This is a genomic window from Helicobacter bilis (genome assembly GCF_001999985.1).
In the GTDB taxonomy this organism is placed as follows: domain Bacteria; phylum Campylobacterota; class Campylobacteria; order Campylobacterales; family Helicobacteraceae; genus Helicobacter_A; species Helicobacter_A rappini.
In genome coordinates this window covers 805,910-921,252 of record NZ_CP019645.1, presented here as the reverse complement: position 1 = coordinate 921,252, position 115,343 = coordinate 805,910, and the positions used below count along the sequence as shown (strand labels likewise).

Below are 115,343 nucleotides of genomic sequence, written 5' to 3'. Positions count from 1 at the left end.
TATTAAATTTACGCTTGAAACATAGTGATAGCATTGCTTGCCATGTTTTTCGCACTTTGAAATGCCGCCACATTCGCTTGATATGCTCTAGTGGCTTCTACTAAATCGGCCATTTCGACAACAGGATTAACATTAGGGTATGCAACATAGCCTTGCGCATTTGCATCAGGGTGTGTTGGATCATACTTCATCAACGGCTTATTATCGTCCCTTACAATCTTATCAATATACACACTTGTGATCGGTGGCACAGGCTTTTTGCCATACGCACCTTCTTCAAGTGGATCTTTATATTCCACAAGATTATTGTCCTTTGCCAACCTTTTATTTAATTGCTTATTAAAATCAAAGGCACGAAATACAACCTCTTGTCGCCTATATGGTCCGCCCTCATCAGTTCGCGTAGTGTTTGCATTTGCAATGTTTGCAGAAATGACATTCACGCGCACCCTCTGTGCCGACAAACCATAACCACTAATATCAAAAGTACTCATAAACATGACTAATCCTTTATTCAAACCTAACACAATACTATCACTACAAATTCTTACTAGATTCTAAAGCGTAAGCAAAAATCCCTTTATGTTTTTTCAACGCTGAAGTAAGCGCTTGATACATAACAGAGTTTTTACCCATTTCACTTGTTTCTACATCCAAATCCACGCTATTCCCATCATTCCTTGCAAGGTGTCCATCCCGAAAGAATAAAGAGCCAGTCAAAGGATCTGCAAGTCCGCTAGGTAAATGCTGTGGCAACGCCTGAGTTAGTTTTAAGGTTTCAGCTCGAGACTTGTTGTCAAAAATCTGACTCGCTTTCTCGGCAAGCATATCCTCGAAATGAACATCTCTAGGACGATAAAAAGGCGTATCTACATTTGCCATATTGCTTGCAATAAGGTCTTGTCGCAAAGAACGATAATCCAGCGCACTATACACTAGATTATACGCCTTTGATGTTTCAAACGAAGTCCCTAATGCTTTTGATAGACTTTCCATAGTATTCTCCCTAATATCCATGTAAAAATTCAAAATTAAGACATGCTAAGCAAATCCAATTCCAAAAATACACTTAACCGAAAAACTCCAACATTATACCCTTTTTTTGTAAATAAAACAATTAAATTATTAAATTAACGAACTTGCGGTTAAAGTTGGCATGAGTTGTTGTTTCAGTGTAATTTATGTCTTTTTTTGGTATGTGTTTTTAGCGTCTTAATGTCTAAGTAGCTGTTCAGCAAATGATGTTCCAAAAACTATATCAAACTACAAACCTGCTAAAAAATATAAGATTATACAATGGAATATGACTTTATCGTGGGCATAGCGAAGTGTCAAATTGTCCAAATTATTAAGCTTTGTATTGTCCGACAATTATGACATATATCAACCGAAAAATGATTCATTTATTGCTCCAAGCATTATATTTAATAGAAAATTTCCTTATACTAAGGAATAAAAAATATAAAAAATACGGCATTTTATGCGGTATGTATTGACTTAACACGCTTTTTTTATTAGAATTTTGTCTTTGTTTTTACGACACTGCGATATTTTACTTTATAGATTTTAGCATGGCAATGCAAAACTAGGGTATGTATTGGCAGTGCGAGTTCTTAACTATAAAGGAAAAATATGCAAAAGATTAGGCTAAAGTTGAAGGCTTATGATCACAGAGTGCTTGATCGCTCGATAGCAGCCATTGTCAGTGCGGTAAAGAGGACGGGTTCTGAAATCATTGGACCAGTGCCCTTGCCAACTAGAAAAAGACGATATACGGTTTTGCGTTCCCCGCATATCAATAAAGATTCTAGAGAGCAATTTGAGATACGCATACACAGCAGAATCATCGACATTATGTCTGCGACAGGAGAGACCGTTGATAGTCTTATGAAGCTTGACTTAGCCCCAGAGGTTGATGTTGAAGTAATGTCAATGGATAAATAAGTTTATATTTATTGTATAAGGAATAAGAATGGAATTTATAGTGCAAAAGGTAGGTATGAGTCGTATTATCGCTACGCCTAGCCAAGCTGTAACGCTACTAAAAGTATTAAATGCTAAAGTATGTAAGCTAGAAGAAAATGGTAAGGCTTTGGTTGCCTACTCTAAAGGAAAAACATGCAATAAAAGCATTGAAGGTAATCAAAAGAAGTATAATCTAAGCAAGGAATTTAACCGCTTTGCTACACTAAAGGTTGCAAATACTGAAGTTGGCGATTTAGATATGTCTAGCCTTAGCGATGGCAAGGTTGTAAAAGCAAGTTTTAAGACAAAAGGTCGTGGTTTTAGTGGTGCAATGAAGCGTTGGAATTTTCAAGGTGGTCCAGCAGCACATGGTAGTAGATTCCATAGAAGACTTGGTTCTATTGGGAATAGAGAGTGGCCGGGTCGAGTTCAGCCGGGTAAAAAAATGGCAGGACATTATGGTGATGAGCTTGTGAGTGTGAGAAGTGAGATTATTTCTTTTGATACACAAAGCGGTATCCTTGTGTTAAAGGGTTCTGTGGCAGGGTATAATGGTGCTTATGGTAAAATCACTATTTTAGATAAAAAAGGTAGTAAATAATGAGTAAGGCAATTATGTTAGATGGCAAGTTTGCCAAAGGTGCTGAAGTAGCATTGCCAGAGCGTTATGCAGAGATTAAAGAACACAACTTGTATCTTTATGTGAAGTCGTATCTTGCTAGTCTTCGTGCAAACAACGCACAAGCAAAAACAAGAGGCAAAGTAAGCGGTGGCGGTAAGAAGCCATGGGCTCAAAAAGGTGGCGGTAGAGCGCGTGCTGGTAGCATTACTTCTCCTGTGTTTGTTGGCGGTGGTGTAAGTCATGGTCCAAGCAATAACAGAAACTATGATTTAAAGATTAATAAAAAGCAAAAAAGATTAGCTCTTGAATATGCTTTACAACAAAAAGCAAATGAGGGTAAGCTCTTTATTATAGAATCTATCAATGTAGAAAGTGGCAAAACAAAAGATGCGTTCGCACAATTTAAAGCACTAGGGCAAAGAAGCACATTATTTGTAACACAAGTGAGTAATGAAAAAACATTTCTTGCATTCCGCAATTTACAATCGTGTTATTTAGCTGATGCGAGTGAGTTAAACGCATATCTTGTAGCAGCATTTAGAAGCGTTGTGATTGAAAAAGCGGTGTTTGATGAACTTGTAAAAAGAGGTTAAGATGGCAGATATAACAGATATTAAAACGATTTTATATACAGAAAAATCTTTAGGATTGCAAGAAAGCGGTGTTATGGTTGTCCAAACTTCTACACGCATGACAAAAAACAGATTAAAGCAAATCTTTAAAGAATATTTTGGTTTTACACCTTTAAAAATAAACTCTTTGAGACAAGATGGTAAAACAAAGCGTTTTCGTGGTAAAGAAGGTCAAAGAGCTGATTTTAAAAAGTTTTATGTAAAGATTCCAGAAGGTGCGAATATTGATTCGCTTGCCGTATAGTTAAGGAGCAAACATGGCAGTAAAAACATATAAACCCTATACACCTAGTAGGAGATTTATGTCAGGTTTAAGCTCTGCTGATATTACAGCAAAGCCTAGCGTGAGAAAACTTCTTGTTAAACTTCCTGTAACAGCAGGTAGAAATAATAATGGTAGAATCACAAGCCGACATAAAGAAGGTGGTGCAAAGAAGCTTTATAGAATCATTGACTTCAAGCGTAATAAATTTAATGTTGAGGGTCGTGTAGCAGCGATTGAGTATGATCCATATAGAAATTGTCGCATTGCTCTCATTAACTATAAAGATGGTGATAAACGCTATATCATTCAGCCTAGTGGCTTAAAAGTTGGCGATTTGGTTATCGCGGCTGAAGGTGGGCTTGATGTAAAAGTAGGCTTTGCAATGAAGCTTAAAAATATCCCTATAGGAACAATCGTTCATAATATTGAGTTACACCCACAAGCAGGTGGTGCGATTGCAAGAAGTGCTGGTGCATCAGCACAGATTATGGGGCGTGAAGGTAAATATACAATCTTGCGTATGCCAAGTGGTGAAATGCGATACATTTTAGAAGAGTGTATGGCGACAATCGGTAATGTAGGGAATGAAGATTTTGCAAATATATCTATCGGTAAGGCAGGTAGGAATCGTCATAGAGGTATCCGCCCACAAACTCGTGGTAGTGCTATGAACCCAGTAGATCACCCACATGGTGGTGGTGAGGGTAAAACTGGCTCAAGCGGTCATCCTGTATCGCCTTGGGGAACGCCAGCTAAAGGCTATAAGACAAGACGCAAAAAAGCGAGTGATAGACTTATCATATCAAGACGAAAGAAGTAAGGAAATAATATGGCAAGATCAATTAAAAAAGGTCCTTTTATAGATACTCATCTTGAAAAGAAAGTAGTAAAGGCAAAAGCCGCAAAAGATAATAAGCCCATTAAAACATGGTCAAGAAGAAGCACTATCCTACCAGAAATGATAGGATTAACTTTCAGTGTGCATAATGGTCGCACTTTTGTGCCTGTGTATGTTACAGAGAATCATGTGGGCTATAAGCTTGGTGAGTTTGCCCCAACGCGAACTTTTAAAGGGCATAAAGGCAGTGTCCAAAAGAAAATTGGTAAGTAATGAGGGATGACAATGGCTAAAAAACAGAATACAAAACAAACAAATGGTGGTGTAGCTATTTTGCGTTATGCGCGTCTATCTCCCACGAAAGCGCGTTTAATCGCAAGGCAAGTGCAAGGCATGAATGCTGAAGTTGCATTAGCAAGTTTAGAATTTACTCCAAACAAGGCAGCAAAAGCTATTTATAAAACATTGGCATCAGCACTTGCAAATGGTGGGTTTGAATCTACTGGAGCTGAAGTTACTTCGTGTAGGGTTGATGCAGGTCCGGTATTGCGTCGTTTCATGCCAAGGGCGAGAGGCAGGGCAACTCCTATACGAAAGCCTATGGCACATATATATGTGGAAGTAAATGCAGTGAAAAAGGCAGCTAAACAAACAAGCAAAAAAAGTAAAGGTGAGGTTAAGTAAATGGGTCAAAAAGTCAATCCAATCGGACTAAGATTAGGCATTAATAGAAATTGGACTTCAAGATGGTTTCCAAACGCTCAAAACACACCGGAGAGAATTGGCGAGGATCACATTATTCGTAAATTCTTGAAAAAAGAACTTTATTATGCGAGTGTAAGTGAAATTATCATTGAACGCATGGCAACAAAGCTTCGTGTAACCGTAGTAGCAGCAAAGCCGGGGTTAATCATCGGTAAAAAAGGTGCGGATATTGAAAAGGTAAAAGAAACTTTAAGAAAGCTTGTCAATAAAGATGTTGCTATAAACATTAAAGAAGTTAAAAGAGCGCAGGCTAACGCACAGCTTGCAGCAGAGAGTGTTGCAATGCAGCTTGAGCGTAGAGTTGCGTTTAGACGAGCGATGAAAAAAGTTATGCAGCAAGCAATGAAGTCTGGTGCAAAAGGCATTAAGGTAAAAGTGTCTGGTCGTTTAGCAGGTGCTGAAATGGCAAGAACAGAATGGTATATGGAAGGTAGAGTGCCTTTGCATACACTGCGTGCAAAAATTGATTATGGTTTTGCTGAAGCGGCAACGACTTATGGAATCATTGGTGTAAAAGTTTGGATCTTTAAAGGCGAAGTTTTACAAAAGGGTATCCAGACTGAAAGAGAAGAATCAAAAGATTCTCGCACGAAAGCTAAAAGGAGATAGATTATGTTAATGCCAAAAAGGACAAAATATAGAAAGCAGATGAAAGGCAGAAATCGCGGTAAATCTCATCGCGGTAATGCCCTTGCATTTGGCGATATTGGTATCAAAGCCCTAGAGCATGGCAGAATAGATTCAAGACAGATAGAATCTGCAAGGATTGCTATGACTCGCCATGTAAAAAGGGCAGGTAAGGTATGGATACGAGTTTTCCCAGATAAGCCTTTAACTGCAAAGCCACTTGAAGTGAGAATGGGTAAAGGTAAGGGTAGTGTTGAAAAATGGGTTATGAATATTAAGCCCGGTCGTATTATCTATGAGATGATTGGTATTGATGAGGCAACAGCACGCGATGCGCTTGCATTAGCACAAAGTAAATTACCATTTAAAACAAAAATTGTAACGAGCGAGAGTGAAAATGAAATATACTGATTTGAAAGATAAGGATTTGCCAGAATTAAGGCAATTATTGAAAGATAAGAAAACAGAGTTATTTACCTTGAGAATAAAGCTAAAAACAGCACAGCTAACTAAGCCTAGCGAAATTAGCGTTGTGCGTAAAGATATTGCGCGTATTGCGACAGCAATATCAGCTAAACTCAATTTAGAAGAAAATAATTAAGGGATTGTTTATGAGTGAAAAGCAAGCACACAAAAGAGTAATACAAGGCAAGGTCGTAAGTATTGCGGGTAATAAAAGTGCGGTTATTTTAGTAGAACGAAAAGTTGTGCATCCAAAATACCGCAAAATCGTAAAAAGATTCAAAAAATATATCATTCATGATGAAGAGCATAAAGCAAAGGTTGGTGATGTGGTAAGTGCGATTGAGTGTAAGCCTATCTCTAAACATAAAGCCTTCACATTGAAAGATATTGTAGTAGTAGGAGTGTCAGAATGATACAGAGTTTTACAAGACTAAGCGTTGCTGACAATAGCGGTGCAAAAGAGGTTATGTGTATCAAAGTTTTAGGCGGTAGCCATAAGCGGTATGCAAGCGTAGGTGATGTTATTGTGGTGTCTGTTAAAAAGGCTATCCCAAATGGCAAGGTAAAAAAAGGGCAAGTGTTAAAAGCTGTTGTTGTCCGCACAAAAAAAGAGATTCACAGAGACAATGGCTCTCTTGTGCGTTTTGATGATAATGCGGCAGTATTGCTTGATGCAAAAAGAGAGCCAATTGGCACTCGTATTTTTGGTCCAGTTAGTAGAGAAGTGCGATATGCGAATTTTATGAAGATAGTATCGTTAGCTCCGGAGGTATTATAGTGAATAAGGTAAAGATTAAAAAGGGCGATATGGTAACAATTATCGCTGGTGATGACAAGGGTAAAAGCGGTGAAGTTCTTGCCGTGTTCCCAAAGAAAAATACTTTGATTGTTAAAGATTGTAAAGTGGCAAAAAAGGCAGTAAAGCCAACAGATGATAATAAAAAAGGTGGTTTTGTTGCAAAAGAAATGCCTATACATATTTCTAATGTAAAAAAATCATAGGAGTGAAATATGTATGCTTTAAAAGAACGATATAAAAATGAGATTAGAGAAGAGCTTAAAAAAGCGTTAGATATTAAGAATCCTATGCTTTTACCAAAGTTAGAAAAGATTGTGATTAGCGTAGGTGCTGGTGAGTATGCTAAAGAGGCAAAGATTATGCAAAACATTGCTGATACTATCTCTTTGATTGCAGGGCAAAAGGCAATTATCACAAAGGCAAAAAAATCTGTTGCAGGTTTTAAAATGCGTGAAGGTATGCCAATGGGTGTAAAAGTTACTTTGCGTGGCAATATGATGTATAACTTTTTAGAAAAACTCATCGTTATTGCATTGCCAAGAGTGAAAGACTTTAGAGGGATACCTCGCAATGGCTTTGATGGTCGTGGTAATTATAGCTTTGGTTTAAACGAGCAGCTTATGTTTCCTGAAGTTGTTTATGATGATATTATGGTTACGCATGGTATGAATATTACGATTGTAACAAGCACAGATGATGATAAAGAAGCCTTTAAGCTTTTAGAATTACTTGGTATGCCGTTTGCAAAAGGGAGATAATTTATGGCAAAGAAATCTATGATAGCAAAAGCAAAGAGAAAAGCAAAATTTAGTGTTCGCAAATATACGCGTTGTCAAGTATGTGGCAGACCACATTCTGTGTATCGTGATTTTTCTTTGTGTCGCGTGTGTTTAAGAAAAATGGGCAATGAGGGATTAATCCCCGGTTTAAGAAAAGCAAGCTGGTAAGGAGATAAAGATGGTCAATGATATTATTGCAGATTCTCTTACGCGGATTAGAAATGCAGCAATGAGAAAGCTTGATAGCACTGAATTATATTATGCAAAAATTGTTGCAAGTATTATGGAAGTTTTTAAGCAAAGAGGCTTTATTAAAGATTACAAAATCAATGATAAAGATGGCAAACAAAGCATTTTCGTGCAACTTGCTTATGATGATTCTGGTGTTTCTGTGATTAATGAAATCACTCGTATCAGTAAGCCTGGAAGAAGAGTGTATAAAACTTCTAAGGAATTAAAAAGATTCAAAAATGGTTATGGAATCATCGTTGTTAGCACAAGCAAAGGTGTAATCGCAAATGATGAAGCTTATAAAACAAATGTTGGAGGCGAAGCCCTCTGCAGTATTTGGTAGGAGTAGAAATGTCAAGAATTGGTAAGAAGCCTATCAGTATCCCAGATGGTATTGAAGTAAAGGTTGATAATAGTAAAATCATTTTCAAAGGCAAGAAAGAGAGCAAAGAGCTTGAGACGCATGGTAGAGTTGGCATTAAGCTTGAAGATAAGCAATTATCTTTTTCACTATTAGACGATATGCCACAATCTCGTGCATTTTGGGGAACTTATCGTGCGTTAGCAAACAATATTGTTGTAGGTTTGCATGAAGGCTTTACAAAAACACTTGAGATTAATGGTGTAGGTTATAAGGCAAATGTAAGCGGCAAGACTCTAGAGTTAGCACTTGGATTCTCTCACCCAATTAAGTATCCTATCCCTGAAAATGTTGAAATTGGTGTTGAAAAAAATACCATTACCATTAAAGGAAGTGATAAACAGCAAATTGGACAAATTGCCGCAGAGATTAGAGAGTTTAGACCACCAGAACCATATAAAGGTAAGGGTGTGAAATACAGCGATGAAGTGATATTGCGTAAAGCAGGAAAAACTTCTAAAAAATAATAAGGTGAGAATATGACAGCTAAAGTTTTAGAGAAAAAAAAGATTCTAAGAGAAAAATGTAAAAAGCGTATCCGTTCTCAATGCAATGGAAGTGCGACAAAGCCACGAGTAAGTGTATTCCGTTCAAATAAACATTTTTACGCACAAGCTATTGATGATAGCAAAGGGCATACAATCGCAGCTATTGATAGCAGAGTATTAAAAGTTGGCAATACAAAAGAAGACACAAATAAAATGGGTGCTGAATTTGCAAAGCTTTTAAAAGCAAAAAATATTGATGCAGTTGTGTTTGATAGAAATGGATATTTATATCATGGTGTAGTTGCTGCATTTGCTGATGGCTTAAGAAATAATGGCATAGCTCTATAAGGAGAGACAAGTGGAAATCAATAGAGAAGAATTTAGTGAAGTTGTGGTAAATATAGGACGTGTAACAAAAGTTGTAAAAGGTGGTAGAAGATTCCGCTTTAATGCTCTTGTTGTTGTTGGTAATCGTAATGGGTTAGTGGGCTTTGGTTTAGGCAAAGCCAAAGAAGTCCCCGATGCGATTAAAAAAGCAATTGATGATGCGTTTAAAAATATCGTGCAAGTCAATATTAAAGGCACAACAATAGCACATGATATTGAGCATAAATATAATGCAAGCAAGATTCTATTAAAGCCTGCAAGCGAGGGAACTGGTGTTATTGCTGGTGGAAGCGCTCGTCCTGTTATAGAGCTTGCTGGTATCAAAGATATTTTGACAAAATCGCTTGGCTCTAATAATCCATACAATGTAGTGCGTGCGACTATTGATGCGCTTGTTAGAATCAAGGCGTAAGGAGAAAGTATGTTAGAAAAAATTAAACCCGCTGAGAATAGCACAAAAGACATTAAAAGAGTAGGGCGAGGGCAGGGTTCTGGCATGGGTAAAACTTCTACTCGTGGTGGTAAAGGGCAAACTGCAAGAACAGGTTATAAAGCAAAAAGAGGCTTTGAGGGCGGACAGCAACCATTACAAAGAAGATTGCCAAAAGTTGGTTTTAACTCACATGTGGAAAAGCCTTTTGTTATTAATGTTGAAAAACAAAAAAAAGTTGCAACACTAGATTCTATAAACCTTGAGACTTTACGCTCGATCTACACAATCCCAAAATATGTTACAAAAGTAAAGCTTATTGGGGCAGGTGCAAAGAATCTAAAATCTAAAATCAGCGATGAAAGTGTTGTAGTAACTGGACAAGCTTAATGAATAAAAGTATTCTCAATAAAATTCTTATTACTCTAGCATTCTTATTTGCTTATAGAATGCTATCTTATGTTCCTGTTCCCGGCGTTGATGCTGAAGTGTTAAAACGCATTTTTGATAGCAATGCAAGCAATGCGCTTGGACTTTTTAATATGTTTAGCGGTAATGCGTTGGAACGCGTTAGTATTATCTCTCTTGGTATCATGCCTTATATCACCGCATCAATTATCATGGAGCTTTTATCAGCGACTTTTGCAAATATCGGCAAGATGAAAAAAGAGAGAGATGGTATGCAGCAGTATATGCAGATTATCCGCTATCTTACGATATTTATTACAATTGTGCAGGCAATTAGCGTTTCTTATGGTTTGCAAAGTATTGATGGTGGTAGTGCTATTATGCTGCACAATATGACTTTATTTGTATCTATTGCGGTCATTTCTATGCTTGCTGGGACAATGCTTCTTATGTGGATAGGAGAGCAGATTACACAAAGAGGCGTGGGTAATGGTATAAGCCTTATCATTTTTGCTGGGATTGTATCTGGGATTCCGGGTGCGATTGGTGCGGAGTTTAGTGCGGTAAGCGAGAATGAAAAAAGCACATTCCAACTATTACTTGTATTGGCAGTTATCCTTATTACCGTGTTTGTTATTATTTATGTTGAGCTTGGTGAAAGAAGAGTGCCTATCTCTTATGCGCGTAAAGTCATCATGCAAAATCAGCATAAGCGGATTATGAACTACATTCCAATTAAGATAAATTTAAGCGGTGTTATTCCACCTATTTTTGCTTCAGCCCTGCTTGTTTTTCCATCAACCATATTGCAGCAATTTGCAGGAAAACAGGTTGCAGAAAATCAAGCAAATAGCGACTCGTGGCTTGTTATAATTGCAGATTATATAAGCCCATCATCGTATTTTTATAATATCCTTATGTTTATCTTTATTATCTTTTTTGCGTATTTTTACTCTTCAATCGTATTTAACGCAAAAGATATAGCAGATAATCTCAAGCGACAAAATGGCTATATACCCGGCCTAAGACCCGGAGAGAATACCGCAAGTTATCTCAATAAGGTAGCAGGGCATTTAACATTCTGGGGTGCTTTATATCTTGCGATTATTTCTACTATTCCGTGGATTCTATTAAAAGGTATAGGGGTGCATTTTGTGTTTGGTGGGACTTCTGTATTGATTGTAGTTCAAGTTGCTATTGATACAATGAGAAAGATTGAGGCACAGCTCTATACAAGCAAGTATCAAACATTAAGTGCGGTGGGAATCTAAGCTTACTATGAGTATTGCGACAAGAAATAAAAATGAATTAGCATTACTAGCACAAGCAAACAAAGTGGTTGCCCTAACGCTTGATTATGCTAAAACGATAGTAAGTGAGGGGATTAGTCTTTTAGAGCTTGACAAGGCAATCGAAGATAAGATTCTATCATTAGAATCATTGCCAAGCTTTAAAGGATTATATGGCTTTCCTAATGCGGCATGTATATCTGTGAATCAAGTGATTATACATGGCATTCCAACTGATTATCGCTTAAGACAGGGCGATATCGTTGGCATTGATATTGGCACGAAATATAAAAATTATTATGGCGATGGAGCAATTACTATTGGTGTAGGCAAGGTAAGCGATAAGGATACAAAGCTTATGGAGTGTTCCTTACGCACACTTTATAATACAATAGATTCCATAAAAGCTGGTATGCGATTTAAAGAGATTAGTGCCATTTTACAGGAAAATATCGAGGGCATGGGCTTTGTGCCTTTGCTTGGATTCTGCGGACATGGCATAGGCACAAAGCCACATGAAGAGCCAAGTATCCCAAACTATTTAGAAGATGGTGTCAAAATGGGCGGTCCTAAGGTAAAAAATGGCATGGTATTCTGCCTTGAGCCTATGGTATGTCAAAAAAATGGCGAACCCGTCATTTTAGATGATAAATGGTCTGTTGTAAGCAAAGATGGCTTAAACACTTCTCATCATGAGCACACAATCGCAATCATTGATGGAAAGGCAAGAATTTTAACGGAGTTATAAATGGCAAAAGATGATGTAATTAAAGTAGATGGTAAAGTAATAGAGGCATTGCCTAGCACGACATTTAGAGTAGAGTTAGAAAATAAACACATAGTGCTTTGTCATATTTCTGGCAAAATGCGTATGCACAATATCAAGATTCTACCCGGCGATAATGTGCAAATAGAATTAACACCATATAGCCTTGATAAAGGTCGTATTGTTTTGCGTTATCCGCGTGATTAGTTGCAAAATCATTGTGTCATAAGCTATGATGAAACATATTGTTATATATTCAAATTCAGTAGAGTTTGATTTTGACACATGAGTGTGCGAGTTATTTGACATATATCACCTTATTTTTAATAAAATTGAGAAAATATTGTTTTAAGTATTGACAAGATTAAAAAATTAAGGTATAGTTCAGTCTTTATTTTTCATTTCTATTAGCATTCAACTGAACTATTGATGTTTCTGTTATGTTTTGCTGGTTTAGCTCAGTTGGTAGAGCAGCTGCCTTGTAAGCAGCAGGCCGGGGGTTCGAGTCCCTTAACCAGCTCCATTGTTTTAATCAAACTCTAATATTTTTAAGTTTAGTTATTTTGACTTTAAATAAAACATCAGTGTTTGACCAGTTTTTTAGCATTTGTGGTGAGTTACTCAAGTGGCCAACGAGGGCAGACTGTAAATCTGCTGACTATGTCTTCCGTGGTTCGAATCCACGACTCACCACCATTGTTTTTTGTTTGCGGGAATAGCTCAGTTGGCTAGAGCATCAGCCTTCCAAGCTGAGGGTCGCGGGTTCGAGCCCCGTTTCCCGCTCCATTTGTGTGAATAGATTATTTCGATTTATTAACGACTGGGAGCTGAAAACTTAGTTATTTTAGGATTTTTTCTAAACGCTTTTGTTTCCTGCTAGTTCTCGTTTTAAATCTATTATGTAATTATTTATAGTTTTTTATTTTTGCCCATATAGCTCAGTGGCAGAGCACTTCCTTGGTAAGGAAGAGGTCGGCGGTTCAATCCCGCTTATGGGCTCCAGTTTTTCGTTGGTTTTGAATTTTTATTCAATAGTCGTGTTTAATTTTATTTTAGGAGATAGCTATGGCTAAAGAGAAATTTAACAGAAGTAAGCCGCATGTGAATGTGGGAACTATTGGGCATGTCGATCATGGTAAAACAACTTTGAGTGCTGCCATCTCTGCTGTATTGGCAACTAAGGGTCTTGCGGAGCTTAAAGATTATGACAATATTGACAACGCACCAGAAGAGAAAGAAAGAGGTATTACAATCGCTACTTCTCATATTGAGTATGAGACAGAAAACAGACACTATGCGCATGTGGATTGCCCCGGACACGCGGACTATGTAAAAAACATGATTACAGGTGCTGCACAAATGGATGGTGCGATTTTGGTTGTGTCTGCATCTGATGGTCCTATGCCACAGACAAGAGAGCATATTCTACTTTCAAGACAAGTAGGTGTTCCATATATTGTTGTATTTTTGAATAAGCAAGATATGCTTGATGACCCTGAATTGCTTGAGTTAGTAGAAATGGAAGTAAGGGATTTATTAAATGAGTATGAATTCCCGGGTGATGATACACCTATCGTTGGTGGGTCTGCACTAAAAGCGCTTGAAGAGGCAAAAGCTGGAACGGTTGGTGAATGGGGACAAAAGATTCTAGATCTTATGGCTGCTGTTGATAGCTACATTCCTACACCAAAAAGAGATGTTGATAAAACTTTCCTTATGCCTGTTGAAGATGTGTTCTCTATCGCTGGTCGTGGAACGGTTGTTACAGGTAGAATTGAAAGAGGCGTTGTAAAAGTAGGTGATGAAGTTGAAATCGTGGGAATCCGTGATACACAGAAAACTACTGTTACAGGTGTTGAAATGTTCCGTAAAGAAATGGATCAAGGTGAGGCTGGCGATAATGTCGGTGTGCTTTTGCGTGGAACTAAGAAAGAGGAAGTAGAAAGGGGTATGGTGCTTTGTAAGCCCGGCTCAATCACTCCACATAAAAAGTTTGAAGCTGAAATCTATGTTCTTACAAAAGATGAAGGCGGAAGACATACACCATTCCATAACAACTATCGTCCGCAATTCTATGTGCGAACAACAGATGTTACAGGTGCGATTATTTTACCAGAAGGCACTGAACTTGTAATGCCGGGTGATAATGTTAAAATCACTGTTGAATTATTGAATCCTATTGCATTAGAGCTTGGGACAAGATTTGCTATCCGCGAGGGTGGTAGAACAGTTGGTGCTGGTGCTGTAACAAAAATCATTGAATAGGAAAAGTTATGGCAAAGGGTAATTTGGTTAAAGTTGGATTGAAGTGTTCTGAGTGTGGTGATATTAATTATAGCACTACAAAGAATGCAAAAACAAATACAGAAAAACTGGAGCTTAAAAAGTTCTGCCCAAGATTAAATAAACATACAATACATAAAGAAGTAAAGCTTAAAACAAGCTGATTTCATTCTACAAAATTGTATGTTGTGTCTCGCATTCTGTGAGGCATAGGGATCGTTTGAATTTCTAGTATTTGTTTGGGAAGGTCAGTAGCTCCAATGGTTAGAGCATCGGTCTCCAAAACCGAGTGTTGAGGGTTCGAGTCCTTCCTGGCCTGCCATTATAGATTTGGTATCAAGGTTTTTATAGTGAAGATAAAAAAATATTATAAAGAATCTAAAGATGAGTTGGGAAAAGTTATCTTTCCAACAAAAGAGCAAGTGCGGACTGCATTTGTTTCTGTGATTATTGTTGTTTCTGTAATTGCCTTGTTTCTGGCGGTTATCGATGTCTTTTTCCATTATACGATTTCGCGTATAGTATCTTAGGAATTGTTGGTAAATTAAGGAATAGCTAATGGAATTTCAATGGTATGCAATACAAACATATTCGGGAAGTGAGCAGTCTGTAAAAAAGGCTATAGAGAATCTTATTGAGCAGAATAATGCTTCCCATCGTTTGAAAAACATAGTTGTTCCTACTGAAGATGTTTTTGAAATTAAAGATAAGAAGAAAAAGACGGTGCAAAGAAGTATCTATCCGGGATATGTGTTTGTATATATTAACTTGGATACGGAGCTTTGGCATATGATTCAGTCATTACCAAGAGTTGGTAGATTCATTGGAGAGAGCAAAAAGCCCACGCCTTTAAGTGAAGCAGATATTCAAAATATTTTAGATAAGATTGAGAATAGACCTGCACCTCGCCCTAAAGTTTCATTTGCTACCGGCGAGTCTGTCTTAATCACAGATGGACCTTTTGCTAACTTCACTGGTGTCGTTGAGAGTTATGATATAAAAACTAAGAAATTAAAGCTTAATGTTTCTATTTTTGGTCGTAATACTCTCACAGAGATTAATGATGTGCAAGTTGAAAAAATTCTTTAACATTTTTTAAATAAGGATAGACAATGGCAAAAAAGATTGTTGGCGAATTAAAATTGCAGATTCCAGCTGGCAAAGCAAATCCATCTCCTCCAGTGGGTCCAGCTCTTGGACAAAGGGGCGTTAATATTATGGAATTTTGTAAAGCTTTTAATGAGAAAACAAAGGATATGGGTAATTTTAATATCCCCGTTATCATCACGGTGTATCAAGATAAAAGCTTTACATTTGTTACTAAAAAGCCACCTGTAACAGATTTGATTAAGAATGTTGCTAAATTGACAAAGGGTTCTGATAATCCTTTGAAAAATAAAATTGGTAAGCTTACACAATCTCAACTTGAAGAGATTGCAAAAACAAAAATGGAAGATTTAAATACGACTGACATTGAAGAGGCAAAAAAGATAGTTGCGGGTAGTGCTAGAAGCATGGGCGTTGAAATAGTAGATTAATTTTTGGAGAATCATAATGAAGAAAAAAATGTCAAAAAGATTACAAGCTTTATCTCAAAAAATTGATTGTGATAAAACTTACGATATGGAATCTGCGATAAATGCGGTAAAATCCCTTGCTTCTGCAAAATTCGATGAAACTGTGGAGGTTGCATTGCGACTTGGTGTTGATCCGCGTCATGCCGATCAAATGATCCGCGGTGCAGTTGTATTGCCACGTGGCACGGGCAAAAAGGTAAGAGTTGCAGTGTTTGCAAAGGATTTAAAAGCTGATGAGGCACGAAAAGCTGGTGCTGATGTGGTTGGCGATGAAGATTTGGCAGAACAGATTAAGGGCGGAAATATAGATTTTGATATGGTGATTGCCACACCTGATATGATGCCGCTTGTTGGTAAAGTTGGTAGAATATTGGGACCAAAAGGTATCATGCCAAATCCAAAGACAGGCACGGTTACTGCTGATGTAGCAAAAGCTGTTGCAAATGCAAAAAGCGGACAAGTAAATTTCCGTGTTGATAAAAAAGGAAACATTCATAGCCCCATTGGTAAGGCAAGTTTTGATAATAATAAGTTGCTTGATAATTTAGTTGAGTTTGTAAAAACTATCAATAGGTTAAAGCCAAGCACTGCGAAAGGCAAATATATTAAGTCAAGTAACCTTTCTCTGACGATGAGTCCATCAGTTAAAGTGGATTCACAAGAACTTATGGATGTAAAATAGCAGGGAAGTAAAATAAAGATTCTAGAATCTTTTTATCTTTATCTTGGGCTAGAGACTACTGGGGCGTGAAGCTTAAAAATTACCCCGTATAAGTTTGAAGGCTGAAAGGAGGAAGCATGACAAGAGAAGAGAAAGCGCAGCTTGTGGCAAATTTAAGCGAAAGCTTTAAAAATGCTAGTGCAATGATTATTTGTGATTATAAAGGATTGCAAGTAAAGCAATTAGAGTCTTTACGCAGAAGCTCTAAAGATTCTGATATTTGTGTGCAGGTTATTAAAAATAAGCTTGCAAATATTGCATTGAAACAAGCAGGTTATAAAGAAGCTGAACTCAAAGATACAAATATTTATATTTGGTCTAACGATCAGATTTCTTTATCAAAAGTTGTATGTAAATTTCAAGAAGCAAATAGCGAAAAATTTAGCGTTAAATTTGGCTATTTTGATGGCGAGATTGTAGATTCTAAGCATATCACTGCAGTATCTAAACTACCAAGCAAAGATGAATTGATTGGTATGTTGTTGTCTGTATGGACAGCACCTGCAAGGTATTTTGCGACAGGATTAGACAATTTAAGAAAACAAAAAGAAGAGCAAGGAGCTTAATATGGCAATTTCAAAAGAAGATGTATTAGAATACATCGGTAATTTATCGGTTTTAGAGTTATCAGAGTTAGTGAAAGCGTTTGAAGAAAAATTTGGTGTAAGTGCTGCTCCAACGGTTGTAGCTGGTGCAGTTGCTGGTGGCGGTGCTGGGGCTGCAGCTGAAGAAAAAACAGAATTTGATGTTGTGCTTGTTGATGCGGGTGCAAATAAAATCAATGTTATTAAGGCTGTTAGAGAAATCACTGGTCTTGGCTTAAAAGAAGCTAAAGAAGCAACAGAGAAAACACCAAATACACTTAAAGAAGGCGTAAGCAAAGAAGACGCTGAAAACTTTAAGAAAAAACTTGAAGAAGCGGGTGCAAAAGTAGAAGTAAAACTTTTTACCTAACTATTGTAAGCTTTTTAAGCCTATCTTTGTGGCGGAGATTCTATCCGCCTTTGGATAGGCTTTTTTGCATTTTTATAATTTTATAAATGTTCTCTCTATTGTATCATATTTCTGTTATGGGGTATGGTAGGCTAGAGAGAGTATTTGGCTCTTAAAAAACTTTGAGATAAAGAGGGTTAATATGGGCAAACGACGACTAACAAACACGAGATTAAGAGTTGATTTTTCAAAAAGCCAAGAAGAGCTTGATGTTCCTAACTTATTAATGCTGCAAAAGGATAGCTATGATTCTTTTTTGTATTCAAACGATAGTAGAGAAAGTGGGATTGAGCGTGTATTAAAGTCTATTTTTCCTATTCAGGATAGTGCTGGTCGTGTTACTTTGGAATATGCTGGCTGTGAGTTTGGTAAGCAGAAATACACTATTGCTGAAACAATGGTAAGAGGCTTAACATATTCTATTCCATTGAAAATTAAGATTCGCCTTGTATTGTGGGATAAAGATGACAAGGGTGAGCAAGTAGGCGTTAAGGATATTAAAGAGCAAACTATTTATGTGCGTGAGATTCCATTAATGACTGATAGGGTGTCTTTCATTATTAATGGGGTTGAGCGAGTTGTGGTAAATCAGCTTCATAGAAGTCCGGGCGTTATCTTTAAGGAAGATGAGTCAAACACTTCAGCAAATAAGCTTATCTATACCGGACAAATTATTCCAAATATGGGTGCTTGGCTATATTTTGAATATGATGCAAAAGACATTATGTATGTAAGAATCAATAAGCGAAGAAAAATGCCTGTTACTATCCTTTTTAGAGCATTAGGCTATAGTAAGCAGCAGATTATTCAAATGCTTTATCCTGTGCTTGATGTGTCTGTGAAAAAGGATAAATTCTATATTCCATTTAATCCAAATGATATTGAGGGAAGCCTTGAGTATGATTTGATAAATGAAAAAGGGCAGGTTGTTTTACCTGCGGGAAAAAGATTCAATAAAAAGCGTATAAGAGATTTAAACGAGCAAAATATCAGCTATGATAAAGTAGAGTTTTCTACAACAAATCTTTTGAATACCTATCTTGCAGAACCAGTCATTGATAGCAAAAGCGGAGAAGTAATACTTGATACACTCTCACCTTTAAATGAAGCGAATATAAAGAAATTAAATGATAATAAGATAACAAAATTTAAGATTATCCATGATACAGCACCGGGTTATGATAACTCTATCATTAACTCATTCCTTGCAGATATGGAAAGCTTGAAAAACATTCGCCAAACGGAAAAAATTGATGATGAGTGTGATTTAGCGGCTATTAGAATCTATAAGGTTATGCGTCCAGCAGAGCCTGTAACAAGGGAAGTAGCACATAAATTTATCGAGCAGTTATTCTTTGATCCTTCGCGTTATGATTTAACAGGCGTTGGTCGTATGAAAATGAATCATAAGCTAAATCTTAAAGTGCCAGATTATGTAAGCGTGCTAACCTATGAAGATATTATTGAAACGGTTAAATATCTTATGCAAGTTCGCAATGGTAAGGGCAGGATTGATGATAGGGATCACTTAGGGAATAGAAGGATTAGGGCTATTGGCGAGTTGCTTGCAAATGAGCTTCATTCAGGGCTTGTTAAAATGCAAAAATCAATCAAAGATAAGCTTACACAACAAACTTCTTTTGAAAATGTAATGCCACATGATTTGATTAGCTCTAAAATGATTACAAGCACGATTATGGAGTTTTTTGCAAGTGGGCAATTATCGCAATTCATGGATCAGACAAATCCGCTATCAGAGATTACGCATAAAAGGCGACTTTCCGCATTAGGCGAGGGCGGTCTGGTAAAAGAGCGTGTAGGCTTTGAAGCAAGAGATGTGCATCCAACGCATTATGGTAGAATCTGTCCTATTGAAACGCCTGAAGGGCAAAATATCGGGCTTATTAATACCCTATCAACTTTTACAAAAGTAAATGATTTAGGCTTTATTGAAGCCCCTTATAAAAAAGTGGTCGATGGAAAAACGACAAATGAAGTAGTCTATCTTACTGCAACACAAGAAGATGGCAAGGTTATAGCCCCTGCAAGCACAAAGCTAGATTCTACAAATAAGATTGTAGAGGGCTTGATTGAAACTCGTTGCGGTGGTGAGATTTCATTGCGTAAAACAGAAGATGTTGAGCTGATAGATTTGAGTGCTAGAATGCTTGTTGGTGTTGCGGCTTCACTCATTCCATTCTTAGAGCATGATGATGCTAACCGCGCTCTTATGGGATCTAACATGCAGCGACAAGCTGTGCCGCTATTAAAGCCAGATGCACCTATTGTTGGGACAGGTATTGAAAGCGTTATTGCTAGAGATTCTTGGGCGGCTATTAAGGCAAAACAAGGTGGTGTCGTAGAAAAAGTAGATGGTAAAAATATCTATATACTTGGCGAAAATGAAAATGGTGCTTATATTGATAGCTATTCAATGCAAAAAAATATGAGAACCAATCAAAACACAAGCTTCACACAACGACCGATTGTAAAAGTAGGCGATAAGATTAAAGCTGGACAGATTATCGCAGATGGTGCGAGTATGGATAGCGGCGAACTTGCATTGGGTAAAAATATCCGCGTTGCTTTCATGCCTTGGTATGGTTATAACTTTGAAGATGCGATTGTTGTAAGTGAGAGTATCATTAAAGATGATGCCTTTACTTCAGTGCATATATATGAAAAAGAGATAGAGGCAAGAGAGCTTAAACATGGTATTGAAGAGATTACTGCGGATATTCCAAATGTGCGAGAAGATAGTATCGCCCACCTTGATGAAAGCGGTATTGTAAAGATTGGGACTTATGTAACAGGCGGTATGATTCTAGTTGGTAAGGTAACACCAAAAGGCGATGTAAAGCCAACACCAGAAGAGCGATTATTGCGTGCGATTTTTGGGGAAAAAGCCGGACATGTTGTAAATAAATCTCTTTATTGCCCACAAAGTATGGAAGGCTATGTTGTAGATGTAAAAATCTTTACAAAAAAAGGCTATGAAAAAGATGCAAGAGCAAGACAAGCCTATGAAGATGAAAAGTCTGATTTAGATATTGAGCATCATGAGCGTTTAACAATGCTGAATAAAGAAGAGATGCTTAGAATCTCTTATGTATTATCAAAAGAGCCACTAAGTGCTGAAGCAAAGATTAATGATAAAGTCTTTAAAAAAGGTGAGTGTATCCCTAAAAAAGAATTTGATGATATTAATCGCTTTGCATTAAATACACTTATTAAAAGCTATTCTAAAGAGATTCAGAATCAATATGAACAGATTAAAAATAACTTTTTAGAGCAAAAGCGAGTTTTAGGTGTCGAGCATGAAGAAAAACTTGCGATTTTAGAAAAAGATGATATTTTACCAAATGGCGTTGTAAAGCTTGTAAAAATCTATATTGCAACAAAAAGAAAGCTAAAAGTCGGCGATAAAATGGCGGGGCGACATGGGAATAAAGGTATTGTAAGTAATATTGTCCCAGCAGTTGATATGCCTTATACAAAAGATGGAGAGCCAATTGATATTATCCTTAATCCTTTGGGTGTGCCAAGCCGTATGAATATCGGGCAGATTCTAGAAGTGCATTTAGGATTAATCGGTAAGCGTTTTGGGGAGCAAATAGAAGATGAGTTGAAAAAATCTCAATATGAGTTTAGCACAGAGCTTAAAGCTAAAATGATTGAGATAGCAAAAGCTGTGAATGAAGATGATTCTGTTATTAAGATTCTAGAATCTGCGAGTAAAGATGATTTACTTGCTTATGCGAGAGATTGGAGCAATGGCGTCAAGTTTGCTATTCCAGTATTTGAGGGTATATCGCAAGAAAAGTTCAACAAGCTATTTGAAATGGCTAGAATAGATATGGACGGAAAAACTGAGCTTTATGATGGTAAAACCGGTGAGAAAATCAAAGAGAGAGTTAATGTCGGCTATATGTATATGTTGAAACTTCATCACCTTGTCGATGAAAAAGTGCATGCAAGAAGCACAGGACCTTACTCACTTGTAACACAGCAGCCAGTTGGTGGTAAAGCGCTTTTTGGCGGGCAGCGATTTGGTGAAATGGAAGTATGGGCGCTAGAGGCTTATGGTGCAGCACACACTTTGAAAGAAATGCTTACGATTAAGTCTGATGATGTAAATGGTAGAAGAGAGGCATATGAAGCGATTACAAAAGGCTATCCTATTGGAGATTCTGCAATCCCAGAAACTTTCTATGTTTTAACAAAAGAGTTACAGTCTTTAGCCCTTGATGTTAATGTATATGGTGAGAATCAAGATGAGCCTTTAGTAATTAGCGAGAAAGAAAAAGATAGACCAAAAGATTTTAGCTCTTTCCAAATAGTCTTAGCAAGTCCAGAGAAAATACGCTCATGGAGTAGAGGTGAAGTAAAAAAACCAGAGACAATTAATTACCGCACGCTAAAACCAGAGAGAGATGGGCTTTTCTGCACGAAAATCTTTGGACCAGTAAGAGATTATGAATGCCATTGTGGTAAGTATAGAAAAGGGCGTTATAAAGATGTGATATGTGAGAAATGTGGCGTAGAGGTTACAACCGCAAAAGTTCGCCGCTCAAGAATGGGGCATATCGAGCTTGTAACGCCAGTAGCACATATTTGGTATGTAAGCTCACTTCCTAGTCGTATCGGCACATTGCTTGGTGTGAAAATGAAAGATTTAGAAAGAGTGCTTTACTATGAAGCTTATATTGTTAAAAATGCAGGTGATGCGTATTATGACAATGAGCTGACAAAAAAAGTTATGAAATATGATGTGCTGAATGAAGAGCAGTTTAAGAACCTGAATGGACGATTTGAGCTTGCAGGATTTGAAGCACAAATGGGCGGTGAAGCGGTTAAGGAATTATTAGAAGAGCTAGATTTAGTGAATCTTTTAGAATCTTTAAAAGCAGATATTGCTGCTACTAACTCTGAAGCAAAAAAGAAAACCTATATTAAGCGTCTAAAGGTTGTAGAAAGCTTTTTGCAATCAGGCAATAGACCAGAGTGGATGATGCTTAGCGTATTGCCGGTATTGCCACCAGATTTACGACCTTTAGTAGCCCTTGATGGTGGTAAGTTTGCGGTTAGTGATGTGAATGATTTGTATCGCCGCGTTATTAATCGTAACTTGCGATTAAAGAGATTAATGGAGCTTGATGCACCAGAAATTATCGTGCGTAATGAAAAAAGAATGTTGCAAGAAGCAGTAGATGCCTTATTTGATAATGGTAGAAACTCAAATGCAGTAAAAGGTGCAAATAAGCGACCGCTAAAATCTCTATCAGAAATTATTAAAGGAAAGCAAGGAAGATTCCGTCAGAATCTACTTGGAAAAAGAGTGGATTTCTCAGGCAGAAGCGTTATTGTTGTTGGACCAAATTTACGCATGGATCAATGCGGATTGCCTAAGAATATGGCTATTGAGCTATTTAAGCCGCATTTACTTGCAAAGCTTGAAGAAAAAGGACATGCAAAGACTATTAAAACCGCAAAACAAATGATTGACCAAAAAACAAATGAGGTTTGGGAGTGTTTGCAAGAGATTATTGAGGGCTATCCGGTTATGCTAAATCGTGCGCCGACATTGCATAAGCAATCAATTCAAGCATTCCACCCAAAACTTATTGATGGTAAAGCAATCCAGTTGCACCCGCTTGTGTGTTCTGCATTTAACGCAGACTTTGATGGCGACCAAATGGCGGTGCATGTTCCATTATCAAAAGAAGCCATTGCAGAATGTAAGATTCTCATGCTAAGTTCAGCAAATATTTTGCTACCAGCAAGTGGTAAGCCAGTCGCTGTGCCAAGTCAAGATATGGTTTTAGGGCTTTATTATCTAAGCCTTGAGAAGCCAGATTCTAAAGGTGAGCATAAGCTTTTCTCAAACTTTAATGAGATTGCAATGGCAATGGAATTTGATGAGCTTGATATACACAGCACTATACGCGTAGTGCATGAACGACATGTAATTACAACTACTGCGGGTAGAATGGTATTGCGTTCTATTTTACCAAGCTTTGTATCGCCACATTTATGGAATCGCGTTTTGAAAAAGAAAGATATATCAAATCTTATTGACTGCGTATATAAAGAAAGCGGTATCGGCGGCACAGCAGTATTCCTTGACAATCTAAAGGATTTAGGATTTAAATATGCGACAAAAGCAGGTATTTCTATTGCCGCAGCAGATATTATTATCCCAGATTCTAAAACTAAAATGATTACAGAATCTAAAGAGCGTGTGCGTGAGATTCAGTCTCAAGCAGAACAAGGTGCTTTGACTATACAAGAACGCTATAATAAAATCATCGATGTTTGGACAGAAACAAATGATAAAATGGCAAAAGAGATGATGGAGATTGTAGAGAAAGATAGGGGCGGATTTAACCCTATCTATATGATGGCAGATTCTGGTGCTAGAGGTAGTGCGACACAGATTAGACAGCTATCTGCGATGCGTGGTCTTATGGCAAAGCCTGATGGTAGCATTATTGAAACGCCTATTATCTCAAACTTTAAAGAGGGCTTGAATGTGCTTGAATACTTTACTTCAACACACGGAGCAAGAAAAGGTCTAGCAGATACAGCGCTTAAAACCGCAAATGCTGGTTACCTTACAAGAAAGCTTATTGATGTCAGTCAAAATGTGAAAATCACAATGGAAGATTGTGGCACACATGAGGGAGTTGAGCTTACTGACATTGCCGTTGGTAATGAGATGATTGAGACATTGCAAGAGCGTATTGTAGGTAGAGTAACCGCTGCTGAAGTGCATGATGGAATCTCAAAAGAAGTGCTAGTGCAAGAGGGCAAACTCATCACAGAAGAGATTGCAGAACAGATTAAAAACGCAGGTGTGCGTGCAGTAAATATCCGCACCCCTATCACATGTAAAGCACCGCGTGGTATATGTGCGAAATGTTATGGACTAAATCTTGGTGAAGGCAAAATGAGTATCACTGGAGATTCTGTTGGTGTTATTGCTGCTCAATCTATTGGTGAGCCCGGAACACAGCTTACACTACGAACATTCCATGTCGGTGGGACAGCAAGTAGAAGTCAAGAGGAAAATCAAATTGTTGCAAATAAAGAAGGCTTTATCCGCTACTATAATATTAAAACCCATAAAAATAGAGAGGGTAAAAATATTATCGCAAATAGAAGAAATGCTTCTGTATTGCTTGTTGAGCCAAAGATTAAAGCACCTTTTGATGGTGAATTGCAAGTTGAAACCGCACATGATAGAATCATCTTAGTCCTAAAAGGTGCAAAAGAGCAGAAGACTTATGAGTTAGGTAAGGCTGATATTGCAGCCCAAAGGGAATTAGCAGGTGTTATTGGCGAGATTGAGGGTAAAATCTATATCCCGCATGATACAGGCTATAAAGTAAAAGCCGGAGATAGTATCGCAGATGTTATTAAAGATGGTTGGAATGTAGGCAATCGTATCCCTTATGCGAGTGAATTGCATATACAAGATAATGAGCCGGTTTCACAAGATATATATGCAAATGCCGATGGTGTTGTGAAGTATTATCGCCTTGTATCTGATGAATTAGAGCGATACCATGATGTAAGTGTTGGCATGGTTGTGAAAGAAAAAGGCATTTTTGCAGTGATTGCAGATTCTAATGATAGAGAAGCATGCAGACACTATATCGCAAGAGGCTCAAAGATTGAGACTAAAGATAATGCGGAAGTAACAAAGAAGACACGCATTGCAAATAAAAATAATGATAAAGATGCAGTTGTTGCTTCATGGGATGCTTACAATACACTTGTGATTGCAGAACAAGCTGGAACAATACGCTTTAATGATGTAGTAGCAGGCACAACCGTGATTGAAAAAGAAGATGAAAAAACGCATATCAAATCACTCACAGTCCAAGAGTATATCCCGCAAGGCTATAAACCTGCGATTGTTGTGCTAGATTCTAAAGGTAAAGAGACTACCTATAATCTTGAGCCAAAAAGCGTATTGCTTGTAAGCGATGGAGAAAAAGTTGAGGTTGCTGATGTGTTAGCGAAAGTGCCAAAAGCAACAGCGAAATCAAAAGATATTACAGGTGGTTTGCCTCGTGTTTCTGAATTGTTTGAAGCAAGAAAGCCAAAAGATATTGCAGTGTTAGCAGAGATTGATGGACATGTAAGCTTTGGTAGGGCAATACGCGGTAAAGAAAGAGTTGTCATCACAGCAGATGATGGCAGACAGACTGAATATCTCATTGATAAGTCAAAGCAGATTCTAGTGCGTGAGGGTGAATTTGTGCATGCAGGTGAAATGCTGAGTGATGGAACGATAAGCAGTCATGATATCTTAAGAATCAATGGTGAAAAAGAGTTGCATAAATATGTTGTAGGTGAAGTGCAACAAGTTTATCGCCGACAAGGTGTTAGCATTGCTGATAAGCATATCGAGGTTATTTTATCTCAAATGCTTCGCTATTTCAAAGTGCTTGATAGCGGAGATACGAAATTCATTGAAGGAGATCTTGTTAGCCGTAGGCATTTCAAAGAAGAGAATGAAAGAATGCTAAAAATGGGCGGTAATCCTGCTATTGCAGAGCCTGTATTGCTTGGTATTACTCGTGCTGCAATCAGTAGCGATTCTATCATTTCAGCAGCTTCTTTCCAAGAAACTACGAAAGTGCTTACAGAGGCAAGTATCTCTGCGAAAAAGGATTTCTTAGAAGACTTGAAAGAAAATGTTGTTTTGGGTCGTATGATTCCAGTAGGAACGGGCTTATATAAGAATAAAAAAGTGATGATTAGACACAATAAGGATAATTCCTAAGTTTAATCTAAACATTTTTTAAGTATAATAGCCAAAAATTTTGTAAATTTTATTATAAGGATGGATGTGTGCCAACGTTTAATCAGTTGATTCGCAAGGAAAGAAAAAAGGTTGTCAAAAAGACAAAGTCGCCAGCGTTAGTAGAGTGTCCTCAAAGAAGAGGTGTTTGCACAAGAGTTTATACTACAACACCAAAGAAGCCAAACTCAGCGATTAGAAAAGTAGCTAAAGTGCGACTTACAAGCAAGTTTGAAGTGATTAGTTATATACCGGGTATTGGTCATAACTTACAAGAGCACTCTATTGTATTAGTGCGTGGTGGCAGGGTAAGAGACTTACCGGGTGTTAAATATCATATTATCCGCGGTGCGCTTGATACTGCAGGTGTTGCAAAGCGATCTGTTTCACGCAGTAAATATGGTGCTAAAAAAGCAAAAGATGCTAAAAAATAATTTTGAAGTATAAGGAGCAGTGATTCAATGAGAAGAAGAAAAGCCCCCGTTAGAGAAGTTTTGGGCGATCCAATATATGGCAATAAGGTTGTAACAAAGTTTATCAATAAAATGATGTATGATGGTAAAAGAAGCGTAGCAGAAAAGATTATTTATGCAGCTTTTAATAGAATCGAAGAAAAAAGCGGTGAAAAAGGCATTGAAGTCTTTGAAAAAGCATTAGCAAATATCCGTCCGCTTGTGGAAGTAAGAAGCAGAAGAGTAGGTGGGGCAACCTATCAAGTGCCAGTAGAAGTGCGACCAGAAAGACAACAAAGCCTTTCTATCCGTTGGCTTTTAGAAGCTACAAGAAAACGCAATGAACGCACAATGATAGAGCGTTTAGCAAATGAACTTATGGACGCAGCAAGTGATAAAGGTGCGGCATTTAAGAAAAAAGAAGATGTGCATAAAATGGCAGAAGCAAACAAAGCGTTTGCACATTATCGCTGGTAGTTTAAGGATAATAAATGGCTAGAAAAACCCCTTTAAATAAAATACGCAATATCGGTATTGCCGCACATATTGATGCTGGAAAAACGACAACTTCAGAGAGAATCTTATTCTACACAGGTGTAAGCCATAAGATTGGCGAAGTGCATGATGGTGCTGCGACAATGGACTGGATGGAGCAAGAAAAAGAGAGAGGTATCACTATTACTTCTGCGGCGACTACTTGCTTTTGGAAAGATCATCAAATTAATCTCATCGACACTCCCGGACATGTCGATTTTACAATTGAAGTAGAGAGGTCTATGCGTGTGCTTGATGGTGCTGTGGCTGTGTTTTGTTCTGTCGGTGGTGTGCAGCCCCAAAGTGAAACCGTGTGGCGACAAGCAAATAAATATGGCGTGCCGCGTATGGTATTTGTGAATAAAATGGATAGAATCGGTGCGAATTTCTATAATGTAGAATCACAAATCAAAGAGCGACTAAAGGCTAATCCTGTGCCAATCTGCATTCCTATCGGTGCGGAAGATTCTTTCAAAGGTGTAGTTGATTTAGTATTAATGAAAGCTATCGTGTGGAATGATGAATCTATGGGTGCAAAATACGATATAGAAGAGATTCCAGCAGATTTAATGGATAAAGCAAATGAATATAGAGAAAAGCTTGTGGAATCTGCAGCCGAGCAAGATGAAGCTTTAATGGAAAAATATCTAGGTGGCGAAGAGCTAAGTGAAGCAGAGATTAAAAAAGGCATTAAAATGGGTTGCCATAATATGAGCCTTATCCCTATGCTTTGTGGTTCAAGCTTTAAAAACAAAGGTGTGCAAACATTGCTTGATGCAGTCGTTGATTATCTCCCCGCACCAACAGAAGTTGCAGAAATTAAGGGCATTGAGCCAAAAACAGAAGAAGAGGTGCTTGTAGAATCTAGCGATGATGGCGAATTTGCAGGACTTGCATTTAAGATTATGACAGACCCTTTTGTTGGACAGCTTACATTCGTGCGTGTATATCGCGGTAAGTTAGAATCTGGTAGCTATGTGTATAACTCTACAAAAGGCAAAAAGGAAAGGGTAGGGCGACTTTTAAAAATGCACTCTAATAAGAGAGAAGATATTAAAGAAGTCTATGCCGGTGAGATTTGTGCCTTTGTTGGTTTAAAAGAGACGCTAACTGGAGATACACTTTGTGATGATAAAAAGCCCGTGATTCTAGAGCGTATGGAGTTCCCAGAACCTGTTATACATATCGCAGTTGAGCCAAAGACAAAAGCAGATCAAGAGAAAATGGCAGTAGCACTTGGTAAGCTTGCAGAAGAAGACCCAAGCTTTAGGGTAAGCACACAGGAAGAAACAGGGCAAACACTTATAGGCGGTATGGGCGAATTGCATCTTGAAATCATTGTGGATAGACTAAAGCGAGAATTCCGCGTTGAAGCAGAAGTTGGACAGCCACAAGTTGCCTTTAGGGAGACTATTCGCAGCAGTGTTACACAAGAATGTAAATACGCCAAGCAGTCAGGTGGTCGTGGGCAATACGGACATGTGCATATTAAGCTAGAGCCAAAAGAGGCGGGCAGTGGTTATGAATTTGTAAATGAGATTAGCGGTGGTGTGATCCCAAAAGAATATATCCCAGCCGTTGATAAGGGTATCCAAGAAGCAATGCAAAATGGTGTGTTAGCAGGCTATCCAGTGGTAGATTGTAAAGTAACGCTTTATGATGGAAGCTACCACGAAGTAGATTCAAGCGAAATGGCATTTAAGATTGCTGGATCTATGGCATTTAAAGATGCTTGTCGCAAGGCAAATGCGGTATTATTAGAGCCTATGATGAAAGTGGAAGTTGAAGTGCCAGAAGAGTATATGGGCGATGTTATCGGCGATTTAAACCGCAGAAGAGGACAGATTAACTCTATGGACGATAGAATGGGGTTAAAAATCGTTAATGCGTTCGTGCCACTTGCTGAAATGTTTGGCTATTCTACTGATTTGCGTTCAGCTACACAGGGTAGAGGCACTTATACGATGGAATTTGATCACTATGGCGAAGTGCCTAGCAATATCGCTAAAGAAATCATGGATAAACGCAGTAGCTAATCCCGCTTTGCTATCCATTTAGCTTATCATAATTACACTTATAGAATCTAAACTCATAAGTTTAGATTCAATCTCAAAACTTCAAAATTACTATATTATTTTAACTTTTTCATAATTGTTTTTTACTGCAATATTGTGCGATTTAATGGTGAAAATTTAGCTACAATTAAATCTTGTTGTATAAGTTGTATAAACGATAATCTACATATAAAAGCTTTCAAATTGAAAATTTATCAGTAGATCACATAAAAACTCTTGACAAATCGTTTTTTTGTATTATGCGCACATAGCATTATATACTAAATTTTTATGAAAGGATTTGTTATGAGTGATAAAAAAATAAGCCCTCAAGATAATGCTGCAAATCAGCAGAATGCAAACAAAGGGAACATCGGGTGTAAATAAGCAATTTGCACAAGCTCAAGGCAATAGAGGGAAGCAAATGAATCCCAACCAAAATCAGACTAAGAAATAGTCTAAAATAAATTCATGTTGCTAAATTGCAGTATTAGGTTAGCATTATTGCTAAATGCCTGTATTGCAAACAATATGGATTTTCCGTGTTTCTTACCTTATTCTTTTTGAATAATATTTTTGCTTATATATTTAGGGATATTGTCAAATTAAGGTATAAAGGCGGTTTTGATATTTTCCAAATGACACTTATATTTATCGTTATGCTATGGAATCTTTAGATACACTTCAAAATCATTCAGTTAGTTTCTTTCATGATTTATTATACAGACAATCATTTTAATCTTATTTTTTAGTTTTTCAAAAGCTTAATATCCTATAAATTTAAAGATTTTTCATATATTATTATGAAAATCTACTTCAGGAATTGAATATACGCTGATAATTGTTAAATAAATCTTAATTATAAAATAAAGTAGATTCTAAAGAATGGCGACCCTTGAAGGATTTGAACCTTCGTTACCGCCGTGAAAGGGCGGTATCCTTGGCCTCTAGATGAAAGGGTCATAAAAAGTAAAAAGAATCGATATTGTAGCAAAATCTAATTAATACAAAAAGATAAAGTCTTATGAAATAAATATTGTGAAAGATTTTATTAACGAAGTTTCGGAGTTAAGAATCTGCAACAAAAGTTGCAGATACAAAACAAGAAAAGACATAAAGTCTTGCCCTTGTGCAAACAAAAAGTATTCCAAAAACAATATAGAGTTGAAATTTGGCATAAAGATCATCTATCAAAATTTTAGCACTTAAACAAGCATTCAAAACATAGGTAAGAGCAGAATAAATAAAAAGCAGGGTTGTTGGATAGAATAACTATGCGAGAACTAGATTGCAATATGAAAATTTGTCATGTTAAGTGAAAGCAAATGTTTCACGCAGAATCTGGAGTTTTGTTATTTTGAGACGAAGTCGATTTTTTTTAAGATTTTATATTGGATATTTTGCTTCGATCAACACGACAATTACTAGAATTTGTCGTTTTTACTGAAATCTTGATGAACACAAGCAAATGCAGTCTGCGTTCATGACTTAGTTTCTAGCTTAAGCAATATGTTTGAGAGTAATCATCACCACAATCTTATGAGTTTGGCATTATGTAGCATTGTAGGCACGCTTGCATGATGGGCTGGTGGGGCTACACCTGTGTTTATATCTGCATAGATGATTTCTTGTTTTGCACCACCGATTATAGCGGCGATATTTGCACGATTGTAGTGTTCGAAATGATTAACGATATAGATATTTTCCCAAGATTGTATATGTTTTGGACGATGAGTGATTTTAAAGTGTCCTACACAATCAAGTGTTATAAGATTCTTTAAATAAATCGCATTAGAATCTAAACAGCAACGCAAGATATTTTTCGCACCCCAGCTATGCGCTATCACAGAAATGCTGTATCCAGCCTTACTTAACTTTGGTAGAAAATCAAGTAAAAAAGCATAGCAATTAAAACTCATATAAAGCATACTATATTGCTTCTCTTTTTTTCTTTGTGAAAACAAGCTCTCACAAAATGCCCTCCATACAACTTTATAATAAGTATCACAGAATCCACCGATAAAAATGAGTAGCTCTTTTGTATCAGTCTCTAAAATATGCTTGATAGATTCTATATCATCACCCGTGATATTCCCGCCATGTGTATCATAAGACATAGTTGCATATTGTGTGAGAGAGTGTGGCATGATAACAAGCGGTGTTTTAAGCATGAGATTTCCTAATAATTTATAATAGAGTGCAACCCATCATCAATTACAATAAATTTATCACTTTTATAGATATGCAGACTGCCTACAAGATTCTCTCTTTCATAAAAGCCAATCTCTAGTCTATCTTTAGTTTTCCAAGCGTATTTTATAGTGGTTTGTTCATCTGTATATTCATAGTTTTCATTTGGTAAAGTCTGCGGTAAATACTCCATTTTTGTAAGCTCTAGCCATGTAGCATAAGCGTATTCAATCTCACTAGATTCTATAATATAACGATTAAAATCAATGTCGCTAATATTACATATATAGATACAAATACCGCCTTTGCATTGTTCCTTAAAACAGGCTAAGTTAGTAGAATCTGTTGCAAGTTTATTGTCTTTTGTAGCGGCTAGTGCAATAGAAAAAAATGTAAAAAATAGAGATATTAAAAGCCTAGACATTATGCTTCCTTGTTTTGACATGCTTTAGCATAGAGTTTTTAGAAAAAGTTCTTGCAACTTAGCATTATAAGATTCAAGTTTTGCTTCATCATTGCCCTCAAGTAGAATGCGGATTTTATTCTCTGTGCCAGAGTAGCGGACTAGATGGCGGATTTTATGAGATTCTATCTCTTTTAGAATCTCATTTAAGCCTTGTATGGAATCTAGTGGTAATTTTTGCTTTATTTGAAGATTACTTTGCTTTTGTGGTGCAAGGGCAAATGGATTTAGTGCATCTTTACTTGTTTTGTTGCTCTCTAACACAAGGGCTGCTACTTGCAGGGCAGAGACTAAGCCATCACCCGTTTTTGCAAAGTCTGAAAAGATGATATGTCCGCTTTGTTCCCCACCAAAGTTAAAGCCACATTTAAGCATTGCTTGTAATACATATTTATCGCCGACATTGCATCGCTCTAGCTTAATATCATGCACTCTTAAGAAAGTCTCTAGCGCGATATTACTCATAAGTGTCGCTACTATGCCATTATTATGTAGCAATTTTTTCTTTTTTTGATAGAGAGCTAATGCCCCGATTAGCTTATCTCCATCGATTAAATTACCTTCATTATCAATCACTATCAATCTATCCGCATCACCATCAAGCCCAAAGCCAATATCCGCACGAAGCCTTTTTACCTCATCGGCTAATACATTTGGGTGCATTGCCCCGCAGTTTTCATTAATATTTGAGCCATTTGGAGAATCACTTAGCACAATCACATCAGCACCAAGCTCTTCAAACACGCTAGGGGCGACCTTATATGCCGCACCATTCGCACAATCAAGCACGATTCTTACCCCTTGCAAAGTTAAATGCTTAGGAAAAGAGTTCTTAATATGCACGATATAGCGACCTATCACATCATCAATCCTTTTACTTGCGCCAATCTCTGTGCCGATTTTATAATGTCTCTCTAAATCCTTGCTATGATATAAAGATTCTATCTCTTGCTCTTTTGTCTCATCGAGTTTAAAGCCATATTTATCAAAGAATTTAATGCCATTATCAAAGTAGGGATTATGACTAGCACTAATCATAATGCCCGCATCACAACGCATATCTTCAGTCAAAAACGCAATAGCGGGTGTTGGCATAGGACCTACTTGTATCACATCCATACCAACGGCAGTAAGCCCGGATACAAGCGCATTTTCAACCATATAGCCGCTTCGCCTTGTATCCTTGCCAACAAGGATTCTATTCCCAATAGAATCTCTTTGGAAATACAATCCAGCAGCAATGCCAAGCCGCAACGCAACCATAGCGGTAATATCCACACCAGCCTTACCCCTCACGCCATCTGTGCCAAAAATCTTCATATACTTCTTTCCTTAATGCAATAAATCATAAAATTTTAACATACTTTAAAGATTTTATGTTAAAATTAAGGCTTTTAATTTTTGTTATTTTATTTAAAAGGAAAAACATGGCAAATCATAAGTCAGCAGAAAAACGCATTCGTCAAACAGAGAAAAGGACAGAACGCAATAGATATTATCGCACACGACTTAAAAACATCACAAAAGCAGTGCGTGAAGCAGTAGCAAGTAAAGACCTTGACAAAGCAAATGAAGCTTTCAAAATCGCAAACAAAGAGATCCACAAGTTTGTAAGCAAGGGAATCTTAAAGAAAAACACAGCCGCACGAAAAGTAAGCCGACTAAATAGTGCGGTAAAAAAGCTTAGCCAAGCAGCGTAACGCGTATTTATTAGGGGAAAAGAATATGGATAACAAAATGAGTAGTGTCGAGATGATGGCAACCTATAATGCAGAGTGGTATGGCGATCAAGGAAATGAGAGTTACAAATCTGCAAAAGCAACACTTGATTCTATTGCAGAGTTATTGCCGAACTTAAGCGATGGTGTAACGAGTGTCATTGATGTTGGTTGTGGTGTTGGCACATGGCTTAGGGCATGGCAGGAAAAATATGGCAATATTAGCATTTGTGGTATTGATGGCAATAGTGTGGAGGGCGAACGCTTTTTCATTCCATACAATTTTTTTCATAGAATAGATTTGACTGCAGATTCTAATGCGATAGTAAGCGAGGTTTTAGAGCATTGTAAAAATGCAGATATTAAAACTAATACGCAAAATACAAATGACACAAATAGCGATACGCTTAGACACAATGGGGGGGGGGGCAAACCCTTTAGTATCGCACAATCCTTAGAGGTTGCCGAGCATTTATACGCAGAATATGCAGAAAATTTTGTTCGTACCCTAACTTCCCTATCTGATATTATTCTTTTTTCCGCAGCAATTCCCCATCAAGGTGGCACACATCATGTCAATGAGCAACCACCAGCCTATTGGGCAGACATTTTTAAAAAGTATGACTATGTGTGTTTCGATATTGTGCGTCCAAAGGTGTGGGAAAATACAAAAATTGCACATTGGTATAGACAAAACATAATGTTGTATGTTCATAAGGGTAAAGCAGAAATCTTTGAGGCATTAGGCTATAAAATCACGCCAAAGCCGATGCACTTGGTCCATCCTTTCATTTATGGATATATGAGCGATTGTCAGCTAGAGATCGAGAGATTAAATAAGAAGTTAAATAAAACATTTTTTAGACGATTAAATAGGTTGTCTAAAAAACTAAGAGGAAAATTATAATCTAACATTTATGTAGAAAATAAGTTATATAATGTTATTTTACAATAGGTAATCTATGTAATATGGCTATATAGTTGTCATGACACCATATTGAAAATTAAGCCACAAGAAAATCTCACCATCCATGCTATGTAGCAACTCATAAAGACTTAGATGAAACTTGTTTTATAAGTTATATAGAATTCTAGGGGTGATAAAGCACAATAAATCTCATCTTAGACTTTATTCACTATCCACAAGCACACTCATACCTACACGCAAACCATCTACTTTTTGTGTTGGGCGGGCTTCTATCTCAAATGTTTTCATATCATAGTTTTGTGTGCTAGCTGTTGCTTTCCATGTGGCAAAATCGCCCATTGCAGCGATATAGGTAACGCGAAATTCCACTTCTTTATTTAATGCGGGTATAAAACCCTTAAAGGTATTCCCTTTCTGGAATCTTTGCAAATGATTCTCATCGACACTTAAACGCAACCAAGAATCATTTAAATCAAGCAGCATAACAACAGGAAAACCACTCGGGGCTAACTCTCCACTATGCACTAAAATATTACTCACTTCACCATCTGCTGGTGCAAACGCCTCAATGTCTTTTACATAGGCTTCTACCTCTTGGACCTGCCCTAATGCTGCTTTTTCTTTCTCTAGGGCTGCCTTTTTTGCTTCATCTCGTGTGCCGCTTAAGGCAAGTTTATATTGTTGATATGTTGTGCTTTCATTATATTTTGCACTTTGATAGGCTGCAAATGCTTCATCTCGCCTTTGCAAACTCATCACGCCTTCATTGTATAGCTGCTGGATTCTCTTATAGGTTTTTTCTGCTAGTTTTGCTTGCGCGCTTGCGGCTTGCCATACATCTTTTGCAGATTCTATGGTTTCATTACGCGTGCCACTATGCACCTCCTCATTTAATGCCTTTGCTGCTTCATATCCTGCTTGGGCTTGTGTGAGTTTTGCTTCTAATTCTGGGCTTTTAATAGTAAAGACTACATCACCTTTTTTTACTACATCGCCCTTATGCACTAAAATTTCATCAATTCTTCCTGCAAGCTTTGAGCTGACACTATATTCTTTTGCGCTTATTTGCCCTTGAAAAATCTGCTTTTTAGGAAGATAGGCACGATAAAATGTGCCAACAAGCCATATTATAATGAGTGCAAACGCAACGACAATAAACACAACAGAAGCTAACTTTTTCTTATCTTTTAGAATCTCTTGTAGCATATTTTCTCCCTATTTTTGTATTGCAAAAAATGTGTCAAGATCGCCACTTAATGCTTGCAATTTTGCAAATGCGATAATCATTTTATAGGCTACACCTTTTTGCTCGACTATGACAGAATCGAGTGCATTCCTTGCATCTACTACAGAATCATTTGTAACAAGCCCTTGAGAGAATGCCCTCTCTTTTAATCGCAAGTTCTCTTTTGCAAGAGCAATGCTAGAATCAAGGGATTCATAACTCTCTTTATATAGCTTTATTTGCTTATAAGTTGTTTTTACAAGTAGCTCCATTTTCTGCACAGCCTCTATCTCAAGTGCGCTTGCTTGCATTTGCATAATCTTTGCACCTTGATATTTTTGCAGTCTGCCTTGTGGGCTAAGTAGCGTCCATCTAGCTGCAACCCCTGCATACCAATTTGGCATCATTTGCTCCATTTTTGACCTATTATCAGTTACCATAAAAGATGCAAAAGCACCGATTTTTGGAGTGAATCTACCAAGTTCTAATCGCTTTGTGTAATCTGCCATAGTGATTTTATTATGTGCAATTTGTAATGCAGGATAGGTTTTAAGTGTCGCTTCTTTGTAGTATTCAAATGATTTTAACTCTAAGTTTGGATTTATGGCTAGAAGTGAAGTTGGATTAGAATCTGTTGTTTGTAAAATGCTATCAAGCGTAAAATTTGCTATATCAAGGGCATTTTCTGCGCTTCTTCTTTGATTTTTAGCCTTATCATAGGCTACTTGTGCGCCGAGTAGCTCAATGTCTGCGATTTGCCCTAGTCTGTGAAGTTTTTTTGAATTTTCATAATGCTTTAATGTGCTTTCTTCTGTGGATTGTAAGGCATTAAGGGTTTCTTTTGCAAGCACAACGCTATAATAGATTGTTACTAATTCTTCAAAAGTAGCTAACTCTTTCAGTCTTAAAGCTTGATAGGAATCTTTTAGGGCAACTTTAGCAAGTTTATTACCATAGTACCTAGCACCACCGGTATAGAGCGGATATAAAATATTTAATGCACCAACGACAACATCTTGCTCTAAAAGCGTGATAGGTGTGCCATAGAATTGCAAAAGTGAGACAAGCTGCCCACCCATTTGCCCTATTTGACCGGATTGTCCTGCTAGAATCTGTGCGTCTTGTAATACTTTATTATACTGATTTCTATCATGAATGAGATCGATTTGGACTTTATTGCCAAGATGAAGATACAAGGCATTTAAATCAATTTGTGGCAAGTATGATAGCTTTGCTGCTAGATTTAGTTTTTCCATATTTTGCGTGTTGAGATATTGTGCTTTTATGCCTTGATTATTGCGTAATACATCTTGCCATGCGTCATAAATGCTTATGTTTTTGCTTGTATTTTTTGCGTTTTTAGAATCTAGGTTTTGTGCGGTTATGTAATCAGATTGCGTTATGTAGTCTTTGGCTTGTATATTCTTTTTGAGTGAAGTTTGATTGGCATAGCATGTGTATGATAGCATAATGCCAAATAGCCAACATAATGGCAGTAACCCTAATGGCAACCTTACGGCATATTTGCAATGATTCATTTCTAAACCCTTAAAATAAGATAACGCATGTAAAACTAAATATAGTGTTGATTATAGTCAATATTCAACAATAAAGGACTTATATGCTAGTTTTTAAATTGATAAACGATCTCTATTGTTAAGAAATATCTATGCCAACAGATTGATATGCAAATTGACTTAATGTTAGTTTGTTATAGAATCTCATTGCAATAAGACTAAATTTATCGTTTAGATTATAGGTTTCAAAAAGATTGCGTGAAGAGTTATCTTATTTGCAAACCTAAGTCCATGCAAACTGATCCTATGTAAATATTATACACACTTAAAGATTCCCTTCATTTTCATTGATAGTCTCACTCACAATAGATTCTAAGTGTGTATCTAGCATATCATGTCCTTTATGTGGGGCATTTTGTGTCATTTTTTGTCGCACTTCGCCATCGATTAAGACATTTACCAATATCGCTGGATATTTTTTAAAGCGTTTGAAAAGCAATTTTCTTAACACGCTAAATAAATCATTCTCTAAACTTTTTGCATCTTTAAAGATAGTCGGTTTTGCATTGCTAAAGTGCATATTGATATTATCCATAATAAACTTTGCTAACTCTGCCTCTTCTTTCTGTCCTAAGATTCCAAAGACATTGATTCTGTTTTCTAGAATCTTTCTTTTTTGCATATCCATACGCAAGGTTAGAATAAAGATTCCATCATTTGCAAGGAGATTTCGCTCATTTATCACATCATTTTCAATCTGTCTATTTGCTTGATTATCCACAAAGCTTTTGCCTGTTCGCACAGATTTTACTTTACGCATGTAGTTTGGATTGACTTCGATTTGATCGCCATCTTCCATAAGATAAATATTTTTTTCTAGCACACCACAAGCAATAGCAGTTTGTTTATGCTTTGCGATATGATTGTATTCACCATGCACTGGTAGGAAAAACTTAGGTTTAATTAATCTTAGCATGAGCTTTTGTTCTTCTTGGGCGGCATGTCCGCTTACATGGATTTCGCTGAAATCTTGATAGGCGACTTTTGCCCCTGCTTTCATAATGAGATTAATGACTGCTGATACACTGCCCTCATTTCCCGGGATAGCCTTTGCTGATAGAATCACCATGTCTGTTGGCTTGATTTTAATGTGTCTATGCTCATCAGTTGCCATGCGATATAATGCACTCATGGTTTCGCCCTGACTGCCTGTCGTTACGATTAGCACCTCTTCATCTGGATATTGTAATACTTCATGTGCTTCAATAAATACATTGCTTGGTAGATCAATGTAGCCTAACTCCCTTGCAATATCTAGGTTTTTCTCCATTGAGCGACCTATAACTGCGACTTTGCGATTATATTTCAAACCATACGAGATAGCCTGATACACTCTGTGTATGTTTGAGCTAAAGGTACTCATAATCACTCTGCCTGTGGCATTTTTAAAGAGATTATCAAAAGTTGGTCCTACACTTGCTTCACTTGGAGTTACACCGCTTTTATGAGAATTTGTAGAATCACTTAAAAGCAGCATTACCCCCTCTTCGCCATAATGTGCTAGTCTGTGTAAATCTGTGGGGAGATTATCAATTGGAGTATGGTCTATCTTAAAATCACCTGTGTGCATAATAACCCCTGCTTCTGTGCGGATCGCAAGGGCAGAACTATCAATAATGCTATGTGTGATATGAATCCACTCAATCTCAAAATCCCCAATTCTTACCGGACTTCTTTTTTCTACAATGTGAAATAATGATTTATATTGCTTCAAGCCATGTTCTTCAAACTTATTGCCAACAAGCCCTAATGCAAGTGGTGTGCCATAGAGTGGAAACTGAAACTGCTTGTAAAAGTAAGGCACAGCTCCAATATGGTCTTCATGTGCGTGTGTAATCACAACGGCTGCAATCTTATTTTTAATACTTTGAATATAGTGAAAATCTGGTATCAAAATATCAACACCGGGCATACTCTCATCTGGAAAACTCATGCCAATATCAATGACAATCGCACTTTTTTCAGTCTCAATAATAGTCATATTGCCACCGATTTCGCCAAGCCCACCAAGTGGTGTGATACGCACTTTTGCATTTGTGTTGAGGTTTAGTTTGTGGTGTGGATTGAGTGAGCCTTTTTGAATCTTTGTATTTGCTTCAACACCTTTTTTTAAGTCTTTGTGAAAAGAGAGATTCCCTTTTTCATTTGTGGTTTTTATCTTTCTTGTGCCATCTTCATGTTTCTCTTCTTCATATCTCTCTCTTTTTTGTCGCATGGCATGTTTATTTTCGCCTACCCATTTTCTATTCTCTGTGTTAGAATCTTTTGTATGCTCGTTTTTAAATTGCGGTTTAAAGTTTCGCTTTTTATGCTCATTTACAGAACGCATATTAGAATCTTCTCTTTTATTGGAATCTTCTAGGGCATGTGCGGGATTTTTAGGGCGAGGCTTTCTTGCATGTGTGTTATGTCTTTCGCCTTTTTGTGTGTCTGTGTGTTCCTGTCTTGTGCGTCTTTTTTGCTCTTTATTTAGCATATCATTTGACACATTTACTTGTTCTTCACTCTTATTTTGTTCATTCATTGTTTATCCTTTTTCATAGCATTATATATATGCAACATATCGCAATATTCTTGTAAGCCTACTTCATGTGCTCTTACATTCTCATCTAATTGCATGGTTTGAAAGATATGTTTTAGCATTGCCTTATCTCTCAATTTATCATATTGCATAAGATTTGAAAAGAGTTTTTTACGCGGTGCAAGGAATGCAAAATGCAGCAAAGATTCTAAATCTTGCGTGTAGTGACACTTCCCGCGTTTAAAGCAAAATACTGCTGACTCCACTTTTGGTGGTGGATTAAACGCTTCTTTTGGCACAGAAAAAAGATAGGATATATCGCCAAAAGATTGTGCTAAAAGGCTAAGGCTACAATATGTGCTATCCTTTTGTTTCGCACAAAATTTCTGTGCCACTTCTTTTTGTGTCATTACAAGAAATCCCTTGCAATGCGTATCCTTTAAGGCTTGCAAAATAATCGCAGTTGCAATATAATAGGGGAGATTTGAGACCAAAAAGTAATCACTACTAAGCAAATAAGAATCATTATGTCGCACTTTTAGCACATCAGCTTGCACAAGTTGCAATCTATTTGTCTCTATCTCATGATGATAGTTTTTCTCTGCCTGTGTGATTAAATCATAATCGATTTCATACGCTAAAAGGCTATATTTGCTTAAAAGTCTTTTGGTTAAATCGCCCAAGCCAATCCCCACTTCGATTAATCGCACGCTTTTATCAATCTCTGCGGCAATATCGTGGGGAATGGATTGGAAGATTCTATCAAGTATTACAGAATCATGTAAAAAATGTTGTCCTAAACTCTTTTTATGATGAAAGTGCGTTTTGCTTTTTTCATGCTGTTTTAATGTCGCTTTTTTATCTAAGCTTTTAGTTTTATAAGTTCTAGAATCTACATTGATTCTAGATTCTGTAATGTAAGATTCTAATGTATCTTGCATTATGTCTCCCATTTTCTGTTTTGTTTATATGTAGCTATATCTTAAGGGCATAGCCTTAAACTCATTTCATATTTTGACTGACTTTATCTTGTAAATAATTAGCTAAACTTATGACTTTAATATTATTTTTCAGTGAAATTATAACGATTTTTCTATGTTAAGTAAAGGGGATATTATGACAAATTTAGCAAAAAGGATTATTCCATGCCTTGATATTAAAGATGGAAGAGTTGTAAAAGGTGTGAATTTTGTAGCCCTAAAAGATGCGGGAGATCCACTTGAAGTAGCAAAAAGATATAATGATTGTGGTGCTGATGAGCTTGTATTTTTAGATATTAACGCTTCTTTTGAAGGACGCAAAGCAACGCTAAAGGTTATAGAATTTATTGCTAAAGAGGTCTTTATCCCGCTAACTATTGGCGGGGGCATTAGCACACTAGAAGATATTAGCAATCTCTTAGATGCAGGTTGTGATAAGGTTAGCCTTAACTCTTCAGCGATTAAGAATCCAGACTTTATAAATGAAAGTGCTAAGAAGTTTGGGTCTCAATGTATTGTCATCGCCATTGATGTGAAAAGAAGAGAGAATGGAAGTATTGGCGTTTTCACACATGGTGGGCGGCATGATAGCGGACTAGATATGCAGACATGGCTACAAGAAGTGGAGAAAAGGGGGGCTGGTGAGATTCTATTAACAAGTATGGATAGCGATGGCACAAAGGCTGGATTTGATATAGAAAAGCTAAAGATTGCTATGGAGTGTTGTGATTTACCGCTTATCGCAAGTGGTGGAGCGGGGTCTATGGAGCATATTTTAGAAGCATTTGAAATAGGCGTTGATGCTGTGCTTGCTGCAAGTATCTTTCACTATAAAGAAGTAGAGATAGAATCTCTAAAGCATTTTTTAACACAGCATAATATCCCTGTGCGTTTGGAATGTGTGTAGATTTAAGAGATTCTATCACATAGACTTATGGATAGATATACTAAATTGTTTTTATATCTTATAAATATTTTGTAAAATACCGAATCTTTATCTTAATTTAAAAGGGCAGTTATGTTGCTAAAAAGTGTGTTTATAGGTTTTCTCTCATTTTCTATCTTACATGCAGATACACTAAAAGAATGCAAAACCGAAGCGGATAAAATAAGCGGTTGCATAGAAAAAAAATATGATTCAAGTGTGAATATTTGGATAGAAACACCATATAAAAATGGCAAAGTAGATGGCATAGCAAAAGAGTATTATGAGAAAGGGAAGTTAGCAAGTGAAACACCATTTAAAAATGACAAAAGAGAAGGCATAGAAAAGTTGTATAATGAAAATGGGAATCTTGTGAAAGAAGTGCCATATAAAAACCGTGAAGTAAATGGCACAACAAAAACATATGATGACAATGGAAACTTGATTCTAGAAGCATCAGTTTTAAATGATATATTGCATGGGGATATGAGATTCTACACAGAAGATAAAAAGCTACTAGCTACAATAAACGCACAAAACGACAAGTTTATAAGTGGAAAATGCTTTAATGATAAAGTTTTAACAGACAAAGCTTTGGAAGAGATTTATATATTTAATAATATTAGCAAAACAATTAATTATTTACAAAGAATATGCCTTAAAAGTGCAGATACGCTAAAAGAATGCGAAAGCGAAGCAGACAAAATAAGCGGTTGCGTAGAGAGAGGATATTATGCAAATGGGAATCTTTGGGTAGAAATGCCATATAAAAATGGTAAAAGAGAAGGTATAGAAAAAGAGTATCATTATGAAAATGGGAAGCTTCGGGCAGAAATACCATTTAAAAACGATAGCGTAAATGGGGATATAAAACTCTACACAAAAGATGGAAAACTACTAGCCTTAATTAAAGCCGAGAATAATAAGTTTATAAGTGGAAAATGCTCTAGTGACAAAGCCCTAACAAGTAAAGATTTAGAAGAGAGTAATAAATATCCCTACTTCGAAAGTGCAATTAACCATTTAGAAGTAATATGCATCAAAAGTGATTCTAAATAACCCTTGATTTTAAAACCATCTTAACACTTGCTAGATTCTAACCTTAGAATCTTTTAGGCTTTAATCTAAAATAGTTTTTGTAAAATACAGAATCTTTATCTCAATTTAAAAGGGCGGTTATGTTACTAAAAAATGTGTTTATAGGATTTTTATCATTTTCTATCTTACATGCAGATACACTAAAAGAATGCAAAACCGAAGCGGATAAAATAAGCGGTTGTGTAGAAAAAGAATATGATTCAAGCGTGAATCTTTGGAGAGAAACACCATATAAAAATGGCAAAAAAGAAGGCATAGAAAAGCGGTATTATGAGAATGGGAATCTAGAAGGAGAAATACCATATAAAAACCATAACATAGATGGGGATATGAAACTCTACACAGAAGATAAAAAGCTGCTTGCCGCAATAAACGCACAAAATAACAAACTTATAAGCGGCAAATGCTTTAATAATAAAGTCTTAACAGACAAAGATTTAAAAGGGATTGAAAACAACTACATTAACATTGAAAAGGCACTTAACTATCTACAAGAAATATGCCTTAATCCTTTTTCATATATTAATAATTAATCCATGCGTAAAAAGCGTGCGTCTTTTGTGATTATTTGTCTATTTTCTAAATCAACTGAAAGCACATAGCGGTCAATATAAGGTATCAAAAAATGCTTATCAAGCACGAGATAATGTGTATTTGCTATCTCTTGTATATCTTTCACAATGCCAAGATTTATGCCATCTTCTACTACGCACATGCCGATAATATCAAAGTAGAAAAACTCATCTTTTTCTAGCGTGCATAGCTCTCTTGTATCATCAAGTGTGCTATAAAAAAGCATATTGCATAAAAGTTCTGCTTCTTCGCGTCTTATGATTTCTTTAAATTCTACAAGCTTTTTTGTGGAATGAAAAGTTTTGAGTATTAGGGGCAAATATGCCCTTGTGTTCTCTTGTGTGGGGTTATGTTTTGTAGCTATTAAACCAGCCTTATTCTGCGTGTTGTTTGTGTTGTTAGAATTCAGCTTATTGTTAGAGAGAATAGTTGAGAGTTTATCCACATATTCTATATAAAATACATTATCACTTGCTAAAATCTCGGGAAAATCTGTTAATATCGTAGCACGAATACCGCCTTTCAATCCCACACTTCTACCAAACTTGCCGACAACAACCATATTTGATGGTGTGAAGTGCGGTAAAGATTCTATGTATTTTGCATGATTAAGGGGCATTAGAATCCAAAGTTATTGCGACTTTGCATTACCACATGGATTTGTGCTATCATGAGCTACGACTACAAGCTCGTATGAGACATTATCCTTTGCCTTACATGCAGAAACGACATTCTTCAAAGCACTTACCATTTTGCCATCTTTGCCTATTATCTTACCTATATCTTCGTTTGCAACTTGAATGCAAATCATATAGTCAGAATGTTTCCCTGCACTCGTGGTAATTGCCACATCATCTGGATATTTTACAATTTTCTTAACATATTTTTCTAAGAAGTCTTGCACAGAAAACTTTTGCATACTACTTACTGCCATATAATTATTTGCTTAAAATCGCAACTCTTTCACTCATTTTTGCACCGACACTTTTCCAATATTCTAGTCGCTCTCTATCTAGCTTTACAACTGCTGGATTAGCCACAGGGTTATAAAAACCAATAGATTCAATCCAACCACCATCTCGTCTTTTTCTTGAATCTGTAACTACTATTCTATAAAATGGTTTTTTCTTACGACCCATTCGTGTTAATCTAATTACTGTTGCCATTGTATTCCTTATAAATGAAAAAAATTTTCGCTATTCTATCACAAAACTATGAATTTTTATAAATATTTTCCCAAAATTAAATTCTTCTTTCCAAAATCTAAACCAAACATACTATGATAGTAAAAAGCAATCAAGCAAAATCAATAAACACACAAGGCAATAAGCAAGTAAAACAATACTAAAATTTTTATTGTAAAATTCATTTATTAAAGATAAAGGCAGAATATGCAGATTCCATGCTCTCATTGTAAGCAAGTATATAATAAAGACGCATTAAAAGAAGTAAAAGATACAGAATCTAAAAAGACTTTATATTTTTGCTGTAATGGCTGTGAGCTTGCCTATTCGCTTTTAAAATCATGTAATTTAGAATCTTTTTATACAAAGTTAGGCGATAATACCCTGCAAACAAAAAAGCTACAAGATTCTAAAGTGGCTACAAACTTTAACTCCATAAATTTCACACAAAAATATCTAAAAGATTCTAATGGCTTAAAGGAAGTGCATTTCATAATAGAGGGCGTTGTATGTGCGGCATGCGTATGGCTAAATGAGCAGATTTTAGCAAAAATGCAAGGTATAAAAGAACTAAAGATAAACTACACTGCACATAAGGCAAAAATACTTTTTGATCCAAATGAGACAAGCTTTCAGCAAATCTATGATGAGGTTGCAAAGATAGGCTATAAGGCTATCGTTTATGACCCGCAAGATAGGGAGCAAAATGATAATGTGAGAAATAGGGAATACTACATTAAACTAGCCGTAGCAATATTTTGTGCAATGAATGTTATGTGGGTAAATGTAGGGCAGTATAGTGGCTTTTTCTCTGGGATAGATTCTATATCAAGTAATATTTTAAATCTTGCGAGTTTTATCCTTGCTACACCTGTGCTTTTCTTTTGTGCGAGTGATTTTTATAAACAAGCATATAAGGGGCTAAAAAATGGCGTAATAGGCATGGAAATGCTTGTAATAACAGGCACGACCCTTGTGTATTGCTACTCGATTTATGCGTGGCTTAGCGGGAGTGGGCATACTTATTTTGAATCTGTTTGCATGATTATTTTATTTGTGCTAAGTGCGAAGTTTTTAGAATCTTTAAGTCAAAAAAGAGCAAATGATAATCTCTGTAAATTAAATGCGATACTACCGCTTGAGGCAAGAAAAGAGAATGGCGAAATCGTATCAGTATATGATATAAAGGCTGGGGATACATTGCTTGTGTTAGCTGGAGAAATGCTTTGTGTTGATGGAATCTTGCTTAGTCCAAACGCACATTTAGATTATGCTAATATTAGCGGTGAGAGTGTAGCTATCACAAAAGAAGTGAATGAAGAGATTATGGCAGGGGCAATTGCCCTTGATAAGCCGCTTATCTACAAGGCACAAAAAAGCTTTGAAGATTCTAGCATGAGTAAGTTAGCAAGGCTTTTAAAAGAGAGTGAGTTTAGCACGCCACAAATTGCAACGACTGCTTTTAAAATCGCTGGGAAGTTTAGCCGCATTGTTTTAAGTATCGCTTTACTTAGCTTTTGCTACTACTATTTTTTCACACAGAGTGGCTTTGAGTATGCCCTGCTTATTGCGGTATCTGTGATTGTGATTGCTTGTCCTTGTGCGTTAGCTCTTGCTACGCCTATTGCTAGTGTAGTGGGCTTAAATGTAGGCTTTAAAAATCACATTATCTATACAAAGGCTGACTTTCTAGAATCTCTAGCAAAAGCAGATTCTATAATCTTTGATAAGACAGGCACACTCACACAAGGAAATATGAGTGTAGTGAGTATGACTCAATATAATGATTTTAGGGAATTACTTGGGGGTTGTGCTTTAGATTCTAAAGATTATCATATTAAACAAAGCGAGATAAATCAAAACCTAGATTCTCACTCTTGTCATATTGAGCGTAGCAAAATATCTCATATAGAAAATATAGAATCTAAACAAAGCTTAGAGTTTATAAACAAAGCTTCCATAAAAGATATAGAATCTACAAAAAGCACCAAAACAAAACAAAGCCGCAGTTTCTTTAGTAAAGAGACAACGCAGGTAAAGCAGAAAGAAAAAGGATTTCTATATGCTTTACTCAAACACAACAACCACACAATCGCAAAAGCTATATTACAATCTTTATATAAAGATAATGCAGAATTAGATTCATTAAAAGATTCAGCAAATACATATAATTTTACAGACTTTTCACTTATTGCAGGTAGTGGATTTGAATCCTATTATAACAATACACATATTATAGGTGGTAGTAGGGCATATATGGAAAAAATGGGAGTTAGTCTATTAGATTCAAACAAGACGGACACAGACGATGATATAACAGAATGCTTCATTGCCTATAAATTAGAGAATGAAAAAAGCTACACTCTTGCGTATAGATTTGGCTTAAAAGATTCTATAAAAGATGGAGCAAAAGATCTCATCTTGCTTCTTCATAGCTATAAAAAGAAAGTAAGCATTCTTAGTGGCGATAGAGAAAGTGTTGTGAAAAAAGTAGCACAAACCCTGCATATCAAAGACTATAAACATTCAAAAACACCTTTGCAAAAGGCAGAGTTTGTGAGAGATTTAATAGCAAAAGGGCATAATGTCGTTATGATTGGCGATGGATTAAATGACTCACTTGCATTAAAATACGCACAAGTTGGCATTGCTATGGGGAGTGGCAGTGAGATTGCCCTGCAATATAGTGATGTGATTATCCTTGATGATAGTTTAAAAAGCCTTTCAAAAGCCTTTAAAATCGCACATAAAACACTGCGTATTATAAAAGGCAACCTACTCATGAGTTTAGTTTATAATGTCTTAGCCATTCCGCTTGCATTCTTTGGCTTTGTGATTCCATTATTTGCGGCGGCATTTATGAGTTTGAGTTCATTATGTGTTGTGCTAAATTCATTGCGACTCTACAAAAGTAGGCTTTAATATTGTTTTTAATCCGCTATAATTTTAGCTTTTTTGTAAGTTATTGAATCTTTTTTGAAAATTTGGGAGCATTATGCGTCTTTTATTACTTATTTTTTGTATGTTTAGTCTATCTTTTGCAGAAGTTATACAATCTGTAAAAGTGAATAATATAACTTATATGTCAGAATCTCTAGCAAAAGATATAATCAATATAAAATCAGGCGAAAAGCTTGATTATGGCAAGGTGGATACCGCTATCCTAGCCCTTTATAAGCAAGGCTACTTTAATGATATTTATGCGACTTTTGATAATGGAGTCTTGCAGTTTTTTGTGAAAGAGAAACCAGCCATTGCAAGTATTGAGTTAAAAGGCTATGGCACACAGAGTGAAAAAGAAACAATTTATGGACAGATTGGAATCAAAAAGGGCGATACCTATGATGATATAAAGCTTGATAAAGCCCTTGAAACACTCAAGCAAATGCTAGAATATAAGGGCTATTATGGCAGTGTGATTGAGCCTAGCGTAGTAGAGCTTAGTGAGGGCAGAGCAGTAGCAATTACCTTAAATGTTAATCGCGGGGATACAATCATCATTGAAAAAAGCTATTATGAAGGTGCGACAAAGCTACCAAAAAGAAAGCTAGAATCTCTTAGTGCGAATAAGCAAAGAGACTTTATGGGTTGGCTACCCGGGCTTAATGCTGGTAAGCTTATGCTAGGTGAGATTGAGCTAGATTCTTTAAGGATACAAGATTCTTATATGCGTAATGGTTTTTTAGACGCACAGGTGTCAAATCCACTTCTTTCAGTCAATATGACAAATCACAAAGCACAGCTTTACTACAATGTAAGCGAGGGAGAGCAGTATAAAGTCAGTGGAATCTCTTTTGTAATTGATAGTGAGCATAAAGATGAAATCACAGAAGAAGAGCTAAAAAAAGATTTAAGCGCTAAGATTGGCGAAGTCTTTAATATACAAAATGTAAGAGATGATTCACAACGCATAAAGCTAAAAGTAGCAGATTTGGGTTATGCTTATGTCGCAGTGAATCCAGACTTAAAAAAGAATGCAGAAAAGCAAGAAGTGGAGGTTGTATTTCACATTGACTTTGGTAAAAAAGTGCGTATTAATGATGTCTTAATCACAGGCAACACACGAACAGGGGATAGAATCATACGCCGAGAGATTCTCATTGCACCGGGTGATATTTACTCTCTAGGTAAGATTCAAAGCAGTGAGATTGCATTAAAGCGTATTGGCTATTTTGAAAATGTCCGCATTGATGAAAGGCGTATTAGCGAAGATTCTATGGATTTAGTCGTAAATGTTACAGAGGGTAGGACAGGGGAGCTTACCTTTGGTATCGGCTATGGTAGCTTTTATGGACTTATGGTCAATGCGAGTGTAAATGAGCGCAATCTCTTTGGTAGTGGCTTTGGGGCAAGTTTATATGCAAATGTAAGCTTTGGGGGCGATTTCTCTTTTTATAATACAAGCAGGACTAGCTTTTTTACCGCTACACAACAAGCCTTTAATCTAAGCCTTACAAACCCTAGAATCTTAGATTCTAAATGGAGTTTGTCTATGAATCTTTATTATAGTCGCTATCTTAACTATGTTTATACACAGCAAAGTGTAGGTGGTGGCTTCACTGTTGGACGATTATTACTTCCTACTTTAAGGCTTAATGTAGGCTATGATATTAATAAAACAGATACCTTTGGATTCTACAATCTCTACACAGGACAAGCCCAACCGCAGTATCAAAAATATTATGATTCTGGAAATATTGATTACACAATTAATAATCCAAATTGGGACGGAAAGCAAAACAATGGTGCAACACAAGATTGCACCACTAACCCTAGCTCTTGTAGCAATAATACAACTCATGAATTTCTAAAATACCGCACACAAGGCTTATGGGATAGAAGCTATTCTGGTTGGGATAATGCACCTATTAAAAGCTCTATTACCCCAAGCCTTGTATTTGATAATACAGATGACTACTATTTTCCTAAGAATGGTAACTCTACAACGCTTTCTTTAAATATCGCAGGTATTGGTGGTGATGTGTATTATACAAAGCTGTATGCTAAGACTGGATTCTATTTTGATATTAGTAAATGGACTAAAATCGATTTAATCGCACGATATAAGGCACAAGGGGGCTATCTCTTCCGCTATAGTCCAAATCACTTTTTACCGCTTAATGATACTTTCTATATGGGTGGTGTAGGCACAATCAGGGGATATTCAAGCTATTCTATTACACCGCTAGATAGCGATGGTTTACGCGTTGGTGGTGATGGAATCTTTACAAATTCAGTAGAGCTTAGCTATGGCTTAATCCCTAGTGCAAAAATGCGTGTAGCCTTATATGCAGATTATGGGATCTTAACCTATCATGGTGCAAATGGTGCGGCAAACTTTAAGCAATACGGCACAATTTATGGTAACTCAAGTATATTAGCAAGGGGTGCAGCAGGTGTTGCAGTCGAATGGGTATCGCCTATGGGACCCATTGTAATAGTAATCCCTATGCTATGGTATGGACCAACAGACCCTATGGGTATAGGACCTAGCAAAATCTTTAGCTATGGCACAGCAAATGACATTCGTGCAAGTGGTGGCTATCTTACAAACTATCCTAGCTTTTTTGAATTTACTATGGGGACTAGATTCTAATCTTTGTATTCCTATGTGTAATGCGGATTCTAAAAGCTATTTTGAAAGTGTGCGGATAAGTTTGCAAGGATTTATATGTCATTATCATCATATATTTTGAACGCATTATCTTTGCGACAAAAGATAGTCATTATTCTGCTTTTTAGTAGCGTTATGCTTGGTATTGTAAGTGTGTGTATTATGCGTAGTGAGTGGATATTCTCACTTATTTGCGGTTGTCTGTCTTATGTATTACTCATGATAGTAACATTTCGGTCCATTCGCACAAAGATTACACAAAAGATACAAGAAGCCGACACAGAAGAAAAACTACTCAAATACGCAAGCAAATATGATGATGAAATGCAAGATATTACACAAAAAGTTATCTCACAAGATTCTAAGCATAACTTAAAAACTACAGAATCTATGCAAACACAAAACGAAGCGATGCAACATAATGAGAATTTGGAATCTTGTCATATTGAGCGAAGCGAAATATCTAACACAGAATCCAAACAAAGTAAAGATTCCATAGACACAAATTCTTCACTCTCCCCAAACATTCAAAACAGCACAAACTCACCCAAAACAACAGAAAATACAGAATCTAATCCCAACACAAAGCAAAGCAAAAAAGAAAAAAGCAAAGAGAGATTAAAACTCCTTGATTTATCAAAGGCGAGTTTGGGTTTTGAACTCAGCTTTTCACTCCCTAGAATCTTTGTATTCATCGGCATGATTGTGTGTTGTGTTGTGCTGGTGTGGTTTAGGGCATTCTATCCACTTGTATATCTTTTTGGTGTATTTCTTGGCGTTGTGATTATTATGTGCTTTTTACTTATGAAGCGATGGCATGATGATTTTATGCAAAATTCACACAAACACGACACCAAATCATGTAAAACTTGCTAGAATCTACAAAATCTTTTAATAGGAGCGGTTATGAAACATGTAGGTTTTGTATTTTTTGTGAGTGCGTTTCTTATGGTAAAGTCGGCTTTTTGTGTGCCTGCTACAATGCAAAATGCGTATGATAATATTTGCTGGACTTGTTATAGCCCAGAAGTTGCGGTGCAGAATTTTCTCTCAAAATACCGCGAACCATTGCGGAATCTATGCTTCAAAAAAGATGCGAAAGCATGTGAAATGATGGCTACTCTCTACTCGGCATTACAAAATGACATAGACGCACAAGACTATTACCAAATGGCTTGCAAACTTGGCGTAAAAGACTCTTGTGCTAAGGTGGATGTAGAAGAAGAATGATTAAAATCTGGTAATTTTTGGCCAAAATGGCTGTTCAGATTTAGATAAGGCGTGATACGACCTTGGCAATTGCTTGAGATTTACTTAGCAACCACGTTGTCTTGTTTGCACATTTCTTCAAATTCCATATAATATTCCCAGTTATTTACAATGTCTGGTCTATGCTTCTTAATATGCGTTAAGTTTGGGTCTAGTATGGCTTTTAGCTTTTGTCTTTCTTCCTTGTTGTGTCGTAAATATTCTAGTATATCTTTTTCTCTTACAAGGTTTTTATCTGCCCTTTTTACCTCAAAATCAATCTCGCTTATTAATTCGGTTAAATATGCAAAAACTGCTTCATGTAATTTTTTGTCAGCACAAAGCGATTCATACTTATCTTTTTTTATATAAATGCTAAAGGTGTGATTAATTCCGCTACAAACTTGTGGGCTTATGTCAATCTCATCGGTGTTTTTTGGAAAATCTATGGTGATTAAATACGCATTTTCATTTATTGTTGCATTCTCATTGTTTGCTTCATTGTGTTTTGTATATATGTTATCTATATCTTCAGCATCAACATAGAGATAAATGGGCAATATCATCAAAAGATTACCCGTAAAAACATTGGTGGTAAAAGGCTTTTTGCATTCTTTTGTTGGTTTTTTGAAACCAAACTCTTTTGAGAGTTTTTTAAAGGTTTCAAATGCTGTGTCAGTACTAATTTCTTTCATATCTATATAGCGGACATAGGAATGCTTGATTAAAGATACTAGGGCGTTTTGAGGAAATATTCTGCCATAACCAAATAAAAAACGATTTGATATATCATTAATTGTAAAATCATCTCGATTGAGATATTTTGTTATTTCGTGATAATCGCTAGTAAGATTAATTTTTTCATGTTGTTTAAACACAAAATTTCTATTTAGCATATGTCTTATTAATCCAATTGGATCACGCATTTGACACAAGACTGGCACATTTGCCTGAATTAGATGGAGAAATTTATGATAACCATCAGGATCTACACATCGATTAATGTCGTATTCGATTATGGTAAGGAAGTTGTAATCATACTTATTGTATTGCAACTCCTCAAAATAGATTTTATAAGATTCCACGCCAAGCTTTTGATGAAAGTCTTCCGTAAGAATCTCAACAACACCCAAAGCTTCAAACATTCTAGTTGTTGAATTTACACCAACACCATGCGAAGCAACCCGCACAAACCTATAATTGTTTGGCAAAGGTAAATTCAGCGCCCATGCCAAACCGCTATATGTAGTGTCGTAGTTAATATGCCTTGGATTTATGAGTGGCGGATATTGGATGGAATTTATTAAAGATTGATTGTTTTGTGTAGTTTGACTATTTGTGGGGGGGGGGGGGGTGAAATTGATAAAATCATGCATGCTATCAAACTTTATATTATATTTTTGCGTGATTGTATCTATATATTCTTTCTTAAATGTATCAGATTCTAACCACTCTATATGTTTCTTAAGATACTTTGCGAAAAATATAGGATTAGCAATAATCATTTCTTTATAATTGTTAATAAATCTATTTTTCAAAATAATAAAAGTTGGATATTGTTTAGCGCTCAATGCTATTTTTGGATACACATATAATAAGCAGGGGACAAATAATTTGTTAAGTGCTGGCAATAACTTTGATTTTCTCAAAACATATATGCACGACCTATATATTCCCTCGCGTTTAAGTATCTTAAGGCCCCTAGAATCTTTAAAACCCATACTGTTTCCTATCGTAATATTTGTGTGTGAATTATAGCCAAAACGCAAGCGATATGCAACACAGTTCGCACATATAACCAAAAGTGTCTATATTTTTGGAACTCTATTTGCTTTACATATCAAAATTTCAATTATTGTAAAGGATTTCTATGCTACGCTCATTATGGTCAGGTGTGAGTGGGCTTCAAGCTCACCAAGTTGCATTAGATGTAGAGAGCAACAATATTGCCAATGTTAATACCGTTGGCTTTAAATACTCTCGTGCATCTTTTGTAGATATGCTTTCTCAAGTAAAACAAATTGCTACTTCGCCCTATAAAAATGGACTTGGAGGGCAAAACGACTTTTCAGTTGGTATGGGTGTTGGTATCAATGCGACAACAAAGGTTTTCTCACAAGGTAACACACAAAATACAGATGTAAAGACTGATTTAGCTATTGAGGGAGATGGCTTTTTCATCATTAGTAGAGATAGGGGTGAGACAAAAAACTATACTAGAGATGGTGAGTTTTTGTTTGATGCAAAAGGGAATCTCGTAACAAATGGTGGTTATGTAGTGCAAGGTTGGAATAGACCGCCAATCGATCAAGGCTCTGGCTCTACAATGACTGATAATGAATTTTTCAAGGTAGATAATACAGGACCACTTGAAAGCATTCAAATTGATCCCGGTATGGTTATGCCTGCACGCCCTACAAGTAAGGTAACGCTTAGAGCAAACCTTAGTGCAGGAAGACATGTAGATGATGTGGTAAATGTCTCTGCTCTAGATTCTACAACTTATACTGCCGCTGATGGCATTAGTCCAAAGTATGATTCTAAAGGGAATCTTACTCAAATGGCAGAAGATTTTGGTGCGTTATTTAATGCTGATGGTGACTCTTTTGCGTTAAATGAAAATCAAGGCTTTTGGATGAGTTATAAGACTTCACGCCTTGTGAATAATGTAGTTACCACAAAAGAGCCAAGCGTATTGTATCTTAACGGACAAAAAGTAAGCTTTACAAATGATTCTGGATTATCTGGCACAAGCACACTTGCAGCAGCAGTGTCAGCGATTAATGCAGTGCGTGATAAAACAGGTATTGAAGCGTATGTAGATAATGGACAATTGCGACTTGAAAACCGCAATGAAATGGATGGCGATGAGAATACAAAAAATATCATCGTTACAAAAAGTGGGACAGGGGCATTTGCAAACTTTGTAGAAGGTGATAAAGACATCACAGCATTCCGCTATCGCTATACAAAGTCAAATGACCCAGATTCTACAACAGGGCAGTTTAAAACAACAGAAGATTTACGCGCATTAATGCAATATGATGCAAATATGATAAAAAGCCCGGGTAAAGAATATAAAGATAGCACAGCAAGCGTAAGCGTTACGCTTAATCGCTTTGGTATGTTTGAGATTTCAAACAAAGATAATGATGATGGTGTAACAGATAACTTGCAGATTATGGCAAGTGCATATAGCTCAGGGCAAGTATCAAGCAATATATTATTGCGTGATGCAATGCGTGCGTTAAATACCGCTTCACTTATTGAGGGTGGCTCAAGTGTAGCAAGTGGTAAATTCACACATGCAAGACATGCTACAAGTGTTGATTTATTTGATACTTTAGGCACAAAGCATACTATACGATTTGAGTTTATAAAAAGTGGTGGTAAAGAATGGACATTTAGAGCGATTGTGCCAGAACCAGCACAATTTATAGGTGGCAGTGCGGATAATCCAAATATGTTTGAGGGCGGTAGAGTGTCATTTAACAATGATGGTAGCTTAGCAGGTATGAATCCACCTATGTTGCAATTTGATCCAAAAAATGGTGCTGAATCTCCACAAAGAATTGAGCTAAACTTTGGTAAAAATCAAACTTTTGATGGCTTAACAAGCGTAGATAAGCGTTCAGAAACTTATAACATAGCACAAAATGGCTATAACGCTGGGGACTTGATGGATGTGCGATTTGATGCAAATGGTGCTTTGCTTGGTGCATTTAGTAATGGTAAAACTCTAGCATTAGCACAAGTAGGTTTAGCAAACTTTGCAAATAGTGCAGGTTTGCAAGCAGAAGGAAACAATATATTTTCTGAAACAGGCAATAGCGGTGAGCCAATCATAGGTGCAGCAAACACAGGACGAAGAGGCGGCGTGAGTGGGTCTAAGCTTGAGATGAGTAATGTGGATTTAAGTAGAGCTTTGACACAATTAATTGTCGTGCAAAGAGGTTTCCAAGCAAACTCAAAAGCTATTACGACATCAGATCAGATTCTAAACACACTTTTAAGCTTGAAGCAGTAGGGATATTTAAGCAGTTGAAAGGAGGTAACACATGGATATTGTTTTAGCAATGCTTGCTGATAACGCGGCAAAAAAGATTGGTGAAAAAAAATGGGATAAATTCCCTTATAGCATGGAGCGACACGCAAAGGAAAATGAGAGTGTGCAAAACTATGCTTTGTATCACTACATTATGAAAAATGCGATGCGTTATCCACAAGAATGGGTTATAAATGGCTATGGTGCAAAAGCGTTAGCAAAGGTATGTCTAAGCGGCAAGGAAGTAGAACTTAGCAGTATTGAAATTTTACAAAAAACAGGCGACTTGAGTGATGAGATAGTGCAACAAGAAGTTACAAAGACTTTCAGTCGAGCGAGTGAAGACTTCCCAGCATTAAGAGATTCTGATAATATCTCTAAAGATGTATGTCTTGTGTTTCCACTTGAGTGGAAGTCTGTTGGAGCTTAAGCTTTTATTTAAGACTTTTATTGACTTTTAACTTATAACTTGTTTTATAAGTTTGGGTGTTATCATTTAACGCGATTACCCCCCCCCCCCCCAATATGTTATAAACTTATCCGTGTGTATTTGCATGGATAAGTTTCTTCATTTAGAATCTAAACCCTAAAATGTATCTTGGATAAAAAACATAGAACACAATACATAAAACAACATAGATTGCCACGACTTGCAATGTAAGTCTTGTAATGACATTAAGCATAGAATCAAAAACTTTATTTAATCATGTAAATATAATTTGAATACTCAGAGATTTTTGCATCTTTTAGTGTATAATAATTTCCCTAAGATACTTTTAATCATGTTACTTAAATATACAATAATATTTTATTTGTATGTATTTAAGTAACATATAATTTGTTGTCATCAAATTTTATAAAATCAAGATAATTTTTATAAAATCTGCCTATCAAACACTTATGCAATCGCATGTCTATCATCACAAATAAGCCTTTTATTTTCTGTGTTTTAAAAATTTCATTATATTTCCCAAAGTTTATTTAGCAAAACCAGATTCTATTAAGAAACTCAAAAATGTGTAAAAAAGTAATCATAAGGCAATTAAAGCGCAAAACATTATATATTTTTTATATTTTTTCCTTTTTGTTGTGTTACATTCTAGCCAAACATTTTGCAAGTCAAGATGAATTTATGATTTTGATATAAGGATGGATTCTATGAGTGATCTAATGAAACGCAGAGAGGATGCAACACCAAAGGGCATTAGCGTATTATGCGACTGGTTTGTAGAAAAAGCTGAAAATGCGACACTTTGGGATACAAATGGTAAAGAGTATATCGACTTTGCTGCTGGTATCGCGGTGCTTAATGTTGGACATCGACATCCACGCATAATTGAAGCTGTAAAAAAACAGCTCGATCGTTTTACACATACGGCATATCAGGTAACACCTTATGAAAGTTATATCGCGTTAGCAGAAAAAATTAATGAGTTGGCACCAATTAGCGGCAAGAAAAAAACTTGCTTTTTTACCACAGGTGGGGAGGCGACTGAAAATGCCATTAAAGTGGCAAAAGCAAAGACAAAGCGATATGGTATTATCGCTTTTGGCGGTAGCTTTCATGGTAGGACTGCAGCAGCAGTAGGTATGACAGGTAAAGTTGTGCCTTATAAAGCAGAACTTGGTATCGGTATGGTTGGAATCTATCATGGTCTCTATCCAAATAAACTCCATAATATCAGTGTAGAAGATGCGCTAAAAAGCCTTGATCATATTTGCAAAAGCTCTATATCGCCTTATGATGTTGCAGCTATCATTTTTGAGCCAGTGCAAGGTGAAGGTGGGTTTAATCCTGCACCTAAAGAGTTTGTTGAAGGTTTGCGTGCGTTTGCGGATAAATATGGCATTGTATTAATCGCTGATGAAGTGCAAACAGGCTTTGGTAGGACAGGCAAAATGTTTGCGATGGAATATCATAGTGTTTCACCCGATATTATTTGTATGGCAAAAAGTCTTGGCGGTGGATTCCCTATCTCTGGTATCGTAGGTAAAGCTGAAGTTATGGATTCTGTAAGTGCTGGTGGTATGGGCGGAACTTATGCTGGTAGCCCTCTTGCAACTGAGGCTGGACTTGAAGTATTAAATATCATAAAAGAAGAAAAACTTCTTGAGAGATCAAATAAACTTGGAGAGCAACTAAAGACTTTCTTGCAAGGTTTAGGACATAAAGAAATCGCTGAAGTGCGTCAAATAGGCTCTATGGTAGCAGTTGAATTTTTCAAAAACAATGAGCCAAGCAGTGATATTGCTAAAAAAGTGCAAACACTTGCTATGCCTAAGGGCTTATTACTGCTTACTTGTGGTAGCTATGGAAATGTTATTCGCTTCCTTTATCCGCTTACTATTCCGCAAGAGCAGTTTGACAAGGCATTAAACATTCTTAAAGAAGTTATTGCGGAGGCGGTAAAATGAGTTTAAACGCACAACATTTGGCGCTTTTGGGACATGAGTTTGTTTCACAAAGCAAAAAAGATGGATTCATAGCGGTTAATAACCCCGCAACAGGCGAAGACCTAGCATTTGTGTATGATATAAAAGAGCAGGAATTAAAAGATATTGTCACAAAATCGCAAGTCGCACAGAAAAAATGGGCAGCCCTTTTAGCAGTGGAGAGAGCAAATATCCTTTTAAAATGGTATGACTTAATGCTAGAGCATAAACAAGCATTGGCAGAGATTCTCACACAAGAGATGGGTAAGCCTTTAGCTGAAGCAAGTGGTGAAATCGTGTATGCGGCTAACTTTATCCGCTGGTTTGCTGAAGAGTGCAGACGCATTGATGGCGATATTTTACAATCTGCACAGCAAAATCAAAAGTTACTTGTATTAAAGCAGCCTATTGGTGTTTGTGGGGCTATCACTCCGTGGAATTTCCCTTCCGCTATGATTACAAGAAAGGTAGCACCAGCTTTAGCTAGTGGCTGCTCCATGATTGTAAAACCTGCTACGCAAACGCCTTTAAGTGCGTATGCGCTTTTAGTGCTTGCGTATAAAGCTGGGATTCCAAAAGATTTATTACAAGTTGTAACAGGTAAGGCAAGCATGATTAGCAAAGTGCTTTGTGAATCTGATATTGTGAGAAAAATCACTTTCACAGGTTCAACAGAAGTGGGCAGAACACTTATGGCTCAAAGTGCAAATACCATTAAAAAGCTTTCATTAGAATTAGGCGGCAATGCACCATTTATAGTATTTGATGATGCAAATGTTGATGAAGCTGTTAAAGGTATGCTTGCATCAAAATTCCGCAATAGCGGACAAACTTGCGTTTGTGCGAATAGAATCTATGTGCAAAGTGGAATCTATGATAAGGTAGCACAAGCCCTAAAACAAGAAGTGGAAAAACTACAAGTTGGCAATGGTTTAGAATCTGGCACAACGCAAGGTCCGCTTATTGACACAAAAGCCGTTGCAAAAGTAGAAGAACATATTGCTGATGCGACAAGCAAAGGTGCGAAAGTGCTAAGTGGTGGTAAGCCGCATTCTAAAGGATTAAGCTTTTTTGAGCCTACGATTCTAACCGGTGTTACAAAAGAGATGGCAGTAGCAAGAGAAGAGACTTTTGGTCCATTAGCTCCACTCTTTAAATTTGACACAGAAGAAGAAGTCGTATCTATGGCGAATAATACTGAATTTGGTTTAGCAGCATATCTTTACACAAATAATGCCGCAAGGCAATGGCGTGTCGGCGAAGCGTTAGAATATGGTATCGTTGGTATTAATACGGGTATTATCTCAACTGAAGTAGCACCATTTGGCGGCGTAAAACAAAGTGGTTTGGGTAGAGAAGGCTCAAAATATGGTATAGACGATTACCTTGAAATTAAATATATGTGTGTAAATTTGGGTAATTAGACGCTATTCTTTTATATACTTGCATAGAGTACAATCTATTGTAAGTTCTTATCCAGAGTAACTAATGTAGGCAGTATGTTCTTACATTAGTTAGAATTAATGTTTGATATGTATCTAGCAACCGCTATTATCATTGCATTAAATCCTAGTGCAAAACACAAACTTACCGCTACGCTCGTTTGTAGTCAAAATTTAAGAAAATTAGAGGAGCATATATTGAAATTAAAAGACGCTAAACAGGAATTTATCGCCGAACTCAAGGGGCACCCAAAGACAAAAAAGCTCACTTTCCTTGAAGGTGTGGCAATGCTTGTTGGGACAAATATAGGTATTGGAATCTTGAGTATAGCCAATACCGCAAAGGGTGCGGGATTTTTTCCACTTTTATTTTGGCTTATTGTTGGCGGTATTCTCTCAACTATTACTATGCTTTATATAGCTGAAGCTACATTGCGGACAAAAGCACATTTACAACTTACAGGACTTTCTGTCCGCTATATAGGACCGGTAGCAAAATATCTTATGTTTATCTCTGTGGCAGTTACTGCTATTGGGGCATTAATCGCCTATGAAGCCGCAGCAGGTAAAATCATAAAAGAAATATTTGATATCCCAGAGAAATGGGGTAGCATTTTATTTTTTATCCCAGCTTCAGGTGTGCTATGGCTTGGATTAAAAGCAATAGGAAGAGGGGAAAAGCAAATTATTGGTATAATGTTTGGTATCCTTGTAGCACTTGTTATAGCAACTTTTTTCAAAGAAAATCTCAATTTTTCAAATGCACTTGAAATGCACTGGGATTTAGTCGCTATTTTACCTATCTTTAACACGGTGGTATTTGTATATTCTTCACAATATATAGTGCCAGAAATGGCAAGAGGTTTTTCTCATCAACCAGAAATGCTTCCAAAAGCTATTGTGCTTGGCAATTTTATCACTTTTGCTCTTCTTTCTCTTGTTCCACTTTCTGCTATTGTATTAGAGGGGCTAGAAAATATCTCACCTGTTGTTACAACCTCTTGGGGTCGTGCGATTGGTGAATGGACCTTTTTAATTGCTAATCTTTTTGGATTATTTGCCATTCTTACTTCATATTGGGGGCTTGGTGGCATGTTTATTACAAACATTGCTGACCAGATTAATAAAGATGCAGACAATAATCTCACTTTACGCTTTGTTATCTTGCTATTTGTAGCTGTTCCACCTTTAGCTATCGTACTATTGCAACTCATTGATTCTATAGATCAAGCACTCTATTGGCCCGGTGTCGTGGGAGCTTTAATCCTTAGCTTTTTCCCTATTCTTATTTTACAGAATGCGCGTAAAAATGGCGACCATGAAGCAAAATGGGTATGTCCGCCTATACTGACTAATTGGGGAGCAAAGATCACCATTATTCTTGTGTATTTATTTGCTACACTCTTTAGCATCGCAGCAAAATATGGATTTTTAGATAAAGTCATTAGTATGCTTGGCATGTAGCTATTGCAAAGGTCTTGCATATAATCTTTGTATTATCTATGTAGCGAATAGGTAATACAATATGTTTGCTATAGTTTCATTACCCCTTATTGTTTTATTTGCCTTTTGCAACCAAAAATCTGTCAGTGTAGTTGTATGTGCTAGTGTGTATTGAATCTTGTTTTCATTTCTATTAGACTCTATCATAGCTTTATGCACTATATCTTCATCTAGATTAAAGGCGGGGGCAATATAACCCATAATGCAATCAATTGGCATGGCATTCTCTGTCTCTATATCTTGCAACAATGAATTAAGAAATGCAAATCCCCCCTCAATAATCTTAAACCCACTACTTGGAATCTCCCTAGCAGATCGAATAATAGATACATTTCTATGGGCTATATTATAGTTTTTGAGATCCTTTTCTTGCATAGTTTTACTTAAGATTAAAATCTTTGGATTTATAGAATCTTGTTGATAAAATGGCAGCGAAAAACGCGTATCAAGCAGCGGATTATCCTCTCTCAAAGTAGCCCCAGATATGATAATATAATCAGCGATGCAACGCATATTATGCGTAAAGATTCTAGAATCTTCATTGCTAATAATGCCATTTTTATAATCGCCATGCAGTCTATGTGCGATCTTAAATAGAGTAAAATTTCGCTTTTTTTGCCATTGCAAAAAAGGAAAAAGAAGTTTATGTGCTTCATCTCTTAAGATTCCATGTGTAATGGGAATATGTGCCAATGTGTTAGCCCCGCCACTTGCTTTTGGTGTGCTATCTTCATGAGCGATAATAATTCGTTTTGGCGCTATTGTCTTTAAGAGTTCTGCACAAGGTGGTGTTTTGCCATAATGATTGCATGGCTCCAGTGTTACAAAAAATTCGCAATTATGAAATATACCACTATGATAAGCTGTGATAAATTCATGTATATGTTTAGAATTTTGCATATTTTGTAATGTATTTATAAGATACGATAAAGTATTATCTTTATTTAATCCCTGCTTTTTACAAGATTCTAAAACTGCTCTTTTAGCTACTTCATCATGTGTAATTTTATACAAAAATGCTTCTTTGCATGCAAGCACTTCAGCATGCGGCGATCCAGCCTTTTTGTGTGCTTGTAGTGCAATTATTGTATTATCACAAAGCACAAGCGACCCAACACAAGGATTTGGCAGTGTCAATGTCTGAAAACTCCACGCATAATCTAGTGCAATACGCATAAAAAAAGAATCCGAATCATACTTCATATCTATACTCCATGCTAGAATTATAGATTAAAATCTTTCTAAAAACAAGTATATTTATGCTATGTCCCCACTACGATAGAGTTATATTCTGCCAAAGACTTTATCCTTACACTTATGCTGAATTTAGATTCTCAAAGAATAATCTAAGCAACATATACACATAAAAAATAATAATGTTTTAGAATCTAGCGGGGGTGTTTTGACTTCATCTTGCATGGGTGGTCTCTTGCTTATACATGCAAAAATACTATGTTTCCAAGTTTCCAAAATCCCAAGCAATAGCAAAATCACACCATGCGTATCATTTAGCCAAAATCTTAAATTATTGATAATTTAGATATTGCAGTATTACTTCTGTATATGCACCTTTTTGTGTAAAAATAATCGTGCATGATTGTCCTAATGTTTCATTTCTATATAGAATCCATAGTCGCTTAAAGTCTTTATTTTTTGTGTTATCTTTTTGCCAAAGTGTTGTTATATTGCCTTTATCGCTTTGTATAATCTCATTTTTTAGTGGCAAATTTTTAGCAATAAAGTCTAAAAATTTTAACTTTTTTAAGGCAATAAGGCTTTGCTCTATATCTTTATTGTGGATAAAATATTTTCTAACCCCACTACTCTCATCGCATGTAAATGGCAGGTCATTAATCTTTTCCCCCTTAAATCGTCCATTCTCCAATGCCCCAAAGACAAGGCTTCTATCTGGTGGATATTCACAAAAATCAATATATGAAAGCCCTGTTATAGAATCTTTTTTTAACTTAAAAGATTCTAATTTCTGTGCCATAGCTTCCTTAAAAAATGGCTCAAACTCTTTAATTATCTCTTGTGCTTGTTTTGTGCTTAACTCTTGTCTCATTAATTCTTGTGCGTTTAGACTGCTTAACATTACACATAAAAATAATATCAAACTTTTCATACATATCCTTTAGAATCTATTTATAAAACACGCTACCCCATACATATTTTAGTGTTTGAAATCCTGCTTTTTGTGCTGCTTCAAGCACGACTTTTGCCTTTGCATAAGTTGTGATAATACATGGGGTTTTTGTAATGTTATAGAGTGTTTGAAAATATTTTGCATCCCATAGCTCTTTATTATGGGCTTGACTAAAAGCGTCTTGAAATACAATATCAAAAAAGCCAGCACTAAAGCTTGATAGAATCTTAAGGGCATCGCCATGCAAATAATAAAGTGTTTGTGTGTTATTTTGATAGAGTGAATGCGTGTGAAGTGTATGTAAGATTGTTTTGCTTTGTGCGATATTATGATATGGAAAATTATAAAGTTCTTGTAAGAAATAGTCTTTTTCTGGTGAGTAAATCTCGCATGTTTGAAAGTATTTTAAACTAAGCATGGCATTATAACCAAGTCCAAAGCAAATATCTAGTATGCGTAATGGGCGAGTGAGATTCTGTGTTTGTATAGATTCTGTAAGGGTTTTTAGAATGTGTTGCAGTGGAGTTAAATCTGTGTTGATTTTATAGTATTTTTGTATGGAATCCACTTGTGTTAAAAAGGATTTTCTTGTGTTTTCATCACAAAAACTACCATGTTGCTGAAAGAATAAAGCAGGATAAATATGCTTTAATAGCGTTTCACTATAAGCCCCAAGACTTTTTGAATGATAGCTTTGCTTATAAGTGGCGTTATAGACACTAAAGCTTTTATCTACGCCCTGAATTATATTATTATAAATTGCCATAAGTTAGAATCCGAGAATTTTAATATAAAGTTTCAATTTAAAGTCTTAACTAGGAGTTTGAATACGGGGTAAAAAGAACCCTTCCAGCCAGGGACCAATGGCACACAAACATTGCAAGTGCTCTGCTATGTTCCCATCCTGAAGCGTTGCTCACAATGCCTATTGCATAGGGCTAACCAGAAAGGCGATCGCCATTATATCTCATTTTATTTTAAAACATGCTTAAAATTAGCACAATGCATCTTTTGCATCAGTATATGCGATACCAAAGGCATCACTCACACCTTTATAAGTGCATTTACCATTGTAGGTATTAAGCCCTTCTAAGATTCCGCTATCTTTTAATGCTGCTTCTTTTACACCTAGCTTTGCTATGCTTAAGCCAAAGTTAAGTGTAGAATCTGTTAAAGCCAAAGTTGCCGTTTTTGCCACAGCCCCGGGCATATTTGCCACACAATAATGCAAGATTCCATCAACATCAAACACGGGATCATTATGAGTTGTAGGCTTTGAAGTCTCAAAGCAACCGCCTTGATCGATTGCTACATCTGTAAGGATTGCTCCTGTTTTCATACATTGCAAATCATCTTTTTTTACAAGTTTTGGTGCTTTTGCACCCGGTATTAATACCGCACCAATCACCGCATCAGAATCTGCGATACTAGCAAGTAAATTGGCACGAGAGCTAAAAAGCGTGTGAATCCGCATATTAAACATTTGATCCACATACGCAAGTCTAGCCGTATCAATATCAAGTATCGTTACATCTGCACCAATTCCCACTGCAAGTTGTGCTGCATTTAATCCTACTACACCAGCACCAATAATTGTGATTTTACCCTTTGGAGTCCCCGGAATCCCACTAAGAAGCACTCCATTGCCACCAAAGGTTTTTTGAATGTATTTCGCAGATTCTATAACGGCAAGTCGCCCAGCAATAGAACTCATAGGGGCTAAACAAGGCAATACATTACGCACTTTGATCGTCTCATACGCCACTGCATTAATCTTTTTTTCAAGTAGCATATCTGTTAGTTTTCTATCAGCCGCTAAATGCAAATAAGTAAAAAGAATCTGCCCTTCTTTGAAATAGCTATATTCACTCTCAATAGGCTCTTTTACCTTTACAATCATATCGCTTTGTTTAAATAATGTTTCTTTATCAACGATTGTAGCACCAGCCCTGTGGTATTCCTCATCACTAAAGCCAATCGCACTTCCAGCATCATGCTCGATAAGGACTTTATGTCCAGCTTCTTTATATTCATGCACATTTGATGGCGTTAAACCAACGCGATATTCATGCACTTTAATTTCCTTTGGACAGCCAATAACCATAATGTCTCCTTAAAAAAGTATATATGTTGTATCCCTATAGCAACATTTTGCAACTATACACTTTGTCAATATAGGGCTACTTTAGAGAATATAAGTCATCATAATAAATAAATACAATATAGACTATAAATTGAATGAATAAATAATTATATGTTACATTATGTAAAAAATATAGTCTTGCAGATATGTGTTTTTATATCATTTTGAAACATAATTTGTAATTGCAAAATTTACCTTTAGAATCTACACGACAAAGATTTTTGCAAAGTTATTTAGATTCTCAATAAAAAGTGTGTTTTGCAAAATTAAGATCTAAACTAGCTTAGGATAGAATGCGGGACAATAAACCCCTGCGATTCTAAACTCTCCCATGCGTAAAAAGAAGTCAAACGCAACCTATTTGATATTTGTATAATATTTATCAAGGTTCTCAAGAATTTCATTGAGTAGCTTTTTTTATCTTGCATAAAAATGTGCGAAACTTGCTAGATTCTAGGACCTTTGCACCCATAAAAGTGCTTTTCTTATCTTTTCAAAGCGTTATCACACAATAAAACTCAAAGAAAATGTTATGGAAAAACGCAAGGAAACTTATGGGGTTATAAATAACAGCTTATAAAAGAATATGGCGCATTAAAAGGGCAATGCAACAAATATCAACCCCCATTTATTGAAATACAAGAAGATTGTGAGCGTGAATGCAGGGGGGTGGTTGTTAAGCATAAGAGCGAAGTAAATGCGGATTCTCAAAATATGTTGCAAGCTAAGGTTGGATTCATAGAGACAATGACCTACCAGATACACGCTCATCAAAAGCAAAGATTATTTTCTATACTACGACGAGTTTTTAAAAGATTAATCATGTAAATATTTTTTTGACTAAATACACTTTGAAATAGCCTTGTCGTAATATCCCTTTTTTAAATAGTAATTTCTAACATTTTGCATTGTAGCAAGTGTTAGACCTAAAGACTTCTTGATATACTATTCAAAGCTATTTTGATATAAAAGGAAAACAATGCAATATATCACTCTAAATAATGGCGTAAAAATACCTAGCATTGGGCTTGGGACTTATGGACTTTGTGGGCAAAAGAGCATAGAGATAATACAAAATGCCTTGCATATTGGATACAGACTCTTTGATACCGCACAAATGTATGAGAATGAAAAGGAAGTGCTGCTACCATTTTTTATCTCTAATATTTCTCTTAAAATATTATATTTTTCACGCTCTAAGTGAGCGTTCAAAACAAAACCTTGATGGATTTCTAGCAATAGTGTAATAGTCGAATGTTGTTTGATAAGCAACAACCCAAAAAGTTTTGCTTCAATATCAAAGAATACATATAGTTTGATATTGTTGTGAATATAGCCAAAAGCTATGATCAAGCCCCCTTCTCTTTCATATTGTTGTATAAATCTATCAGTCCATTCATTGCATTGTTTAATCCTTAAAATTGTTGCGATTGTTTCAATCTCTCAACAAGATTTACCACTTGTGTATATGGGCTTTGTTTTTGCGTCTTATTGTGTTGATTGATGGCTTTAGCGTGTTTTATGGCAGTGTCTAAATGTTCTTGTATTATTTTTGAAAATTATAGTCGCCTTTCTTATAATTTGGGACATTTCTAAGTTTTTCATAAAAGATTCTAAACTTACCTTAATGTCTATTTCAATGCTTGTGTGATATAGGCAAGCTCTTCTGCGATATGTGTGAGTTCTGTTTGTTTTGTTTGCATAGCATCTCGCATTTCTTGTGTGTAGTTTTGCTTTCTTTTTTCTAATGTGTCTTGCAATATAGAATCTTTTTCTGTGATTTGTGTTTTTATAATCTCTTCTTGGGCTTGCAGTATCTGTGAAAAATATTCTAAAAATTTTGTTTCTACTTCTTTATTTTTTTCCATAAGGATTTGTGTGAAATGGCTAAAGGATTCATTAAAGATTTCTTGTAGTTTGATTGAGAGTTCATTTTCTTTTCCCTTACCACAGCTATTAATAGCCTTAGGGATAGAATCTTTTAGCGTTGCAACACTCTTTGAGATTTGTTCCTTTGGTGCGTGAAAGCTAACTTTTGGCTGCTTTATATCGCTATTTTCATCAAGTAATATTTGAGTGATTTTTTTAGCAAGCTTATATTTAAAATCCCTGCTTACATCGCTAAAACAATCACTAAGTCCAGATTCTAGAATCTCTTCTATCCGCTTAGAATCTACCTGTGTGCCTTTTGTATAGCTATATGTCGCTTCATCAAAGATTCTAGTTTGTAGTCTTTCTTGTTCTCTTTTTAAGCTTTTTTGCATACTATTTTGCAATACGCTTAGAAACTCTTGCATTTCATCTTGTTTTGCATTCAATTCTTGCTTTTTAGAATCTAGCTGTAAAGATAGCTTGTTTTGCTCTTTCTTTAGGTTTGCAATCATCTCTTCTAGCTCATTTTCAGAGGCATTTAAAAGGCTAGATTCTATACGCATTTCTTCCCTGCATTGCTCTATTGTCTTTAAAAAGCCACGATAAGCAAGGTATAAAATATCTTTTTGCTTCATACTATTTTCACCAAGTAGCATTTTGTCTAAATACTCTTCAACTGCTAAAATCCCCGTTTTTTCTAGAGAAAAGCCCTGATTTAGAGCCTCTTCTTCTCTATTTGTCTTATGCAGAAGTGCTAAGAAACTTGCAACAGGGATAAAGTCAATTCGCTCAATTATAGAATCTATATCGCCGCTATATTCTGCTTTTTTGAGTTGGGTGGCTAGGCTTGTCTTTGTGTATTCAAGCGATTGGGCTAACTCTTTTTCACCGATTAGATCAATCCTTGTTAGCACGATAAGCAGCCTTGAGATATTTTGCCCTAAAAGAGATTCTAAGATGAAATCAATGTCAATTTGAGTTGCTACACAACTTGCATTCATCACATGGATAAGTAAATCACATTGTGTAATATAGTCTTTTGTAATCTCTTCTCGTTTTGTGATGGGGTCATCAAGCCCGGGTGTATCCACGATTTCAACGCCATTTTGCAAGAATTTTAGCGGGGTAAAAAGGGCTACTTCTTTCACTAGATTGCATAGTTTGCTTTCATGGTTTGCGGAAGTGTAAGTGCTTAGTTTATCAAGTGTTATGCTTTCACTCTTTGTAGTATCTGCTATGTAGCTTTTTAGTCTATCGCCAAAGATTCTTTCACTCTCTACTACAAAGCTTTGCAAACTCTTATCATACTGCCCTGCTTTTTTAAGCTCTTCCCATTCATTTGTATTCCAGAAAAACACTTCTGCAGATTCTGTATCTCTGTATTTTAGAATCGTTAGATTTGCTGTCTCTGGGATTGTTGAGCTACCTAGTATTTCTTTGCCTAATAAGGCGTTTAGAAATGTGCTTTTACCAGCACTTAATACGCCTGTGATTCCTATTGAGAATTTATGATTTTGTGCGTTTGTATAGATTGTATTTAGGGTATTGTAGTATTTATCATGGAGTTTTAACTCGTGTAGTCGTTTTAGAATCTGTGAGAGTTCAATAGAGAGTGTTTTAAGGTTTAGAATCTTATGCTCTTCTTTTACCTGCTGTGCTTGGAATGCACTTTGTGTGCAAAAGTTTGCAAGGCTTCTTGCGTGTTGATTTGTGATTAATTCTGCTGCATTTAGTCGCAGGATATGTGCTTTTAAATGCTTTAACTCCGCTGCATTTACAACGCTTAAAAGTGCGTATTGTAGTAACTTTATAGATTCTATATTGAGTTTATATTGTGGCATACATTGTGTGTAAATGGATTGGAAAGTCTCGCTTTTTTCATAGAGATTGATATTTGTGCTATGTGTTGATAGGATTAGGGCTTGAAGTTTTGGTGGTAGAGAGAGTAGGGTATCTTTTTGTGTGTTGATTAGATTTTTTAGTGTATCTGCTAGATTGTTTGGAATCTTTTCTTGATAGATGAGTTGAGAAAAATGCGATACAATCTCCATATTGATCCTTTAATATTCTATGAGTTGCCAATTAGATAGAATCTAAAAGTTAGCATTATATCAAAACTTAATGATTTAACACTAGATTCCATAACTTTATAAAGCATAACGCACGGCTATAAAACAAAATTCACATAATGTATAAAATCGTAACAAAATATCAGCATATTTTTAATTTTTCAATACTATCATTTTATTTTAAGCTACAATATAAGACAAAACTATTCTTCACAATGATATGCGGAGGTTAATGCAATACCTATGAAAAAAAACATTATAGTAAATACGGGATCACAAAAATATCCGGTTACAATAGGCAAAATATCATCATTAAAATTTGAAGATAAAAATATACTTCTTATCACTTCAAAAAATTTAGAGCATCTGTATTTAGAATATGTGTTATCCATCATAAAAGCTAAAAGTGTGAGCGTTTGTATTATTGATGATGGTGAGACACATAAGAATATGCAAACAATAGATAAGATTCTAGAATCTGCTTTTTCGCACAAACTGCATAGAAATGCTTTAATGATAGCACTTGGTGGCGGTGTGATTACAGATATGGTGGGCTTTGCTAGTGGGATATTTCAAAGAGGGATTGATTTTATTAGCATTCCTACCACTTTGCTTGCTATGGTTGATGCAAGTGTGGGTGGTAAATGTGGGGTAAATAATAAATATGGTAAAAACTTAATTGGCTTATTTCATCAGCCAAAACAAGTATTTGTTGATACTATATTCTTACGCACACTGCCAGAGAGAGAGTTTTTAGCAGGTGTAGCAGAGATTATAAAGATTTTTGCGTGTTTTGAATATGCTTTATTGCAAGATTTTAATATGCGTGATATTGAGTTTTATATCCAAAGAAGCATAGAGTTAAAAGCTAGTGTTGTAACACAAGATGAAAAAGAGAAGCATGGATTAAGGGCGTTGCTAAATTATGGGCACACTTTTGGTCATGCCATAGAATTAGAGAGTGAATATAGTGAGTTTTTGCACGGCGAGGCAGTTAGCATGGGGATTGTCATGGCAAATAGGCTTTCAGTTAAGCTTGGTATATTATCAAGTGAGATTAGCGATTTTATCCATGATTTACTTAAAAGAGTGGGACTACCCACGCAGTATAAAATAAAAGATATAGATACTTTTTATAATGCGTTTTTCTATGATAAAAAAAGTCTTGATTCTAAACTCCATTTTGTTTTACTTGAATCAAAGGAAGTAATCAAAGCAGATATTCATAATGATATAGACAAACAGATTCTCTATGAGGTATTGCATGAGTTTGCATAGCGTAAGGATTGTGTATTTTATATTTTTTATCTTGTGTGGTCTAAACGCTTTTGCGACGCAGGCAGATTCCATACCAACACAAGATTCTATTGAATCTAAAAATTTTGTAGCGACAAAAAATACCACATTGCAATCTTATATAGAGCAGTTAAAACAGCTTGATATGGCATTGCATAAAACAGAGAGTATATGGCTGAAAAGATATGAAAATTTTAAAAGCTATCACGACATTTCAAATGAAATAACAGATCTTGAGAAAGAAGCCCTATTAGCCCCACTTGAAGCACAAAAGACACATAGACTAGTTACACTAAAAAAGCAGCAAAATCTCTTAGAGCAATATCGCACAAAGCCCTTTGGAGAATTGCTTGATAAACCCATGCTTGAAGCCGCACCAACACTTACAAATCCATTTGAAATATTTAGCGCATTCTCCTACATTAAACACATATCAAGCATAAAGGCAAATATGCAACACAATCAGCAAGATTTAGATAAACTACTCACTATAATAGACAAAAAAAGCACAATCCTAAATGAAATCACACAAAACACAAAAATAAGCAATACAGAAAAAAAGCCCTATAAAGACGCACTAGCAATCACACAAGAACAGAATCTCGAGTTGCAGAGTGCTAGAAATATCCTTGAAACAACAATAGATGTATTCAACAAAGACGCCGATGAGATCGAAGCAAACCTAGAATATCAAATCAAAAATCAGATTCTAAAACTCATCTACATTGGCATTGGAATCTTACTTAGCATAGTTATAGCCTTTTTCCTAAAACTCATCGCAAAACGCTATATAGAACATCACGAAAGAGCCTATACTACAAGCAAAGTTATCAATGTCTTTAACATTACGATTATTTTTCTCATTTTGCTATTTGCATATATCGATAATGCGACCTATGCGGTGGCAATGGTAGGTTTTGCTTCTGCTGGTGTGGCTATCGCTATGAAAGATATGTTTATGAGCACACTTGGCTGGCTTGTGATTGTGGTTGGTGGCAGCATACATGTTGGCGATAGAATCAGAGTAAAGAAAGAGAATGAGGTATTTATCGGCGATGTATTGGATATATCTATGTTACGCATTACAATCTATGATGATATTACGCAGACTTCATATAGGGAAAATCATCGTGCAGGACGACTTATCTTTATCCCAAATAACTACATTTTTACAAACCTAATCTCAAATTACACTTATGGGGATTTGAAAAATATATGGGATAGTGTGTCTGTGTGTATCACTTTTGATTCTAATATCACAAAGGCAAAAAAAATAGCCCTTGAAGTCGCAAGCACACATGCAAAGCTTTATACAGAACAAACTAGAAGTCAAATGCAAAGAATGCGAGATAGATTCGCCCTAGCTCACTCTGCCCTAAATGTCGATCCACGCGTATTTAACTTTGTAAAAGAAAATGGCATGGATATTTCTGTATGGTTTCAAAACTATGCTTATGGCACACTGAAACTAAAAAGTGTAATAGCCCAAGAAATAGTAGAAAAATTTTTAAACGAAGATGATATTCATATCGCCTATCCTATTACACGCATTGTGTATGAGAAGGCAAATGGCTTGGGAGAAGCACAGGATACTTTGACTAGGTTTAATCCGCATTAAAAGAAAGTGATTCAGGGTGCATTGAAAGTAGAGATAAAATCTCCAATATTTATACTCTACACTACAGAATCTAGTTCCAATATCATAAAAAACAAGTTTTTTGGAATTTTGTAGGCGTGATATGTATTTAAAACATTTATCTACAAAAAAGCAGGGCAATAAAATAAAATTAGTTAAACAATCCCTTTTCTCGTTCATCAAGGTATAAATCATTTGCTTCGATAATATCGCCCTCGCTTAGAATACATGATCTCTCAACGACACTCAAAAGTTCTCGTATGTTACCCGGCCAAGTGTATGCTAACATTTTTTCTTGTGCCTCTTTGCTAAAAGTCTTTTGCTGAAAGCCATAATGCGTGCAAACCTCTTCTACATGGCTTAGGGCAAGTGGCAGAATCTCTTCTGTGCGTTCTTTTAATGGTGGGATCTTAATAGGCACGGTTTGCAATCGAAAGAAAAGATCTTCTCTAAACTCTTGATTTGCGATTTTTTCTTGTATATTTGCGTTTGTAGCAGCAATAAATCTCACATCAATTTTTATGGGCTTTGCACTGCCTAATCGCATGATTTCTCTCTCTTGTAAGGCTCGCAATAGTTTTGCTTGCAGTCCCATAGGCATTTCGCCGATTTCATCTAAAAATATGCTTCCACCTTGTGCAGATTCTAAAAGCCCGGGCTTTGGGGCTGTGGCATCTGTAAATGCACCTTTTTCATAGCCAAAGAGTTCAGATTCTAAAAGATTTTCTGGTATGGCAGCCATGTTTAATGCTAGAAATGGCGCGTCTTTACGCTTTGAGTTTTCATGGATAAAACGCGCAAAGACTTCTTTACCCACACCGCTTGCACCAAGTAGCAGCACACTTGCATCAGTTGGGGCGGCACGGAGGGCTAGTGTCTTTGCTTCTTCTAGCTTTTTTGAGCTTGATTTAAAAAGCTTTTCTTTGCTTAGAATCTTTTTTGTGCTTTGTGGTGTTTGCTTATGATTTTTATTAAATTCCACTAGCTTTTTTGTGCGATATATGGCTTCAAGCAATTCTTGCGGTTCAAATGGCTTTTGAAAAAAGTCTTTTACGCCAAGGCGGATAGATTCTATAGCTTTATTAAGCGTGGCATTGCCTGTGATTACGATGGCTTCATATCGCCCATTGAGTTTATTAAGAAACTCTAGCCCGTCCATTTGAGGCATATTAATGTCTGTAATGACTAGCTCAAAGCTATCATCAAGGGATTTTAGCGCATCTTTTGGGTTTTTAAAGCTTACAATATTTAGGTCTTTGTAATCTGAAAAAAAGAATTCAAGGCTTTTTCGCATATTAATATCATCTTCGACAATGGCTATTTTCATGACTTTCCTTTAATGTTTTCTATTTGGCGGATTAAATACCTGCAAGGTTAAAATGCCACCATGAAAATCCACAAGCACATAGGAACGCACTTTTGTGAGTGTTTTGGTGCGAGATTCTAGATTTAGGGTGGTATTCATATCATCAAGGTGTGCTTGGTTTAGCATAAGGCATTCTAACACTTCCGCTTTGTATTCTTGTAGCAAATTATACAATAAATATTGTGTTTGTTTTCTCACACTTGCTTGCATTTCTGCTTTTGTGTAGCGATTGTAATGCATGAGTGTGAGTGAATGCTCTTTTGTATTTATCTCGCAAGTTTTTGCTGGTGTCTTTTGATTTAGCCTTAATGAATGCAGTGGCACAGAGATTTTATAGTCCTCGCCATAGGGTATTTCATCAATGATTTTGAAAAAATACTGCATGATAAATTCATATTGCTCTGTTGTCGCTATACTATCTTCATCTATGCCATATTCTGGCTTAATCTTTAGTGTGCTATCTTTTTGTATCTCTTTTTGTGCTTCTCTTTGCTTGTAGTAGATAAGGTCTGTTTCTGCGGGATTGCCGCGATATTCCTTACGCATTAAATCCATTTGGTCTTGCTGCATTTTAAGTAGGCTTGGGTCTTTTGGTAATTGTGTTTCTTTCAGGCTATCTGCTGGTAGTGAGTTGTATATCGAATCTTGTGTGTTTAATCTCTCTAAATTTAATATCTCGGGGCTTGGGGTATTTTGCATAAGTGTGTTTGTGTCTGCGTGAAGTGGGATATAAAAGCAAAAAAAACAAATTATGATATAAGTATGTATAGAACATATCTTGCCGCATGAACGCATAATGTTGCCTTATTATGTATATTAAGATTTATATATGAAGTTTTAATTATAGCAAAGCTTATGTATATTTGCTATCTCTTATTATCTCTTTGTGGATTAGGCAATAGGGATTGAGAGAGATTAAGATTTAAATATAGTAATATAGAATCTAGTGTGATGAAAAGTGATGAGATTCTATAATAACCAAGCTTTAAAGATATGTAGTTATGAATAGATTGCATAGATTTGAGAAGGTTAAATCACTTTATATTGTTTGATATTATCTCTTTTATTATTTTTCTCGTTTTACAAATAAAACTTCGTTGTAGTAAAAAATCTTTTATTATTAAAAGACAAAAATGATAAGATAGTAATCTTTGCTATCATACTAAATAGCCAAGAGATTATAAGCTATGGCAAATAAAGGCAATAATGCGATATGAAGATATTAGGGCTTTTCACAGATTTTTTTAATAATGAAATCTATATTATAACGCTTTTCTAAATTATGTAAATGTGCGTTGCTAAAAGCCTTGCCATCGCCACATTTGCCACTTATTATTTTTTCATTTTTATAGGTAGAGGCTGTAATCAAGTCGCCACTTTCATTATATATTTTTTCTATACCCTATTTTTTACCATTTTTATATGGTGTTTCTATCCAACCATCTTCATAATATCCTTTTTCTACACAACCGCTTATTTTATCCGCTTCGGTTTTGCATTCTTTTAGTGTATCTGCATGTAAGATAGAAAATGAGAGAAAACCTATAAACACACTTTTTAGTAACATAGCTGCCCCTTTTAAATTAAGATAAAGATTCTGTATTTTACAAAAACTATTTTAGATTAAAACCATAAAGATTCTAAGATTAGAATCTAGTAAGTGTTAAGATAGCTTTAAATCATTATTTAGAATCATTTTTAAGGCATATTTCTTTTAAATAGTTAATTGCTTTGCCAGCATTATGAAATCTACCAATCTCTTCTAAATCTTTATTTGTTGAGGCTTTATTATTAGAGCATTTACCGCTTGTAATCTTGCCATTCTCGGCTTTAAGCAAAGCAAGTAGCTCTCCATCTTCTGTGTAGTATTTTAAATTGCCATGTGCTTCATCATTTTTATGTGGTATTTCACTTTCTAGATTCCCACTCTCATAATACCATTTTTCTATGCCCTCTACTTTGCCATTTTTATATGGTGTTTCTGTCGCAAGATTCCCATTTTCTTTACACTTGTTTTAAAAACAAAGCAAATAAAAGGATAAAAAGCTATATTAGCTACATGCTTTTAAAGTAGGAATTTTTATTGTTTTTATGGGGGCTAGATTCCCAAGTGAGTATATTTAGCCTTATCACTTAAATATGTTTTTAAGCCCATATTTATGGTGTTGCTTTGTTTTGAAAGTTTCTTTTAAGGCTTTTAAAAACACTTGATAAAACTTCTTTCTTTAATAAGCTTTTATGCTTAGCCTATTTAACTTTTTTAAGTCTCTCAACTCTTTTTTAAATCTGTGTTTTTTAAAAAAAATATTGCAAATTTTGCGGCGGCTTTTTTGTGTGCGTTCTTGATTGTGTTTTGAATGAAATAAGGCTAGAAAAAGCCCTGCTTTGAAGTATAAAGAGATGTTTGGGCTAACGCCTCAAAATGACAAGGAAAAGCAACATGACAAGGAAAAGAAAGACAGAAAGCGACTTGATAGAAGCTAACTTCGCAAGTAATGAATATGCAAGAAACAAAAAAGCAACAATGACACAGGGCATAAAGCTAGCTTTGTTGTGCTTCTGTCTGCTTTGCCTGTGCTTTTTGAAAAAGCGTTTTAATCGCCATGAAAGTGGAAGCAAAAACGATATAACAATAAGGCTTTAAAGCCCAAACTAACATAAAGGAATAACATGTCAGCATGTGTTTTAGTATTTCAACAAAACTTCACAGACAAAAGAGAGTGTGAGGCATTGCCAGAAAAGACTATCAAATTAAATGATAGAAACATAAAAGTCAGCAAAGCAGGTTACATCTACATACAAAAATACATTAAAGGCGTGCATATAAGAATTAGCACCAAGCTAAAGGCAACTAAAGAGAATCTAGCCCTAGTGCAACAAGAAGCCCATAACTACATAAAAAATGAGCTTGTGCGGCAGGGCTTTATCTTAGAGGGAAGCACCAAAAGAAGCCCTGATGAGTATTTGAGTGATAGTATGTTATATGTATTGCAAGGTTTAACCGACATTAAAGAATCAAGTTATGCAAGATATAAGAGTGCAATGCTTGCTATACAAAAAGACTTAAAACACGCAAGGACGAATAATGTAAATAAAAACTTTTTACATGATTACGCCACAGCCTTGCATAAAAAAGCCTTAAGTAACGCAGAGATTAAAAGCAGGATAAATCTTATTGTGCGTGCATTAAATAACTACAATGAGTATTTTAACCTCCCCTACTTTACAAATACTCTCAATCTCTCAAGGTTTGGAGCAGAGAAAAAAGAAAAATATGCCTTTAAAGAAAATGAGTTAGCAACAATCCTAGAATCTAGTAAAAAAGATGAGATACTGCATAATTATCTTATGATAGCAAGTCATACAGGGGCTAGAGTTGGTGAGATCTTAGCATTAAAGTCTAGCGATATAGATACAGAATATATAAAGATAACAAAGTCAAAAATGCCAAACAATACCATTACCACACCAAAAACAAAAAGCAGTAAAAGAAATATTGCTTTTATCAATGAAAACTTTAAGCATTTCATGCACGACTTAAAAGCAAAATATACAGATACTCTCTTTAATATAAGTCATTCATGCTTACAGAAAAAGTGGAAAAAGCTTTTAAGCGAACTCAATATGAATAAAGAAACACCCATTTATAACCTAAGACATACATTCGCAACACTTGCTATCCAAAAAGGCTTTAATATCCTGCAAGTGAGTAGAACGCTAGGGCATAAAGATGGGCATATTACATCAACCACTTATGCAATAAACACAAATTGCTTTATAGAAAATATGCAAATTAATCTTACAAAGGAGGAAGCATGAGAAAAGAAGATTTAAGCGAAGTTTGCGTGGCTTTTTTGCTATTTGGAAGCTTTATTTTTTTGTTTTATAGCTTGAGTTTAGTTGGCTAGGGCTTGTGATGTGTTTTTTGCTTTGGCATTTTGAGCGTGTGCTGAAAAATCCCTTTTGCAAATAAAAAAGATGTTTCGCGCTAAGCACTCAACATGACAAGGAAAAGGGCGGGGACATGCCAAGCAAAGAGTTTTTGCGATAATGACTAGCTGTTTTTTACATTAATCTTTGAAATGAAATAACAAAGACGAATATTTTACGAAAGGATTTAAAATGCACTACAAACCAAGACCTACACCCCCCAAAGTCCAAACCGACAAGTTTGAAATCGACTTTAGGCTACTTGATTTGCTAGATATTACAAGCAAACGCTACAAAATATCAAAAAATAGGATATTTGAAGCGGCATTGACGACTTTTTTAAGTGATAAGGATTTGCCCTTAAAGATGTCAAGAAAAAGGCGGAAAAAGTTTTTAGTGAAAGAAAGCACTTTAGAGTTACTAGAGACTAAAAGCTATGAATTTGGATTAAGTAAAAATGCGATTGTAAATAAAAGCTTAAAAGAGTTTTTAATACAAAAGCCTTTTTGTCATATAAAAAGGAAGTAGATGGCAAGGCAAACAAGCAACAAGGGAACTAAGTATGCGGAAATATTGCGAGACAATTTTAAGGGTTATTGAGTTTTTTTTGAGAGGGAGTGTATATTAAATACATGACCGAACAAAAAAGCGATAATTCCCTTAAAAGTGTCCGCAAGATAACGCAAGAATATTAACTAAGAAATTAAAGAAAAGGATTAAACATGCTAGACATTTTATTCATATTTGGCGTATTTTCTGCAGTAGCTTTTATATGCCTTATTGTGCTGTATGGTTATGTTGTCTATACAAACCCATTTGTAGAACATAGCTTTATAGACTTTGTGAAAGTCTTTTTTAAATGTCTGTTTAAAATACCAAGTGATAGAGAAAAACAAGACTAAAGAAAGGATTAAACATGACAATACCAAACTTTATTACAAAACTCCCACAAAACATAATCAAGTATAAAGAAAAGCGGGAAAAAGAAATACTTGTGCTTTTAGAAGACATAGATCACGCCTTAAACTTTATAGAGCAAGGTGGCTTTTTATATGAGTATATAAGAGTTTGCCGCCCCTCGCAAACAAGCAAGACATTTATTCCACAAGCAAAAGAGATAAAAGACTTTTGCAAGGCTATCGCTAAGGGCATACGAGTAGATGCCAGTGATGAATACAGAGGCTTTGAGTTTTACGACATGCAAAGCATAAAAAAATACCATGATTGCTACTTGCAAACAAAGATATTAAAGCCTCCAAGTAACTTTTTATTGTGCTTGTATGAAAAAGGTGAGTTTAGCCCAGATGAAGAAGCCTTAAAGTTTTTAGAAAACTATAAAAAAGGGCAAGAGAGGGCAAAGATAGTGCAAGAGAGAGCAAATGAGCTGTCAAATAAAGCTTTTATTGATTCTGTGCGTAAAAAGCTGGGATTAAAAGAGCAAGAGACAAAAAGGGCAATATATAAGTTTATATTGCTTATGTATGAGACTTTTAGTCCGCAGGATTTAAGAGACTATTTTGCAGAGTTTGACAGGCTTGCTTTAATAGAGCAAAAAGAAAGGTTTTTAGCATGATTGTTTGTGCTTGTGATGTTGCCCTTTTGTCTCACTTTGTCGTGTTTGAGCGTGTGCTGAAAAATCCCTTTTGCAAACAAAGAGATGTTTTGGCTAAAGCCTCAACATGACAAGGCAATGAGGCAAAAAACAGAGAGCCAAAAGCAAAAAAAGGAACTAAGTAGTATGCGGAAATATTGCGAGACAATTTTAAGGTTTATTGAGCTTTTTTGAGAGGGAATGTATATAAAATACATGACCGAACAAAAAAGCGAAAATTCCCTTAAAAGTGTCCGCAAGATAACGCAAGAATATTAACTAAGAAATTAAAGAAAAGGATTTAAAACATGCTTGTATATAATAACCCCAAAAGAAACTTCACAATGATTCCAAATGAAGTTATCGACAATGACGACTTAAGCATTCAGGCAATAGCTATTTATACAAAATTAAGGCGAAATTGCTTGGAGTGGAAATTCAGCGCTAAAACAATGGCTAAAAAATGCAGATTAAACATTAAGACCTTTTATAAGTATCTAAACGAGCTGTATAAAAAGGGATTAATAAAACGAGTGCAAAAGCAAGAGAATGGCAGATTTACCAATGAAGTGGCTTATGTATTTGTAAAAGATTTTAACGAAGTTGAAGTAGAATTAGAAGTAAATAAGCTAGAGTTAAATCAAGTAAAAGAATTAGAGAAAGAGACAAGGCTATTGTCAAGCTTAAAAGATAGTGATGAGTTTGTATTACAAGATAGTATGCCAATAGAATCTTATGAAGAGAAAAAGCCTTTTGCTATTTTAGATAATGGCGAAGTATCTTTGAATGATTTTAGCGGTTTTCGAGTGAAAGGCGAAGGGAGTTATCTAAACGATAATGACCGAGCCTTGAGCGAAGAATCCGCTAAAAGCAGCAAAGAGACAAGCCAAAATATCGTCAGACCAAATTTTACCACACATAATAATATAATAGATATAAACAAAACAAAAGAATCCGACAAAGTCGAAAACAGGGCAAAAGATACAAAAAGACAATATGCAATCCTAGACATATCAAAGCTATGGAAGCAATGCAGGGAAGCTATTAAAAAAGCAGATGAAAACAGGAAACAAGAGAGAGCAAAGAAAGAAAACGAATTATTTGCTTTTACAAGCCAATTAGAGCCACAAGAGAGAGAAGCATATTTAAATTACATTGAGTATCGAAGTGATAAAAAGAAGCTATCCAAACATACGCTAAAACGCATACAAGCCAAATTTATGCAGTTAAAATACAGAGGCTTTGACATGTTTGCCATTGTAGAAAACACCATTGCTAGAGGCTGGACTGATCTTTATCCAATGCAAACTAAGCAGCAAAGAAAGCATGAAGAAAGAGTTATAGAGTCTAGTGAGTATAAAAGCTTTAGTGAGAGATACAAAGACTTTGACGAAGAAGCGGAATTAGCAAAGTTATTAGCGTTATAAGGCTGTTTATGTTTGCTTTGCGGCTCAACATGACAATAAAGGTGGCATGACAAGAAAGCAAAGAGACAAAGAAAACAAACCCAGCTTTTTAAGATTGCATTATGGCTTTTAAGTAGTTTTTATGATAGGAGTTACCTTAAGCGGTAATGACTATCATAAAAACTACTTAATCCCTTAAATTGCATAACCAAGATGAAAGCTTTAAAAATTATAAAGAAAGGATTAAGCATGGGTATCTTACAAGTTATAAAAAACTCTAGCCATATAACCTGCCAAGAGTTAGAAGCTTTAAACATGATATTTGAAAGCTTAAAAGCCCCTTACAAAGATTATGTTTTGTTTGATTTGGAAAAACGCATATTGTTTGATACACAAAAGCAGAATAAAGCGACAATCATGTTAAAACTTCAAGATTCTATAATCACCCTTGCAAATCTCAAAGCAGGGAGTGCAAGGCTTGATACAAAAGGGCAGTTTATTACAGAATATGAGGGTTTAAGGCTTAAGAGAAAATACTTTATTGCAGAGATTTTAAACATAAAGGAAGCAGGGATTAAGTATTTTTTGCAGGAGTTAGTAGAAAGGGCAATGGAATAATTTAATGGTGCGTTATGCTTAGCGGACACTTTTAAGGGAATTATCGCTTTTTTGTTCGGTCATGTATTATATATACACTCCCTCTCAAAAAAGCTCAATAACCCTTAAAATTGTCTCGCAATATTTCCGCACGAGAGCCGCAAAGCAAACATCTGCCACTTGTCATTTGAGCGTGTGCTGAAAAATCCCTTTTGCAAATAAAGAGATGTTTCGGCTAAAGCCTCAACATGACAAGAGAAAGTAACGAGGCAAAAGGCAAATAAACCAGCTTTCCAAGATTGATGGTAACATTTCAATGATTGAAATGTTACCACGAGATGAAAGCTTTCAAAAATTACAAAGAAAGGAAGACGGACATGCAACAACAAGGAATACGAACAAGCCTAGAAGCCATTTTCATAAAAAGCTTCATAAATCATTCACTAACACAAAAGGAATTAGAATCCTTTAATCACATCATAAAAGAGTTTAGCGACACAGCAAAAAAAGCCTATGCAATGCTAGAAGAAATGCTAGAATCTAAAACCTATAACGAAAATCTATTTTTTAACAAAATAGTAACCCTGCAAGATTCTAATTTCATAAAAGAATACACAGAAGCAAGCAAGGTAGCAAATCTAGCTCCACTCATAAAAGAGTATGAATATTGTGTCCAATTAGACAGGCAAGAGGAATTAGCAAGTTACATATTCTCACAAGTGCAACAAAGACAAGTTATACAACTTGACACAAATCTATTAAAGCCTTACCAATATCATGCAAAAGCAGATGATTTTCTAAGCTTTGCAGATGCAGAAAAAAGCTTAAAAGAATATGACCCGCAACGCACATATTCCACAGGCATAGAGTTTTTAGACACTGCTTTTAATGGCGGACTTGCAACAGGGCAATTAATCCTTATTAGTGGAGATTATGAAGCAGGGAAAACTACACTTACAACACAAATGCTAGAAAATATGAGTGCGAAAGAGATAGTATGCTTTTTTTGCTTTGAATTTACATTAAGTGCATACATAAGAAGGCGTAAAGAATATCCAAGCCCACTCTTAAAGAAAGAAAATCTCATAACAATTACAGATGGATACGACATAAGAGAGATAAAAGATAAAATCATTTATTTAAACAACGCAAAAGGCATAAAAGTCTTTTTAATAGATTCTCAAATGCGAATAGAAAACAACAATACAAAAGTAGGCAATGGTGAAGAGAAAGAAACTGAAAAGTTTGAGATTTTAGGAAAATTAGCACATGAAAGAGAATTAATCATTATGTTAATAGTTCAAACAAGCAAAAGCGATCCAGACACACCATTTAAGAGTAAAAAAGGCGCACATGAAGCAAGTATTATTATGCACTTAGAAAATGTAGAAAATAAGGATAATTCATTAACAAGTTATGCCATAAAACGCTTAAAAGTAAAGAAAAACAAGCAAACAGGCAAACATTTCAAAGAGGAAATATTCCTAAACTTTAAAACGCAAATGTTTGAGAAAGACCCAAAGCATATATATAAGGATAAGGATTATAACGCAAAGGATTCAGTAATGGGGGCGACGGTTATAGATTTAAGCGAACTGCCTATGTTTTGATAGCGTTTGTCTTTTTGCGGATTCTTCGCTCAAGGCTTGCGGTCATGTATGTATAATACACTCCCTTGACTTTCACTTGAAAACCGCAAAAATTCATCAAAACTTACTTTTGCAATATGCAAGGCGAGACGGCTAACCAAACAAACACACGAATAGTTAAGACAAAACCAGCTTTTTAAGATTGATGGTAGGCTTTCAATGATTTACCCTTTTTTATAGCAGGAGTTACCTATATGCGTAATGACTGCTATAAAAAAGGGTAAATCATTGAAATGTTGCCACAAGATGAAAGCTTTAAAGGATAAAGAATGATACAAAACATAAACGAAATAAAGTCTAACATCGACATTGTAGAAATAATACAAAGTTATATCCCACTTAAAAAAAGCGGGGCAAACTATATAACAAAATGTCCTTTTCATAATGAAAACACAGCGAGTATGAGCGTAAGCAAAGCAAAAAATATATTCCATTGCTTTGGGTGCGGTGAAGGCGGAAATGGCATTGATTTTATAATGAAATATGAAAGGCTAGATTTTACAAACGCAATAAAAAAAGCGGGTGAAATATGTGGCATTCAGGTAGAGGAAACACAAAGCAAAGATTACGCAAAAAGCCTAGCCATACAAGAAAGATTAGAAAAGTTGTATTATAAAAGTTATAAAGCTTTATTAGAGAATGAAAAGCTTGTAGAGTATTTAGCAAAAAGGGGTTTTAAAAAAGATGTATTAGAGGAGTATGGATTTGGGTATTGCTTAGAGATAGATGAAATAAAAGCGATTTTAGGGACACAACTAGCCTTTAGCTTAGGCTTTTTAACAGAAAAGGGACATAACTTTTTTAAAGATAGAATCTTATTATGTATTAGAGATGAAAAAAACAGGATAGTAGGATTTAGTGGCAGGGTGCATGACTTTGCTAACTTTTATAAAGCAGGAAAATACATAAATAGCAAAGAAAGCTTTTTATACAAGAAAAATAGCATTTTATATAACTACACACATGCGTATGAGATTCTAAAAAAGCATAAGCATAAAAAACTTTATATTGTGGAGGGCTATTTTGATGCACTCACTTGCAATTTATTAGGTATTCCTAGCCTTGCTATTTGTAGTGCAAATTTACATGTAAATCAACTGCGATTATTAAGCCGCCTTTTAAAAGATGATATAACACTCTGTATTGCCCTAGATTCAGATGATGCAGGTAGAAGCGGAAGCATAAGGGCGTATAAACTCTGCTTTGAAAATGGATATATTGAGACTAAAATCACACGACTACATAAAGATTATAAGGATTTAAACGAGTTTTACACAAAGGGTGATGTAAAAGACTTGCCATTTATTGAATATGATGGACTAGATTATTGCTTAAAAGTAGAAACAGGATTAGCAAAAAGCATAAAAGAGAAAAAAGAGATAATACAAGGTTATGAAAAGATTCTAAATAACACAAAAGACATTTTTACAAGAGAGTATATAAAAAAGTATTTAAAGGCTTATATCTCTCTGCCAACACAAGAGCCAAGAGAATACAGCAGCCAAGAGAAAAAAGAACAAGATTTTATATTAACCCAACTAGCCCAAGATAAACAGAAAAGATTTATTATGCAAGATATATTAAACGCTAATGATTTTTTCAATAAAGATGTATTTCAAGATATTTTAGAAAATAAAGGCAGCCCAAGAGTAAGAGAATATCTCTTTAAAGAGATTGAAAGCATAGATACAGAGTTATTTTATAAGATAGCTATACGATTTAAAATACATAATTTAGAGAAGCAAAGGAGGGATATTTTAAGAAATACACATATTGACATTAATTATATTATGGGGTTGAATGATAAAATCAGCGAGTTAAAAGAGTTGTTAGAGATTCCTTTTTGATTTTGTAAAAACAATAACAAAGCCCCCTTTCTGTTACTATCTAGCATTGTAACAAATTGTAATATCTACTAAATTTTGTTAATATGCCACACTAACAAAAAGAATAAATAGCAAGAATGCTATTATAATAAGCTTGTTATTCATTGAAAGATACCTCCTTTCCTGCACTTGCTAGAAAAGCGAGAATCTTACCGCTTAAGCTACCAACTTAAGTGGCAACAAAATTATACTTCAAAATATGCAAAACACAAAACAAAATATCCCCCCCTTTAAATGAATAAAAAAACAAACTACCATACAAGAAATTAAATAAAAGGCATAAACATGACACAAACAGACAGAATACACGCGCTAGGCTATTTAGTAGCACATGAAATAAACCTAGAAAACTTGAAAGAGGATAAAAACAATATCTTTTTAATGCGAGAGGGCAGCGAGATTTTATCCGCAAGTATTGAGATTATAGAAAGAGCAGATTCTGGCACAATTGATGTAGGCTTTGATTTTTCAAGCGACTTTTTATTAAATGACATTGATTTATCCACTGAAGCGGTGTATAAATCAAAAGTTGAAACAAGGTTAAAGCAAGATTCCATGCTAACCATTGAAACAAGTCAAAGAAAGGGGAGAATAAAAGTTAGGGTGTTATATTTTACATCAGGCACAATTTATAGTTAGCTCTAGCGTTTGTCTTTTTGCGACTTTTAGCGGATTCTTCGCTCAAGGCTCGGTCATGTATTTTATATACACTCCCTTCGCCTTTCACTCGAAAACCGCAAAAATTCATCAAAAATACTTCACGCTTTAAAGTCTCTAGTTTGCAGTTAAAAGCAAACAAAGATTTAAAAAAGGATAAAAAATGGAAGAACTAGAAACACCACAAGAACCAACAAGCGAATACGACACCACACAAGAGCAAGGACAGCTAGAAGCCATACAAAAAGAACTCCAAGACATTGAGGCAAGTGTAGAAAACGACTTTGCAGAACATATAAGCGCTTTAATTGATAATGATTCAGTGCTTGAAGAGTTGTTTTTTAGTGATAGAGTTACATTCTTTAAAAAAGTCATTGAAGAACAAAATAAATTTGTAAGTGCATTAGTAGAGCCAAGAGCAGCAAAGGCGAAAGAGTTACAGGACACAATCGCTGGTAAAAGTGAAATGGCAAATATTGAAGCCATAAAGCAAGATTTTCAAAGCCGCCACCCAGAAGTTGATATAAAAGAACTCATTGCCTTTTTTGCAAATGAACTTCCCCCAAGAGTGCAAGAAGAGATTAAATCTCAACCCATCGAAGCCTTTTTCGATTTAGTGTATGAGATTTATGCCGCACAGAATGCACCACAAGAAGAGGTGCAAGAAGAATCCCTGCCCGAAGACTTGCCGGCCCAAGCACAAGGCGTGGCGGTGGATTCACAACAAAGCGATACAAACTCAGGCGCACTGCCGATGAATAGGCAATAGCTATGCGTTCGTTTGTAGTTATTTTTAGTGTTATTAATCTTATCTTTTTGCTTATTATCATGTATTTGGGTATTGAAAACAAAAAGCTAGAAGCAGAAAATCTCGCCCTAAATTTTAGTGTCGAAGCACAAAATAGGCTTATAAAAGAGCAAGAAATACAGATTGAAAGCTATGTTTGTGATATAGATTCAATGAAAGCTTACGCGCTAAAAGAGTATAAAAGGGCTTTTAATGCTACAAAGAATGATAAAACATGCGAGGGCAGGTTAAAACACTTAGAAACCATTTTAAAAAGTTATGAGGATTAGAATATGAAAGCAAAAGAGGGCGTATTATACGCAATGATACAAGATGACGAAGTAGTGCAAATATTTGATAGCACACAATTAAGGGAATGGGACGAGAACGCAATTTTTGCAGTAGAAATCCCACAAGGGAAAGAAATACTCATTGGTCAAAGATATGATAAAAAGACACAAAGCTTTGTAGAAAAAAGCTTAGATGAGTTAAAAGAGGATTTAAAAGCACAAATTAGCTTTTACTTTGAAAGAGAGGTAAGCTACATGCAAGCGGGAGTAACACAGGGTGAAATCGCAACTTATGAATCCCAAAAAAGAGAGGCACAAGAGTATTTAGCAGATAATAATACGCCCACCCCGCTTTTAAGCGAAATCGCTAAAAAACGGGGTATGAGTGTGGCAAACTTGGCAGCTAAGATTATTGCTAAAAATGAAGCTTATGTAAGCAATCTTGGAAAGCTTTTAGGCTATAAGCAGAGTTTATGTAAGCAGGTGGAATTGGCAGAATCTAAAGAGGCGTTAAAGGGGATTATCTATAAATCCCCTTTAACTTAGTGTAAGCGTTTGTCTTTTGGACGCTTTTAAGTGAGTTATCAATTTTTGCTCGGTCGTTACCTATTAGGTAACTCCCTTCACAAAAATTTCAACAACACTTAAAATCGCCTCAAAATACTTCACGCTTTAAAGTCTCTAGTTTGCAATCTTAGCTAACAGATTCTAACTTGCAAACAAACAAACCAGCTTTCCAATATTGATGGTAGGCTTTTAATGTTTTTACCCTTTTTTATGCTAGGAGTTATCTATATCGATAATGACTAGCATAAAAAAGGGTAAAAACATTAAAATGTTATCACAAGATGAAAGCTACTAAAAAGAAAAATTTAAATATAAAGGAATAACATGGCATTGGGTGCAGCAGCAGCAGCAGGAATAGCAAGTGGCGTAGGTGCAGCATTGGGTGCAGCAGCAAACATCTATTCAGCTACAAAACAAGCAGAGACAGCAAATAAACAGCTAGAACAGCAACAAAAACAAGCCGAACAACAGCAAAAAAACCTAGAAAAAGCAGAGGCAAAGCAAAATGAAGCAACAAATGCCGCTGCTGCAACTAGCACAAACTTCGCAGAACAAGCAAAAGGCGATAAACCAGAAGAAAGCAGTCTTAGTGGTGGCTTGAGTGGAAGTAGTTTAACAAGCCCGGAGTTACCATTAGCAAGACAATAAGTTTTAATGAGTGATTTTCGCCTCACTTGTCTCGTTGAGCCGAAGCACGAAACATCTCTTTTATTTCAAGTAGAGATGTTGCGTTGCTAAGCACTCAAAATGACAAGAAAAGGGCAAAAAGACAAACAAAAAAAGGATAAATATGTCGAAAACAAATACCGGTTTTTTTCCAAAATCTACAAATGACTACATGCAAAGCTTTAACAATAAAGTAAATAATATTGTTAATCCAGCACCAGCACAACAAAGCTTTTACACACCCACTCAAACTCAAAGTGGTTTATCACAAGAAGTAGAATCGGCAGCTAAAGACTATGTTAAAGGGGGCAATTTGCAGCAAGATCAAAAAACACAAGGATTTGGCGCAGCAAACTGGGCGCAAGCAGGAATAGGTGCGGCAAATTCGTTAATAGGCTTAGGTTTAGGCGCATGGCAAACAAAAATAGCCGAAGATGAAAGAGTAGCAAAGGAAAAACAAAGACAAATAGAAAATGAGCGTTACAACCAGCAGAAAGACTACCATGAAAAAGGGATAAATGATGCGGCAAATACAGCCAGTGGATTAAAATCAGCAAGTGCAAATGTCTCAAGCCCACAGCAAAACACAGCACAAGCCCAAAATCCGCCACCAGCAAACACACCGCCACAGGAAGATTTACCAATGCAAAGGCAATAAGTTTTAATGAGTGATTTTTGTCATGTTGAGTGAAACGAAACATCTTTATTTTCATGCTAGTGAGATGTTTAGGCTAACGCCTCAACGAGACAAGAAAGGAAACATGCCAAGCAAAGAGCCAAAGAAAACAAAAGGAACTAAGTATGCGGAAACAAAACAGGCAAACAAGCAACAAAGGAACTACGAATGCGGAAATATTGCGAGGCAATTTTAAGGTTTATTGAGCTTTTTTGAGAGGGAGTGTATATTAAATCCATAACCGAACAAAAAAGCGATAATTCCCTTAAAAGTGTCCGCAAGATAACGCAAGAATATTAACTAAGAGAACGAGAAAGGATTAAAACATGCTAGAATATAAACTCCTAAACACCCCAAAAAATACAAAAATGTTAGCCATACTTTTTGACAATGCCCTGCCAAACGAACACATACAAGAAGAACATATACAAGAGGCAATAAAAAAGCTGTATGGGGAAAATGCAAAAATTACAAGCCTAGTTTTAAATGAAGCAAAACCGCCCCTTGATTTAAGTGCATGTAATGATTATATTATACAAGTAAGATGTGATGATACAGACTACACCGCTTATAACTTTGCATGCTGCTTTTTAGATTCTAAAGATATGTTGAAATTGCGTGAAAGCATAGAAGATATTACAGAGTGTTTAAAGATATTGCGAGGTGATAGGTATTATACGCATCCGTTATACTATAAAGATTTTGCAATAGCAATCTATGAAAAAAGTGCGTTATCTTTTGGACGCTTTTAAGTGAGTTATCATAAAATGCGGCGGTCATGTATTTTATATACACTCCCTTGCATTTTATTCAACAACACTTAAAATCGCCTCAAAATATTTCCGCACGAAACTCTTGTTTTTTGCGGTTAGCAAATCTTAGAATCTAGTTTAGCGACATGCAAAAGCAAAAAAACAAGATGAAATCTTTAAAAAATTAAACAAAAGGATAAACAATGGCAATGCCAGATCCCACACTAGGTAGAGTGCAAGACACAGGACATGCAGGCATAAGACAAGGTTTTCAATCCATTATGGATTCTTTAAACCAAAATTCACAAATGGCAATGAGTGCTATTGAGAATTGGAAACAAAGAGATTATGCCGCAAAAGAAGCAGAAAGAGAGAGAGTTTTTAAAGCAGAAGAAGCACTAAAAACAAGAACACATGAAAGCAGTGAAAATGATAAGAAAATAGAATCAGCAGAAAACATAACAAGATGGAATAATCAAACAAGTGAGAAAAATGCACAAACTGCTGCAAATGCCTCAAAGCATAATGCTAGGTATGCAGAACAGCAAAGATTAGTAAATGTTGCAGGACTTACAGGGTATAAAGGTAATGTTTTCTTGGTCAAAAATGGGAAGAATGTAAAAAATGGTGATGCTTATAAGCTTGACCCAAAATGGATAGCATATGCACAACAAAAAGGTATAGACCCATACACAGGCGCGCAAACAAAGCAAAACCAAAATAACCCACAACAACCAACAAATCCAATGCAAAAACACTAACAAACAAAGAATAGCTAAAAACTAAAAAGGATTAAACATGGCATTACCACTTATCACACTTCTAGGAAGTATGGGGACAGGACAAGGACTCGCATGGACTACAGCCGCAGGAGTAGCAGGAGGCATGGCAGTAAATAGCCTTACCAAAGATAAAGAAGCAGAGGCAAAAAAGCAAGAAAAAGCCCTAAAAGAGCAACAACAAAATGATAATGAAGCCTTTCAAAATGCCCTTAATGATGAAGCCAACCAGCAAGAATTCTTAAATGCTATGCAAAATAATAAATCCTTGCAAGAATCCTATAATAACTCCCTTAATGCCACACAAAATACGCCAAAGGAAGAAAACGAAGTTGAAGCAACAACAAAAACCCTAGCCCCAAAATTCTACAGAAACACAGGCATAAGCTACTTTGATAATAAAGAGCATTTAAGCCTAGCTGATGCCTTTTTAGCAAAAGAATTGGGAATAAATCTAAGCTATGTTAATATGGATTTAAACGCAAATGTTAAAAAAACAGACATAGGCAAAGCTAAAAATGAGTTAGCGGGACTCTTTGCAGATTCTAAAAGTCTTTTAGATGGTGTATCACATTATGAAAAGACTTACTTAGAACAAGATGGAAATACTTTTTTAAATAGTCATGCTATGGCAGGTCTTGGAAGAAAGATAAATGATGTTACAAATGGCTTTATAAACCTCTCAAATAATGCAAATGAAAAGATTTTAAGCAGAAATAAAATGGACGCCTATACTCTAGCAAGTCTTATGAATGGAGGGGCTGGAAAAAGGACAAATCAAAATATAAATGATGCAAAAGCAGTAATTGATAATACATGGAAAGGTAGGGAAAACTATTATGCAGGTGTAGTATCAGGCTTAGAGAATGGCATAAACTTCATGAATGAAAAAATGTCTTATATGCAAAATGCAGGTATTCCAGTCTCACAAAGCGATAGTTTGAAAATGTATCTCTTAAATGAGCTAAAAAAGGATTTAAATACAGCACAAGGCAAACAGCCCTTAAGTGATAGCTTTGAGAGAAACAGAAAAGCCTTAGGCATATTGAATGAAAAAGGTGATGCAGGAATAAATGAAGCGATGAGACTTATCCAAGCTAAATAGGATTTTATATATACAAACAACTAACACTCAAGTCCAGACAAAAAAAGGTAAAGCATGACACTCTCTCTAAACCCCACACTAACCCAAAACAAAGAAAAAAATACAGAAATACAAGTAGCAAACACAGATTTAGTTACACAACATAAACCAATGCCACAACTACAAGCACAAAACACAGATTTAAACACACAAGACAATACAGAATCTAACACACAAGCCCAAGAGCCAATACACCAAACACAAAACACAACACAAAGCTTTGACATAAATAATAAAGCTTACCAAGACTTCGTAAAAGCAAAACTAGCCGCACAAAAGGGCGCAGAAGTCTTAAACGATAAATTCTCAAACAATGATTATATACAAGGTGCATACAGAGCAGTAAAAGAGAGTGCAAAAAGCTTTAATCCCCTTGATGAAGAAACAAAAGAGAGATATAACAAGGGAAATTCAGGTGATGCCTTATGGGAAGCATGGAACACAATCACAGGACAAACTGCCCTAAGAAACTATAACAAAGAAAAGCTAAAAGAGAAAGAAGCACAACAGGCAGTGTATTCATACCTAGAAAAATATGGGACAAGTAAGGAATCTATAGGCTTAAAAAACTATGAAGAAGATAAGCTAAAAGAACAAAAACTTATAAAAGGGATTCAAAACAAAGAGACAAAAGACTTAAGCGAAGAGGAAAAGGATTATTTAAGAGATTCTGAATCTAATATATCCCGCTTTATTGACTATCTTTTTACAGATGAAAATAAAAACCTCCAAAAGTATAAAAACAATCTTACAAGACAAAATATTAACCATGAATTAGTAAAAAAGCTAGTCATACTTGACTCTCAAAACTCATCAATATTTAACTTAACAGAGGATTTGCAAAAAGAAGCAAGACAAAAGACACTTACATCAGGCACAAAACTAGCCCAAATGTATGGCTATGATAGGCTAGAGTATGATGCACAAGCACAAGATTATGTTTTAATCGATAAAGAGGGTAATAAGCTTTACCCCGATATGCAATCAGTCTTTAATAACTTAGGGACTGCCCTTGAAGCAAATTATTATGATGTAGTGTCTTCCTTTATCCCAGTAGGAAAAGCCGCACAAGTAACAAAGGGAGGTATTAAACTCACCCAAAGCCTAACAAAAACAGCCCTGCAAAGTGCGGGAATGAGTGCAATAGCTAGTCCGCTAGATTATATCAATATGCAAAACGAGACAGCCCAAGAGGGCGATATACAAGACATACTAAAGCATAGTGCAGGAAATGCGTTAGGCAGTGCAGTAGGCGTGTATGTTGGAGCAGGTATAGCAAAAGGGGCAAGTAAAGCATATAACAGCATTAAAGATTTAAAGAATCTAAGCACAGATGATTTAAAAAACATAAAAATAAGCAAATACCTAGATAATGAAGAAGCCTCAATACATAGAAAACTAGCAAAATTCAATAAAAGTGAGATAGATTCTAACTATGAAATATTTAAAAACTTACAAAGCGATAGGGTAATAAGTAAAGAAATGAAAGACCCCACATTTATGGGTAACTTCATGGACAAAATAAGCGATTATAATGTATTAAAACATCTCTCAAGCAAGAAAGAAAGCCAAGATAAGCTACTTTCAGCATTATTTTCTAATAAAGAGTTAGCTAGAGAGTTTGCAGGAAAACTCACAAGCGAAGAGGCTACAATTGTGAATAAAGCCATTCATGCAATGGGGGAAAACTTTACAAGACTTTCTAAAGAATACGAACAACAAATCATAGATGAGTATGCAAAAAGTGGAAAAATAAAAGGATTAAACCCACATACTGAAATGCAAAATCGTCATGTTGAGCCACAAAAGCACGAAACATCTCATTTGAATGGAAATAAAGATGTTTTTACTTTTTCAAAGTCTCAACATGACAAGGGAAACTTTAATGCCCCAACAAAGCAAGTGAAAAGCCAAATGATAGAAGCATTAAAGCCTATATTTAACCAAACAATGACAAGCAGTGATGGAGTGCAAGCCTATATGTCTCTAAAATCTCTCTCAAAGATGACAAGCCCACAGGCGATACAAAAAAGCATAGATAATGGATTTAGTAGAGAAGAGCATTTAAAGGCAGTGCTAGATATACAGAGATTGTTTGAAAATGCGAAGCTACAAGCGACAGAACCGCATAAAAGCGGAGAGAAAAACGCAATTATACACAGATTAAATAGCGAGTTAGAAAATGGTAATGCCTTGATTACAATAAAAGAAAGTTTAGATGCAAATAAAAATAGAGTGTATAGCTTAGAATTAGAATTAACCCCACGCTTTAGCGACTCTAGCACACCCTTGAATACTAAAATCAGCGAGGGCGGTTTTAACTCACAAAAAGGACACCAAGAGCAGACTATAAAAGCCGAGCCGTCTATTGCTAAAACCGATACTGACATTATACCACAAAACCTGCCAGAAGTCTATAAGCACATGTTAGATGAAATCGACAAACAAGCAAAACAAGATTATAAAACAAGCATTGATAACTTGCAAAACGCCCTAAATGATACAGACTTTAAAGCCACATTACTGCAAGGTTACAAACAAGTAACAGATGACGCAATTGAAAGCTTAGGACTTGATAATCAACTCACAAATACTTTAATACGAGAAACACAAAAGCTAGAATCTAAACCAAATATAAGTCTAAGCGAAGCGATAGAATTACGCAAAAATATAAATGAAATCATGCGAAATTATGAAAAAAGCAGCAGTGATTTAAAGAAATTTAGGGCAAACAAACACCTAGATAACATAAAAGATAATATCGATAATGCGATTAAAAACGCCTTAGATTCTAAAGTCGCACAGAATGAAGTACATTTAGGGCGCAATGAAATAGAAATAAGTCCATTAACGCGTCAAGAAGCAGACGAACTTTTCTCAAACTTTCAACAAGCAAATAAAAACTACGCACAAATAAAAGAGTCTTTAAATGACAAATTTGCCAAAGCCCTAACCAAAGGCATGAATAAAAAAGACTTAGATTCAAGACTTACCATAGAGCAATGGAAACAAAGAGTGCTAGACACACAATGGGGTGATAGCATAAAAGGGCTAGAGAACACAATATTTAAAAACTTTAATCCAAGAATGCAAAAACACACACAAATGCTAACAATACTTAGGGCATTAGACAGAAATGTAAAGCTAAATGATGATACATTCCCAATTGATTTTACTAAGATTTTAAGCGATATTGAGAATCTAGAAAAGCTTACACTGCACCCTGAAATCTATCCTATACTCGATACTTTTAAAAGCTATGCTAAAAGCTATCAATTCGCCCAAGAAATAAGCAAAGCAAAAGCATTAGAAAACCAAGTAGGCAGCGGTGCATTAGCCACAACACTAGAGGGCAGAATAAAAGTCTTTTTAACCAATAGATTATTTAAAAAGCTTTTTGCCTTTATCCCTTACATAGGCGATAATGCAGCCATAACAAAAGCCTTGCAAAGTGCTATAAAAGATTTAAAATACCCAAGTGAAATCACACTAGAAACGCTTAAAGTGCTAAATAAAGCAGATTTAGACAAAGGCTTTAAACCCATAAAAGATAAAGAGAATAAACCAAGATTTGAATACAAGGCAAACACACCTTTAAGTGATAAAGAATTACAGAGCCAAATAAGAGGTAATACACAGATATTAACCCCAAAAGATACAAGCGAGATAGAAGCCATTGCAAGTAATCCACTCATTCAAAACATGGAGAGACAAGCAAAGTATAATGAAGAACTCACACAAAAAATAAGCCAATTTGAAGCAAATAAAGAAAACATTCAACAAGATATATTAAATAATCTAGTTGTTGCCACACAAGAGATAAAGCAAAACACAGAGTTATTAAAACAACTAGCCCAACAACTCACACACAATAACCCAATCCACACGCCAAATAAAAGCATAATAAAAGCAGAGGCAAATAATGAAACCTATTTCATAACAACAGATAAAAACAACATCACAGCCATAGAAAAACAAGAATTGCAGCTAGCACAGCCAAAAACTTATGATGAGTTAATGCAAAGAGACAAAAACGAAAACGCAACACTAGAATCATACAGAGACCAATATGCAGATATAGCAGAGATAAAAGAAGCACAAGCACAGAAGCAATTGTTGTTAGAGTATAAGCCAGAAGTTGCGAAAGCAGATGGTAGCATAAAGCAAGAAATAAGTAAAGACACACCACAAACAAAACCATACGAAGTAAATGAGAATGGCAGAAAATACATAGAAATCCCAGATGATGAACTAGCAGATTTTGAAAAGCCTATCAAAGAAGCCTTATTACTTGAGCCAAGACAACAAGAGCTATTAAAAAAAATCAATGCAGATTCCAAAGATATAGACAGCTATGCAGAATTTATGACAAATGAAAGAAAGATTATGAAAGGACATGAATTTACCTTTAATCAACAGCAAGAGGGATTAGCAGATAGATTTTTAAACATGGCAAATTCACTAGAAAACCCAAGAGATAGAAACCACTATGCAGAAAATATACTGGCAAATATGAAACATGATATAGAAGAGGTATATAAAAGCAATGCTACAGAGTTTCTAGCAAGGGAAGCAGAAAAGCCATTTTATAAGCAAATGGATAAAATACGAAAGGAAACAGGCGAGATAGTAGAAGCATTAAATAAAGAAAGAGACAGACTGCACGCAGAAAAAGAGACACAATTAAAAACACAACAAGAAACAGAGAAAGCCGCAGAGATTGAGAAAATTGCAAACTATGATTTAGAAACAGCATATAAAGAAAAAGCACATTTAGAAAAGATTATGCAAAGTAATCGCAATGATTACAGCCCTTATAGTTTTAGCCCCGCACATAATAGTGAATTTTTAGATAAGTTGGATTTAGTAGAACAAAGAATAAGGGATTTAAAAAATCAATTACCAAATAAAACCCCACAAGAAAATAAACCAAGCAAAGTAGAAGCCCTAAAAGATTTTATAGATAATGCAAGATTTCAAGTCGATTATGCAATAAAAGCTAAAGGGACAGATACAGCCTTGAAGCTTATACAACAAATGATAAAGGATACAAATAACACTTATGAAGCCAAGTTTTTATATCGTTTGAAAAATGAAATATCTAGTGTTAAGGAATTGCCAACAAAAAGCAATTTAGAAAGAGATTTAACACAATCTAATAAAGAAAATACATACATTTTACGAGAACAAACAAAAGAGATTTTAAACTCATTAGTGGGTAAAAATATCACTAATCAAAATGATGGCAGGATAGCACAAATTTCACGCAAAAATATTGCCAAAATGACAAGTGATAAAGCAATACAAAAAAGTGTGGATAATGGCTTTACTCCACAAGAACATTTTAAAGCCGTGCAAGATATAGAAAACTTGTATCAAGGGGCAGTTTTGAAAGAAACGCATAAGGATAAAAAGAGTGAGAATCCTAATGTTTTCATACATAGATATAACGCAGATTTTAATGGAAATAACGCACTGATAACAATTAAAGAGAGTTTAGATAGTAACAGCAAAGGTAATAAGATTTATACGCTAGAATTAGAAGCCCTTGAGTTAAAGCCCTCTGCACCCGAGCCTCAAGGTAGTGCAACAATGTCTAGGAATACAGGATATGCAGAGCCTGTAACGCCCACTGAAACACCTGCTGACATTATACCACAAAAGCTAACAGAACGCATAAAAAACGATTTAGATTCTAACGATTATGCAGAAATGCTAAAAAGTTTAAAGCAATTAGAAAATAAACAAGCAGAGATTGATACATTTACAAATGAAGCCAACTTAATACGCAACACTTTAGAAAAGCAAGAGACAGAGAAATATGAAAAAATAGTAAGTCCTTTATTTGATAAATATCCAATAATGAAAGAGTTTTACAATGAAAGAGATATAAATACACATATCTATTTTAAACGCTTTAAAAACGAGTTTTTAGAGCGATACAACACGCAATATGATTTCTTTACTTTAGATGAAAAAGCCTTTCTAGCTAAATATCCAAATTTTACTCAACAAGACTATAAGGAAGCTACAACACAGAATCTAAAAGCCTTAAAAGATAAAAATGTAAGCATAAATGAATATGTCTCTTTTGCTAAAGAATATATGGATATTGTAAATAATCCTGTTTTTGAAAAGATGGCGAAAGAAATTGATTCTGTAGATAAAAAATATTGGGATACTCACTTTGAGATGAGTGAGCAACGGGATTCTAAAGTAAATGAAATCATTGCCATACTTAAAAAGGATATTGACTCTATTGATATTGCAAACAAGGCAGATGTTAGCATTGATAATTTCCATAAATTAGGCAGATACCTTGCATTTATGAAGCAGCCTGAATTTGGATTTGCTAACAAACTGACATTCACAAAAACTGGGTTTTTTGGAAAATTTTTAGAACAGACAGATATAAAACAACGAGAACTTTTAGGCGAATTATTATCAGTAGAAAAACTTTTAGAGAAAGAAGGAAAAGCTAACAGAGTTTTACAAGATAGGCTTTTCACTATATTTAGGTTAATGCGAGGGGAAGAGTTACTAGATAGAGAGATAAAAGATGTACCATTAGCAAGAGAGTTGATAGAAAAACAGCTAAACATTAAACCCATAAAAGAATTTGGCACAAACTATGCAGAACATTATCACAGCGGCGAGACTGCTATACAAAAACTCATAAATGAAGCACAAGCACATAAAGAAAGCGGAGCTAAGGGCGAGTATAAAGGACAAGTTGCAGGGGCATTTCATCGTAAAGAATTGGGGGATATTGATTTAGTATGGGGGAATGAGAAAATAGGCTTACAAAAAATAGTAGAAAAACATTTAAACGATTTTGCAGACTTTGCAGGAAATAATCCTTATGAAAAAATGTCAAATGCAATCAATGAGATTATACAAAATGGCAAACTACTTACTGAAAATGGAGTAAATACGCTATGGTATAAAAATGGCGATGAGTATTATCTCGTGGGAATCTCAAAAGGATTTAATAAACAAGGTGATAACAATTGGGTTATAACAAGCTACAAGAAAGATAATATTACAAATTTGCAAAAAGAAAAAGTGGATAAGCTATTCAGTAGCGATGCCGAAGTCCTTTCCGCTCAAGGCAAATTTAATGAGTTAGAGACTCTTAACTCAACTACTACCAACATTATACCACAACAAACCCTAGAATCTACCATGCAAAAGTTTAATTACGATGAGAAAAAGGCAAAAGATTTACTAGAATGGCATAAAGATTCTAGCCCTTTAACAAAAGATGAAAATGGACTGCCTAAAGTGTTTTATCATGGCACAACACTAAGCAGTATGAAAAGATTGCATAATAAAGAACTTAAAAAACCTTTTGAAGTCTTTAATACTAAAGATAATTCAGTTTCTAATTTTAGCATAGGCAATTGGTTTTCCAATGATAAAAACCTTGCTAAAAACTATGCAGATGATGATGAAGGAAACTTTATATATGAAGTATTTTTAAATATCAAAAAGCCCTTTATTATGGAAAAAGAGCTTACACAAGAAAAAATAAAAGAGATTGATAAAATTTTTAAATTCACTAAAAAAGATAAAGAAAGGGGATTAAGGGCAGTAGAAAATCTAAAACAAGCAAAAGCAGAGTTAAAAGAAAGCGGCTTTGAGTTTTTGCAATATGACAGAGAAAGCGTTAAGATAAGGCATATAGAAAGTGGCAAAGAGTTTAGCACACCGCTTTATAATCTAAAAAAGGAAAATTTGCATGAGAGCATAAGAGCTTACGAGGCAGATTTAAAACATAATCCTAATTTAGATGAGAGTTTGCAAGAGTTAAAAGAGCTTGATTCTCTCTTAAAAAAAGATTCGCCCACATTATATGAAGCTGGGTTTGAAAAAGAATTTTTTAAAAATGAAACCGAGCTTTATATCCTAGCCGCTGCAAGAGAGAATGAGAAATTACAGGAAGTAGTGGGCGGACACTATGGTGTATATGGCGGTTATGGAAGAATGTATCAAACAGCTAGAATCTATCCATTGCAACAATTTTATAAAAAAGCAGGATATGATGGCATATTGTTTAATGATAGGGAAATAGTAGCATTTGATTCCAATCAAATAAAGCACATTGACAATAAAGGAAGCTATACAGATACAAAAGGCAATATCACAAAGACTAAACCAAAAAATAAAGAATCTACACATACCTACTTTAATGAAAATAGCCCTAATATCATGTATGCTAATCCAAGTCATTTGGGAAGTGGAATAATAAGTGGCACTGCAGCAGGAATTGAGACTGATGAGAATGGAAACATTGTAGGATTTAATCCTGCTAAGTTTGCCGCTGGATTCTTAGGTGGGGCGGTAGGAAGTAAGGCGGTAAGCAAACTCTATAACAATGAAAGCACACAAAGATATGCTACTTTAGCTATTAAAAGCATACAAAAAGACTGCAAATCTTTGAGTGAAAATAATCCAGCTATGTTTGCTAAAAGAATGCAAAAGTTTAATCCTAGAGATTTTTTAAAAGGCAAAAAGGAAATAAATAGCTTGAGTAATGAAATATTTAACAAAGAGTTAGCAAAAGCCATAGAATCTGCCTTGCAAAATGGTAAAGTAGAGACAATGCCACAAGCAGAGTTTAGAAATAGAGAAGAGTTTGCAAAAATGTTTGATAGTATAAATGGTAATAAGGGTGTTATCAAAACGCCCTATAAAGATATAAAAGTATATATTCCTTATGCGTGAACATTTTACAAACAACACATATAACACAAACCGAGAAAATATAAAAGGCGGATTTTTTGAGACTTTTAGAGACCCTTTATTTATTGTAGAACAAACACAGCAAGGGCAAAAAGAGCCTAGCGTATATTTTTATAAACCATTTTTTGATAAGGATAAAATCTTATGAATCTGTTTGGAATAGGCATACAAGGACATAAAATCAAATTTAAAACATATTATTTTGATGAAAAAGAAACCAGAATAAACAATATATTAAAGAGTGAAAATGTAAAGATTTTGTATTTAAAGGGATAGCCTACACCAAAATCCCATCCCATGCAATCCGACACAACACGGTTAGGTTTGTGAAATAGCACCAAACTTATAGCCGGTATATATCTTTACTAATGCTACCACAGATGAAGGCATATGGCTATCATACCACAAATTCCCAAATAAAACAAGCCCCTATATTTCAATTAAAAAAGTAAATATAATAAAAGGTGTCGCTTATGTTTTAAGCAGTTTTACGCAATAAAGCATAAGCCCCCATTATTAGCATATGCGTAATGGGATTAACTCTAAGATAGTATAAAAAAGCCTTGCCTCGTTGCTTTCTCTTGTCATGTTGCGTTTGTCATGTTGAGTGCAAAGCACGAAACATCTCGCAAGTTTTGCAAGGCGGGTAAAATCCTTTTTATTTACAAGTAAAGATGTTTCGGCTTTGCCTCAACATGACAAGTGAGAGACTCAACAATAAACCATAAGGATAAAAAGCAAAATGCTAAAAACAATTGGAAATATTATTTATGATTATTATCAATTCTTTATACTCCCATTCTTAAGCATAAGTATATTCTATGCTATGGAATATATGAGTCGGGGTGTAGAGTTTTTTGTTGATGAAAAGGGTGTGAAGTGGCGATTTTTAAGCTTTTGCGCTTTAATGCAATTTTTCGTTAGCTTAGTTGTTATTTTAAGCGTTTCTGCTATGTTTAAAAGTGATGCCCTGCAAGAATATCAAACCTTGCAACTTGTAGCCATTATCTTACTTGGCACAACACCCTTTAACATAAGCATTTTAATATGGGTAGCTATAAAACTAGAGATTTACAGACTTATGCGGAATCGATATGAAAAAGAATTTAAAGAGATGATACATACAGACTCCTTATTACAAGAAGCCCTAACAGGTAAGCCACAAAGCACACAACAAGAAAACAAACTAAAAGAGCTAGCACAAACACACACCACACAAACAGAATCTAAAACACAAGCAAATAAAGAAAAAGACATATAAAGGTAATTGCAATGAATACAAAAACAATAATAGCTTTTGCTGCTTTAGCCTTATTTTTATATATACAACTAAACGCAAAGCTAGATGATATCATTTTAGGCATAGATTCAAATGCTAGTGTTTTAGTGTCTTTAAGAGATAGGCAAAAAATGCAAGATGCAGATGGGAAAATTGTATTAATAAAAAATAACATTAAAGCCTTAGAGGATACAGAATGTAAAAAATGCCATGTATTAAATGAAAATCTATTATTACCTATTGAGAATAAACATATAAGCTATGAAACTTTTTTAAGGTTTGTAAGAGAAGGAGGCTTATATATGCCAAGCTTTTCGCCTGAAAGTATAAGTGAAACAAAAATACAACAAATCTATACAAAATTGTATAACAGCAAATAAGATTTTTACTTTTATGAAGGGAAATCATGTAAAGAAGTAAAGCAAACAGACACACTTGTCATGTCCGCCCCTTTCCTTGTCTTGTTGAGTGTAAAGCACGAAACATCTAACCTTTATGCAAGTAAAGATGTTTCGGCTAACGCCTCAACATGACAAGAGAAAGGCAAACAAAGATTTAAAAACAGGCAAACAAAACCCAGCTTTTTAAGGTTGCGTTATAGCTTTTGTAACTTTTTCTAAATTTTAGCTAGGCGCATACTAGTCGTATGTAACTAGCTAAAATTTAGAAAATTTGCAGAATGTATAACCAAAATGAAAGCTTTTAAAAAGAAAGGATAAATAACAATGTATAAAGTAGAAGATGTAAGAGAACACACCTACCCTTACAACCAAAGCTTTTTAGACAAATATCCCTTTATGCTAACAAGCTTTAAAAGTGATAATTTACCCATGATTGTTTTAGATAATGAAGAAATAGATTTAATCTTTGATTTAGCAACACATTTTTACAGAAAGCTAAGACGATTAAAGGTGCTACAAGATATGAAATGGGGTATTGTCTCATTAACAAAAGATGTAGCTAGTTATGTTTTAACCGCTGCAAGTATTGGATCTCAATTTATCCCATTAGTAGGACAGCTTATGAGTGCAGTTTTAGCTTTAGCGCAATTAGGATTAGAAATAATTTATACCTTTACTAAAAAATTTTGGGAATACCCAGATTATATAAATGAGTTGTATTTTGTGATAAAGATGTTTGTAACTTGGGCTAAGATTAGCGATGGCAACAAACAAGAATTATTAAGCGGGGTAACAAACTATATAGAAATGCAAAAAGAAGAGTTTAACGACTTAGTGCATGAAGAAGGCTATGCTGAGCTTGATGAGTTAAGCATAATGTATATTATGGATAATTATCTCCCCGCATTTAAAGCAAGGGTTAAAAAGGTAATGAAAAAAAGCGGTAAAGATTTAAGTCAGGCAATACCTGATATTAACCCAACAGCACCCGGAAAAGATGATACTAACGAAATAGACTTTGCAAAAGAACCACAAGAAGAAAACCCGCAAGAAAAAAGAGAGCATTCAAATGAAAACGAGGGCAAGATTCTAGATACCATGCGAAACAGACAGAGTAAAGAAATGCCCGGCAGCAATCATTATGACTATGAGTATAGTAAAAGGGGTTTTAATATAAAGCTAGAAAAAGCACAAGAAATTGATATTACAAAAGATTTAGCACAAGAAGCCGCAGTCGCACAAGTGGTAAAAGGGGGTGTTTTGGCGTTATGCAGTTTGCATTATTGCAAAAGATATAAGGCTTTGCGAGAATTTAACGATATTTGCGAAGTAAAAGCACATATCCCAACAGATATGCAAGAACAAGAAATAAACCCAAGCATAAAACGCTTTAATAACCAAATCGCACATAAACAGCTAAAAGATTCACAAAACAGATACAAAGAGGGCTATCAGCCAAAAATCACGCATTATTTAAAGCTTGATTTAATCGATGAAAGCATAGACAGATATTATAGAGATTATATGAATCTATACAGCCAATTAAGCGAGGAGAGTAAGCTAAAGTTTGGTTTTGTGGAATTAACAGAGAGTAAAGAGGCATGGTTTTATTCCCCACATATTTGCAAAGAAAAAACACAGGGCAAAAGAACCCCTCCAAGTGAAGAAGAAGCAAAAAAGATTATAGAAAACTACACAAAACAAAGAGAGATAAAGAAAAAGGAATTTGAGAGTAAAGAAGAAAATGTAAATAAAAGATTTTATTTAAGGCAGGTTAATCTAAGTAGGACAGATTTAACCCTAAAAAAATATGCGTTTCAAAAAGGGGATTATGTATTTAGCGATAGCAATCATAAAATATTTATTGCAAGTTATGATGGCGAAGGGTTTAGACACACAATAAAAACACAATACTTTTATGTAGATAGCATTGCAACAGGGGAGTTTAGCATTCAACCTTATGAAGTGGAAGAGTGGGACGGTGAGGAAAGCATAAGTGTAATATATTATCGCCTACTTATCACACACAGAGTTACACTCAAACACAAAGTCGATAAAGATTTTCTACAAAAAGAAATAGGCAAGCTTGTTACACAACTTGCAATCGATGGAAAGAATCATGGCTTACCACAAAATACAACAGATAAGAATTTAGATAATTTAATACAAAATGGAATGTTATAAGTTTTGTTAGTCTCTGTCTTTTGCTAAAGAAGCTTTTATTTGTAGATTTGAAGTATAATTTTACTGCCGCTTAAGCTACGAACTTAAGCGGCAATTTTCTCTTTTCTAGCAAGAGCCAGAAAGGAGGCTTTGTTTTTAACATGTTTTTACACAACATAAAATAACACCACAAAGCAAAGAAACCACATAAACGCAACAAAGCCCTAAAACCATGCAAAAGACAAAACCAGCTTTTTAAGATTGCGTTATAGCTTTTGTAATTTTTTCTAAATTTTGGCTAGGAGTTATCTAAGCGATAATGACTAGTCAAAATTTAGAAAATTTGCGAAATGTATAACCAAAATGAAAGCTTTAAAAAAGAAAAAATAAAAAACAAAATATCCCCCCCTTTAAATGAACACAAAAACAAACTAATATACAAAACAAATACTCACAACACAGGAGCTAAGACAATGAGTTACACTCTAACAGATATTATAAATAACCCTAACATAGGCATTGAAATCGGCAAAGAAATAGAGTCTATGAGTTGGATTAAAAGCCCTTTTGAACCACTTGTAGGGCAGGGAAGCGACAGAGGCATAAGAAGTTATCAAATCGCAAATAAACAGCCATTCCGCCCACGACTTAAAGCAAGATTGACCGGCACAGGAGTCCAAGATAATGAGGAATTTCAAACAAATTATGATGAAATGGAAATCCTAAATCAGACAATTTACCCAAAAATTAGCGGTAATGGTTTATTAAGCCCAGTATTTCATTATAGTGAAATGCAGTTTATTGACTTTGAAAAAGAAGCAAAAGATAGCCTTGCTACATGGATGATGGATACAAGAGATAAGCAATTTATAGCCGCTTTAACAAATGATTTAACAAACTGCGTAGTAGCTGATGCCACAAATGGCTACAAAGACACCACAGCTGAGACAAGTGTCAAAAATGCAAGTAAAAAGATACAAAAGGGCGATACAATCAGCGTTAAAGCAATCCGCAGGGCGATTTTTCTAGCAAGGACTGGCATTGATTATAAAAATAGAGAGATTTTCCCACTTAAACCAATCCGCGCACAAAGCATGAGTAATGGCGGCATAAGCACAATGCACTATTCTTATATTATTATGCTTGATAGCTATGGAATCCAGCAGTTAAAGAATGATGAAGAATGGCGAGACATGCAAAAATACGCAGGGGAGAGAGGACCTAGCAATAATCTTTTTATGGGATTAGTAGGCATGATTGATGGCTGTCCAGTATTAGACTTTGGCGTATGGAGTGAAGCAGCAGCGGGATTATGCAATTCTGAAGTCAAAGATAAAGACTTTTTACGCTTTTTAAATAAAGATAACACACATAATAAGATTGTAAAGCCTAGTGATTATGCAGACGCACAGCCAGTGTCAATTGGCTTTTTAATTGGAGCTAGTGCATTGTTAATCGCTGGGAATCTAAGCCCTAGAATGTATGTAGAACAAAAAGATGCAGGAAGAAAAATCGCAGTAGGTATGGATAGAGTTATGGCAATTGCTAAGGCTAGATTTGGTGAAGATGATAATGGGTTATTAAAGTATAGTGGGCAGGATTTTGCCACGATTGGGTTGTTTTATTCTAAAGAATAAAATTTAGTTAGCGTTTGTCTTGCGGACACTTTTAAGGGAATTATCGCTTTTTTGTTCGGTCATGTATGTATAATACACTCCCTCTCAAAAAATCTCAATAACCCTTAAAATTGCCGCAGCACATACTTCACGCTTTAAAGTCTCTAGTTTGCAATTTGCAAATCTTAGAATCTAGTTTAGTTACATGCAAGGCGATAAAGCTAAAAAGCAAGGCAGCCTAAAAGGCAGATAAACCACTTTCCTGCTATAAAAAAAGGTAAATCATTAATTTGTTACCACGAGATGAAAGCTTTAAAAAATTAAAAAAGGATAACAAATGGCACTAAGGCGTAAAACACCACAAGATAAAGACATTCAGCAATTACAAATAAAAGAATTACAAGAAATTGTAACAAATCTCACAAAAGAAATACAAGAGCTAAAAGAGCAACAAAAAAGCGAGGGCAATTTAGGCGAAGTGGTGAATACACTTATACAAGAGATTAAGGGTTTGCAAGATTTTACATTTTCGTTGCAGAAAACCTTAAAAGAACATGCAGAAAATAGTCAATACCTACTCTCTAAGATTAATAAAACCGAAGGTATTGCAGATAAAAACGCAGGTGATATTTATAACCTAAAGATAAAAGAGGGTTTGCATAGTGATTTACTCGATAGGGCAAAGCCTATTATTGAGATTGCAGATCCTTTGTCTACAGTTGCATTTAGAATCCAAAAGCTAGAAACAAGTTTGCAAAAAGTTAAGGATTTTAACCCCCAAGAGTTAAAAGAGAGAGAAGAAGTAAATACTAATTGTATAACCGATTTGCAAACAGACTTTTTATTGCATGGGCAAATGTTGGCAGATTTAAGACTAGAGATTGAAAAAGTAAAAAAACTTCAAGCCCTGCATGATAAGCAAATACACGCCCTGAAGCATGAAGTAAGTAAAAGTGTATGGGAAAAATTGTTTAAGTGGCGTTTGTCTTTTGGACGCTTTTAAGTGAGTTATCAATTTTTGTTCGGTCATTACCTATTATAGGTAACTCCCTTCACAAAAATTTCAACAACACTTAAAATCGCCTCAAAATACTTCACGCTTTAAAGTCTCTAGTTTGCAGTTAAAGCAAACAGGCAGATTTGTCATCAAAGCCCAAACATCTTTTTATTTGCAAAGCTAGAGATATTTCGCCTTGCGGCTCAACATGACAAAAGGGTAAATCATTAATTTGTTACCACGAGATGAAAGCTTTTAAAATTAAAAAAGGATTAAATATGAATGACACACAAGAATTTCAAAGAACAACAATAGCAGAAGTTACACAAAACACACAAGCAGATTCTAGCCCAGATGAAAGCCAAAAGATGGGCGAAGCAAATGCACTAGATTCTAAAACACAAGACACACAAACAGAATCTACACAAGCCCAAAGCATTACAGAGCAATTACATAACGCCATGCAAGAAGTGGATAAACAAATAGCCCAAGAAGTAAAAGATAAAAAAGCAGACCTAGCAAACCCAATAAATCCCCCACAAAGCATAACCCAAGCCGATAAAGACAGGCTAGAAAAAGTTTATACAGATATGCAAAACGCACTCACACAGAATGCAAACTTTATTATTAAAACAGATTTAAGCCTAAGGGGCATTACTGAACTCATTGCTATTATGCGTATTTTAAATGACTTTTATCTCTATCATGTAGAATTGCTTAAAGACAATAAAGAAAGCATTGAGGTAGCAGTCATTGACATTGAAGCGATGAATAAGAGATTTAGCGAAATGGTGAGACTTGCAAACGGCTACATCATGCAAGCCTTAAAAGAAATAGATAATGCAAACGCTACTTCCCTTGCCCTGCGTAATGAAATAGAAGCCCTGCATGATGCTTGTCAGCTAGATTTAGCCGATACAAAAAACACCATGCAAAAGGTTACACAAACCTATGAGAAATTACAGCTTATAGAACATAATATAGGGAATTTAGAACAAGCCATAGAAGAGTTTGAGAGGCTTACAGAGAATAACGAAAGCCTTTTAAATGATATGCGAGATTTCTTAAATACAGAGTTAAATAACGCAATAGCTGCGTTAATGCTAAAAAAAGAAGAGTATGAAAGAGATTTGCAAGATAATTACACAGGTTTGCAAGAAGCATTCAACAAGCTTTTAGCACAACTCCAAACACAAGCCCAAGATTTCATAGTAGAATCAAATCAAATAAAAACAGACACAATCAATGAGATAAATTCTGTTGCAAACAATAGACTCCAAGAAGTAAAAGCCCTTGATACTGAAGTAAATGCAAGACTAACAGCCTTGCGTGATGAATCTTTACAAGCCCTAGATACAAAGAAAACAGAGGGGCTTTTAGAGTTAGAGACAAAGGCAAATGAACTAGCCACAGAATGCAATACTAAAAAAGAGTTATACCTCCAAGCAATCACAGATTTAAGCGAAAAAAGCTTAGAATCTATCACAGCAAAAGGCGATGAGAAAAAAGCCGAACTAGAAACACATACGCAAAACTTCATACAAGAAGCAGAAAATAAAAAGCAAGAGATAACAAATACGCTAGATTCTAAAAAAGCCGAGTTAGAACAAGCAAAAGAAAATGGGCTAAATGAGATACGACAAGAGGCAAGCACACATGAGACACAACTCCAAACCAAGCTAGAAGAAAGCCTAGAATCTATCATTCAAAAAGGTGAGGAAAAAATACAAGAAATAGAAAACAACACCACACAAGCAAATACAAATCTAGACTCTAAACTCCAAGAGATAGAAACAAAAACACAGCAAGTAGAAAACAATGTCAATACAATGATACAAGAGCATAATACGCATTTAAACAGCTTTGCTACACAATCACAAGAAGCCTTAAATGCGATTAAAACAGAGGGTATGCAAGAGATTCGCACAGAAGCCCAAAGACTATTAGAACAAATCAAAAATAACACGACCACACTTGATCAAAATGTAAGGCAAGAGTATGAGACATGGCTTTTAAACTTGCAAAATAAAGGACAAGAAGCACAGACTTTAATACAAGAGGGCATAAATACAACAATCCCAAATGCCCTGCAAAACTCTCAAACAGAGCTAGAGACGAAGAAAGAAGAGCATTTACAAAGCATAGATTCACAAAAAGAAAGCAGTTTAGAATCTATAAATGAACTCACAGAACAGACAATAAGTCAGCTAAAAAGCACATTTTCTTTTTTAATGAGTGATTTAACTCATGAAAATTTCACACAGACAACAACCTGGAATAAGCCACAAAATGTAAAAAGAGTGTTTGTAAATGTCTTAGGTGGCACAGGGGCAAATAATGCCACAACAAGAGGCACGCCCTCTTCCTTTGGCAGTTTTGTAACCGCGCAAGGTGGCGTGGGAAATGCAGGGGGAAATGGGCAGTTTGGGGAAATGAAGTTTAGCATTGTGGATATACCAGAGAGTGAGACTAGCATAAATGTAAGTATTGGAGCAGGGGGAAGTGTGGATATATTTTATTAAGTTAGGCGTTTGTCTTTTTGCGACTTCTTCGCTCAAGGCTTGGTCATGTATTTAATATACACTCCCTTCGCCTTTCACTCGAAAACCGCAAAAATTCATCAAAAATACTTCACGCTAACGCCTCAACATGACAAGGCAATATGCCAAAAAGCAAAACAAACCACGCAAACAAAAACCCATATTCTAGTATTTGATTATTTGCTTTTAAAGCTTTAAGGTAAAAAATAGCTAGGAGTTATCTTTTGGGATAATGACTAGCTATTTTTTACCTTAATCTTTGAAATGAAATAACAAAGACGAATATTTTACGAAAGGATAAAAAATGCAGCAAGTAGCAGAACGATTAATCACCGGCACAGCACAAACCACAGAACACATCATCACAAACAACACAGGCAGAAGCTTTTTACTCTTAGCACAAATGCAAGCAGGAAGTGGGGATATAAACGAGAATTTGAGGCATACCTTTACAGAGGGGCATTATGTTTGGAATAGTCATGGTAGCGGAAACGCTTATGATAACTACTTCTCACAAAATGGCAATAGGGGGAATTTTATAAACCTAAACCACAAGGATAAGAATTTTTCAGTTGTTGGCGGAAGTGGTAGTTTAGAGGGGATTAATACGAAGCGTTATAGGTATTATTGGCATGTTACTAGAGATTCTAGCGGCAATATAGAATGGAAAGGTTGGCGGGGTGTTGGTTGGCAGGATTATAACAATAGTTATAAAATCGCACGAGAGGGACAGAAAAAGCATATAATATTATTCTTTAGGGCAGGGGATAGCATAAGGATTAATTTTACGAGTTTTGGAAGTAGTGGGGATAAGGGGTTTGTTCGCTTAACCCCTTTAGCGTAAGCGTTTGTCTTTTTTTAAGATTCAGCTTCGATTATACATTTAAGCGATTTTTGAAAAAATAAGCTAGTCATTACCAACAAAGGTAACTCCTAGCTATTTTTTCAAAAAAGCCCTTAAAGCCATAATGCAAATCTTAGAATCTAGTTAAAGCAAACAGGCAGATTTGTCATGTTGAGGCAAAGCCGAAACATCTCACTAGCATGAAAATAAAGATGTTTTGCCTTTGCCTCAACATGACAAGAGCGGTATGACAAAGTAAAGTAACGAAATAAAGGCATAACACCAAATAAAAAAGGATTTTTGATTTATTTGTAAAAACATGTTAAACTTAAAGCCTCCTTTCTGTTACTATCTAGCATTGTAACAAATTGTAATATTTAAAAGAATTTGTTAATATGCGATACTAACAAAAAGCACAAATAGCAAGAAAGCTATTATAATGACTTTGTTGAACATGTCAAACCCTCCTTTCTAACTCTTGCTAGAAAAGAGAAATTTACCGCTTAAGCTACCAACTCAAGCGGTAATAAAATTATACTACAATACAATTAAATCAAGCCTTTTTATATCTTTTTGTTGTTATCTATAAATTAAGGATTAAAAATGCTAGACACACATCAATTTTTTGAGAATCTAAACGAAATACAAAATAAAATCTATAATTCTTTTTTCTTAAAAGAAGTTGATAGGGCAAATCTAAGCCCAAATGAAAAAGCCCAGTTAGATATAAAGATATTTGAGATTGCATGTAATAATGCTTTAAGGCTGCAAGAACTCATGCAAAGAGAAAAGGAGCTAGAATTTAGCCTATATCAAAAAAGGGTGGAGCTAGAAATAAATGTGATAAGGGCAAAGGCAGAAGCTACAAAGGCATTAAGTGAAGCAATTATAAGTGTAATCCAAGCTTATGTAACAAAGATTAGCGTTACAGATAATGCAAATATACAAAGGGCAAATATCTACACGCAGTTAATGCAAATAATCGCCAATGCAAGCAATCTAAACGCCCTAAGTCAAAGCGATAAAAACGGGAATAATCATATAAGCAATGCGATTGATATTATTTCAAAAATCAAAGATACAGAAGATGTAAATCTAGATTCTAAACTGAATAAATGTATTGAAAATCTAGTCAATAGAAGTAATGAAATTATGCTACTTGGTGCTGGAAGTCAAGATATTTTCATTTATGCAGTGAAAAAAGAGATACAAACAAACGAAACGCTAGAACTCTATGGAATGCATATTTTCAGTAATAATGAATGCGAATTTATGCTAGATAATGAGATTATAAAAGGGCGTGTAATGGTGTTTAGCAAAGATAAGGAAGGATTGTATAAGATAGGATTTAGGGCGAAAAATATTCAGGGAACATGGATTGAGACACATATTTATATTGTAGTTAAGGATAATGTTATAAGTTATGATTTACCACTTATACAAGCTTAGCGTTTGTCTTTTTGTTGCTTTTAAATGATTCTGCACTCAAAGCTCGGTCATGTATTTAATATACACTCCCTTCGCCCCTCGCTTGAAAACATTTAAAATCAATCAAAAATACTTCACGCTTGGTCTCTAAACTTTATAACCGATAGCTATTTTTTCAAAAAAGCCCTTAAAGCTATAATGTAAATCTTAGAATCTGATTTAAGTTGGCAACAAAAAAGTAACACCCATAAATAAACATGATAAAACAAAGCCTCCTTTCTGTTACTATCTAGCATTGTAACAAATTGTAATATTTACTAAATTTTGTTAATATGCCACACTAACAAAAAGAACAAATAGCAATAAAGCTATTATAATAAGCTTGTTTATCATTTAATATACCTCCTTTCTGCTCTTGCTAGAAAAGAGAAATATTACCGCTTAAGTCTGCAAACTCAAGCGGCAACAAAATTATACTACAAACACATAATTAAAGCTTATAAAAAACTTCTTAAATACTTTAAAACCTGTTATAATTCTAACGGGGCTGTAAAAGGTCCTATCCTTTTTCCTTACTTCCTTTCTAAAGATATGTTCGCACAGCATATCTTTTTTAACCCCCTTTATTTCAGTATAAAAAACTTGTTTAATTTCATTTGTATTTGTTTTGCTTTTTTAATTTTTGCCCTTTTCTTGTCTCGTTGAGGCGTTAGCCCAAACATCTTTTTATTTGCAAAAAGGATTTTTCAGCACACGCTCAAAATGACAAAGAGGTTTTTACTTCATCTCAATGAGACAAATTTCAAAACAAACAAAACTTTATAAAGGATTTACATGTTAGAACTCCAAACGCTAACCGAGCTTTTAAAAGAAAAAATGGGAAATTCACGCACTTTAAGTGAAAATCTCATTAAACAAGTGATTATCCAAAGCGCAAATGATTTAATCAGTGAATTTAAACAAAATGTCTGTATCCATACAGAAACACTAGATACAGACAAGGCAATAAAGATTAAAAACATTGCTTATATCTATCAAGCAAAGTTTAATAACAGCGTAATCTCTTTGCAGAGATTAAGCAGTGCAATACATGATAATGCTACAAAATTAATCGTATTAGACACGCAAAGTGTAAGGCTAGAGCCTTTTAGCACAGGCGCTTTAGAGATTTTAGGTAGCTTTTATATTGATAATGATGCTGAAGATATTCCTTTAAGTCATCTTTTCTTAAGGGCATTATTGCAAGGGGCAACCTTAAGTCTTTTTATTATGCTAGATAAACCAATAGAGCATATTAAAAACGCTAAGGCTTTATTTACAGATTTAAAAGATGAGTTAAGGACGCAATTAAATAGGGCGCAAGAGAAGCAGAGTTTATTGACCAAAAACATAAGGATTTAAGTTAGCAAAACTCTACTTTTTTACAACATGCCCGCAAAAAGTAAGTGGCGAATGCGGAAGTATTGCGAGCTGATTTTAAATGTTTTCGAGTGAAAGGCGAAGGGAGTTATCTAAACGATAATGACCGAGCCTTGAGCGAAGAATCATTTAAAAGCAGCCGCAAGACAACGCAAGATTATTTACAAAGGAAACCGAAAAAATGTATCGAATGGTAATCTTTAATGAAGACGGCTACATAACCCACAAACACAAAATAAGCATGATAATGGCAGGGACAAAGCTTTTAAAGGTGAATGAAAATTATATGTTTAATGATACACCTTTTTATGTTATGCAAGGAAGTGGGGCGATAGAATTTGAGTTATTACCGCATACAAAGCCTAGATTTCATAAAATACAGATTGAAAACCTAGATTATTTTATGCAGTATGAAAGGCATAAAAGTAGCGATTATGAGGAAAGAGAACAGATTGAAAACTTTGTTAAGCTATATGAGATAAACCAGACTTATGGCTGCATTAAGCTTTATAATAGTAGCTACAATCGAATCGAACAAGAATTAAGCGGAATAAGTAGGCATGAAAATAGAGTCCCTTTAACAGAATATAAAGAGCAAATAAAGTAGCTATTGCCTAAAGGATACAGAATGAAATATTTAATGTTAGTTGCAATTCCTTTGTTTTTTATAGCATGTGCAGAAAAAGTCGTTATAAAAGAGGTTTTAATCCCTACAAAATGCGAGATTCCAGAGAGAATAAAACCACAAGCAAAAGATTATAATGACTTTACAGAGTTTCAAACGTATTTAAGGGCATATTACAAGTTTATTGAAAACGATTTAGAGTTTTGCAGGACAGGCAAAAAGACTACAAAATAACCCCTTTAATTTACAGCGTAGATATGCTTTAATTGTTGGATATTTTGTAACGCAACATGACAAGGAAAAGCAAACAAAGCTTTCTAAGATTGCGTTATGGCTTTATGGGTTTTAAGTAGTTTTTATGATGGGAGTTACCTTAAGCGGTAATGACTATCATAAAAACTACTTAATCCCTTAAATCGCATAACCAAGATGAAAGCTACAACAAAGAAAAGATTAAAACAAAAGGATAAAACAATGCTACTCGCTGAAAAACTAACCCAACTCCAAAACCAACTCAACACCCTAAACACACAAGACAACACCGAGCTTTATGAAACACTTTATACAGACTTGCAACAAGTAAGCAGGCAGTTAAAAAGCGATTTAGAAAGGGCTACAAGACATCTAGAAAACAAGCTAGAGAGTGAGGCTAATGAATACCAAGACATTACTACAAAATGGGTTAAAAGAGAGTTAAAAGACTTAAAGCCAGAGTTACAACAAGACTTAGAAAAAAATGCAAATATCTTTTTGGAGACTTTTAAAACCACGCTACAACAAGAAGTAAGCGCAAAAATACATGAAATAATCACACAAAAAACAGATAATTTGCATAATGAAATCGACTTAAATGTGATTATAGACAATCTTAAAAACACACAAAGCCTAATCGATTCCATACAAGAAAACACGCAAAATGCCCTAAAAGAGAATCTAAAACAAACCCTGCCACACATTAAAGAAGAAACAAAAACAGAGTTAATACAGCTTTTACAAAGTCAAATCGACTTAAATGAAGTAATAAAAGCCGCCTTAGAGCAACAAGCCCTAAATGAAGTCTTAATGCAAGAGTTGCAAACAAAAATAAGCGAGTTTGTAGCAAATAATGTTAATGCTGAAAGCTTAAAAAATGAGTTAAAAGAAGCGATTGCAGGGGTTAAAAACGACTTTTTGTTATATATCAATGAAACGAAATTTAACGCAGAAAATAAAATACAAGACTTAAATGCGTATATAGAATCTTTGAAAGAAAATTTACTAGAAACAAAGCAAACTTATATAAATGATTTAGACAGGGAAAAAGAAGCGTTTAGGGAGGCGTGTAAAATCGTTTTGCTAGAGTTTGATAACTATATTAAATCACATAAAGACTCTATGCTGCAAGAGATTTTAGAAAGACTTCATAATAGCTTTGAAATAGAATCACTAAAGCAAGAGATTATAAACATAGTTACACAAAGCACAACAGAACACATTTTGCTAGAAAAAGATTCTATAACTGATGAAAGCATTAAGCAAGTAGCTTTATATTTTGTAACAAATCTCACACAAGAAGCAATATTAAACGCTTTAATTGCAAATGAGGAAGTGATAAAGCGGTTTGAGAATCTAGTCCTAGAGTTATTACAAGAGAAGCTAAGTCATGCGGTAGTAAAAGATTTCGTAGCACTTGCCTTGAAAGAAAAGGCAAAAGAGATATTAAAGAATGATGAATTATTAAGGGCTGAAGCAGAAGCGGCAGCCCATATCGCTTTTATGCGTATTCAAAGCGGTTTCACAGAAATACAAGATGCCCTAGAAGCACTTAAACAAGAAAGCGACATTGAAGCGGAGTTAGAAAAACTTGCCCTAGCAAAAGAGGAACTAGAGATTAAAAAGCAAGAGTTAGAAGCCTTAATGCAAAACTTAGAACAAGCAAAAGAGCAAGCAAAACAAGATTTAATACAAGAGCTAACTCAAAGCACAATTAGCCCTACTTTGCAAACGCATATACAAAAAGAGTTAGAGAATGTAAAAAATGAGATTCTAAGAGATTTAAATAATAATCATAATATCACAGACTTACAGAATCTAAAAGCCACACTAGAAACACTTATACAGGCAAATACAGA

The 115,343-nt window shown here is 35.3% G+C and carries 108 protein-coding genes, 6 tRNA genes, 1 other RNA gene and 1 pseudogene (1 of these 116 cut by a window edge); 89 read left to right on the top strand and 27 right to left on the bottom strand.

Features of this window, described 5'->3' with window-relative positions; translation table 11 throughout:
* Nucleotides 1–8 precede the first annotated feature (8 nt).
* A complete protein-coding gene (gene flgC / locus XJ32_RS04405; RefSeq protein WP_005216538.1) occupies nucleotides 9–500 on the bottom strand; it encodes a flagellar basal body rod protein FlgC in 492 nt (163 codons plus the stop codon).
* 37 nt (nucleotides 501–537) lie between these two features.
* Nucleotides 538–996 carry a flagellar basal body rod protein FlgB gene (gene flgB / locus XJ32_RS04400; RefSeq protein ID WP_020995414.1) on the bottom strand — a complete coding sequence of 153 codons (459 nt, stop codon included), beginning with the start codon at nucleotides 994–996 and terminating at the stop codon, nucleotides 538–540.
* Nucleotides 997–1,632: 636 nt separating this feature from the next.
* Between flgB and rpsJ the strand changes: the two genes are divergently transcribed.
* The 40 genes from rpsJ to fusA all read left to right on the top strand — a co-directional run bounded on the left by rpsJ (nucleotide 1,633) and on the right by fusA (nucleotide 29,585).
* Nucleotides 1,633–1,944 (top strand): 30S ribosomal protein S10, encoded by a 312-nt coding sequence (gene rpsJ / locus XJ32_RS04395; protein WP_004086428.1) that lies wholly within the window; start codon nucleotides 1,633–1,635, stop codon nucleotides 1,942–1,944.
* Between the two features lie 28 nt (nucleotides 1,945–1,972).
* On the top strand, nucleotides 1,973–2,566 hold the full coding sequence (gene rplC / locus XJ32_RS04390) for a 50S ribosomal protein L3 (RefSeq protein ID WP_034565206.1): 594 nt from the start codon (nucleotides 1,973–1,975) through the stop codon (nucleotides 2,564–2,566).
* Nucleotides 2,566–3,180: a 50S ribosomal protein L4 gene (gene rplD, locus XJ32_RS04385; protein WP_004086431.1), complete on the top strand. Its 615-nt coding sequence runs from the start codon at nucleotides 2,566–2,568 to the stop codon at nucleotides 3,178–3,180. The genes rplC and rplD overlap by 1 nt, the downstream gene beginning before the upstream one ends.
* 1 nt (nucleotide 3,181) lies before the next feature.
* Nucleotides 3,182–3,463: a 50S ribosomal protein L23 gene (locus XJ32_RS04380; protein ID WP_004086433.1), complete on the top strand. Its 282-nt coding sequence runs from the start codon at nucleotides 3,182–3,184 to the stop codon at nucleotides 3,461–3,463.
* 13 nt (nucleotides 3,464–3,476) lie between these two features.
* Nucleotides 3,477–4,304, top strand: coding sequence for a 50S ribosomal protein L2 (gene rplB / locus XJ32_RS04375; RefSeq protein ID WP_004086435.1), 828 nt, complete (start codon nucleotides 3,477–3,479; stop codon nucleotides 4,302–4,304).
* A gap of 9 nt (nucleotides 4,305–4,313) precedes the next feature.
* Nucleotides 4,314–4,595: a 30S ribosomal protein S19 gene (rpsS, locus tag XJ32_RS04370; RefSeq protein ID WP_004086437.1), complete on the top strand. Its 282-nt coding sequence runs from the start codon at nucleotides 4,314–4,316 to the stop codon at nucleotides 4,593–4,595.
* A 12-nt stretch (nucleotides 4,596–4,607) separates the two neighbouring features.
* Nucleotides 4,608–5,006 (top strand): 50S ribosomal protein L22, encoded by a 399-nt coding sequence (gene rplV / locus XJ32_RS04365; protein WP_004086438.1) that lies wholly within the window; start codon nucleotides 4,608–4,610, stop codon nucleotides 5,004–5,006.
* Entirely contained in the window at nucleotides 5,007–5,696 is a 690-nt protein-coding gene (gene rpsC / locus XJ32_RS04360) for a 30S ribosomal protein S3 (RefSeq protein ID WP_004086440.1), read from the top strand.
* Nucleotides 5,697–5,699: 3 nt separating this feature from the next.
* Nucleotides 5,700–6,125 carry a 50S ribosomal protein L16 gene (gene rplP, locus XJ32_RS04355; RefSeq protein WP_004086442.1) on the top strand — a complete coding sequence of 142 codons (426 nt, stop codon included), beginning with the start codon at nucleotides 5,700–5,702 and terminating at the stop codon, nucleotides 6,123–6,125.
* Complete coding sequence (gene rpmC, locus XJ32_RS04350) at nucleotides 6,112–6,315, top strand: 50S ribosomal protein L29 (protein WP_004086444.1); 204 nt, start codon at nucleotides 6,112–6,114, stop codon at nucleotides 6,313–6,315. Before rplP ends, rpmC begins: the two co-directional genes overlap by 14 nt.
* Before the next feature lie 10 nt (nucleotides 6,316–6,325).
* Complete coding sequence (rpsQ, locus tag XJ32_RS04345) at nucleotides 6,326–6,592, top strand: 30S ribosomal protein S17 (protein ID WP_004086446.1); 267 nt, start codon at nucleotides 6,326–6,328, stop codon at nucleotides 6,590–6,592.
* Nucleotides 6,589–6,957 carry a 50S ribosomal protein L14 gene (gene rplN / locus XJ32_RS04340; RefSeq protein ID WP_004086448.1) on the top strand — a complete coding sequence of 123 codons (369 nt, stop codon included), beginning with the start codon at nucleotides 6,589–6,591 and terminating at the stop codon, nucleotides 6,955–6,957. Before rpsQ ends, rplN begins: the two co-directional genes overlap by 4 nt.
* Nucleotides 6,957–7,181, top strand: coding sequence for a 50S ribosomal protein L24 (gene rplX, locus XJ32_RS04335; protein WP_004086449.1), 225 nt, complete (start codon nucleotides 6,957–6,959; stop codon nucleotides 7,179–7,181). The genes rplN and rplX overlap by 1 nt, the downstream gene beginning before the upstream one ends.
* A 9-nt stretch (nucleotides 7,182–7,190) precedes the next feature.
* Nucleotides 7,191–7,736 carry a 50S ribosomal protein L5 gene (rplE, locus tag XJ32_RS04330; RefSeq protein WP_004086452.1) on the top strand — a complete coding sequence of 182 codons (546 nt, stop codon included), beginning with the start codon at nucleotides 7,191–7,193 and terminating at the stop codon, nucleotides 7,734–7,736.
* A gap of 3 nt (nucleotides 7,737–7,739) precedes the next feature.
* The gene (locus tag XJ32_RS11805; RefSeq protein ID WP_004086455.1) at nucleotides 7,740–7,925 is read left to right on the top strand and encodes a type Z 30S ribosomal protein S14; all 186 of its coding nucleotides are present in this window, start codon (nucleotides 7,740–7,742) and stop codon (nucleotides 7,923–7,925) included.
* A gap of 10 nt (nucleotides 7,926–7,935) precedes the next feature.
* Nucleotides 7,936–8,331 carry a 30S ribosomal protein S8 gene (gene rpsH / locus XJ32_RS04325; RefSeq protein ID WP_004086457.1) on the top strand — a complete coding sequence of 132 codons (396 nt, stop codon included), beginning with the start codon at nucleotides 7,936–7,938 and terminating at the stop codon, nucleotides 8,329–8,331.
* A gap of 8 nt (nucleotides 8,332–8,339) precedes the next feature.
* Nucleotides 8,340–8,876 carry a 50S ribosomal protein L6 gene (rplF, locus tag XJ32_RS04320; protein WP_004086460.1) on the top strand — a complete coding sequence of 179 codons (537 nt, stop codon included), beginning with the start codon at nucleotides 8,340–8,342 and terminating at the stop codon, nucleotides 8,874–8,876.
* Nucleotides 8,877–8,888: 12 nt separating this feature from the next.
* Nucleotides 8,889–9,245, top strand: a complete 357-nt coding sequence (gene rplR, locus XJ32_RS04315; protein ID WP_004086465.1) for a 50S ribosomal protein L18 — start codon at nucleotides 8,889–8,891, stop codon at nucleotides 9,243–9,245.
* Nucleotides 9,246–9,255: 10 nt separating this feature from the next.
* Nucleotides 9,256–9,696 carry a 30S ribosomal protein S5 gene (rpsE, locus tag XJ32_RS04310; RefSeq protein ID WP_034565189.1) on the top strand — a complete coding sequence of 147 codons (441 nt, stop codon included), beginning with the start codon at nucleotides 9,256–9,258 and terminating at the stop codon, nucleotides 9,694–9,696.
* Between the two features lie 9 nt (nucleotides 9,697–9,705).
* Nucleotides 9,706–10,104, top strand: coding sequence for a 50S ribosomal protein L15 (rplO, locus tag XJ32_RS04305; protein WP_077388470.1), 399 nt, complete (start codon nucleotides 9,706–9,708; stop codon nucleotides 10,102–10,104).
* Nucleotides 10,104–11,393: a preprotein translocase subunit SecY gene (secY, locus tag XJ32_RS04300; protein ID WP_077388469.1), complete on the top strand. Its 1,290-nt coding sequence runs from the start codon at nucleotides 10,104–10,106 to the stop codon at nucleotides 11,391–11,393. Before rplO ends, secY begins: the two co-directional genes overlap by 1 nt.
* A gap of 7 nt (nucleotides 11,394–11,400) precedes the next feature.
* Nucleotides 11,401–12,159: a type I methionyl aminopeptidase gene (map, locus tag XJ32_RS04295; protein ID WP_077388468.1), complete on the top strand. Its 759-nt coding sequence runs from the start codon at nucleotides 11,401–11,403 to the stop codon at nucleotides 12,157–12,159.
* Nucleotides 12,160–12,384 carry a translation initiation factor IF-1 gene (infA, locus tag XJ32_RS04290; protein ID WP_004086475.1) on the top strand — a complete coding sequence of 75 codons (225 nt, stop codon included), beginning with the start codon at nucleotides 12,160–12,162 and terminating at the stop codon, nucleotides 12,382–12,384.
* 240 nt (nucleotides 12,385–12,624) lie between these two features.
* Nucleotides 12,625–12,700: transfer RNA gene (locus XJ32_RS04285), tRNA-Thr, on the top strand.
* An 88-nt stretch (nucleotides 12,701–12,788) separates the two neighbouring features.
* Nucleotides 12,789–12,873, top strand: a tRNA-Tyr gene (locus XJ32_RS04280).
* Between the two features lie 13 nt (nucleotides 12,874–12,886).
* Nucleotides 12,887–12,963: transfer RNA gene (locus XJ32_RS04275), tRNA-Gly, on the top strand.
* A gap of 141 nt (nucleotides 12,964–13,104) precedes the next feature.
* A tRNA-Thr gene (locus XJ32_RS04270) sits at nucleotides 13,105–13,179 on the top strand.
* Nucleotides 13,180–13,242: 63 nt separating this feature from the next.
* The gene (tuf, locus tag XJ32_RS04265) at nucleotides 13,243–14,442 is read left to right on the top strand and encodes an elongation factor Tu (protein ID WP_004086477.1); all 1,200 of its coding nucleotides are present in this window, start codon (nucleotides 13,243–13,245) and stop codon (nucleotides 14,440–14,442) included.
* An 8-nt stretch (nucleotides 14,443–14,450) separates the two neighbouring features.
* A complete protein-coding gene (gene rpmG / locus XJ32_RS04260) occupies nucleotides 14,451–14,624 on the top strand; it encodes a 50S ribosomal protein L33 (protein ID WP_004086479.1) in 174 nt (57 codons plus the stop codon).
* 81 nt (nucleotides 14,625–14,705) lie between these two features.
* Nucleotides 14,706–14,782: transfer RNA gene (locus XJ32_RS04255), tRNA-Trp, on the top strand.
* Between the two features lie 25 nt (nucleotides 14,783–14,807).
* Nucleotides 14,808–14,990 carry a preprotein translocase subunit SecE gene (secE, locus tag XJ32_RS04250; RefSeq protein ID WP_027338298.1) on the top strand — a complete coding sequence of 61 codons (183 nt, stop codon included), beginning with the start codon at nucleotides 14,808–14,810 and terminating at the stop codon, nucleotides 14,988–14,990.
* A 28-nt stretch (nucleotides 14,991–15,018) separates the two neighbouring features.
* Nucleotides 15,019–15,549 carry a transcription termination/antitermination protein NusG gene (nusG, locus tag XJ32_RS04245; RefSeq protein ID WP_004086480.1) on the top strand — a complete coding sequence of 177 codons (531 nt, stop codon included), beginning with the start codon at nucleotides 15,019–15,021 and terminating at the stop codon, nucleotides 15,547–15,549.
* Between the two features lie 23 nt (nucleotides 15,550–15,572).
* Complete coding sequence (gene rplK, locus XJ32_RS04240) at nucleotides 15,573–15,998, top strand: 50S ribosomal protein L11 (RefSeq protein WP_004086482.1); 426 nt, start codon at nucleotides 15,573–15,575, stop codon at nucleotides 15,996–15,998.
* 16 nt (nucleotides 15,999–16,014) lie between these two features.
* On the top strand, nucleotides 16,015–16,719 hold the full coding sequence (rplA, locus tag XJ32_RS04235) for a 50S ribosomal protein L1 (RefSeq protein ID WP_077388467.1): 705 nt from the start codon (nucleotides 16,015–16,017) through the stop codon (nucleotides 16,717–16,719).
* A 116-nt stretch (nucleotides 16,720–16,835) separates the two neighbouring features.
* The gene (gene rplJ / locus XJ32_RS04230) at nucleotides 16,836–17,324 is read left to right on the top strand and encodes a 50S ribosomal protein L10 (protein ID WP_004086485.1); all 489 of its coding nucleotides are present in this window, start codon (nucleotides 16,836–16,838) and stop codon (nucleotides 17,322–17,324) included.
* A gap of 1 nt (nucleotide 17,325) precedes the next feature.
* On the top strand, nucleotides 17,326–17,712 hold the full coding sequence (rplL, locus tag XJ32_RS04225; RefSeq protein ID WP_077388466.1) for a 50S ribosomal protein L7/L12: 387 nt from the start codon (nucleotides 17,326–17,328) through the stop codon (nucleotides 17,710–17,712).
* Nucleotides 17,713–17,893: 181 nt separating this feature from the next.
* Nucleotides 17,894–26,545 (top strand): DNA-directed RNA polymerase subunit beta/beta', encoded by an 8,652-nt coding sequence (locus XJ32_RS04220; protein WP_077388465.1) that lies wholly within the window; start codon nucleotides 17,894–17,896, stop codon nucleotides 26,543–26,545.
* A 68-nt stretch (nucleotides 26,546–26,613) separates the two neighbouring features.
* Nucleotides 26,614–26,997 carry a 30S ribosomal protein S12 gene (gene rpsL / locus XJ32_RS04215; protein WP_077388464.1) on the top strand — a complete coding sequence of 128 codons (384 nt, stop codon included), beginning with the start codon at nucleotides 26,614–26,616 and terminating at the stop codon, nucleotides 26,995–26,997.
* Between the two features lie 27 nt (nucleotides 26,998–27,024).
* Complete coding sequence (gene rpsG / locus XJ32_RS04210) at nucleotides 27,025–27,492, top strand: 30S ribosomal protein S7 (RefSeq protein WP_004086489.1); 468 nt, start codon at nucleotides 27,025–27,027, stop codon at nucleotides 27,490–27,492.
* A gap of 14 nt (nucleotides 27,493–27,506) precedes the next feature.
* Nucleotides 27,507–29,585 (top strand): elongation factor G, encoded by a 2,079-nt coding sequence (fusA, locus tag XJ32_RS04205; RefSeq protein WP_077388463.1) that lies wholly within the window; start codon nucleotides 27,507–27,509, stop codon nucleotides 29,583–29,585.
* A 904-nt stretch (nucleotides 29,586–30,489) separates the two neighbouring features.
* Here the strand turns inward: fusA and XJ32_RS04200 are convergent.
* The 4 genes from XJ32_RS04200 to glmM form a co-directional block, all read right to left on the bottom strand.
* A tRNA-Glu gene (locus XJ32_RS04200) sits at nucleotides 30,490–30,565 on the bottom strand.
* 564 nt (nucleotides 30,566–31,129) lie between these two features.
* Complete coding sequence (locus XJ32_RS04195) at nucleotides 31,130–31,774, bottom strand: hypothetical protein (RefSeq protein ID WP_077388462.1); 645 nt, start codon at nucleotides 31,772–31,774, stop codon at nucleotides 31,130–31,132.
* Between the two features lie 8 nt (nucleotides 31,775–31,782).
* The gene (locus XJ32_RS04190) at nucleotides 31,783–32,217 is read right to left on the bottom strand and encodes a hypothetical protein (protein WP_004084496.1); all 435 of its coding nucleotides are present in this window, start codon (nucleotides 32,215–32,217) and stop codon (nucleotides 31,783–31,785) included.
* Nucleotides 32,218–32,241: 24 nt separating this feature from the next.
* Entirely contained in the window at nucleotides 32,242–33,576 is a 1,335-nt protein-coding gene (glmM, locus tag XJ32_RS04185; RefSeq protein ID WP_077388460.1) for a phosphoglucosamine mutase, read from the bottom strand.
* Between the two features lie 107 nt (nucleotides 33,577–33,683).
* Here glmM and rpsT point away from each other — a divergent pair, with 107 nt between their 5' ends.
* Nucleotides 33,684–33,956, top strand: a complete 273-nt coding sequence (gene rpsT, locus XJ32_RS04180; RefSeq protein WP_005217510.1) for a 30S ribosomal protein S20 — start codon at nucleotides 33,684–33,686, stop codon at nucleotides 33,954–33,956.
* 25 nt (nucleotides 33,957–33,981) lie between these two features.
* Nucleotides 33,982–34,881 carry a class I SAM-dependent methyltransferase gene (locus XJ32_RS12745; protein ID WP_254422480.1) on the top strand — a complete coding sequence of 300 codons (900 nt, stop codon included), beginning with the start codon at nucleotides 33,982–33,984 and terminating at the stop codon, nucleotides 34,879–34,881.
* Between the two features lie 222 nt (nucleotides 34,882–35,103).
* On the opposite strand, the gene XJ32_RS04170 is transcribed toward XJ32_RS12745, so the two are convergent.
* The 4 genes from XJ32_RS04170 to rsmA form a co-directional block, all read right to left on the bottom strand.
* Complete coding sequence (locus tag XJ32_RS04170; protein ID WP_077388459.1) at nucleotides 35,104–36,108, bottom strand: HlyD family secretion protein; 1,005 nt, start codon at nucleotides 36,106–36,108, stop codon at nucleotides 35,104–35,106.
* 9 nt (nucleotides 36,109–36,117) lie between these two features.
* Nucleotides 36,118–37,665, bottom strand: a complete 1,548-nt coding sequence (locus XJ32_RS04165; RefSeq protein WP_077388458.1) for a TolC family protein — start codon at nucleotides 37,663–37,665, stop codon at nucleotides 36,118–36,120.
* A gap of 304 nt (nucleotides 37,666–37,969) precedes the next feature.
* Nucleotides 37,970–40,228, bottom strand: a complete 2,259-nt coding sequence (locus tag XJ32_RS04160; protein ID WP_254422479.1) for a ribonuclease J — start codon at nucleotides 40,226–40,228, stop codon at nucleotides 37,970–37,972.
* Nucleotides 40,225–41,166, bottom strand: a complete 942-nt coding sequence (gene rsmA / locus XJ32_RS04155; protein ID WP_077388457.1) for a 16S rRNA (adenine(1518)-N(6)/adenine(1519)-N(6))-dimethyltransferase RsmA — start codon at nucleotides 41,164–41,166, stop codon at nucleotides 40,225–40,227. The genes XJ32_RS04160 and rsmA overlap by 4 nt, the downstream gene beginning before the upstream one ends.
* Nucleotides 41,167–41,341: 175 nt before the next feature.
* Between rsmA and hisF the strand changes: the two genes are divergently transcribed.
* The 3 genes from hisF (at nucleotide 41,342) to XJ32_RS04140 (ending at nucleotide 43,761) form a co-directional block, all read left to right on the top strand.
* Nucleotides 41,342–42,112 (top strand): imidazole glycerol phosphate synthase subunit HisF, encoded by a 771-nt coding sequence (gene hisF, locus XJ32_RS04150; protein ID WP_077388456.1) that lies wholly within the window; start codon nucleotides 41,342–41,344, stop codon nucleotides 42,110–42,112.
* 111 nt (nucleotides 42,113–42,223) lie between these two features.
* Nucleotides 42,224–43,189: a toxin-antitoxin system YwqK family antitoxin gene (locus XJ32_RS04145; RefSeq protein WP_077388455.1), complete on the top strand. Its 966-nt coding sequence runs from the start codon at nucleotides 42,224–42,226 to the stop codon at nucleotides 43,187–43,189.
* 119 nt (nucleotides 43,190–43,308) lie between these two features.
* Nucleotides 43,309–43,761, top strand: coding sequence for a toxin-antitoxin system YwqK family antitoxin (locus tag XJ32_RS04140; RefSeq protein WP_077388454.1), 453 nt, complete (start codon nucleotides 43,309–43,311; stop codon nucleotides 43,759–43,761).
* On the opposite strand, the gene rimM is transcribed toward XJ32_RS04140, so the two are convergent.
* From rimM to rpsP, 3 genes are read right to left on the bottom strand one after another with little or no spacing between them, the layout of a single operon-like run.
* Nucleotides 43,758–44,420, bottom strand: coding sequence for a ribosome maturation factor RimM (gene rimM, locus XJ32_RS04135; RefSeq protein ID WP_077388453.1), 663 nt, complete (start codon nucleotides 44,418–44,420; stop codon nucleotides 43,758–43,760). The genes XJ32_RS04140 and rimM overlap by 4 nt on opposite strands.
* A 12-nt stretch (nucleotides 44,421–44,432) precedes the next feature.
* A complete protein-coding gene (locus XJ32_RS04130; protein WP_004084323.1) occupies nucleotides 44,433–44,735 on the bottom strand; it encodes a KH domain-containing protein in 303 nt (100 codons plus the stop codon).
* A 4-nt stretch (nucleotides 44,736–44,739) separates the two neighbouring features.
* Nucleotides 44,740–44,967: a 30S ribosomal protein S16 gene (gene rpsP, locus XJ32_RS04125; protein WP_004084322.1), complete on the bottom strand. Its 228-nt coding sequence runs from the start codon at nucleotides 44,965–44,967 to the stop codon at nucleotides 44,740–44,742.
* A 225-nt stretch (nucleotides 44,968–45,192) separates the two neighbouring features.
* Here rpsP and XJ32_RS04120 point away from each other — a divergent pair, with 225 nt between their 5' ends.
* The 4 genes from XJ32_RS04120 to XJ32_RS04105 all read left to right on the top strand — a co-directional run bounded on the left by XJ32_RS04120 (nucleotide 45,193) and on the right by XJ32_RS04105 (nucleotide 51,829).
* Nucleotides 45,193–47,907, top strand: coding sequence for a heavy metal translocating P-type ATPase (locus XJ32_RS04120; protein WP_077388452.1), 2,715 nt, complete (start codon nucleotides 45,193–45,195; stop codon nucleotides 47,905–47,907).
* A gap of 73 nt (nucleotides 47,908–47,980) precedes the next feature.
* Nucleotides 47,981–50,581, top strand: a complete 2,601-nt coding sequence (gene bamA, locus XJ32_RS04115) for an outer membrane protein assembly factor BamA (RefSeq protein ID WP_077388451.1) — start codon at nucleotides 47,981–47,983, stop codon at nucleotides 50,579–50,581.
* A 75-nt stretch (nucleotides 50,582–50,656) separates the two neighbouring features.
* Nucleotides 50,657–51,475, top strand: a complete 819-nt coding sequence (locus XJ32_RS04110; protein ID WP_077388450.1) for a hypothetical protein — start codon at nucleotides 50,657–50,659, stop codon at nucleotides 51,473–51,475.
* A gap of 30 nt (nucleotides 51,476–51,505) precedes the next feature.
* Nucleotides 51,506–51,829 (top strand): hypothetical protein, encoded by a 324-nt coding sequence (locus XJ32_RS04105; RefSeq protein ID WP_077388449.1) that lies wholly within the window; start codon nucleotides 51,506–51,508, stop codon nucleotides 51,827–51,829.
* A gap of 80 nt (nucleotides 51,830–51,909) precedes the next feature.
* On the opposite strand, the gene XJ32_RS04100 is transcribed toward XJ32_RS04105, so the two are convergent.
* Entirely contained in the window at nucleotides 51,910–53,352 is a 1,443-nt protein-coding gene (locus XJ32_RS04100) for a DUF2972 domain-containing protein (RefSeq protein ID WP_167619986.1), read from the bottom strand.
* 365 nt (nucleotides 53,353–53,717) lie between these two features.
* Here XJ32_RS04100 and flgE point away from each other — a divergent pair, with 365 nt between their 5' ends.
* From flgE to XJ32_RS04075, 5 genes are all read left to right on the top strand, one after another.
* On the top strand, nucleotides 53,718–55,874 hold the full coding sequence (gene flgE / locus XJ32_RS04095; protein ID WP_004084551.1) for a flagellar hook protein FlgE: 2,157 nt from the start codon (nucleotides 53,718–53,720) through the stop codon (nucleotides 55,872–55,874).
* Nucleotides 55,875–55,905: 31 nt separating this feature from the next.
* A complete protein-coding gene (locus tag XJ32_RS04090) occupies nucleotides 55,906–56,322 on the top strand; it encodes a hypothetical protein (RefSeq protein WP_077388447.1) in 417 nt (138 codons plus the stop codon).
* Between the two features lie 728 nt (nucleotides 56,323–57,050).
* On the top strand, nucleotides 57,051–58,307 hold the full coding sequence (gabT, locus tag XJ32_RS04085; RefSeq protein WP_077388446.1) for a 4-aminobutyrate--2-oxoglutarate transaminase: 1,257 nt from the start codon (nucleotides 57,051–57,053) through the stop codon (nucleotides 58,305–58,307).
* Nucleotides 58,304–59,749, top strand: coding sequence for an NAD-dependent succinate-semialdehyde dehydrogenase (locus XJ32_RS04080; RefSeq protein ID WP_077388445.1), 1,446 nt, complete (start codon nucleotides 58,304–58,306; stop codon nucleotides 59,747–59,749). Before gabT ends, XJ32_RS04080 begins: the two co-directional genes overlap by 4 nt.
* Before the next feature lie 108 nt (nucleotides 59,750–59,857).
* On the top strand, nucleotides 59,858–61,231 hold the full coding sequence (locus XJ32_RS04075) for an aromatic amino acid transport family protein (RefSeq protein ID WP_254422478.1): 1,374 nt from the start codon (nucleotides 59,858–59,860) through the stop codon (nucleotides 61,229–61,231).
* A gap of 36 nt (nucleotides 61,232–61,267) precedes the next feature.
* Here XJ32_RS04075 and ribD read toward each other — a convergent pair whose 3' ends face one another.
* From ribD to XJ32_RS13175, 6 genes are all read right to left on the bottom strand, one after another.
* Entirely contained in the window at nucleotides 61,268–62,473 is a 1,206-nt protein-coding gene (ribD, locus tag XJ32_RS04070; protein ID WP_077388444.1) for a bifunctional diaminohydroxyphosphoribosylaminopyrimidine deaminase/5-amino-6-(5-phosphoribosylamino)uracil reductase RibD, read from the bottom strand.
* Nucleotides 62,474–62,795: 322 nt separating this feature from the next.
* Entirely contained in the window at nucleotides 62,796–63,395 is a 600-nt protein-coding gene (locus XJ32_RS04065; RefSeq protein WP_077388443.1) for a hypothetical protein, read from the bottom strand.
* 16 nt (nucleotides 63,396–63,411) lie between these two features.
* Nucleotides 63,412–64,182 carry an MnmC family methyltransferase gene (locus XJ32_RS04060; RefSeq protein WP_077388442.1) on the bottom strand — a complete coding sequence of 257 codons (771 nt, stop codon included), beginning with the start codon at nucleotides 64,180–64,182 and terminating at the stop codon, nucleotides 63,412–63,414.
* 81 nt (nucleotides 64,183–64,263) lie between these two features.
* Nucleotides 64,264–64,361, bottom strand: an RNA gene (ffs, locus tag XJ32_RS04055) — signal recognition particle sRNA small type.
* A 49-nt stretch (nucleotides 64,362–64,410) separates the two neighbouring features.
* On the bottom strand, nucleotides 64,411–65,520 hold the full coding sequence (gene ald, locus XJ32_RS04050) for an alanine dehydrogenase (RefSeq protein ID WP_077388441.1): 1,110 nt from the start codon (nucleotides 65,518–65,520) through the stop codon (nucleotides 64,411–64,413).
* A 317-nt stretch (nucleotides 65,521–65,837) separates the two neighbouring features.
* Nucleotides 65,838–65,963 carry a hypothetical protein gene (locus tag XJ32_RS13175; RefSeq protein WP_267892845.1) on the bottom strand — a complete coding sequence of 42 codons (126 nt, stop codon included), beginning with the start codon at nucleotides 65,961–65,963 and terminating at the stop codon, nucleotides 65,838–65,840.
* A 575-nt stretch (nucleotides 65,964–66,538) separates the two neighbouring features.
* Here XJ32_RS13175 and XJ32_RS13485 point away from each other — a divergent pair.
* Nucleotides 66,539–66,643, top strand: a pseudogene (locus XJ32_RS13485) (aldo/keto reductase); the annotation flags it as partial.
* Here XJ32_RS13485 and XJ32_RS13480 read toward each other — a convergent pair.
* Together XJ32_RS13480 and XJ32_RS04035 are read right to left on the bottom strand one after the other, a co-directional pair.
* The gene (locus tag XJ32_RS13480) at nucleotides 66,595–66,912 is read right to left on the bottom strand and encodes a DUF6037 family protein (protein ID WP_052092779.1); all 318 of its coding nucleotides are present in this window, start codon (nucleotides 66,910–66,912) and stop codon (nucleotides 66,595–66,597) included. The pseudogene XJ32_RS13485 and the gene XJ32_RS13480 sit on opposite strands and share 49 nt — an antisense overlap.
* Before the next feature lie 278 nt (nucleotides 66,913–67,190).
* Entirely contained in the window at nucleotides 67,191–69,482 is a 2,292-nt protein-coding gene (locus XJ32_RS04035) for a dynamin family protein (protein WP_077388439.1), read from the bottom strand.
* A gap of 261 nt (nucleotides 69,483–69,743) precedes the next feature.
* Here XJ32_RS04035 and aroB point away from each other — a divergent pair, with 261 nt between their 5' ends.
* Nucleotides 69,744–70,778 carry a 3-dehydroquinate synthase gene (gene aroB / locus XJ32_RS04030; protein ID WP_077388438.1) on the top strand — a complete coding sequence of 345 codons (1,035 nt, stop codon included), beginning with the start codon at nucleotides 69,744–69,746 and terminating at the stop codon, nucleotides 70,776–70,778.
* Nucleotides 70,765–72,414, top strand: coding sequence for a mechanosensitive ion channel domain-containing protein (locus XJ32_RS04025; protein ID WP_077388437.1), 1,650 nt, complete (start codon nucleotides 70,765–70,767; stop codon nucleotides 72,412–72,414). The genes aroB and XJ32_RS04025 overlap by 14 nt, the downstream gene beginning before the upstream one ends.
* A 169-nt stretch (nucleotides 72,415–72,583) precedes the next feature.
* On the opposite strand, the gene XJ32_RS04020 is transcribed toward XJ32_RS04025, so the two are convergent.
* The 5 genes from XJ32_RS04020 to XJ32_RS12730 form a co-directional block, all read right to left on the bottom strand.
* Nucleotides 72,584–73,759: a sigma-54-dependent transcriptional regulator gene (locus XJ32_RS04020; RefSeq protein ID WP_077388436.1), complete on the bottom strand. Its 1,176-nt coding sequence runs from the start codon at nucleotides 73,757–73,759 to the stop codon at nucleotides 72,584–72,586.
* A gap of 9 nt (nucleotides 73,760–73,768) precedes the next feature.
* Nucleotides 73,769–74,593 carry a hypothetical protein gene (locus tag XJ32_RS04015; protein WP_077388435.1) on the bottom strand — a complete coding sequence of 275 codons (825 nt, stop codon included), beginning with the start codon at nucleotides 74,591–74,593 and terminating at the stop codon, nucleotides 73,769–73,771.
* 427 nt (nucleotides 74,594–75,020) lie between these two features.
* Entirely contained in the window at nucleotides 75,021–75,167 is a 147-nt protein-coding gene (locus XJ32_RS12740; RefSeq protein ID WP_254422477.1) for a hypothetical protein, read from the bottom strand.
* Between the two features lie 33 nt (nucleotides 75,168–75,200).
* Nucleotides 75,201–75,365, bottom strand: coding sequence for a hypothetical protein (locus XJ32_RS12735; protein ID WP_254422476.1), 165 nt, complete (start codon nucleotides 75,363–75,365; stop codon nucleotides 75,201–75,203).
* Between the two features lie 115 nt (nucleotides 75,366–75,480).
* The gene (locus tag XJ32_RS12730; RefSeq protein WP_254422475.1) at nucleotides 75,481–75,636 is read right to left on the bottom strand and encodes a hypothetical protein; all 156 of its coding nucleotides are present in this window, start codon (nucleotides 75,634–75,636) and stop codon (nucleotides 75,481–75,483) included.
* A gap of 602 nt (nucleotides 75,637–76,238) precedes the next feature.
* Here XJ32_RS12730 and XJ32_RS04000 point away from each other — a divergent pair.
* The 32 genes from XJ32_RS04000 to XJ32_RS03840 form a co-directional block, all read left to right on the top strand.
* Complete coding sequence (locus XJ32_RS04000) at nucleotides 76,239–76,442, top strand: hypothetical protein (RefSeq protein WP_077388434.1); 204 nt, start codon at nucleotides 76,239–76,241, stop codon at nucleotides 76,440–76,442.
* 26 nt (nucleotides 76,443–76,468) lie between these two features.
* The gene (locus XJ32_RS03995; RefSeq protein WP_077388433.1) at nucleotides 76,469–77,617 is read left to right on the top strand and encodes a site-specific integrase; all 1,149 of its coding nucleotides are present in this window, start codon (nucleotides 76,469–76,471) and stop codon (nucleotides 77,615–77,617) included.
* Between the two features lie 303 nt (nucleotides 77,618–77,920).
* Nucleotides 77,921–78,256 carry a hypothetical protein gene (locus XJ32_RS03990; RefSeq protein ID WP_077388432.1) on the top strand — a complete coding sequence of 112 codons (336 nt, stop codon included), beginning with the start codon at nucleotides 77,921–77,923 and terminating at the stop codon, nucleotides 78,254–78,256.
* 194 nt (nucleotides 78,257–78,450) lie between these two features.
* Nucleotides 78,451–78,630: a hypothetical protein gene (locus XJ32_RS03985; RefSeq protein ID WP_077388431.1), complete on the top strand. Its 180-nt coding sequence runs from the start codon at nucleotides 78,451–78,453 to the stop codon at nucleotides 78,628–78,630.
* Between the two features lie 14 nt (nucleotides 78,631–78,644).
* Nucleotides 78,645–79,301 (top strand): hypothetical protein, encoded by a 657-nt coding sequence (locus XJ32_RS03980; protein ID WP_077388430.1) that lies wholly within the window; start codon nucleotides 78,645–78,647, stop codon nucleotides 79,299–79,301.
* Between the two features lie 326 nt (nucleotides 79,302–79,627).
* Entirely contained in the window at nucleotides 79,628–80,746 is a 1,119-nt protein-coding gene (locus XJ32_RS03975) for a phage replication initiator YdaU family protein (RefSeq protein WP_077388429.1), read from the top strand.
* Nucleotides 80,747–80,974: 228 nt separating this feature from the next.
* Nucleotides 80,975–81,343, top strand: coding sequence for a hypothetical protein (locus XJ32_RS03970; protein WP_077388428.1), 369 nt, complete (start codon nucleotides 80,975–80,977; stop codon nucleotides 81,341–81,343).
* A 356-nt stretch (nucleotides 81,344–81,699) separates the two neighbouring features.
* Nucleotides 81,700–82,932, top strand: coding sequence for an RAD55 family ATPase (locus tag XJ32_RS03965; RefSeq protein ID WP_077388427.1), 1,233 nt, complete (start codon nucleotides 81,700–81,702; stop codon nucleotides 82,930–82,932).
* Between the two features lie 308 nt (nucleotides 82,933–83,240).
* The gene (locus XJ32_RS03960) at nucleotides 83,241–84,818 is read left to right on the top strand and encodes a CHC2 zinc finger domain-containing protein (RefSeq protein WP_077388426.1); all 1,578 of its coding nucleotides are present in this window, start codon (nucleotides 83,241–83,243) and stop codon (nucleotides 84,816–84,818) included.
* A 324-nt stretch (nucleotides 84,819–85,142) separates the two neighbouring features.
* The gene (locus XJ32_RS03955) at nucleotides 85,143–85,496 is read left to right on the top strand and encodes a hypothetical protein (RefSeq protein WP_077388425.1); all 354 of its coding nucleotides are present in this window, start codon (nucleotides 85,143–85,145) and stop codon (nucleotides 85,494–85,496) included.
* Nucleotides 85,497–85,677: 181 nt separating this feature from the next.
* Nucleotides 85,678–86,283, top strand: coding sequence for a hypothetical protein (locus tag XJ32_RS03950; protein ID WP_077388424.1), 606 nt, complete (start codon nucleotides 85,678–85,680; stop codon nucleotides 86,281–86,283).
* Nucleotides 86,284–86,285: 2 nt separating this feature from the next.
* Complete coding sequence (locus XJ32_RS03945) at nucleotides 86,286–86,591, top strand: hypothetical protein (protein WP_077388423.1); 306 nt, start codon at nucleotides 86,286–86,288, stop codon at nucleotides 86,589–86,591.
* 3 nt (nucleotides 86,592–86,594) lie between these two features.
* A complete protein-coding gene (locus XJ32_RS03940) occupies nucleotides 86,595–87,137 on the top strand; it encodes a hypothetical protein (RefSeq protein ID WP_077388422.1) in 543 nt (180 codons plus the stop codon).
* Between the two features lie 345 nt (nucleotides 87,138–87,482).
* Complete coding sequence (locus XJ32_RS03935) at nucleotides 87,483–87,806, top strand: hypothetical protein (RefSeq protein ID WP_077388421.1); 324 nt, start codon at nucleotides 87,483–87,485, stop codon at nucleotides 87,804–87,806.
* Between the two features lie 142 nt (nucleotides 87,807–87,948).
* The gene (locus tag XJ32_RS03930) at nucleotides 87,949–88,482 is read left to right on the top strand and encodes a hypothetical protein (protein WP_077388420.1); all 534 of its coding nucleotides are present in this window, start codon (nucleotides 87,949–87,951) and stop codon (nucleotides 88,480–88,482) included.
* A 344-nt stretch (nucleotides 88,483–88,826) separates the two neighbouring features.
* A complete protein-coding gene (locus XJ32_RS03920; protein WP_077388418.1) occupies nucleotides 88,827–89,252 on the top strand; it encodes a hypothetical protein in 426 nt (141 codons plus the stop codon).
* A gap of 203 nt (nucleotides 89,253–89,455) precedes the next feature.
* Complete coding sequence (locus tag XJ32_RS03915; RefSeq protein ID WP_077388417.1) at nucleotides 89,456–90,013, top strand: hypothetical protein; 558 nt, start codon at nucleotides 89,456–89,458, stop codon at nucleotides 90,011–90,013.
* Between the two features lie 37 nt (nucleotides 90,014–90,050).
* The gene (locus tag XJ32_RS03910) at nucleotides 90,051–91,136 is read left to right on the top strand and encodes a hypothetical protein (RefSeq protein ID WP_077388416.1); all 1,086 of its coding nucleotides are present in this window, start codon (nucleotides 90,051–90,053) and stop codon (nucleotides 91,134–91,136) included.
* Between the two features lie 54 nt (nucleotides 91,137–91,190).
* Nucleotides 91,191–99,902: a putative barnase/colicin E5 family endoribonuclease gene (locus XJ32_RS12725; RefSeq protein WP_254422474.1), complete on the top strand. Its 8,712-nt coding sequence runs from the start codon at nucleotides 91,191–91,193 to the stop codon at nucleotides 99,900–99,902.
* Nucleotides 99,895–100,068: a hypothetical protein gene (locus XJ32_RS12720; RefSeq protein WP_254422473.1), complete on the top strand. Its 174-nt coding sequence runs from the start codon at nucleotides 99,895–99,897 to the stop codon at nucleotides 100,066–100,068. Before XJ32_RS12725 ends, XJ32_RS12720 begins: the two co-directional genes overlap by 8 nt.
* Nucleotides 100,069–100,662: 594 nt before the next feature.
* Nucleotides 100,663–101,181, top strand: a complete 519-nt coding sequence (locus tag XJ32_RS03895; RefSeq protein ID WP_077388194.1) for a hypothetical protein — start codon at nucleotides 100,663–100,665, stop codon at nucleotides 101,179–101,181.
* Nucleotides 101,182–101,192: 11 nt separating this feature from the next.
* Nucleotides 101,193–101,579: a hypothetical protein gene (locus tag XJ32_RS03890; RefSeq protein WP_077388195.1), complete on the top strand. Its 387-nt coding sequence runs from the start codon at nucleotides 101,193–101,195 to the stop codon at nucleotides 101,577–101,579.
* 345 nt (nucleotides 101,580–101,924) lie between these two features.
* Nucleotides 101,925–103,784 (top strand): hypothetical protein, encoded by a 1,860-nt coding sequence (locus XJ32_RS12715; RefSeq protein ID WP_254422472.1) that lies wholly within the window; start codon nucleotides 101,925–101,927, stop codon nucleotides 103,782–103,784.
* A 452-nt stretch (nucleotides 103,785–104,236) separates the two neighbouring features.
* A complete protein-coding gene (locus tag XJ32_RS03880) occupies nucleotides 104,237–105,400 on the top strand; it encodes a phage capsid family protein (RefSeq protein ID WP_005219796.1) in 1,164 nt (387 codons plus the stop codon).
* A 316-nt stretch (nucleotides 105,401–105,716) separates the two neighbouring features.
* Nucleotides 105,717–106,382, top strand: a complete 666-nt coding sequence (locus tag XJ32_RS03875) for a hypothetical protein (RefSeq protein WP_077388196.1) — start codon at nucleotides 105,717–105,719, stop codon at nucleotides 106,380–106,382.
* Nucleotides 106,383–106,654: 272 nt separating this feature from the next.
* Nucleotides 106,655–108,898, top strand: a complete 2,244-nt coding sequence (locus XJ32_RS03870; RefSeq protein WP_077388197.1) for a coiled-coil domain-containing protein — start codon at nucleotides 106,655–106,657, stop codon at nucleotides 108,896–108,898.
* A gap of 322 nt (nucleotides 108,899–109,220) precedes the next feature.
* Nucleotides 109,221–109,760, top strand: a complete 540-nt coding sequence (locus XJ32_RS03865; RefSeq protein WP_077388415.1) for a hypothetical protein — start codon at nucleotides 109,221–109,223, stop codon at nucleotides 109,758–109,760.
* Between the two features lie 603 nt (nucleotides 109,761–110,363).
* Nucleotides 110,364–111,209 (top strand): hypothetical protein, encoded by an 846-nt coding sequence (locus tag XJ32_RS12710; RefSeq protein WP_254422471.1) that lies wholly within the window; start codon nucleotides 110,364–110,366, stop codon nucleotides 111,207–111,209.
* Nucleotides 111,210–112,022: 813 nt separating this feature from the next.
* Nucleotides 112,023–112,589, top strand: coding sequence for a hypothetical protein (locus XJ32_RS03855; protein WP_077388414.1), 567 nt, complete (start codon nucleotides 112,023–112,025; stop codon nucleotides 112,587–112,589).
* 199 nt (nucleotides 112,590–112,788) lie between these two features.
* Complete coding sequence (locus tag XJ32_RS03850; protein WP_155761459.1) at nucleotides 112,789–113,214, top strand: hypothetical protein; 426 nt, start codon at nucleotides 112,789–112,791, stop codon at nucleotides 113,212–113,214.
* A gap of 21 nt (nucleotides 113,215–113,235) precedes the next feature.
* Nucleotides 113,236–113,466 (top strand): hypothetical protein, encoded by a 231-nt coding sequence (locus XJ32_RS03845; protein WP_077388412.1) that lies wholly within the window; start codon nucleotides 113,236–113,238, stop codon nucleotides 113,464–113,466.
* A gap of 240 nt (nucleotides 113,467–113,706) precedes the next feature.
* Nucleotides 113,707–115,343, top strand: partial view of a coiled-coil domain-containing protein gene (locus XJ32_RS03840; RefSeq protein ID WP_077388411.1) — the 5' portion only. 160 nt of this gene lie beyond the right edge of the window; the window shows 1,637 of its 1,797 coding nt (coding positions 1–1,637); the start codon lies at nucleotides 113,707–113,709; the stop codon falls past the right edge of the window.

What these genes read in the sequence shown, in the direction of transcription:
- XJ32_RS04100 (WP_167619986.1), bottom strand. Translation starts at nt 53,352, where the DNA reads ATGATTATTGCTAATCCTATATTTTTCGCAAAGTATCTTAAGAAACAT.
- secY (WP_077388469.1), top strand. Translation starts at nt 10,104, where the DNA reads ATGAATAAAAGTATTCTCAATAAAATTCTTATTACTCTAGCATTCTTA.
- flgE (WP_004084551.1), top strand. Translation starts at nt 53,718, where the DNA reads ATGCTACGCTCATTATGGTCAGGTGTGAGTGGGCTTCAAGCTCACCAA.
- rplR (WP_004086465.1), top strand. Translation starts at nt 8,889, where the DNA reads ATGACAGCTAAAGTTTTAGAGAAAAAAAAGATTCTAAGAGAAAAATGT.
- XJ32_RS03875 (WP_077388196.1), top strand. Translation starts at nt 105,717, where the DNA reads ATGGCACTAAGGCGTAAAACACCACAAGATAAAGACATTCAGCAATTA.
- XJ32_RS04075 (WP_254422478.1), top strand. Translation starts at nt 59,858, where the DNA reads ATGTATCTAGCAACCGCTATTATCATTGCATTAAATCCTAGTGCAAAA.
- rpsG (WP_004086489.1), top strand. Translation starts at nt 27,025, where the DNA reads ATGAGAAGAAGAAAAGCCCCCGTTAGAGAAGTTTTGGGCGATCCAATA.
- XJ32_RS12710 (WP_254422471.1), top strand. Translation starts at nt 110,364, where the DNA reads ATGCTAGACACACATCAATTTTTTGAGAATCTAAACGAAATACAAAAT.
- rsmA (WP_077388457.1), bottom strand. Translation starts at nt 41,166, where the DNA reads ATGCAAGATACATTAGAATCTTACATTACAGAATCTAGAATCAATGTA.
- XJ32_RS12745 (WP_254422480.1), top strand. Translation starts at nt 33,982, where the DNA reads ATGGATAACAAAATGAGTAGTGTCGAGATGATGGCAACCTATAATGCA.
- rplA (WP_077388467.1), top strand. Translation starts at nt 16,015, where the DNA reads ATGAAGAAAAAAATGTCAAAAAGATTACAAGCTTTATCTCAAAAAATT.
- XJ32_RS04190 (WP_004084496.1), bottom strand. Translation starts at nt 32,217, where the DNA reads ATGTCTAGGCTTTTAATATCTCTATTTTTTACATTTTTTTCTATTGCA.
- XJ32_RS04015 (WP_077388435.1), bottom strand. Translation starts at nt 74,593, where the DNA reads ATGCGTTCATGCGGCAAGATATGTTCTATACATACTTATATCATAATT.
- ribD (WP_077388444.1), bottom strand. Translation starts at nt 62,473, where the DNA reads ATGAAGTATGATTCGGATTCTTTTTTTATGCGTATTGCACTAGATTAT.
- rpsC (WP_004086440.1), top strand. Translation starts at nt 5,007, where the DNA reads ATGGGTCAAAAAGTCAATCCAATCGGACTAAGATTAGGCATTAATAGA.
- XJ32_RS04120 (WP_077388452.1), top strand. Translation starts at nt 45,193, where the DNA reads ATGCAGATTCCATGCTCTCATTGTAAGCAAGTATATAATAAAGACGCA.
- XJ32_RS03870 (WP_077388197.1), top strand. Translation starts at nt 106,655, where the DNA reads ATGAATGACACACAAGAATTTCAAAGAACAACAATAGCAGAAGTTACA.
- rpsJ (WP_004086428.1), top strand. Translation starts at nt 1,633, where the DNA reads ATGCAAAAGATTAGGCTAAAGTTGAAGGCTTATGATCACAGAGTGCTT.
- XJ32_RS12720 (WP_254422473.1), top strand. Translation starts at nt 99,895, where the DNA reads ATGCGTGAACATTTTACAAACAACACATATAACACAAACCGAGAAAAT.
- XJ32_RS03995 (WP_077388433.1), top strand. Translation starts at nt 76,469, where the DNA reads ATGTCAGCATGTGTTTTAGTATTTCAACAAAACTTCACAGACAAAAGA.
- map (WP_077388468.1), top strand. Translation starts at nt 11,401, where the DNA reads ATGAGTATTGCGACAAGAAATAAAAATGAATTAGCATTACTAGCACAA.
- XJ32_RS11805 (WP_004086455.1), top strand. Translation starts at nt 7,740, where the DNA reads ATGGCAAAGAAATCTATGATAGCAAAAGCAAAGAGAAAAGCAAAATTT.
- rplO (WP_077388470.1), top strand. Translation starts at nt 9,706, where the DNA reads ATGTTAGAAAAAATTAAACCCGCTGAGAATAGCACAAAAGACATTAAA.
- ald (WP_077388441.1), bottom strand. Translation starts at nt 65,520, where the DNA reads ATGGTTATTGGCTGTCCAAAGGAAATTAAAGTGCATGAATATCGCGTT.
- rpsP (WP_004084322.1), bottom strand. Translation starts at nt 44,967, where the DNA reads ATGGCAACAGTAATTAGATTAACACGAATGGGTCGTAAGAAAAAACCA.
- hisF (WP_077388456.1), top strand. Translation starts at nt 41,342, where the DNA reads ATGACAAATTTAGCAAAAAGGATTATTCCATGCCTTGATATTAAAGAT.
- rplD (WP_004086431.1), top strand. Translation starts at nt 2,566, where the DNA reads ATGAGTAAGGCAATTATGTTAGATGGCAAGTTTGCCAAAGGTGCTGAA.
- glmM (WP_077388460.1), bottom strand. Translation starts at nt 33,576, where the DNA reads ATGAAGATTTTTGGCACAGATGGCGTGAGGGGTAAGGCTGGTGTGGAT.
- XJ32_RS03955 (WP_077388425.1), top strand. Translation starts at nt 85,143, where the DNA reads ATGACACAAACAGACAGAATACACGCGCTAGGCTATTTAGTAGCACAT.
- XJ32_RS03865 (WP_077388415.1), top strand. Translation starts at nt 109,221, where the DNA reads ATGCAGCAAGTAGCAGAACGATTAATCACCGGCACAGCACAAACCACA.
- XJ32_RS04160 (WP_254422479.1), bottom strand. Translation starts at nt 40,228, where the DNA reads ATGAATGAACAAAATAAGAGTGAAGAACAAGTAAATGTGTCAAATGAT.
- XJ32_RS04140 (WP_077388454.1), top strand. Translation starts at nt 43,309, where the DNA reads ATGTTACTAAAAAATGTGTTTATAGGATTTTTATCATTTTCTATCTTA.
- XJ32_RS04130 (WP_004084323.1), bottom strand. Translation starts at nt 44,735, where the DNA reads ATGGCAGTAAGTAGTATGCAAAAGTTTTCTGTGCAAGACTTCTTAGAA.
- rplL (WP_077388466.1), top strand. Translation starts at nt 17,326, where the DNA reads ATGGCAATTTCAAAAGAAGATGTATTAGAATACATCGGTAATTTATCG.
- rpsS (WP_004086437.1), top strand. Translation starts at nt 4,314, where the DNA reads ATGGCAAGATCAATTAAAAAAGGTCCTTTTATAGATACTCATCTTGAA.
- XJ32_RS03895 (WP_077388194.1), top strand. Translation starts at nt 100,663, where the DNA reads ATGCTAAAAACAATTGGAAATATTATTTATGATTATTATCAATTCTTT.
- infA (WP_004086475.1), top strand. Translation starts at nt 12,160, where the DNA reads ATGGCAAAAGATGATGTAATTAAAGTAGATGGTAAAGTAATAGAGGCA.
- XJ32_RS03975 (WP_077388429.1), top strand. Translation starts at nt 79,628, where the DNA reads ATGCTTGTATATAATAACCCCAAAAGAAACTTCACAATGATTCCAAAT.
- rpsQ (WP_004086446.1), top strand. Translation starts at nt 6,326, where the DNA reads ATGAGTGAAAAGCAAGCACACAAAAGAGTAATACAAGGCAAGGTCGTA.
- XJ32_RS03935 (WP_077388421.1), top strand. Translation starts at nt 87,483, where the DNA reads ATGGCATTGGGTGCAGCAGCAGCAGCAGGAATAGCAAGTGGCGTAGGT.
- rplF (WP_004086460.1), top strand. Translation starts at nt 8,340, where the DNA reads ATGTCAAGAATTGGTAAGAAGCCTATCAGTATCCCAGATGGTATTGAA.
- XJ32_RS03890 (WP_077388195.1), top strand. Translation starts at nt 101,193, where the DNA reads ATGAATACAAAAACAATAATAGCTTTTGCTGCTTTAGCCTTATTTTTA.
- XJ32_RS04025 (WP_077388437.1), top strand. Translation starts at nt 70,765, where the DNA reads ATGAGTTTGCATAGCGTAAGGATTGTGTATTTTATATTTTTTATCTTG.
- XJ32_RS03960 (WP_077388426.1), top strand. Translation starts at nt 83,241, where the DNA reads ATGATACAAAACATAAACGAAATAAAGTCTAACATCGACATTGTAGAA.
- XJ32_RS04380 (WP_004086433.1), top strand. Translation starts at nt 3,182, where the DNA reads ATGGCAGATATAACAGATATTAAAACGATTTTATATACAGAAAAATCT.
- XJ32_RS04145 (WP_077388455.1), top strand. Translation starts at nt 42,224, where the DNA reads ATGTTGCTAAAAAGTGTGTTTATAGGTTTTCTCTCATTTTCTATCTTA.
- XJ32_RS03940 (WP_077388422.1), top strand. Translation starts at nt 86,595, where the DNA reads ATGAAAGCAAAAGAGGGCGTATTATACGCAATGATACAAGATGACGAA.
- XJ32_RS12715 (WP_254422472.1), top strand. Translation starts at nt 101,925, where the DNA reads ATGTATAAAGTAGAAGATGTAAGAGAACACACCTACCCTTACAACCAA.
- rplC (WP_034565206.1), top strand. Translation starts at nt 1,973, where the DNA reads ATGGAATTTATAGTGCAAAAGGTAGGTATGAGTCGTATTATCGCTACG.
- rpsH (WP_004086457.1), top strand. Translation starts at nt 7,936, where the DNA reads ATGGTCAATGATATTATTGCAGATTCTCTTACGCGGATTAGAAATGCA.
- XJ32_RS04105 (WP_077388449.1), top strand. Translation starts at nt 51,506, where the DNA reads ATGAAACATGTAGGTTTTGTATTTTTTGTGAGTGCGTTTCTTATGGTA.
- XJ32_RS03845 (WP_077388412.1), top strand. Translation starts at nt 113,236, where the DNA reads ATGAAATATTTAATGTTAGTTGCAATTCCTTTGTTTTTTATAGCATGT.
- XJ32_RS03970 (WP_077388428.1), top strand. Translation starts at nt 80,975, where the DNA reads ATGGGTATCTTACAAGTTATAAAAAACTCTAGCCATATAACCTGCCAA.
- XJ32_RS04080 (WP_077388445.1), top strand. Translation starts at nt 58,304, where the DNA reads ATGAGTTTAAACGCACAACATTTGGCGCTTTTGGGACATGAGTTTGTT.
- XJ32_RS03950 (WP_077388424.1), top strand. Translation starts at nt 85,678, where the DNA reads ATGGAAGAACTAGAAACACCACAAGAACCAACAAGCGAATACGACACC.
- XJ32_RS04220 (WP_077388465.1), top strand. Translation starts at nt 17,894, where the DNA reads ATGGGCAAACGACGACTAACAAACACGAGATTAAGAGTTGATTTTTCA.
- XJ32_RS12735 (WP_254422476.1), bottom strand. Translation starts at nt 75,365, where the DNA reads ATGTTACTAAAAAGTGTGTTTATAGGTTTTCTCTCATTTTCTATCTTA.
- XJ32_RS03930 (WP_077388420.1), top strand. Translation starts at nt 87,949, where the DNA reads ATGTCGAAAACAAATACCGGTTTTTTTCCAAAATCTACAAATGACTAC.
- XJ32_RS03915 (WP_077388417.1), top strand. Translation starts at nt 89,456, where the DNA reads ATGGCAATGCCAGATCCCACACTAGGTAGAGTGCAAGACACAGGACAT.
- XJ32_RS04165 (WP_077388458.1), bottom strand. Translation starts at nt 37,665, where the DNA reads ATGAATCATTGCAAATATGCCGTAAGGTTGCCATTAGGGTTACTGCCA.
- flgC (WP_005216538.1), bottom strand. Translation starts at nt 500, where the DNA reads ATGTTTATGAGTACTTTTGATATTAGTGGTTATGGTTTGTCGGCACAG.
- rpsT (WP_005217510.1), top strand. Translation starts at nt 33,684, where the DNA reads ATGGCAAATCATAAGTCAGCAGAAAAACGCATTCGTCAAACAGAGAAA.
- nusG (WP_004086480.1), top strand. Translation starts at nt 15,019, where the DNA reads ATGGAATTTCAATGGTATGCAATACAAACATATTCGGGAAGTGAGCAG.
- flgB (WP_020995414.1), bottom strand. Translation starts at nt 996, where the DNA reads ATGGAAAGTCTATCAAAAGCATTAGGGACTTCGTTTGAAACATCAAAG.
- XJ32_RS04000 (WP_077388434.1), top strand. Translation starts at nt 76,239, where the DNA reads ATGACAAGGAAAAGAAAGACAGAAAGCGACTTGATAGAAGCTAACTTC.
- rpmG (WP_004086479.1), top strand. Translation starts at nt 14,451, where the DNA reads ATGGCAAAGGGTAATTTGGTTAAAGTTGGATTGAAGTGTTCTGAGTGT.
- rplB (WP_004086435.1), top strand. Translation starts at nt 3,477, where the DNA reads ATGGCAGTAAAAACATATAAACCCTATACACCTAGTAGGAGATTTATG.
- XJ32_RS04035 (WP_077388439.1), bottom strand. Translation starts at nt 69,482, where the DNA reads ATGGAGATTGTATCGCATTTTTCTCAACTCATCTATCAAGAAAAGATT.
- XJ32_RS04195 (WP_077388462.1), bottom strand. Translation starts at nt 31,774, where the DNA reads ATGCTTAAAACACCGCTTGTTATCATGCCACACTCTCTCACACAATAT.
- gabT (WP_077388446.1), top strand. Translation starts at nt 57,051, where the DNA reads ATGAGTGATCTAATGAAACGCAGAGAGGATGCAACACCAAAGGGCATT.
- rplV (WP_004086438.1), top strand. Translation starts at nt 4,608, where the DNA reads ATGGCTAAAAAACAGAATACAAAACAAACAAATGGTGGTGTAGCTATT.
- XJ32_RS03965 (WP_077388427.1), top strand. Translation starts at nt 81,700, where the DNA reads ATGCAACAACAAGGAATACGAACAAGCCTAGAAGCCATTTTCATAAAA.
- XJ32_RS04110 (WP_077388450.1), top strand. Translation starts at nt 50,657, where the DNA reads ATGTCATTATCATCATATATTTTGAACGCATTATCTTTGCGACAAAAG.
- aroB (WP_077388438.1), top strand. Translation starts at nt 69,744, where the DNA reads ATGAAAAAAAACATTATAGTAAATACGGGATCACAAAAATATCCGGTT.
- XJ32_RS03985 (WP_077388431.1), top strand. Translation starts at nt 78,451, where the DNA reads ATGCTAGACATTTTATTCATATTTGGCGTATTTTCTGCAGTAGCTTTT.
- XJ32_RS03855 (WP_077388414.1), top strand. Translation starts at nt 112,023, where the DNA reads ATGTTAGAACTCCAAACGCTAACCGAGCTTTTAAAAGAAAAAATGGGA.
- XJ32_RS04090 (WP_077388447.1), top strand. Translation starts at nt 55,906, where the DNA reads ATGGATATTGTTTTAGCAATGCTTGCTGATAACGCGGCAAAAAAGATT.
- rplN (WP_004086448.1), top strand. Translation starts at nt 6,589, where the DNA reads ATGATACAGAGTTTTACAAGACTAAGCGTTGCTGACAATAGCGGTGCA.
- bamA (WP_077388451.1), top strand. Translation starts at nt 47,981, where the DNA reads ATGCGTCTTTTATTACTTATTTTTTGTATGTTTAGTCTATCTTTTGCA.
- rplE (WP_004086452.1), top strand. Translation starts at nt 7,191, where the DNA reads ATGTATGCTTTAAAAGAACGATATAAAAATGAGATTAGAGAAGAGCTT.
- XJ32_RS03910 (WP_077388416.1), top strand. Translation starts at nt 90,051, where the DNA reads ATGGCATTACCACTTATCACACTTCTAGGAAGTATGGGGACAGGACAA.
- rplP (WP_004086442.1), top strand. Translation starts at nt 5,700, where the DNA reads ATGTTAATGCCAAAAAGGACAAAATATAGAAAGCAGATGAAAGGCAGA.
- XJ32_RS03945 (WP_077388423.1), top strand. Translation starts at nt 86,286, where the DNA reads ATGCGTTCGTTTGTAGTTATTTTTAGTGTTATTAATCTTATCTTTTTG.
- XJ32_RS03980 (WP_077388430.1), top strand. Translation starts at nt 78,645, where the DNA reads ATGACAATACCAAACTTTATTACAAAACTCCCACAAAACATAATCAAG.
- rplJ (WP_004086485.1), top strand. Translation starts at nt 16,836, where the DNA reads ATGACAAGAGAAGAGAAAGCGCAGCTTGTGGCAAATTTAAGCGAAAGC.
- XJ32_RS04020 (WP_077388436.1), bottom strand. Translation starts at nt 73,759, where the DNA reads ATGAAAATAGCCATTGTCGAAGATGATATTAATATGCGAAAAAGCCTT.
- rimM (WP_077388453.1), bottom strand. Translation starts at nt 44,420, where the DNA reads ATGCCCCTTAATCATGCAAAATACATAGAATCTTTACCGCACTTCACA.
- XJ32_RS12725 (WP_254422474.1), top strand. Translation starts at nt 91,191, where the DNA reads ATGACACTCTCTCTAAACCCCACACTAACCCAAAACAAAGAAAAAAAT.
- XJ32_RS03850 (WP_155761459.1), top strand. Translation starts at nt 112,789, where the DNA reads ATGTATCGAATGGTAATCTTTAATGAAGACGGCTACATAACCCACAAA.
- rplK (WP_004086482.1), top strand. Translation starts at nt 15,573, where the DNA reads ATGGCAAAAAAGATTGTTGGCGAATTAAAATTGCAGATTCCAGCTGGC.
- XJ32_RS03920 (WP_077388418.1), top strand. Translation starts at nt 88,827, where the DNA reads ATGCTAGAATATAAACTCCTAAACACCCCAAAAAATACAAAAATGTTA.
- fusA (WP_077388463.1), top strand. Translation starts at nt 27,507, where the DNA reads ATGGCTAGAAAAACCCCTTTAAATAAAATACGCAATATCGGTATTGCC.
- XJ32_RS04060 (WP_077388442.1), bottom strand. Translation starts at nt 64,182, where the DNA reads ATGGCAATTTATAATAATATAATTCAGGGCGTAGATAAAAGCTTTAGT.
- XJ32_RS04065 (WP_077388443.1), bottom strand. Translation starts at nt 63,395, where the DNA reads ATGAAAAGTTTGATATTATTTTTATGTGTAATGTTAAGCAGTCTAAAC.
- XJ32_RS04170 (WP_077388459.1), bottom strand. Translation starts at nt 36,108, where the DNA reads ATGCTACAAGAGATTCTAAAAGATAAGAAAAAGTTAGCTTCTGTTGTG.
- XJ32_RS13175 (WP_267892845.1), bottom strand. Translation starts at nt 65,963, where the DNA reads ATGAAATTCTTGAGAACCTTGATAAATATTATACAAATATCAAATAGG.
- XJ32_RS03880 (WP_005219796.1), top strand. Translation starts at nt 104,237, where the DNA reads ATGAGTTACACTCTAACAGATATTATAAATAACCCTAACATAGGCATT.
- rpmC (WP_004086444.1), top strand. Translation starts at nt 6,112, where the DNA reads ATGAAATATACTGATTTGAAAGATAAGGATTTGCCAGAATTAAGGCAA.
- XJ32_RS03990 (WP_077388432.1), top strand. Translation starts at nt 77,921, where the DNA reads ATGCACTACAAACCAAGACCTACACCCCCCAAAGTCCAAACCGACAAG.
- tuf (WP_004086477.1), top strand. Translation starts at nt 13,243, where the DNA reads ATGGCTAAAGAGAAATTTAACAGAAGTAAGCCGCATGTGAATGTGGGA.